Genomic DNA, 115,343 nt, shown 5'->3' with positions numbered 1-115,343 from the left:
GGGGGTATGCGCCGGAAATCTGTCATATGCCCATTGGCAATCCTCAGATGAAATGTCATCTATGCGGGAATTACGGATGTGTGGAAAGTGATCTGCGGATTCAGGGGTATGTGGAGAAATACCGGCTGTACGCAGGAAAAGAGCTTAAGTCCTATGGCGAATTTCTGAATCTGATAAAAGAAAAGGATCCAGAGGCCGGGAAAGTACTGACAGAGAATGGAGAAATTTTCGGCCGGCTGCTTTCGATTTTAAATAACATGTTTAATCCGGATTGTATTTTAATCGGGGGAGGAACTACGGAAACGTTAAAAATCTGCCTGCAGACCAGTATTGAGGAGATGAAAACCAGAATGCTGGTGGCAGAGGAAGATCTTCCTCAGATTTATCTGGACGAGGAAAGCAGTACGACTATGGTAAAAGGCGCGTCGGAAATGGTTTTTTCCAAGTGGATGCCCATCTAGGTAAATCCTGAATACCGAAAAAATGGGGGTTTTTACGATATTCAGATTTATAAATAGAATTAGAAAAGAAGGCAGGAGGTATTTATGAAGAAAAGGGTTGTAGCAATTTTATGTGCAGGCGCACTGCTGGCTGGCCTGGCAGGATGCGGTGGAAGCAGCAGTGAGGGAGAAACCGCGAAAGGCGGAGATTCTGAAGAGATGACCATCTCCATTATGTGGCAGCAGGAGGTGTCGGAACAATTCTGGGATCTTCCCCTTGAGAAGTTTCAGGAGGCCCATCCCGATGTGAAAGTGGAATTTGAAAGCAATGCCAAGGCCTCTGAAGTTATCCGGAACCTTTTAAATGTACAGGAGGCGCCGGACATCTTCTATAGCTGGATTAGTGATGTGGATTACTATGGTTTTGCAGAGGAAGGTCTTTTATATCCTGTGGATGACATCTTAGAGGAACAGAATGCAGAAGGAACGAAGACCCTGGGAGAAACTATTTTCTCTGCAGGCCTGGAAATGGGAAAAATCGAAGATTCCCACTATTTTCTGCCCACCAGTAAACTGATCGCAGGCAATTTTTACAGTGGAAAGCTGTTCCAGGAAAAGGGCTGGGAAGTTCCAAAGACCTGGGAAGAATATCTTGCACTTTGCGGACAGATAAAAGACGGCGGCGTAACACCCATGATTTATGCAGGGGTATATCCCTTTATGCTGGCGGACGCCTTCCTGGTGCCCATGATGTATAACCTGGATCCCCAGTCTCTGGAGGCGATTAATCAAAACGAACCGGGAGCCTGGAAACAGCCGGCGGTTCTGGAGGTAATTCAGCGGCTGGAAGAAATGCGGGACGCAGGCTATATTGATAAGAATTCTCTGGCTATGGATCACATTCAGTCTCAGATTGACTTTATCGGTAACAAAGACGCTTTCGTTCCGTCCGGAAGTTGGCTGGAAGGAGAGATGGAAGGCCAGTGGCCCCAGGATTTCCAGTTATCACCCATGTATGCACCCGGAGAAGACAGTGAAAAGACGTCTTCCACAGCAGTTGTGGAGTGTATGGTACTGCCGAAACAGGAAGATGATAAAAAACTGGAATACATTAAGGAACTGGTACAGTTGTTCTATTCAGAAGAAAATGCCGAATACGTTGCAGAAAACACCGGATTTATGCTGGCTTTGGAAGAACAGAGTGATGAAGTGATGAATGCTCTCCCTGAAAGCGCCCAGGCGATGTGGGAGATGGCAGATGATAATGTGACCATTCTTTCTGCCACATATAAAGTACGTTATAAAGAGGTATTAGAGGAATTAAATAACTGTATTAATGCCCTGATACAGGAAGAGATTAACGCCGAAGAATTTTGTGAACGAATGGATCAGACAGCACAGGAGATAGAAAGTGGAGAATAAGATTGTTCGGAAATTACAGAGAATCGCTTTTGAGAATTCTTCCGTCTGGGCAGTTGTAGGATTTGATGCGGTAAAAGATACAGTCGTCCGGCTGGTAAGAAAGAAGAACGATGATCGGAAGACCCGTTATTTTCATACAATCGAAGAATTCGGGAGATACTTAGTATCTAAGAAAAATATGAGCTGTTCTCTGGAAATGGAAATACAGGAAGAGAAAATCGGCGGAAATATGGCCATCTTTGCCAACAGTCTGGGAACTCTTGGAGTACAGATACACTGCGTTGGAAGTATGGGGTACCCTCAGAAAGATCCTCTTATGGAACAGATAAGTGAAAACTGCCGGATTCATACGGTCTGTGAAATGGGACAGTGTAACGCCATCGAATTTCATGACGGAAAGGTGATGCTCTCTTCCATGGACTCTTTAAAAGAACTGAACTGGGAGAACCTGACCAGGAGAATTTCTCAGAGTACGCTGCGGGAATATTTCCAGGACAGCAGGCTTGCCGCCATGCTGAACTGGAGCGAGCTGGAAGGCGCTACAGAGCTGTTCGGGAAGGTCTATGAAAACTGCATTGCAGGAGGAAAAGAAGACAGAGAGCAGAACTGGTTCCTGATGGATATTTCCGATGCATCCAGAAAAACTTCCGAAGAATTAAGGAGGATTCTGAAGCTGGAGGAGCAGATAACCAGATACCGGAAAACCATTCTCAGTGTAAATGAAAATGAGGGCCGGCTGATTTATAAGGCATTGTTTTTAAAGAACCCGGTACATATGGAGGAAATGGCGGAACGCATCGGACGGGCTCTGAAAATTGATTACTTTATTCTGCATCTGTGTGATTCTTCCTACGGGTACCAAAACGGCAGACTGGAATTTGAGACAGGGTATTATACGGCCGTTCCCAGGATTTCCACAGGAGGCGGAGACAATTTTAACGGCGGGCTTTGCTTTGGGCTTCTGCACGGCTTTTCTTTAAAGGAAAGCCTGAAGCTGGGAAATGCCGTTTCCGGATATTATGTAAGATACGGCAAAAGCCCGAATCTTTCCCGGTTGGCGGCCTTTCTTCAGGAGGAGCCCGGCAGAGTAAAAGAAGAAAAAGTTCTAAGGACAGAAAGTACAGGTGAGTAAAGTGACTGGAAAGAAAAAGAGCCTGATTATTCTATATTTAATACCGACCCTAATCATTTACGGAGTGTTCTGCGTTTATCCGTGTCTCAAATCCCTTTTTCTGAGCTTATGCAGCTGGAGCGGGTTCTCTGATGAGATTACCTTCGTGGGACTGGAAAACTTCCGCAGACTGGTAAAAGATCCCATTGTGTGGAAGGCGCTGGGAAACAATCTGTTCATCTTAGTCTTCTGCACTCTCTTTACCTTCACTCTGGCCCTTGCTTTTGCAGTCATGGTGACCAAAAGCAGGAGAAGATACCACAAGGGGCTTCGGATTATTTACTTTATTCCATATGTAATGTCCATTGCTGTGGTGGCTGTGTTATGGACCTTTATCTACAATCCGTCCTTTGGACTGGTAAACGGATTTTTAGAAAAAGTCGGCTTGTCCGCTCTGCAGCATGTCTGGCTGGGAGAGTCGGACGTGATTATGGGCGCCCTGGTTGTGCCTCTGGTCTGGATTAATGTGGGGTTTTATATGGTGATGTTTATTGCAGCCATTTTAAATATCTCAGAGGACTGCTACGAAGCGGCGGCTATTGACGGAGCCAATAAGCGGCAGCAGTTCTGGCATGTGACCATTCCGGGAATCTGGCAGGAAATCAGGACTTCTCTGGTGTTCTTCTGTGTGACCGCTTTTAATTATTCCTTTGAACTGGTGTACGTTATGACAAAAGGAGGACCTAACCGGGCCTCAGAGCTTCTGACCACCTATCTGTACGAGCATGCGTTTACTTACAGCGATTATGGGTATGCCTCCGCTATCGGCGTATTGCTGTTTGCAGTATTGTTCCTGATTATTTTTATCATTATGAAGGGTATGAAAGCGGGGTATCGAGATGAATAGAAAGAAAGTGAAAGCAGGAGGCGCGGTCAGAGATTTATTTTCAGGGCTTTATGGGCTTGCGATTTTATTCCCTGTATTCTGGGTTATTTATACTTCTTTTAAGACGAACGGGGAATTTGTGGCAAACCCATGGGCTCTGCCGAAAAAATGGCAGTTGGAAAACTATGTGAACGCATGGGTGAAAATCGACTTTCAGACGTATACTTTAAACAGTATTGTGATTACACTGATTTCCGTTTTTCTGGTGGTGATTCTCTCCAGTACAGTGGCTTATCTTCTGGTCAGAACACAGAAGAAATGGGGGGAGGCCCTTCTGATGCTGTTTATCGCAGGCCTGTACGTACCCACATCTTTGATTCTGCCATCGGAATTCACGGTGATGTATGATCTGCACCTTTGGAATACCCGAATCGGTCTGGTAATTTTATACGTGGTGTTCAGCCTGCCCTATTCCATTCTGATTATGAGCGGATTTTACAAAAGTATGCCCAAAGAACTGGAAGAAGCGGCAGCCATAGACGGATGTACGGCCCATAAGGCCTTTTGGAAGGTGATTTTCCCTCTGTCGAAAAACGGAGTTATCACCATTGTGATTTTTAATTTTGTCTGGATTTGGAACGATTACATTTTTGCACTGACCTTTTTACAGGATAAGGAACTGCAGACGCTGCCGGTGGGGATTATTGCATTAATGGAATCCTTTAAGTTAAAGGCAGACTGGGTAACCCTCTTTGCCGGGTTAAACATTGTCATGGTGCCGTCTGTACTCCTTTATATCTGTTTCCAGAAATATTTAACAAAGGGATTAACCACAGGTTCGGTGAAAGGATAGAAAATAGAAAGAGGAGGTAACCATGGAAAACACACAAATGTGGAAAGAAATCCACGATCAGCCCCAGGTGGCAAAAAGACTGCTGGAGGAATATCTGCCGAAGGCGAAGCTTTATCATCAGAAACTAACGGAGAAAAGACAACTGGTACTTACGGGAATGGGAGCTTCTCTTTATGCCTGCCAGATGGCGAAATATGCATTCTATCTTCACAGCGGGTTAAAGCCTCTGGTAACTCCGGCAGAAGATCTGCCGTATCTGCTTCCCTCCTTTGACCGGGAGACACTGGTGATTTTTGTATCCCAGTCCGGGGAAAGCATTGAGACAAAACTTTATGGAGAAAAGGTCAAAGAGACGGGAGCAGAACTGTGGGGAATCACCAATGAGCCGGACTCCTCTCTGGGAAGAAACGCTTCGGAGGTTCTTCCTCTGTACTGTGAACAGGAGGTAAGCTCCGCTACAAAAACCAACCTGGCTACCGTTCTTCTTCTGACAATCTTAGCCTTTGGATGGAAGGAAGAATATCAGCAGAAATTTTATGAAATACCAGAGAAACTGGAAAAGACACTGAAGCAGGCAGATACCGGTCTGGATCTTCTGGTCAATACCCTGCTGACAAAGGAAAACTTCTACATCCTGGGGGCGGGACTGCTGGGAGCAGCGGCAATCGAAGGAGCGCTGATGATGCAGGAGAAAACCTTTCTTCATACCATGGGATCAAGTATCGGAGACTTCCGCCATGGAACCTTGGAAGTGACGGAGAAGGGGCTGCCCGTGCTGTTTCTGGCTTCCGGCGGGAAACAGGCCCGGGAGACGCAGACACATATCCGGTTTCTGGAAAATATCGGCGCAGACATCTATCTGATTACAGACTGCGGCAAGTATTGTCATCCCTGTACGGAACACAGGATTCTTATTGAAGACGCGGGGGAAGAATGTTTTGCTCCCCTTTATTTCCTGGTTCCTCTTCAGCTTCTGGCGGAACAGACAGCGAGAAGGAAAGGACTGGAAGTAGACGGATTTCGCTATTTATCAAAAGTAGTAAAAGACTATGACGGGAGAAAGGAAGCATGAAGAACTGGGAAGGAATGTATCTGAGCCGGGAACAGGCCGAAAAGATAACAGAAGGCGCCGGGAAGGTGCTGGAAGAGATTGGGATTAAGGTAACTGACAAAAAGTCAGAAGAACATCTGGAACATTGTCCGGGAATCACCATGAAGGATCACAGGGCTTTCATAGAGCGGAAACTTTATGAAGAGTTTATGGAAAAGCAGAAGAAGATAAAAACGCCCAAAGATAAGCATGGAAACCGCCTTCACGGGGAAGCCAGTCTGTATACTTACCAGTACCGGGATGTACAGGATAGAAAGATCAAAGAATATACCATGGAAAGTCTGGGAGAATATGCCGCCTTTGTGGAGAAGGCCAGTAAGAGGTATCCTCTGAATCCGGTAATTCCCGGGTATCCCTGTGATGTGCCAAAAGAACTGTCTTCCCTGGCCAGATATAAAATCGCAGCAGAGAATTGTTCCCGCTGCTGGCCGCTGGCTCCGGATTCTTTAAAGGCAGCGGAATATCTCTTTGAGATGAGTCAGGTCATGGGACAACCCATGAAACATCTTCCTGTGTATATGATTAGTCCTTTAACCTACGGGGGCGATTCCCTGGAAATCGTACTGGAAAATAAGGAACGACTGGATTCTTTCTATACCTTTGCCATGCCGAACCTGGGTGTGACTACCCCGATGAATTTGTCTATGGGTTTTGCCGCTGCGCTGGCAGAAGTGGCGGGAGGCGCCGTCTTAACAGAAGCCCTCACCGGACTTTCCGGAGAAATACGGGCCAATCTGTTTCCCTTTGATTTCCGGGATTTTAATATCGCTTTCGGAAGTCCGGAAAAGTTTCTGATGGAGAGAATGGCCGCCGAGCTGGCTGCATACATTCATGAGGAAGAACCGGACTACTCCAGCACGAACATTCACACCTGGGGCAAGTCTGCAGACGGCAGAACCGGAATGGAAAAGGGAATGATGATTATGGCAGGAGCTCTGTACGGAGCGAAGCGTTTTTATTGCGTGGGAACTTTAAGTCTGGACGAACTGTTTGATCCCCTTTGTATGATTCAGGATTTGGAGGCTATTTCCTTCGCCCAGCAGATCTGCGACGGAACGGTAGCAGATTGCATGGAAAGTACGTTTCTGGAAGAAATGAGAGAAGGGATTCAGCGGGGATTTGTGGGAAGCGACCGAAGTCTGGACGATTACGGCGAGTATGTAAAATCCAGGGCCTTTTCCCCAAAGGAAACCCTGCAGAAATGGATGCAGACAGGAGAGAAAGGCGCAGAAGACATCTTAAAGGAAATCTGCCTGGACATCTTAAAGGAGCCCGGGGAGTATGAGTTAGAAAAAGAAAAACGCAGAGAACTGGATAAAATCTATCGGGCAGCAGTTGAGAGATAGAACCGGGAGTGCTAAGATAAAAGAAAGGGTGATGGGAAAAACATTTACGAAAGAAGAGGAATTAGCATGTATATTGCAGATTTACATATCCATTCCAGGTACTCCCGCGCAACCAGTAAAGACTGTACGCCGGAGTATCTGGATTTATGGGCGCGAAAAAAGGGCATTCATCTTGTGGGAAGCGGTGATTTTACCCATCCTCAGTGGAGGGAAGAGCTGAAAGAAAAGCTTGAACCTGCGGAGGATGGGCTTTATGTGTTAAAAGAAGAATACCGCATCCGGGATGCGTCCGTTACAGACAGTTTCCGGCCCCGGTTTGTAATTACTGGAGAAATCAGTTCCATTTATAAGAAAAACGGCCGGGTGAGAAAGGTTCACAGCCTTCTTCTCCTGCCCGGACTTGAAGAGGCACAGAAAGTTTCCGGGAAGTTAGAGAATGTGGGGAACATTCACTCAGACGGACGTCCCATTTTGGGACTGGACTGCCGGGATCTTCTGGAAATTATGCTGGATATAAGCCCGGAGGGGATCTATGTGCCGGCTCATATCTGGACGCCTCATTTCTCCATGTTCGGAGCCTTTTCCGGATTCGATTCGGCAGAAGAATGTTTCGAAGATTTAACCCCGTACATTCATGCAGTGGAAACGGGTCTGTCTTCCGATCCCCCTATGAACTGGAGAGTATCGGCCCTGGATAAGTTCCATCTGATTTCCAATTCCGATGCCCATTCTCCGGCGAAGCTGGGAAGAGAAGCCAATCTGCTGGATATAGAAATGTCTTATCAGGGGCTTTATGAGGCCATTCAGAAAGGAAAAGGACTTTACGGAACCATAGAGTTTTTCCCGGAAGAGGGGAAATATCATATGGACGGGCACAGAAAATGCAACCTGTGTCTGACGCCTTCCCAGACAGAGAAATATCAGGGAATCTGTCCTGTCTGCGGAAGGAAGATTACCATAGGGGTATCTCACCGGGTGGAGCAGCTTGCAGACAGAGAGGAAGGGTATGAGAAAAAAGATGCAAAAGCCTTTGAAAGTCTGGTGCCCCTTCCGGAAATTATCGGATCCGCTGTGGGACATGCCCCGTCCAGCAAGGCGGTGCAGAAGGAATACGAAGGGATGTTAAAGAAACTGGGCCCGGAATTTGAGATTCTAAGAACAATTCCCACGGAAGAAATTGCCTCTGTGGCAGGCCATCTGATCGGAGAGGGAATCCAGAGACTGCGGGAGGGAAAGGTGGAGAGAATTCCAGGCTTCGACGGGGAGTACGGAACCATTCGCTTTTTTGGATCCGGGGAATTAAATAACCTGGAAGGCCAGATGGATTTCTTCAGCCTGCTTGATACGCCCTCCCGGAGGGAAGAAAAGGCGAAGACCAGGGAACTGCCCGTTTCCTCCCCAAAGGCAACTCCGAAAGAAACAAAGGAAGAGAAAGAGATTTGCTTTAATGAAGAGCAGATGGAAGCAGTCCGTGCCCAGGAAAGAGGGATTGCCGTGATTGCCGGACCCGGCACAGGGAAGACCCAGACCTTGATTTCCCACCTTTGCTATTTGCTGGAAAACAGAAAGGTAAAGCCCTCCATGATTACAGCCGTTACCTTTACCAACCAGGCAGCCGGAGAGATCAGAGAACGACTGGAAAGAAAACTGGGGAAGAAACGTTCTCTTCGGACAATACAGGTGGGAACCTTCCATAAAATCTGTCTGGACTTTTTAAAAGCCCGGGGAAGGGAGTTTACCCTCCTGGATCAGGAAGAGGCAAAAGAAGCAGCCAGAGAAGTTCTGGCCGGATGGGAAGGGAACCTTACTCCTAAAGAGTTTCTGGAGCGGCGCGCCCGGACAGCCTGCGGAAAGGAGCCGGAAGCAGCGGAGGAAACCTGGGAAAAGGCTGTAAAAGCCTATGAACAGTATCTGAAGGAGAGAAATCTGCTGGACTTTGACGGGCTTTTACTGGAGACCCTGAAACTAACCCGCAGCCTTAAGGAAAGGGACGACTGGAGACAGCCGTTTACTTACCTGCTGGTGGATGAATTTCAGGATGTAAATCCTGTTCAATATGAACTGATAAAAGAATGGAATAAAGTCGGCAGAGAAATATTTGCAATCGGAGACCCGGATCAGGCCATTTATGGTTTTCGGGGTTCTGATGCTGAATGTTTCCGGAAACTTGCCCGGGATTTTCCGGATATGCACCGGATTCGGCTAAAGGAGAATTACCGTTGTTCGCCCCGGATTTTAAGAGCGGGCGCTGAAGTGATTTCTCAAAACCCGGGTGGGGAACGCCTTTTGCATGGGAATCGGGAAGAGGGGGAACCGGTAAGAATGGTGCACACGGCAGATGAGTTTGCCGCCGCCGTCTTTACAGCAAAGGAAATCAACCGGCTGGTGGGCGGAATGGGAATGCTGGAAGCCCAGGAGAGAGCCTGGAAGTTTCAGGACAGAAAGGTGCGGGGATTCGGAGAAATCGCCGTTCTCTACCGGACCCACCGTCAGGCAGACTTGCTGGAGCGATGTCTGAAGCAGGAGGGGATTCCCTATGTGGTTGCAGGAAGGGATGACTTTCTGCAGGATGAGAAGGTCAGAGGAAGCATCTGCTTCTTCCGTTATCTGGAAGAGCCGGAAAATTCTTATGCAAAAGAACAGGCAGCCAGACTGCTGTGGAATCTGGAGGAAGATTCTATGGCGGAACAGGTTTTACAGACAGCCAGGGAGCAGTTTCTGAGTCCATGGCAAAAGAAGAAGCCCCAGAAGTTTATGGAGCTGTGGATGGAGACCATGGAGCTTCAGGAGCAGGAAGCAGTCCGTCAGTTAAAAGAGACGGCCGTCTTCTATAAGACGATGAAGGAATTTCTAAACAGCCTGGTTCTGGGAACGGAAAGTGATTTGAAGCGGTGTCCGAAAAAGGAATATGCGGCCGATGCGGTAACTCTGACGACTCTTCACGGAGCCAAAGGGAAAGAGTTTCCGGTGGTTGTCATTTACGGTGCAGAGAAAGGGAAAATTCCCCTGGAGAGAAAAAGGGAGGAGATCGATGTTGAGGAAGAGCGACGGCTTCTCTATGTGGGAATGACCAGAGCCAAGGAGGAACTGATTCTGACAGGAGCCAAAGAGGAATCCCCGTTTTTGGCAGGGCTGTCAGAAGAAATTCTGCACCGGGAAAAGGCCGGAAGGAAAAAGCCGGAAGAATATGGACATCAGATGAGTTTGTTTGAATAATCCGCCTATATGCTGACCCGCAGGGAGCAGGAGACAAATCCCGATATTCTCTTATTTCAGAAGCATATCTTAGAATGGATGAGTGGAATTAAAGAAGGAAAGATCGTGCGATAAGGGATTGCCATAGAAATAGAGATATGGTATGATGAACTGCAGAGAAAGAGGTGAAAGCATGATTATAAATCTATTTTTTGAAAACAGGTAAATAAATCAGGAACCAGTACGAACGTATTGGGGAATTGCCGCGTTATCAAAGGATAGATTTAGATTCATGGGGTTTCTTTATAATTTGGAGAACGGAGGTTTTCCAGATCCTTTTTTATATGGAAAGATACCCGCTCAGACAGGAATTCAGGGAATCGCCGGATAACGGGCGGTTCCTTTTTTTATGAAGGAGTGATGCAGATGTCACAAATCCGTGTGGCGGGGCTGACCTTTTGTTATGAGGGAAGCTGGGAAAATGTGTTTGAGGATGTATCTTTTCATGTGGATACCAGTTGGAAACTGGGATTTATCGGAAGAAACGGCAAAGGGAAAACTACGTTTCTGAAACTTCTCAAAGGAGAGTACGAATATAAGGGAGTGATTGACGCACCCTGTGAATTTCAGTATTTTCCCTATGAAGTGCCGGAAGAAAAAAAGAAAGAAATGACTCTGGAAGTGGTGGAAAGCCTGAAACCGGATGTGGAATTATGGAAGATCTGCCGGGAGTTGGAGCTGCTGAAGGTGAATGGGGAAATTTTGTATCAGCCTTTTGAGACGCTGAGTTACGGAGAACAGACGAAGGTTATGCTGGCGGCTCTTTTCTCCGGGGAAAATGCCTTCCTTTTGATTGATGAGCCTACCAATCACCTGGACAGTCAGGCAAGGGAGATCGTCTGCAGCTATTTAGGCAGAAAGAAAGGATTTATCCTGGTTTCCCATGACCGGAATTTTCTGGACGCCTGTGTGGATCACATATTAAGTCTGGAAAGAAACCAGATTCAGGTGGAAAAGGGGAACTTCAGCACCTGGTGGGAGAATAAGCAAAGAAGAGATCATTTTGAACTGACACAAAATGAAAAACATAAGGGAGAGATTAAAAGGCTTCAGGAAGCGGCCAGACGGACTTCCGGCTGGGCGGACGCCTCGGAGAGCAGAAAGATTGGCTATATACCAGAGAAAGATACCAACCGCAATATCGGGACCAGAGCCTATCTGGGAGAAAAGTCCAGGAAGATGCAGCAGAGAAGGAAAAACCTGAAGCGGCGGCAGGAGAAGATGATTGAGGAAAAATCCAGTCTGTTAAAGAACCTGGAAACTCCCGTTTCTTTAAAGCTGATGCCCCTTGCGCATCCAAGAGAAGTTTATATCCGGGCAAAGGATTTATCCCTTTTTTACGGAGAGAAAGAGGTGATCCGAGATTTTCAGATGGAGCTTAGAAAGGGAGAACGGGTTTTCCTGCAGGGAAAGAACGGATGTGGAAAATCCACCTTGTTAAAGGCTGTCCTGGGCAGAGAGAATGTGTCTCATACGGGAATTCTGGAGATTCCCGGCGGGTTAAAAATTTCTTATATGAGTCAGGATACTTCCTGGTTACAGGGGCCTCTGGAGGACTTCCTGAGAGAAAGGGAGATGGAGGAAAGTCTGTTTAAAGCCCTGCTGAGACAGCTCGATTTTGACAGAGCGCAATTTTTAAGGCCTATGGAGACGTATTCTCAGGGGCAGAAAAAGAAGGTTTTAATTGCGGCGAGTCTGATTCAGCCGGCCCATTTATATCTGTGGGATGAACCTTTTAATTATATTGACGTTTTTTCCAGGATGCAGATTGAGAACCTGATTCTGGAATATAAACCTACCATGCTGATTGTGGAACACGATCGGGTTTTTGCAGAAAAATGCGGGACAAAAGTGATTTCGTTTTAAAAAATAAGTCAAAAAGGAGCGGATAGTATGCGGTTAGAAAACACACAGAAAACGTTAAAAGAACTGGGAATTGAATATCATTACTGGGAGGAGGATAACTGCGGAAGTATAGATTTCCTGCACAGAGGATTAAGTTATCATATCTGGGAATTCTCAGACGGGGATACGCCCTGCGGAGTAGAAACGAATCTGTTTCATACGGGAAAGAGTCAGGACATTGAAGGGGATTATGAAGACATTCTGGTGAAAGAACTTAAGAAAAACTTCCGATGATGCATATTTTCAGAGAGGAGAGACAGTGACAGTGGAAGAGAAAAAGCTGCAGGAGATTCTGCAGGAAATTGCGGGCAGAACAGAAGAAAGCTATCCGTGTACCCCGACTCCCGGGATACAGTTTGCCCCGGATGGGAGAATTTCAGAGGTTATCAGCAAAGCAGGGCAGATACGGATAAAAAAGAGGGGGCAAAGTCAGTGGGAGATCTGGGCGCCCACCCTTTATCAGAGCTGCATGAATCCGGAACAGTTTTGTATCTATTGTCTGATGATTAAGGATATGGGCAATGGGAAACTGGGACTGAAAACCCGGTATAAAGAGGAGACGGTGGATCTGAGAGCGTGTGAGACAGAAGTTTCTCCATGGATTCCCCAAATTCATAAATCAGACTGTCTCCATTGTACAAATTGTGGAAAATGCAGTTGGTAACAAGAGAAGAATTCAGGAAAAAAGAAAGTTGACTGTCCAACTAAATAACGTTATAATAGAGAAAAGAAAGTTGCGTACCCAACTTTCTTTTCTTTATGCGGAAGTAAGATTGTGAAAGGAGGGAAATAATGAGCCCCCAAAAAGTTACGGTTGCAAAATTTATTTCTATTTTACAGCGCAATACAAAACGCTATTTTGATACGGCTCTGGAAGAGGATCCCATCGGGAGCGGCCAGCATTTTTTTCTGCTTCGTATTTATGAAAATGAGGGAATTACCATGTATGACCTGGCCAGACAGGGAAACTTTGATAAAGGAACCGTGACCAAGGCGGTGCAGAAGATGGCAGAGCTTGGGTATATCCGGATGGAAACCGATACCCGGGATCGGCGGATCCGTCATTTATATGTAACGGAAGAGGCCATGCCCTTTATCCGGAAAATATACCGTCTGAGAAATGACTGGCAGGAAAAGCTGTTTGCAGGATTCTCTCCGGAAGAGGCCGAAAGGTGTTACCGGCAACTGGAGCGGATGGCAGAAAATTCCTGTGAAGCTTTGAAATAACTTACAAGGAGGAAAGAAAATGGAGGAAACAAAACAGATGACAACTGGCAGAATGGAAAACCCTCTGGGAACGGAACCCATAGGGAAACTTTTACTGACTTTTTCAGTACCGGCGATAATTTCCTGTCTTATTAATTCCATTTATAACATTGTAGACCAGATTTTTATCGGTCAGGGAGTGGGATACCTTGGAAATGCGGCAACCACGGTGGCCTTTCCCATTATGACCATTTTACTGGCTTTTGGAACATTAATCGGTTCCGGAAGCAGCGCCTATGCGGCTATCCGTCTGGGTGAGAAAAAGGAAGAAGAGGCGGAGAAGACGTTAAATCAGGCTTTTCTTTTTACAATTATTGTAGGAATCCTTTTAATGGCGGCAGGTCTTTTGTTTTTAAAGCCTTTGCTGCGGCTGTTCGGGGCGACGGACACGGTGATGCCCTATGCCATTGATTATACGTCCATCATTCTGATCGGAACCCCCTTTAATCTGATTAGTATTGTACTTTCCAATCTGGCCAGAACGGACGGGCATCCCCGGCTTTCCATGTACGGAATGTTAATCGGCGCAGGATTAAATACGATTTTAGACCCGGTTTATATCTTTGTTTTCCACTGGGGTGTGAAAGGAGCTGCTATTGCCACTATCACATCTCAGATTATTTCAGCGATTGTTCTGACGGTATACTTTCTGCGGCCCTCTAAGAAACCTCAGCATATGCGGATTCAGAGAAGGCAAATGGGATTGAAAGGCAAGCTGATCCTGGATTTTCTGGCTCTGGGGATTTCTTCCGGGATTACCCAGTCCGTGGCCTGTATTATGCAGGTGGTAATGAATAATTCCCTGGTATACTATGGAAATCAAAGCGATATAGGAGGCGATGCGGCCTTAAGCGCTATGGGAATCGTGATGAAGATTGCCATGATCATGGCTTCTGTGGGAATCGGCGTAGGAATCGGAGCCCAGCCGATTCTGGGATACAACCGGGGCGCCTTAAAATTCCACCGGATAAAAAGAACCTATCTGATGGCTGTAGGCGCCGCCACCCTTTTGATTCTTCTGGGATGGATAGTCTGTCAGACCTGGCCGGAAGCAATTATCGGGATTTTCGGAGAAGAGAGCGCCCAGTTTACAGACTTTGCAGTGAAATGTCTGAGGATCTACCTGTTCAGTATTTTCTGTGCAGGCTTTCAGATTGTCTCTACCAATTATTTTCAGGCCACCGGACAGCCCCTTAAAGCGTCCATACTTTCCATGCTGAGACAGCTTTTGCTGCTGATTCCGCTGATTTTGATTCTGCCTCTTTTCATGGGACTGAGAGGAATCCTCTATTCTGCGCCCATTGCTGACGCCACATCAGCTTTGATTGTAGCCTTTTTCATTGTGCCGGAAATGCGGAAACTGAACCGGAAAATCCGGGAAACCGATAGATGATTGAGGGTTGTATTGGAAGAAAAAGAATGCTATTCTTTTGAGAGAAGATTGGAAACTGGAGGATGAAAATATGAAAGTAGCAATTTTAGGCGCAGGTAATATAGCGAGAAGTATGGCGGAAGCCATTAACGGGCTGGATGATTCTGTGGAAGCATACGCAGTGGCGGCAAGAGATCTGGAAAGGGCAGAAGCTTTTGCCAAAAAATGGGGCTTTCAGAAAGCCTATGGTTCTTATGAAGAAATGGCAGCAGATCCTCAGGTGGATCTGGTTTATATTGCCACACCCCATTCCCATCATTATGCCCATGCCAAGATGTGTATCGAACATGGAAAAGCGGTTTTATGTGAAAAAGCGTTTACCATGAATGCAGCACAGGCGAAAGATCTGATTGCTTTTGCAGAGGAGAAGAAGGTACTGCTTACAGAGGCCATCTGGACACGTTATATGCCGAGCAGAAAGATGATTGACGATGTGGTGGCAAGCGGAGTGATCGGAAAGATAACCTCTTTAAGCGCAAATCTGGGTTACGTGATGGCCGATAAGGAACGGATGAAACGGCCGGAGCTGGCCGGAGGAGCCCTTCTGGATCTGTCAGTTTATCCTATTAATTTTGCTTCTATGGTATTTGGTGATAAGATTGAGAGAATCGAGGCTTCCTGTACAAAGATTGAGACCGGAGTAGACGCTCAGGACAGTATCACTATTTACTTCCAGGATGGGAAAGTTGCTTTCTTATATACCACGATGGTAGCGCAGACGGATCGTCTGGGAGTTATCAATGGAGATAAAGGGTATATTGAAGTTCAGAATATTAATAACTGTGAAGAAATCAGAGTCTTTAATCTGGACAGAAAGATGACGGCGATCTATCAGGTTCCCAAACAGATCAATGGTTATGAGTATGAAGTGCTGGCCTGCCGGGAAGCGCTGGAAAAAGGCGAAATTGAATGCCCGCAGATGCCTCATGCAGAAACCATCCGGATTATGGAAATTCTGGATGAGATCCGGGGAAAGTTCCAGATTCAGTTCCCCGGGGAAGAATAAGGAATACCCTGGCGCAGTAAATCTCTTGCTTTTTTATATTCTGGGAAATAGTATCCGACTGTTTCCCAGAATTTTTTTGGATGGCCGGGGATTTTCAGGTGAACCAGTTCATGGACAATCACATATTCCAGACAGAGGGTGGGGTAAGCAGCTAACTGAAGGTTCAGGCGGATACGGCCGGAAGAAGGAGTGCAGCTTCCCCACCTCGTTTTCATATCCCTCAGTTTCCACTGGGTGGCATGCAGTCCGGTGGCAGACTCCCACTTGGGAATAAGAACCGATAATTTCTCTGTAAGAATCCGCTGATAATTCTCCATTTTCCTCCGGTAGTCCTTTGGAGACTCCGAAGGGGAAGGGGAGGTCATACGGGTATTTCTCTGCTTTAAGATCCATTCCAGTTTCTCTTCCACAAACTGTTCAATTCTTTTTTTACTGACTCTCAAAGGGGCTGAGACAGATACACTTCCGTCTGCCCGGACGCGAAGGTACAGATGCTTAATCGATTTTCGTTCTACTTTTACGGGGATTCCCCGGATCTGGATTTCATAAATTCGTTCCATAGGATACACCATTCTTTCTGTTTTGTAGTTACCCGGATACGCTTTTTCGTAAATGGCTGGTAAAAAGAGCAGGAAAAAGCGCATAATCCCAGCGAAGGAAAAAGGGGATTGGGGGTGATTCCGTAAATGGGATCGCCTAAAAGGGGATGGCCAGTACAGGCCATGTGAACCCGGATTTGATGAGTTCTTCCTGTCTTCAGCCGACAGGTCAGCAGGGAATATGGAAAGCCTTTTTCTGAAGTGAAGTATTCTTTTTGCACCTGATAACTGGTAACGGCAGGCTTTCCCTTTTCTGAGATCTCCATTTGGTTAAGGCAGTCTTCTCTGGGGGCGATGGGGGCAGTGATTTCTCCTGCTTTTGCTTCGAAAGTTCCCTTTGCGAGAGCCAGATAAGTTTTTTCCATCTGCCGGTTCTGAAGCTGGGAACTAAGAGCGGCCGCGCTGGCCCGGTGCCTGGCAATCATCACGATTCCGGCAGTATCCTTATCCAAACGGCCCACAGGATGGAGGGTACTTCCATCTGCAGACAAATTATGACGTAAGAAATCCAAAAGGGTATCCCCGTAGTGTCCCCGGGATGGATGAACGGGAAGGCCTGCAGGTTTATCGGCCACGAGGAGATCTTCATCTTCGTACAGTACCACCGGAGAGAAAGCTGTCCGGGAAACAGAAGGAATTCGGGTCTTATCCCCGGATTTTCGATCCAGCAGATGGATAGTGAGCCAATCGTCGGTGTGGAGCCGGCATGTGGTTCTGACCTTTTGGCCATTTAAGCGGATTCCGTCTTCCATGAATTTCAGGCTGCTAATCTGGCGCCGGGTAAAATTCAGATGGCGCCTCAGAAAATCTTCAATGGTTCGCTGGTTCCAGACTGCCTCGATTTGAAATTTCCAGAGTCTGTCCATTTGCCCCTCCTTTCTTCCAAAAGTTCAAGGTATATATGGGAGTAATTTAGCACACACAAAAAAGGCTGTCAATAAAATACCGCCCGGTCAGTTTCAGCGACCGGACGGTAAAAAAATGATTCTATTTTGCTGCATGGGAAGTTTTAAAAATAGTACTCTGATACCGGCTTAAAGCAGCAGCGATCAGTAATCCCAGTACGCCACAGGAGATGACTTCGCCGATTCCCACTGTAAGCATCAGGAAAGGAATGGGGAGTGCTACACCGTAGGCGTAACGCAGTACCAAAGGTACGATTAGAATATTTGCCAGAATCGGAGGCACAGGAGCCAGGATGCGCTTCTGGTTTCTGAGTTTGTAAGTGAAAAATGCGCCGATTAAGGTAGCGATACTTCCAAAGATAATATCCGGAAGAATGGCGCCTCCGGCGAAGTTGCCAATAAGACATCCGACGAATAAGCCGGGAATGGCTGCCGGTGTAAATACAGGCAGAATCGTCAGCGCTTCAGAAATACGAATCTGAACCTCGCCGAAACTGAATGGGGCAAACACAAGTGTGAGCACCACATAGATTGCTGCAATCATAGCAGCCTGTGTCATGAACAGTACGTTTTGTTTTTTCATTTTAATTACTCCTTTAGTTTTGTTTTACGAGTGGAAGGTCTCGAACACTCGATTCATTTAACGCCGGGAATCGGCGGCAAGCCCGATAGACCTTGGTTTTGATGGGCTTTGCAACGTGGGACAGTATAGCATAAAGAGAGATGACAGTCAAGGGAACGCCAAAATCATGCCAAAATGATATTAGAGCAAATTTTATCCCCCTTTTCCGGCGGTGTGTCGGGTGAGGGGGATTTTATTATTTATTACCTAGAAATTCTTTGAACTCGTTAATTATCTGATCTGATGGATGATTGTCGTATAAATCGGCATAGTATTTTTTCTTTTGAATTGCGCTTTCTTGCCAGGAGCCAAAGGCGGCTTACCCTCCTACTTTCGGAGGGGCTAACCCTCCAGACTGAAGAGGAAAGGAGGGCGTTGCCAATGTATGTTACATACGCTGATTTAATTCAGCTTTTAATATTCATTGTTGCCCTTGTCGGTCTTGTTTACGAGATTTTCAAGGATAGACGAAAATAGCCGCCACTATTCGCAGTAGTGACGGCCAGACTGTAAAAAGTTTAACTTAACTATTTGAGGGTAGGCCGCTTCTCTGGCTTTCCCTCTTTTCTATTCTCAATATAGCACATCTGGCAGCAGGATTCAAGGTTTTTGTGGTTTTTGATAGCGTAAAGTTACTGTGGGAAAATTAAAGACAGACTATACCTAAGATGTGGTTCAGATTTGGTTTCCGTCAATGTAAAGGTATTTCAGGGCTTTCTTTGGGGACGGCGATCCCTCACCGCCTCTTCCGTAATGCATACCTGTTCTCCACCTTTGCAGTAGCTGGTCTGCACGGCCTCTTCCAGTAGCTTTGCTTCTGCGTCTTCCGTCATTCTTTTGTCTATTTAGTTTTCCTACAGTAACTTTACACTAGCTTATCAAGGAATCTGCTTGAATCCTGCTTCCAGATGTGCTATATTGAGAATAGAAAAGAGGGAAAGCCAGAGAAGCGGCCTACCCCGAATAATTTACAGCATTACATCTTTATGATGTCAGCCGTCAACTATTCCCAGTAGTTGGCGGCTATCTCTTTCCCTTGAAAATCTGATAACACAGACCGACAAGGGAAACAATAAATATACAAAACTGAATTAAATCAGAATATGTAACATTCATTGGCAGCCCTCCTTTCTTTCGTCTGGAGGGTTAGCCCCTCCGAATATCAGAGGGTAAGCCGCCCGGCTCTATGGTTTCCCTGTCCATATATTACCATGCCGCCGCTGTTTCTTCAATCTCAAATCTGTAACTTCATAATAGCCTTATTAAAGCGTTATCCTGGATGGGAATCAGATGTACGAACTGGAGAGTCTTGTTTGTACATTCAGGCCAACTTCGTCCTTTATCCGGGAATGTGAGGCTTGTTTAAGAATCAGGATTCTGCTTTTATCAGACGTTTTTTACTGATTTCCAGATATTCTTCCACGTTATCAAATCCGATAAAACGCCGTCCAAGACGCAGGGCGACTGCCCCGGTGGTGCCGGATCCGCAGAAGGGATCCAGAATCAGCATATTTTCATCGGTGGAAGCCAGAAGGATTCGTTCCAGCAGGTATTCCGGTTTCTGCGTGGGATGTTTTCCCTCTGTTTTCTCAGAAGGTTTTGTCAGGCTACCGGTCCATACATCTTTCATCTGTTTCCCCTGGTTCATTTCCTTCATTAAGTCATAGTGAAACAGATGTTTGGATTTTTTATCATTTTTCTGCGCCCAGAGAATGGTTTCTGTGGAATGGGTGAAACAGCGGCAGGCAAGATTAGGCGGCGGGTTGGTCTTCTGCCAGGTAATGTTATTTATAATTTTAAATCCTTCCTGTTCCAGGGCCATGCCGATGGAATAAATGTTATGAAGAGTACCGGAGATCCAGATGGAACCATTGCCAGTCAGGACTTTCCGGCAGCGGCGGATCCACCGGCGGTTAAATTCATGTTTCTGCCGCCAGTTGGCTCCCTGATCCCAGGAGGCCTTGTTTACGGAAACCATCTTTCCTCCCTGACAGGTGATGCCGTCGTTGCTTAAGAAATAAGGCGGATCCGCAAAAATCATATCAATACTTTCCGGCAGTGTCCGGGATAACAGATGAAAACAATCGCCCAGATATAATTGCGCCCGGGAACTCTGATAGTAAGGGCGGGTTCTTACCCGGACAATCTTATCGGTAAATTCACTCATAATTGGTTATAATAATTTCTTCTCCTTTTCGGTTGCTGGCATCAGAGTTGATATAGCGCTTAACAGAAACCACATCTTTATGAAATCCTTCATAGAGCTGGTTGATGAAATCGGTATTGTGGTTTGTCAGCATACAGTAACAGCCCTTTTCAGTAAGCCGGCGAAATAAAGCTGCCAGCCGTCTGTGACTTTCCACATCAAATCCTTCTTTGGTATAGGACTCGAAAGAAGAAGGGTTTAAAGGGGCGTAGGGGCTGTCAAAGAAAATGAAATCACCCGGTTCTGCCAGACTGCAGGCAGTCTGAAAATCACCCTGCAGGATCTCTATGGTTTTTAAATATTCAGCGATGCGGTACAGATTTTCTTCTTCAAAGGATTTGGAAAGACTATTATTATAGGGAACATTAAAAAGACCTTTGCCATTTACCCGATAAAGACCGTTAAAACAATGTTTATTAATAAAGATAAATAACGCGGCCATTTCCACATCATATTCATCACGCATCAGTTTGTCGTTATAGTTCTGCCTCTGTGTATAATAATAAGATTTTCCGCCTTCTGCAATCGCCTCATCAAGGGCAGATAAAGACGTAATCACCTGGTCTGTCGAGGATTTAATCTGCCGGTAGGCATTGATCAAAGATTTATTGATGTCGTTGATTACAGCGTCAGGGGCAAGCAGCTCAAACAGCAGCGCTCCTCCGCCTACAAAAGGTTCAAAATAACGGTGAAACGTCTTCGGAAGCCGTTCTCGTATGTGTCCGAGGAGCTGCCGTTTCCCTCCGGCCCATTTTACAAAAGGCGTAATCGGATGTTTTTCCATAGTATAATTCCTCCATCATAGGATTTTATTATATAGGAAAAAAAACAAAATATCCAGAAAAACATTGCTGCCTGAGGGAGAAATCAACTGTCTTTATGTCAGGAGGAATCCCCTTGAATTTGTCCCGAATATTTTCGGAAAACACAAATATTGATTGAAAAAATACCGCTGATATAGTAAAATAAAGGCGTATTTTTTATAAAAACAAAAACGTCCAGGGAAAGGAAGGAATAAGAGAGAATGAAAACCTCACATAAAAATAAGATTGTTGTGATTGGGGCAGGAAATGTAGGAGAAGCCATTGCGTACACCTTAATGGTACGTAAACAGGCTAACGACATTGTATTAGTAGACGTAAATGAAGACAGAGCGAAAGGAGCCGCGCTGGATATTGCACACGGAACCAGCTTTTTCAAACAGGTATGGGTTCGTCAGGGCGGTTATGAAGAATGCGCAGATGCGCAGCTGATTATTATCACTGCCGGAATTGCCAGAAAACCGGGACAGACCCGTCTGGATCTGGCGAAAACAAATGTATCTATTGTTCGCAGCATTACCGAAAACATTATGGAATATGCGGTGAATCCTCTGATTTTAGTAGTTTCTAATCCGGCCGATATTACAACCATGGCAATCTGGGAGACTTCCGGACTTCCCGCAAACAAAGTTATCGGAAGCGGAACATCTTTGGATACAGCAAGATTCCGCTATATTCTGAGTTCTAAACTTCATGTAAATATTGAAGACGTAAATGCATACATTCTGGGAGAACACGGAGACAGCCAGGTGCCAATCTGGAGTTCCGCCAATATCGGAGGTTTTTCTCTGGATGAATATGCACTTCAGGTAGGAGTAGCCCTGGACAGAGAAGCAATTGCGCAGCATACCAAGAATGCCGGAGCGGAAGTTATCGGACTGAAGGGCGCTACTTTCTATGGTATTGCCATGGCAGTATCAAACATTGTAGAAGCAATTATGAAGGATGACGGAGCGCTGCTTCCGGTTTCCCATGTATTAGACGGAAGCTTTGGCGACTGGGCCGGCGTAGCGGTATCCACTGTCTGCCGTGTAGGCTGGGGCGGTATTGAGCAGACTCTGAGAATTTCCATGGACGAAGGAGAAAGAGCTTCTATGGATTCTTCTGTTAAAATGTTAAAAGAATTCTGGGAACAGGTAAAAGCATAAGTTAAGATTGTTTTTAAATTCATAATAAGGAGACGATATAAATGGATAAAAAGGAATTTGCACTGGAACAGCATGAAAAGTGGGCAGGTAAAATCGAGGTAGTTACCCGCGCGAACATCGACACACCGGAAGATTTGTCTGTTGCGTATACACCCGGAGTAGCAGAACCCTGCCTGAAAATTTCAGAAGACGTTGATCTTTCCTATAAATATACCCGTCGTCACAACATGGTTGCAGTTGTCACAGACGGTACGGCAGTACTGGGCTTAGGAGACATCGGACCGGAAGCGGGTATGCCGGTAATGGAAGGAAAATGTGCTCTGTTTAAGACCTTTGCAGACGTAGATGCATTTCCTTTATGTGTCAGAACGAAAGATGTAGATGAAATTGTGAAGACAGTCAGCCTGATTGCAGGAAGCTTTGGCGGGGTAAACCTGGAAGACATTTCAGCCCCCAGATGTTTTGAGATTGAAAGAAAACTGAAAGAATGCTGTGATATTCCGATTTTCCATGATGATCAGCACGGAACAGCCGTAGTTGTTTGTGCAGCTTTAATTAATGCTTTAAAACTGACAGGAAAGAAAATTGAGGACGTTAAAGTTGTAACTTCCGGTGCAGGTGCAGCCGGTATTGCAATTATCAAACTGTTAATCAGCCTGGGACTGAAAAATGTAATTATGTGTGACCGGACAGGCGCTATCTATGAAGGCAGAGAAGGACTCAATGCAGAAAAAGAAGAGATGGCTAAGATTACCAACAGGGATAAACTGAAAGGAAGCATTAAGGACATGTTTGTGGGAGCCGATGTATTTATCGGTGTATCTGCTCCCGGAACAGTAACCCAGGAAATGGTTAAATCTATGGCAAAAGATCCTATCTTATTCCCGATGGCAAATCCAGTTCCGGAGATTATGCCGGATGAAGCGAAAGCAGCCGGAGCAGCCGTTGTAGGAACCGGTAGAAGCGACTTTGCAAATCAGATCAATAATGTACTGGCTTTCCCGGGAATTTTCCGCGGAGCTCTGGATGTACGTGCCAAAGACATTAATGATGAAATGAAAGTGGCCGCTGCATATGCGATTGCAGGACTGATTGAAGAAAAGGACCTTAAACCGGAATATATCATCCCGGATCCGTTTGACAAGAGAGTTGTAGAAGAAGTTGCCAAAGCAGTTGCAGAGGCAGCAAGAAAGACAGGCGTTGCAAGAATTTAGGAATCCTGAAAATTGTAGGGACTGCAAATAAACAGGGAGTGCCGCATCTTAATATTTAAGTACTTTGCTTATTTATTAGGATGCGGCGTTCATACGTTTACAGAGAAAAGAAAGGATAAAGAATATGACAGGTACCTGCTTAGAACAAGTGAGAAAGAAAAGCCCCCTGATTCATAACATTACCAATTACGTAACAGTCAACGATGTGGCTAATATCATACTGGCCTGCGGGGCAAGTCCCATTATGGCAGATGAGAAAGAGGAGGTGGAGGAAATTACTGCTCTTTGCCAGGGGCTGAATATCAACATCGGAACCTTAAACCAGAGAACCATAGGGGCCATGATACTGGCCGGAAAGAAGGCGAATCAACTGGGAAATCCGGTGGTTTTTGATCCGGTGGGCGCCGGAGCCAGTACCCTGAGAACCCAGACAGCGTTAAAGTTAATGGAAGAGATAAAGTTTACGGCTATCCGGGGAAACATGTCAGAAATCAAGACCCTGGCTTATGGAAGCGGAAAAACCAAAGGTGTAGACGCGGATCAGGCAGATTCTGTAACCGAAGAAAATCTGGAAACTTCCATTGAATTTGTTAAAGAATTTGCCGGAAGTACGGGGTGCATCCTTGCTGTTACAGGAGCCATTGATTTAGTCAGTGATGCCGAACGGTGCTATGTAATACGAAACGGGAAACCGCAGATGGGAAAAATCACCGGGACAGGGTGCCAGTTGTCAGGAATGCTGGCGGCCTTTCTGGCAGCGAACCGGGATCATCCCCTGCAGGCGGCAGCAGAGGCAGTATGCGCCATGGGGGCAGCCGGGGAACTGGGATGGAAAGCCCTGCAGCCCTCGGAGGGGAATGCAACCTATCGGAACAGAATCATTGATGCAGTCAGTCAGATGGACGGACAACTTCTCAAGGAGGAAGCAAAGTATGAAATTCGATAAAGAACAACTGAAGTTATATGCAGTTACGGACAGAAGCTGGTTGGAAGGAGAAAGCCTTTGCAGCCAGGTGGAAAAGGCTTTAAAAGGCGGCGCCACCATGATCCAGATTCGGGAAAAAGAAATGGACGAAGAGGGATTCTACCAGGAGGCTCTTCAGATTCAGAAGCTCTGCAGGGAGTATCAGGTACCTCTGATTATTAACGACAACGTAAAACTGGCAGCCAGACTGCAGGCTGACGGAGTGCATGTAGGGCAGGATGATATGGATGTAAAAGAAGTACGCAGAGAGCTGGGAGACCAGGCAATCATAGGAGTTTCCGCCCATACTTGTCAGCAGGCTCTTCTGGCCCAGGAGGGCGGCGCTGATTATCTGGGGGTAGGGGCAGTTTTCCCCACAGGAACCAAGTCAGACGCCACCGATGTGGGACTGGAGGGACTGGCTCATATCTGCGGACAAGTGGCTATTCCGGTGGTGGCCATCGGAGGAATCCATAAAAACAATATAAAGAAACTAAAAGGCAGCAAGGCAGCCGGAATTGCAGTAGTAAGCGCCATTTTTGCCCAGAAAGATGTGGAACAGGCGGCCAGAGAACTTCGGAAAGAAGTAGAACGAATGCTGGAGGAAGGCACAGAACAGTGAGAGGAATAATTTTTGATGTGGACGGAACCCTGTTGGATTCCATGGGATTCTGGGGAGAGCTAGGCGCCTGGTATCTGAAAACAAAAGGAATCCGGCCGGAGGAAAATCTGGGGAAAAAGCTGTTTCCCATGACAACTGAGGAAGGAGTCCGCTACCTGAAGGCACATTATCCGTTAGAAGGAGAAACAGAGGAAATTGTGGAAGAAATTCAGGAGATGATAGTTAAGTACTACTCCGAGGAAGTAAAATTAAAAGACGGTGTAAAAGAAGTTCTTAAAAAACTTCATGAGAAGAAGATTCCCATGACCATTGCCACATCTTCAGAGCGTGACTTTATAGAAAAGGCTCTGGAGAGACTGGGCGTCTTAAAGTATTTTCAGAAAATTTTCACCTGCACGGAAATAGGGAAAGGGAAAGATGCACCGGATATTTTTCTGGAGGCAGCCCGCCAGATGGATGTGCCGGCAAAAGATACCTGGGTAGCGGAGGATGGCCTGTATGCAGCGAAGACAGCCAGACAGGCCGGATTTCATGTGGCAGGAATCTTCGATGCCTGCAGCAAAGAGGAAGAAGAGGAGCTCAGAAAGGTTTCGGATCTGTATCTGTATACATGGAAAGAGTTTCCGGAAGAGTTTTTGGAAAAGGAGCAGAAGAAGGGATGAAGAAGATGAAGACAGTTCTCTCCATTGCAGGAAGCGACTGCAGCGGAGGCGCAGGTATCCAGGCAGATTTAAAGACCATGCAGGCAAACGGCGTCTATGGAATGAGCGTTGTCACCGCCCTGACTGCCCAGAACACCCGGGGAGTAGCGGGGATTTATCAGGTAGAACCGGAATTTTTAAAAAGTCAGCTGGACTGTATTTTTACAGATATTTATCCCGATGCAGTAAAAATCGGAATGATCCCCACCGGGGCTTTAATCGAAGCAGTTGCGGAGAAATTAAAACAGTATCAGGCTTCCAACGTTGTGGCAGACCCGGTGATGGTGTCTACCAGTGGTTCCAGTCTGATGGAACAGGAGGCAGTAGCAGCAATGAAGGAAAAACTGTTTCCTCTTGCCTCCTTACTGACACCCAACATACCGGAGGCGGAAGTGCTGTCGGGACTTAAGATAGAGTCTGCGGCAGACATGAAAAAAGCTGCACGTATGATTGCAGAGGAATGTGGCTGCGCCGTGCTCTGTAAAGGGGGACATGGGAAAAAGGATGCAGAAGACCTATTATATATAGAAGGAAAATTTCACTGGTATCGGGAAGAACGAATTGATAATCCCAATACCCATGGAACAGGCTGTACCCTTTCCAGCGCTATTGCTTCTAATCTGGCAAAGGGGTATCCGCTGCCGGAGGCGATCTCACGGGCGAAGGCTTACCTGACCGGAGCTTTAAGGGCGATGTTGGATTTGGGAGAGGGAAGCGGCCCTCTTCACCATGGTTATGAACTAAGGGGAACCTGGATTTGATTGTTCTTTATATTTCTGTTGGGATAAAAATTATGGGGCGTAGGCCCTATAATTTTTGAATGAAAGTTAGTTTTAACTAACAAAAACATTTATAAAGGCTGCCTTTTTTACACAAATCTAACATAATGTTTACCGGATCATGATATAAACACCAAAAAAAAGATGATAGGATAAGAATCGCAGCAGGGATGAGACATCCCGCTAAGGATTAAGAAAACATGAACTCTAGGGAGGAGTATGATTATGAAAAATTTTAAAAAGATTGCAACGATTTTAGGTGTTTGTACATTAACAGCAGCAGGCGTTATGGGATGCGGAGGTTCTTCTGAAGAAGCAGCAGATTCCGGCGCAGATACAGGTTCTGCTGAAGGAACTTCTGATTCTGCCGATGCATCCGGGGAAGATTTAAGCGGAACCGTTTCTATGGCAGGAAGTACTTCCATGGAAAAACTGGCAAATGCAGCAGCAGAAGCTTTCATGGCGAAGTACCCGGGCGTAAGCGTGACCGCAGAATTTACCGGTTCTTCCGCAGGCGTTGAAGCAGTGCTGAGTAAGAGCGTAGATATTGGAAACTCTTCCAGAAACTTAAGTGACAGCGAGAAGGAAGAAGGCGCTGTGGAAAATATTGTCGCCATCGACGGAATCGCTGTTGTTACAAATCCGGCAACTACAACAGAGGATTTATCTAAAGAACAGCTTTCACAGATTTATACAGGAGAGATTACTGACTGGGAGGAAGTTGACGGAGATGCAGCTCCTATCGTTGTAATCGGAAGAGAAGCCGGGTCCGGAACCCGTGATGCATTTGAGGAAATTCTGGAAATCACAGACAAGTGCAAATATGCCAGCGAGCTGGACAGCACCGGAGCAGTTATGGCAAAAGTTGCATCCACACCGGGAGCCATTGGTTATGTATCTTTAGACGTTCTAGATGATTCTGTAAAAGCGCTGATGCTGGATGGAGTAGAACCTACAGAAGAATCCATCAAATCCGGTGATTACTTCCTGAGCCGTCCGTTCGTAATGGCTACCAATGGAGAAATTTCCGCACAGAGCGAAGCAGTTCAGACTTTCTTTGAGTATCTGTCTTCTGATGAAGGAAAGCAGGTAGTAAAAGATGCAGGACTGATTACAGTTGACTAAGTATTGTTAACGCCTTACGTGTGAATTCGGATACGACGGAGAAGATTATGAGAGAAAAAGGTCTGTCTATTATTGGTACGAAGGCGGCAAAATCCGCGGTGGAGACTACAGCAAAGTATATCTTTACTGTATGCTCCATCTGCGCGGTTTTAGCAGTCGCCTCCATTACAATTTATATGATATACAGCGGAGCCCCTGCCATATTTAAAGTAGGACCGCTGGACATCCTGTTTGGAACGGCCTGGGAGCCTACCAGTGCGGAACCTTCTTATGGAATCCTCTATATTATTTTAACATCCATTATCGGTACGGCTATGGCGATTTTGATAGGAGTGCCTGTGGGAGTACTGACAGCCGTATTCCTGGCGGAAGTTGCACCGCCGAAACTGGCGGCAGTTGTAAAACCGGCCGTGGAGCTTTTGGCCGGAATCCCTTCCGTTATCTACGGATTGCTGGGACTTTTAATATTGAACCCGATAATGTATAAACTGGAACTCTGGATTTTTAAGGATTCGGACACGCACCAGTTTACAGGAGGAGCGAACCTTCTGTCAGCCATTATTGTTCTGGCTATTATGATTTTACCTACGGTAATTAATATCAGTGAATCCTCTTTAAAAGCAGTACATGGAAGCCTGAAATCTGCCTCTCTTGCACTGGGAGCCTCTAAGATTCAGACAATCTTTAAGGTACTTCTTCCGGCGGCTAAGTCAGGCGTGATTACGGCAATCGTTCTGGGCGTGGGCAGAGCCATCGGAGAGGCAATGGCCATCACCCTGGTATGCGGAAGCGCTGTCAATTTTCCGCTGCCCTTTAATGCGGTTCGTTTCCTGACAACTGCGATTGTAAGCGAAATGGGATATGCAGCGGATCTCCACAGACAGGTGCTGTTCACCATCGGGCTGGTACTGTTTGTATTTATTATGATTATTAATCTGTGCCTAAGTAAATTGCTGAAAAAGGGAGTGAGCAACGATGAATAAAGAAGCGTCTATTTATGGAAAACAGACAAGGATTTCAGAATGGTTTATTTATGGTGCCATTTATTTATCAGCGGCATTTGCCACACTCCTTTTGGTATTTATTATTGTGTATGTGGCCTTCAAAGGGGCGGGAGTGATTAACTGGGAATTTCTGACCACCGTTACCAGCACCCTGAAACATACGGTGGGAATCGCCGGCAATATTGTGAATACTTTATATATTGTGGTGATTACCCTGCTGATTGCGGTTCCTATTGGGGTAGGAAGCGCTGTTTATCTGAACGAATACGCCAGGCCGGGCAGACTGGTAAATATTATCGAGTTTACCACAGAAACTCTGGCTGGAATTCCGTCTATTATATTCGGTTTATTTGGTATGGTGTTTTTCGGCGAAGTGATCGGGCTGGGATATTCCCTTCTAACCGGATCCCTGACTCTGACCCTAATGATTCTTCCGCTGATTACCAGAAACACGCAGGAGGCTCTTCGCACGGTCCCTGACAGTTATCGTAACGGAGCCCTGGGTATGGGAGCCGGTAAATGGTACATGATACGAACGATTCTTCTGCCTTCTGCTATGCCGGGAATTATCACGGGAATTATTCTTTCCATCGGAAGAATTGTAGGAGAATCTGCAGCTCTTTTATTTACAGCCGGCAGTGGGTATCTGCTCCCGAGAGCCGGAGCATTTTTCCATAAGATTCTGGAATCCGGCGGGACTCTTACGATTCAAATGTACTTAAGCACATCCAAGGCAGAGTACGACGTGGCCTTTGGTATTGCGCTGGTACTTTTAATACTGGTTTTAGTTATGAACCTGCTTACCAAGTTTCTGGCAAAACATTTTGATGTAAACCGGGAGAGATAACAGGGAGTAGATGGAGGTTAATATGAGTAGTGATAAAATCTGTGTCCATGGATTGGATTTATATTATGGACAGAATCATGCACTGAAAGATGTGAACATGCAAATTAAGGAGGGCGCCGTAACAGCATTTATCGGCCCTTCCGGATGTGGTAAGTCCACATTCTTAAAAACGCTGAACAGAATGAACGATCTGGTGGATAATGTAAAAATTACAGGAGAGATTCTGCTGGACGGAGAAAATATTTACGATCCGAAGGTAAATACCGCTTTGCTGAGAAAGAAAATCGGTATGGTGTTCCAGCAGCCCAATCCTTTTCCTATGAGTATTTACGACAATGTGGCTTACGGACCGAGAATCCACGGAATCAAAAACAAGAAGAAACTGGATGAGATTGTGGAAGAGAGTCTGCGGGGAGCGGCTATTTTTGACGAGGTAAAGGACCGGCTGAAAAAATCAGCCCTGGGTCTTTCCGGAGGACAGCAGCAGAGGCTTTGTATTGCCAGAGCGCTGGCCGTGCAGCCGGAAGTACTGCTGATGGACGAGCCGACCTCTGCCCTTGACCCGATTTCTACCCTGAAAATAGAAGAGTTAATGTCTGAATTAAAGAAAGACTATACGGTGGCAGTTGTAACCCACAATATGCAGCAGGCGGCCAGAGTGTCTGATTACACGGCATTTTTCCTGGTTGGCGAAGTGGTAGAGTTTGATACCACCGACAATATTTTCTCAAGACCAAAAGACAAGAGGACGGAAGATTATATCACAGGCCGTTTTGGTTGATCAGGAAAGGAGCGCATATGTCAGTAAGAAGAAACTTTGAAAAAGAATTAAGAGAGTTAAAAGAAGGCATCCGGGAAATCGGGAACGAAGTGGAGAAAGCTTATAACCGCCTGTTTGGAGCCATTGAAGTAAAAGATAAAGAGACGATTCTCGCTGTACAGGAGAATGATCGTCATATCAATGAAATGGAACGGAAGGTAGAATCCAAATGTCTGTTTCTGATTGCAAAGCAGCAGCCGGTGGCTCCGGACCTGAGACTGATTTCCTCTGCCTTAAAACTGGTGGGTGATATTGAACGTATCGGTGATCATGTGGCAGACATGGCAGATCTGATTTTACGCCTTAACTTTACAGATTTTAAGGAATATTCCCAATCGCTGCCGGTTATGATTGAAGAGACAAGAAGCGTCCTTCACGATGCGTTAGAGCTTCTGGAGAGCAGAGATGAGAAGGCTGCCAAAGAATTTTACAAGCGGGACGATAAGGTGGACGAACTTTTCAACCAGGTGAAAATGGATGTGGTAAACTGGCTGAAAAAAGAACAGAAAGATGTGGATACCTGCGTGGATATTTTAATGATTGCAAAATATCTGGAGCGAATCGGGGATCACGCCATCAATATTTCAGAATGGGAACTGTTCCGGGAAACCGGAAATATCGGAACGTACCGTGTATTTTAAGAAACAAAACAAGACGCTGCAGGATGTTTTTCCGAAAAAGGAAATGCATTCTGCAGCATTTTTATTTGAGAAACTTTTCTTCAAATCCCCGGCTGTAATGAAGGGTTCCGTCTTCGGTTATAAAGCAGGCGTAGGTATCCGGAAGGCTTTCTGCCAGTTCCATTCCTTTTTCCAGTCCCAGGGCAAAACAGGAGGTGCTTAGACCATCCCCGTCTGCAGAACTTTCAGAGACAATGGTAACAGAGACTAAGCCGTTCTGGTAGGGATAGCCGGTCCGGGGATTTAAAAGATGATGATAGATGGTATCGTCCTTTTCAAAATAACGTTCATAAATCCCCGAAGAAACCACAGAACAGTCGCTGATATTTAAAGTGGATACAGTTGTGTTTCGGTCTGAGAAAGGCTTCTGCAGACCGATCTGAAAGGGGGTTCCGTCAGTATGGGAGCCGATACAGAGCACGTTTCCGCCCAGATTAATGATAGCGCTCGTCACTTTCTGAGAAACCAGATAGTCTTTTAACTGATCGGCAATATAACCTTTGGCGATGGCCCCCAGATCAATCTGGATATCCGGATCCTGAAAAGAGATATAGTTTCCCTCCACAGATACGTTTTGATAATTTACATGGGATGCCGCCTCCTGTAAGTCAGAGGCAGAGGGAATCTGGTGAGAGCCGGAGGTAAAATCCCACAGATCGGAGACCGGAGCAATGGTAATATCGAAGGCGCCGCCGGACAGGCGGCAGTACTCCAGCCCTTTTTTGATTAACCGGGCCGTATCATCAGAGACTTCATAGCCTCTGGAAGTTTCAGGAAGCTGCCTGTGATTGAGCCGGTAGAGTTCGCTGTCAGGATCTGTCCGGCTGAACAGGTTCTCATAGGTTTCGCACAATTCCATGCACTGATCAAGAAGGGAAGAATCCCGGGAATCATAAAGGGTAATCTTTATGGAGGTATTGAAATAAAAGCCGGTGGCGGAAACAGGAGATTCTTCTCCCTGTATTTCCATATTCGGCTGAGTTTTATAAATAATCAGACCTGCGAACAGGAAAACTAAGAGTATTGCAATTCGCAGACATACGGTTTTTCTGGATGGCATAGACAATCTCCTTACGGGAACGAATTTTTATATGATTTTTTATTTTAGTGCAATGGGAAAAAACCGTCAAGTATTGGCAGCTTCCGGAAGAAAACGGTTGACATTTTTAAGAAATGCTCTCTATAATTGACGTGTTTTGTAATAGAGAAAAAGGAGAACGTGATGTGTCATATTAAACAATTCGGTATTATTATGCTGATTTCTTTTTGCGGAGAGATTTTAAATCTGCTGATTCCTGTCCCCATACCAGCCAGTATCTATGGACTGGTGCTGATGCTGTTTGCTCTGATAATGGGCTGGGTTCCTCTGGATAAGGTGGAAGAGACCGGCAGTTTTCTGATTGACATTATGCCGGTGATGTTTATACCGGCGGCCGTGGGCCTTTTGAATTCCTGGGCGGATTTAAAAGAAATCTGGATACAGCTTTTGTTTGTTACGGCTGTAACCACTGAGCTGGTTATGATTGTCTCCGGAAAGGCGGCACAATGGATGATTCGCAGAAAGGAGAAGAAGTAAAATGCAGGAGATGCTAAATCAGTCTTTATTTTTCGGACTTGTAATCAGCATTCTGGGTTACGAGCTGGGAAGAGCGGTACAGAAGAAATGGCGTCTTGCCATACTGAATCCTCTATTAATTTCCATCATTTTCGTAATAGTGGTTTTAAAGATTCTTCATATCGATTATAATACCTATAATGCAAGCGCCAAATACCTGAACTATCTGCTGACGCCGTCCACTGTATGTCTGGCCATTCCCCTTTATAAACAGATACAGCTTCTGAAGAAAAATGCGGCCGCAGTGTTCGGGGGAATCGCCGCAGGGGTTCTCACCAGCCTGGTCAGCGTATTCCTTCTTTCCCTGGCTTTTGGGTTTACGAAGGAACAATATGTAACTCTTCTTCCAAAATCCATTACCACAGCCATAGGAATGGGAATTTCAGAAGAACTGGGCGGCATTGTGACGATTACGGTTGCAGTGATTATTATTACAGGAATTCTGGGAAATATGACTGCGGAGGCGATCTGCAGGGTATTTAAGATTACAGAACCGGTGGCAAAAGGAGTGGCCATAGGTACGGCGTCTCATGCCGTGGGTACGGTTAAGGCTATGGAGATGGGGGAGACGGAGGGAGCTATGAGCAGTCTGTCCATCGCTGTGGCAGGCCTTCTGACTGTGGCGGGAGCCTCGGTATTTGTAAATTTTATGTAGCAGTTGAAAAAGGCAGAAAAAGCAAAGGAAAAGGGAGGATTTACAATGGAAAACGTATTTCTGATGGAACACCCGCTGATTCAGCATAAAATCAGTATGCTGAGAGACAAGGCAACAGGAACCAATGAGTTTCGGAAACTGGTGGAAGAGATTGCCGTTTTAATGGGATATGAAGCCCTGCGGGATCTTCCGATGGAAGAGGTAGAGGTGGAAACCCCGCTGGAAGTTTGTAAAACGCCCATGATTGCCGGACGCAAGTTGGCTATTGTACCTGTCTTAAGAGCCGGTCTGGGAATGGTAAACGGATTATTAACCCTGGTGCCCAGCGCTAAAGTGGGTCATATCGGCCTGTACCGGGATCACGAAACCCACGAACCCCATGAATATTACTGCAAACTGCCGGATCCCATTGAAGAGCGTCTGGTGGTTGTGCTGGATCCCATGCTGGCGACAGGAGGTTCTGCCAAGGCTGCTGTGGACTTTATTAAAGAAAAAGGCGGAAAGAATATCAAGTTTATGTGCGTGATTGCCGCCCCGGAGGGCATCGAACGGCTTCATAAGGCTCATCCGGATATTCAGATTTACTGCGGACATCTGGATCGCTGTTTAAATAAGGACGCCTACATCTGTCCGGGACTGGGAGACGCAGGAGACCGGATTTTCGGAACGAAATAGTTTTTACAGGGTTTTTACAAGGAAACTCCTTGACAGAGAGATTTTTAGGAGATATAATGATTCAGCGTGTGAAAAGCGTTTCGCTTTTTATGCCATAATTTAAACAATAGCAACCGCAAGAACCACAGGAAATGTGGAGAAAATAATCGGGAGGTGAAATGGAATGCCAACATTTAACCAGTTAGTAAGAAAAGGACGTCAGACCAGTGTAAAGAAATCTACAGCACCGGCTCTGCAGAAGAGCTTCAACTCTCTGAGAAAGAAAACAACAGATATGTCTTCTCCTCAGAAAAGAGGTGTGTGTACAGCCGTTAAAACTGCTACACCTAAGAAGCCTAACTCTGCTCTTAGAAAAATCGCCAGAGTTCGTCTTTCCAACGGAATCGAAGTAACAAGCTATATCCCGGGAGAAGGTCACAATCTTCAGGAGCACAGCGTTGTTCTGATTCGTGGAGGTAGAGTAAAGGACCTGCCAGGTACCAGATACCACATCATCAGAGGTACACTGGATACTGCAGGTGTTGCGAACAGAAAACAGGCCCGTTCCAAATACGGCGCTAAAAGACCGAAGAAAAAATAAATCAGATTTTAAATCAGGTAATCAATACGAAATGACTATATTTGTACGGTATTCCATATACCCTGTCGGTTGCGGGTTAAATATAGGACCTTACCAGTGCGAACATGCATCGATTGCTTAGTCAAATGTGTGAGTACCTATGAGATAATCGTATGATTAAGGAGGGAAGTAACGTGCCACGTAAAGGACATACTCAGAAAAGAGACGTGCTGGCAGACCCGATGTACAACAATAAAGTGGTTACCAAACTTATCAACAACATTATGTTAGACGGTAAGAAAGGTGTCGCTCAGAAAATTGTATACGGCGCTTTCGCTAGAGTGGAAGAAAAAGCGGGTAAACCGGCACTTGAAGTTTTTGAAGAGGCTATGAATAACATCATGCCTTCACTGGAAGTAAAAGCAAGACGTATCGGTGGTGCAACCTACCAGGTTCCGATCGAAGTAAGACCGGACAGACGTCAGGCACTGGCTCTTCGCTGGCTGACTCTGTATTCTCGTAAAAGAGGCGAGAAGACAATGGAAGAAAGACTGGCTAACGAGCTGCTGGATGCGATGAACAACACAGGCGCATCTGTTAAGAAGAAAGAAGACATGCATAAAATGGCAGAAGCAAACAAAGCGTTTGCACACTACAGATTCTAATATCTGGTGCAGAGCCGCTTGATTATTAGAGGAGGAAAATCCATTGGCTGGAAGAGAATATCCGTTAGAGAGAACCAGAAATATTGGAATTATGGCTCATATCGATGCTGGTAAAACCACACTGACAGAGCGTATCTTATATTATACTGGTGTAAACTATAAAATTGGAGATACTCATGAAGGTACTGCAACCATGGACTGGATGGAGCAGGAACAGGAAAGAGGTATCACAATTACTTCAGCCGCTACAACCTGTCACTGGACGTTACAGGAACATTGTAAACCGAAAGACGGTGCTCTGGAACACCGTATCAACATCATTGATACTCCAGGACACGTAGACTTTACTGTAGAGGTTGAGCGTTCACTCCGTGTATTAGACGGTGCCGTTGGTGTCTTCTGTGCAAAGGGCGGAGTTGAGCCGCAGTCTGAAAACGTATGGCGTCAGGCTGACACTTATAACGTACCGAGAATGGCTTTCATCAATAAGATGGACATTCTGGGAGCAGATTTCTACGGAGCTGTAGAACAGATCAAAACAAGATTGGGTAAAAACGCAATCTGCCTTCAGTTACCAATCGGTAAAGAAGACGAATTCAAGGGAATCATTGACCTGTTCGAGATGCAGGCATACATCTACAATGACGAGAAGGGCGAAGATATTTCCATTACGGAGATCCCGGACGACATGAAAGATGACGCAGAACTGTATCACACAGAACTGGTAGAAAAAATCTGTGAATTAGATGATGATTTAATGATGGAATATCTGGAAGGAGACGAACCTTCCGTTGACCGTCTGAAAGAAGTACTGCGTAAAGCAACCTGCGAGTGCTCTGCTGTTCCGGTTTGCTGCGGTACTGCTTACAGAAACAAAGGTGTTCAGAAATTACTGGATGCAATTGTAGAGTTTATGCCGGCTCCTACAGACATCCCTGCTATCGAAGGTGTGGATCTGGATGGAAATGACATTGTAAGACATTCTTCTGACGATGAGCCGTTCTCTGCACTGGCATTCAAGATTATGACAGACCCGTTTGTGGGTAAACTGGCATACTTCAGAGTTTATTCCGGTACCATGAATTCCGGTTCTTATGTATTAAACGCTACAAAGAACAAGAAAGAGCGTGTGGGACGTATCCTGCAGATGCACGCCAACAAACGTATGGAACTGGATAAAGTTTATTCCGGCGATATTGCAGCAGCAATCGGATTTAAATTCACCACAACCGGTGATACCATCTGTGACGACCAGCATCCGGTTATTCTGGAATCCATGGAATTCCCGGAACCGGTTATCGAGCTTGCAATTGAGCCTAAGACAAAAGCCGGACAGGGCAAATTAGGCGAAGCTTTGGCAAAACTGGCTGAAGAAGACCCGACCTTCCGCGCTCATACGGATCAGGATACAGGACAGACCATCATCGCAGGTATGGGTGAGCTGCATCTGGAAATCATCGTTGACCGTCTGCTTCGTGAATTCAAGGTAGAGGCTAACGTTGGTGCTCCTCAGGTAGCATACAAAGAAACCTTCACAAAACCTGTGGATGTGGAAAGCAAATATGCAAAACAGTCTGGTGGACGTGGTCAGTACGGACACTGTAAAGTTAAATTCGAGCCTATGGATGCCAACGGAGAAGAACTGTTTAAGTTTGAATCCACAGTTGTGGGCGGTGCAATTCCGAAGGAATATATCCCTGCAGTAGGCGAAGGTATCGAAGAAGCTATGAAGGCTGGTATCCTTGGCGGATTCCCGGTAGTTGGTATCCATGCAAACGTATACGATGGTTCTTACCATGAAGTCGACTCTTCCGAAATGGCATTCCATATTGCCGGTTCTCTGGCATTTAAGGATGCAATGGCAAAAGCCGCTCCGGTACTGTTAGAGCCAATCATGCGTGTGGAAGTTACTACACCGGAAGATTACATGGGTGATGTTATCGGCGATATTAACTCCCGCCGTGGACGTATCGAAGGTATGGACGACATCGGCGGAGGCAAGATGATCCGCGGATTCGTACCTCTGGCTGAAATGTTCGGATACGCAACAGACCTGCGTTCCAGAACTCAGGGCCGTGGTAACTACTCCATGTTCTTTGACAGATACGAACCGGTTCCAAAATCCGTACAGGAAAAAGTGCTTACCAAGAAAGCATAAGTGTTAGGAAGAATGAGAGAAAAATGCTTGCAAATATCCTTGATTTGCAATATAATCAAGGATAGCAAGTTTTAATCCGAAAAATAATAATATGCCCTCGAAGATTGGGCGCATTTTTAAGGAGGACGTTTAGAAATGGCAAAAGCTAAGTTTGAGAGAACAAAACCACATTGTAACATTGGTACCATCGGCCACGTAGACCATGGTAAAACAACTTTAACAGCTGCTATCACCAAAACTCTGCATGAGAGATTAGGTACAGGTGAAGCTGTTGCATTCGAAAACATCGATAAAGCTCCAGAAGAAAGAGAACGTGGTATTACTATCTCTACAGCACACGTTGAATATGAAACAGAAAAAAGACATTACGCACACGTTGACTGCCCAGGACATGCTGACTACGTTAAGAACATGATCACAGGTGCAGCTCAGATGGACGGCGCTATCCTTGTAGTAGCAGCAACAGACGGTGTTATGGCTCAGACAAAAGAGCACATCCTTCTGTCCCGTCAGGTAGGTGTTCCATATATCGTTGTATTCATGAACAAATGTGACATGGTAGACGACGAAGAACTTCTTGAATTAGTAGAAATGGAAATTCGTGAACTGTTAAGCGAATATGAGTTCCCGGGAGATGACATTCCTGTAATTCAGGGTTCCGCTCTGAAAGCTCTGGAAGATCCGAGCAGCGAATGGGGCGACAAGATCCTGGAACTGATGGAAGCTGTTGACGATTATATTCCGGATCCACAGCGTGACACAGACAAACCTTTCGTAATGCCAGTCGAAGACGTATTCTCTATCACAGGACGTGGTACAGTTGCTACCGGTAGAGTAGAAGCTGGTGTTCTTCACGTATCTGAAGAAGTTGAAATCGTTGGTATTAAAGAAGAAACACGTAAAGTTGTTGTAACAGGTATCGAAATGTTCCGTAAACTGTTAGACGAAGCTCAGGCTGGTGACAACATCGGTGCACTGCTTCGTGGTGTTCAGAGAACTGAAATCGAAAGAGGACAGGTTCTGGCTAAACCAGGAACATTAACCTGCCATACAAAATTTACCGCTCAGGTATACGTTCTGACAAAAGACGAAGGTGGACGTCATACTCCATTCTTCAACAACTACAGACCTCAGTTCTACTTCAGAACAACTGACGTAACAGGTGTCTGCAATCTGCCGGAAGGTACAGAAATGTGCATGCCTGGAGATAACATCGAAATGACAATCGAACTGATCCACCCAATCGCTATGAGCCAGGGTCTTACTTTCGCTATCCGTGAAGGTGGACGTACTGTAGGATCAGGCCGTGTTGCTTCCATTATCGAGTAATCTAATCTGAATATAGATTTGTTATCGTAAGATAACTTTGTGTCCAAGCGTAAGATTGCCCCGGAACCGTATGGTTTCCGGGGTTTTTCTGTAGGAAAACTTTATAATGAATACTGTAAAAGATGGCTGACGGCGGCCATCTTTTTGCATGCCGTGAAACAATTTTACATTTCCGGACGGTTATAATAAAATGAAAAAAAGAGAAATATGAGAGAGGATGAGAATTATGAACGGATATATCTATCAGGGGATCTTCGGTCTTTGTCTGGGAGATGCCATGGGCGTTCCTTATGAATTCCGGACGAAAAGGGAGATGCTTTTTCATCCGGCGAAAGAAGAAATGATAGGATATGGTTCCCATAATCAGCCGGCGGGAACCTGGTCCGATGACACCAGTATGACCTTATGTCTGGCAGACAGTCTGGCTGAGACATGGCCTCTGGTGGATTACCGGGATATTATGCAGAGGTTTGAGCGGTGGCTGTATTAGGGGGGCTATACAGCAGGACAGAAAGTTTTTGACTGCGGAAACAGCTGCAGAGAGTCCATTTCCCGTTTCAAATTCCGGGATCCGGTTCTCTGCGGAGGGATTCAGGGGCGGGATAATGGAAACGGCTCTTTAATGCGGATTCTGCCCCTGGCTTTTTATATCAGAAAGAAGTATCCGGATATGGAAATCGGTGAGGAGCAGATGAAGCTGGTGGCAGAGGTTTCTTCCCTGACACACAGACATCCCAGAAGCATTGTGGCCTGTGGAATTTATATCTGTGCGGCGCTGGAGATTATGAGAACAGGCTGCTTAAAAGAGGGAATTCAAAAAGGGGTGCAGAAAGCTTTTTCCTTTTATGAAAGAGATCCGAAATACGGCGGTCAGCTGGAGCATTTTTCAGAAATCCAAAATCCTGAGAAACTGGCAAAGCGGCCGGCCGTGGAGATAATCGGAAAGGGCTATGTGGTGGATACATTAAAGACAGCCTTATGGAGTCTGATGCGAGGTGAAAGCTTTAAAGATGTCATTCTAAGCTGTATTAACTGCGGATATGATACGGATACAACGGCTGCAGTGGCCGGGGGACTGGCAGGACTTGTATATCCGCTGCCGGAGGACTGGATGCAGACAATTCAGAACAGAGAACTGGTTTCAGAGGTCTGCAGGAATCTGGAAAAGGCTCTGCAGTGAGGCAAAGGAGAAAAAGGAAGGAAAAGAGAAGTGGAAGATTTTGTATTTGCATTTGCTCTGCTGGGATTTGCTGTTTTTTACTGGAAGGTGTTAAGCAACTACGGGAAACGGAATATACTTGCCATACAGATTTTCCTGTGTCTGGTCTCCAGGTTCAGTGATCTTATGATTTCCGTGGAGGTGGGGATTTCCTGGATGCTTACAGCGTTTTCGATTTTTGTGCTGGTTTTGGAACTTTTTTCGGTTCCCTGGGGAAGAATCCTGACCTATTATTGCGGGATTTTAAATCTCTTTATACTGGGATGGCCGATTCTGTATGGCATTGTCTTTCCTTACAACAATATGAGAGAGGATATTATGTGGGCTGTTTTCAGTATTCCTGTGACTGCAGGGCTGTGTCTGGCTGCGGCGGTTTTTACTGCAGTCCTCTGTATACTGAACAGGAAATGGTGGAAACTTCACATGCTGAGAGGAGTTAATATTGCCGTTACGGGGATGCTGGTTCTGACAGGAATAATTGTAATTCTGTTTGGCGGCCCGTGATGAGAGGAAAGGGGAATGGGAGATGGAAAGTGTTTTTTGGATCATCTTTTTTGGGGCAGCAGGAATTTTTTATCTGAGAGTACTGGGAGATTATGGAGTCAGGAACCTGACGGCGGCCAATATCTTCCTGCTCTTTCTGGGAAAATACTGCGATACAGACATTAGCACGGAAGTAAGGTTTGCTGAAATTTTTATGCTTCTTGCAGCCGTGGCCCTGTATCTGGGACTTGCAAACTGGAAGTATGCAGAACTGCTTACCTGCCAGTTGTTTTTGTTCTACTGTTTTGTCCTGCAGTGGCCGGATTTTTATCTGAAATTATATCCTTACAACAATCTGGAAGAAGACTTCGGATGGGGAATTTACAGTACCCAGATCGTTTATACCATGTTTGCGGCTGCCTGTGTGGTTCTGCTTGTGTTCTGGATTTTGAACCGTACGCTGTGGAAGGGAAACCTGCTGAGACTTTTAAACGCGGGGATAGGGGCCATAATATTCTGGCAGAGTATAAAGACGGCTCTTTCCCTTCTGGGAGTGAGCCGACAGTGGGAGCCCCTTTGGTGGGCGGCAGCTTTTGGGGCCGCCTTTTTCCTGTGCCGTCGGGAGCCTCAGAAACAAAAGGCGGGAAGAATGGCGGTTATGGGACTGTCCCTGTTACTCTTTGCAGGGCTCTGGGCCGGAGTTATGGAGTATGTCCAGGAAAGGGAAAAACCAAAAGTTACCGTATATGAGACAGAACCTTATGAATATCTGGTAATGGGAAATAAAGAATTAGAAGAAGATACCGTATTTTTCAATGAAAGAGGAGAAAAAGTTCTTCAGATAGAGTGCAATTTTGTACAGGGGGTGTCCTTTTCCGACGGATATTTAATCTGTATTTCTGACATTACCGGGATATATCTGATAAATGAAAAAGGAGAATTCCTGGGCGAGTCTTATGAGCCGGTAAGCTTCATCCCGGCAGAAGATCTGGTACTTGCACTGGAGCCGGAAACAGAGAAATACGGGGCGTTAGATTCCAGTGGAGAGGTACAGATCCCGTTTCGATATGACAGTCAGGAGGAACTTCAGGAGAAGGAACTGACAGAGTCTGTGGAAAAAGAGAAAGAAACACTGCCCCAGTATGAAGGTCTTCGGATTACCGGGGAGATCGGAGCTATGGGAGTCAGCACAAAAGACGGAAAAGAAATCCTGCCTCAGACATTCTGGGAGATCGGATTTTTCACAAATGGAAGCGGACTTATCTGGGCAGATACGGGCTTTGCCAGAGAATATGAGGTATATGACACAAAAGGGAAGAAACTGTTCACTTCGGAAGGAGGAATCTGGGACGATTGTGAGAATGGATGGTTCCGGACAGAGAGGTGGCAGGATGAGCAGGTTACCACGTACTTTTTAAACGATAGGTTTGAAAAGGTGCTGGAACTGGAAGAAGGATATAAGGCAGACAGAGGATTTCAGAAGGTGCGTTAAGACAATTCTGCTGAAGTCTTTCCGGGTGATTGTAAAAAAATCTAACAATTTGCGTAAGAAAACAAACCTTTTAGAATATTAATTGTGATATAATACCAAGAAGAAAAAGAAAAGGAACGGAGGGTAATTATGAAAATGAAAAAAGTACTGGCCGGCCTCTTAACCCTGGCCATGCTGCCTGTCTCAGCAGGCATCATGGAGCCGCAGAGCGTACAGGCGGCCCAAGACGGAATTACGGTTCCAACCGAAAAAGTACTCACAAAAAGCACCATGGGCAATCCCTTTCTGGGATTTGGCGAGGATGGCGAGCTGGCCTATGGAGGCGATCCGTCTATCCTGGTAGACGGAGATACGGTGTATGCTTATGTGGGTCATGACACAGCGCCGGGTGAGTATTATCAGATCCCTGAATATTACTGTTACTCCAGTAAGGATTTAGTGAACTGGAAGTATGAAAACATGATTATGAACATGAAATCGGTGAACTGGCGTGTAGATAATAATACTGCATGGGCAGCGCAGGTGATGAAATTTAAGGGGAAATATTACCTTCTGTTTTGTACTACTGCCAACTGGCCCGGCCAGAACCGGGAACATTGTATCGGCGTAGCGGAATGCGATACACCGGACGGCGATTTCGTACCGGTGCAGGAACCTTTGATTCTGAGTTCCCAGACAGGCCTGACAGGTCAGATGGGCGCTTCCAGTGCATGGAGCGACATCGATCCTACCGGTTGGGTGGAAACAGATGAGAACGGAGAAGAACATCTCTACATAACCTGGGGAAATGTCAATACCTATTCCTGTGAAGCAGATGTTGACGCCGATGGTCATCTCTATGTGATTGATCAGGACAAAGACGGACAGGTTACTCTGGGAGAAGACATTAAGTACCAGACTGTTACAGGCTATCCGTCCGGATGGAACTATACAGAAGCCCCCTGGATCTACCGCCGTCAGGATGAAGACGGAAACTATTATGGGAAATATTATATGTTCTTCGCGGCAGGCTGGCGCGAGCAGATGGCTTATGCAACCGCCGACAGTATTATGACAGATACCTGGGAATGGGGAGGAGAACTGATGCCGCCGACGGCTACCTCCAACACCAACCACGAAGCAGTCTTCGACTTTAACGGCAAGACCTATTTCGTATACCACAACGGACAGCTTACCAGAGGAAGCGGCTACCGCCGTTCTGCATGTATTACAGAGATCGAGTTTAACGAAGACGGTTCTCTGGATCCGATTCTGGAAACATCCACAGGCTTAAGCGGATTTACTTCCACTATAACCGATACCCAGGGAGTGGCTGTGGCTCATGAAAAATTTGTGAATCCTACCGCGGATTCTGAATATCCGTTAAAGAGAGGCATGCTGATGACCAATGACGGCGAGGAAGAAGACGCTTTATGGGAACTGGAAGAAGGAAAATCCAATCCGGATAACGACGCCTATGTTTCCATTCAGTCTTATAACAAACCGGGACTTTATATCTCTGCCGATGAAAACGGTGTTATTTTAACTCCGGACGCAGACGGCGCTGCTGCAACCAGAGAGAAGATTACCTTCCGGAGTCTGGAAGGATTTGCAGGTTATGGAACCACCTTTGAAAGTGTGTACATGCCCGGATATTATCTGGTAAGTGAGGACGGAGATTTGAAATTAAGCAGAAATCCTGATGCAGAAAGCTGTACCTTCCTGGTAGATTCTGATTCTGCCCCCAGCGATGTAAGCGTGCTGAAGACAAAACGGCTTTATACAGTGGGAAGCAAGTTGAATGTGGACGATATGCGCGTAACGGTAACCTATGAAAACGGCGACAAAGAACGTGTTACCAATTATACAACCAATGCGGATGAAATCGATATGAGCACCACAGGCAGGAAGAAACTGACCGTTACCTATGAGGCAAATGGGGAAACCGTCAGCAAGGATGTAACCATTCGCGTAGTGGAAGAAAGCCAGACATGGTAAAAGGAGGAAAGAAACATGAAATATAGAAAAGTTTTTTCAGGCCTTCTGGCAGGTGTGATGGTAGCATCAACAGTATTGGCCGCTCCCACAACCGCGTATTCTGCTTCCCTGGAAGAGGAGTACGAAGAGGAGGAATTATTATTAGAAGACGACTCGAATCTGCTTTCTGATGAAGAAGAGGAATCGGAAGAGGAGTTAGAGCTGGAAAACCCGGACGAAGAAGACACCGAGGCGGCAGGCTTCTATGAAGAGGACAGCCTGGATTTAGAAGACGGTATACAGGCCTACAGTGCAGGAGAGGAAGCACAGCCAGTGAAGACCTTTTCCTTTGAAGGGGATTTAGACGGCAGTACAATGAAAGCGCAGAAAAGAGCTGCTTACAGCGGTTCAGCCGAATATGCAGAAGGCTACAGCGGACAGGGTATCGTCCTTGGAAATTACGGTCTGGAACTGAACCAGCTGAATCTGGGAGAAACCCATACGGTTTCCTTCTGGGTAAAAAGGACGGCGGCCATGGGTAATTTCTCTTCCCTGGTTTTCATGGGTTCCCCGGTAGGCGCTACGGAGAACTGGGTTTCTGTGGCAGGAGAAGAAAATGACGGAAGTCATCTGCGGGTATGGAGCAACGGAGACGGGTTCAGCTGGTCTGCCGGCATTACCGGAGTAGAGCTCCCTCAGGATGAGTGGACCATGGTAACCATTTCTCAGGATGCTAAGAATCTGGACTTCTACATGAACGGAGAACTGGCAGGAACCATGCAGGCAGCCAGATCTCTGGTGGGCGAATCCAATGATATTTGTATCGGCGTCAACAACTGGGATCCCCTGTTTAAGGGTGTCGTAGATGAAATCCAGATTTACGATCAGGCGCTGACCGCTGATGAGGTATATAGCTTATACGATACACGGTCACCGGAAGAAATTCTGGGTGAGAAAGAGATTACCGTTGCAGATAGTATTTCTATTTATGAGAAAGATACGGCAAACATAAATCTGAAACTGCCCGCCGGCGTAACGGCTGCAGATGCCGAAATCAGTTATACAGCCACAGATCCGGAAATTGTTCAGATTTCTGAAGACGGTATTGTAACCGGACTTAAGGCCGGAACTACCACGATTACTACTACGGTCACCATAGGCAGTGTAACGAAAACCGGTTCCACTTCCGTGGAAGTAAAAGAGCCTGTCAACGCAGAGGGCGTAGTGGCTTCTTATTCCATGGAGGGGGCAGAAGAGGGCGTGCTGAAAGATACCTCCGGTTTTGGAAATGACGCAGCCATTGTAAATCCAGACGGCGTGCAGTTTATCCAGGACGGGGACAGAGACGTAATGGAAATTACCGATACAGCCAGCTACGTTACGATCCCTATGGGCGTCTATGAAGATTTGTCAGACAAAGAGGCTTTTACCATTGAGGCGAAATATTCCAGAAGCGCCGGTTCAGGAAGCGCCTCCTGGCTGTTTAATATCGGATCCAATGTGAAAGGAACGGGAGACAACTATCTGTTCTACTGCCCAAGCTTCAGCTCCGGAGCAATTCGTTCAGGAATTAAGAATTCTTCCACAGAATATTTATTCAGCACTGTTTCCACACAGACGCCGGAACAGTATTATACAGTAGATATGGTCTTTGATCATGGAAAAGTATCCCTGTATGTGGATGGAATTGAAATCGGTAAAGCGCTGAACACCAACTTCAGCATGGAAGACATTGTAAAAGCCGGAACATCCGGGGATATTCTGGGATTTATCGGAAAATCCTGCTGGTCAGCCGATACCAACTTCCTTGGAAAAGTAGATTCCTATAAAGTTTATAACCGTGCCAGAACTGCAGCCGATATTCAGGGTTCGGATCCTGCCTACCAGACAGGTCTGCAGGAAAAATTAGAGAGCGCCGTATCTGATGCAGTGGTACTGGGACCGAAAAATGAGTCCTTTGATCAGGTTCTCTATAATTTAACCCTTCCAACTGCTCTGGATGATTTGACGATTGCATGGACAACCACAGATGAAACAGCAGTGGATACCAAGGGAAATGTTTATAACAGCAGCGAGGACAAAACGGTTACTCTGACAGCAACGGTAACAACCGGAACCTTAACAGCTTCCAAAGAATTTGAAGTTACAGTGAAACAACTGGATCTGACGGAACTGAATCAGCTTCTGGCACAGGTGGAAGCACTGGATACCACCCTTTATACGGAAGAGTCTGTGGCAGAAATGAATCAGATTCTGGAGACCGTCAACACAGACGTAAAAACCCAGTCGGAAGTGGATACTGCCATTGATACAGTAAAGAAAGCCATTTCCAAACTGGTATACAAAGAAAACTATGAAGATCCCTGGGAGATCATTGAAGCAAACGCACCGAAAGAAGATGCGAAATATGAAATCGGGGATACAGAAACCCTGTTTTCTGTTCCGGAAGAAGTAAAAGACGCAGTTCTTGTATCTTATGCTTCTGACAATGAAACCGTAGCCGTATATGAAAACGGTGTGGTTAAAGCGCTTGCAAACGGTACTGCTATTGTGACTGTAACCGTAGAAGCAAAAAGCGACGGATTTAAGATGGAATATTCCACCTGCGTAACCGTAGGGGAAAAACCACAGGAACCGGAAGGACCAACAGAAGAAGAGTTCCGGCAGATGATGCCTTCTGTGGACGCAGAAGTACTGGAAGATGACAGTGTGAAAGTAACCTGGGAAAAGATTGAAGGAGCAAACAGCTACCGAATCTACAGGAAAGAAGCGGGCGGAAGCTTTACCGGCCTTATGACCGTAGGAAGCGATGTTCTGGAATTTACAGATGATACAGCCGTACCGGGAACTGTTTACTACTATACGGTAAAAGGCTTCTGGGAAGCAGATGCGAAAGGAAGTGCAACCAAATATCCTACGGATGTAATGGTGAGAGTGACAGCAGGAACCCAGGAAGAATTCCAGGACGTAATGCCGGAAGTAATGGCGAAAGTAAACAGCAATAAGAGTGTAACCGTATCCTGGAAGAAAGTACCGGATGCCATGAGTTACCGGATTTACAGAAAGACAGCAGGCACAGCCTTCAAAGGTCTGGCGAATGTAAATGCAGGAACCACTTCCTATGTAGATCAGACAGCAGCAGACGGAGTGACCTATTACTATACAGTGAAAGGCTTCTGGGAGGAAAATGCACAGGGAGCAGCAACCAAATATCCTTCAGATGTAAAAGTTACCATTCCGGTAGATTACCTGAAGACGCCGGTTGTAAGCACCAGATCCATCAATTACTGTACTGTAGACGTAAACTGGACAGGTGTAACCGGGGCTCAGAAATACGTCATTTACCGGAAAGAAGCGAAAGTGGGAACCACCTTTAAGTCCATTGGAACGGTAAGCGCCGATACTCTGACTTACCGGGATGCAACGGCTAAGATGGGAGTAAGCTACTATTACACCGTAAAAGCTTATGCAGGCAGCGTGGCCAGCGGTTACCAGAAGACGGTAAGAGGAATGGCAGTGCCGTCTTCCCCGGGATTATCCGCATCCGGCAGCACCAAAGGTGTAACAGTAACCTGGACCGGTTCCAAAGCCGGAGCGAACAGCTTCGCAGACGGCTACCGTGTATTCAGAAGAACAGCCAATACTTCCTGGAAGACGATTGCTACAGTTGGTAAGGATGTACGCAGCTATACAGATACCACCGGCGTTAAAGGCGGAAATTACTACTACACCGTACGCGCTTATGTAAAACAAAGCGACGGAACCACCCTCTGGGGTACTTATAACTCCGCCGGAGTAAAGGGCGCTAAGAAATAAACAGTCTCTGAGATTGGAGCGGGAATACCTGTCAGGCAGGTGTTCCCGCTTTTCTTTTCGGGACAAAGGATTTATAATGGAAAAAGGAGGAAAACAAAAGTATGAAAGAAAAGAGCAAACGTTTGTGGAAACTTTTTATATCCACCTTTTATCTGAGCGCCTTTACCTTCGGAGGGGGATATGTGATCATTACCCTGATGAAAAAGAAGTTTGTAGATGAATTAAAGTGGATCGATTCCAAAGAGATGCTGGATCTGGTAGCTATCGCCCAGTCTTCTCCGGGAGCCATTGCAGTCAATGGGGCCATTGTAATCGGGTACAAACTGGCCGGCGCCGCCGGGATGGTTACGGCGATTGCAGCAACTATCCTGCCTCCGTTTCTGACGATCTCTGTTTTGTCCTTTTTCTACACGGTTTTTCAGTCTAACTTGTATGTGCGTCTGATCCTGGAGGGAATGCAGGCAGGCGTGGGAGCAGTGATTGCTGCGGTGGTCTTTGATATGGGAAAAGACTATTTCCTGCTGAAAGATAAGACCTCCATTCTGGTTATGGCGGCAGCTTTTGGCGCTTCCTGTTTTCTGAATATTAAAGTTGTGTATATCATTCTTGGGTGTATTGCAATCGGGGTACTCAGGACATGGTATAAGATAAGGAGAGAGAAATGATTTATCTGCGTCTGTTTATGAGTTTTCTGCAGATTGGCTTATTCAGTTTCGGAGGAGGATATGCAGCCCTTCCGTTAATCCAGGAGCAGATCGTAGAGCTTCACGGATGGCTGAGCCAATCAGAGTTTACGGATTTAATTACCATTTCCCAGATGACGCCCGGCCCCATAGCTGTGAATGCTGCAACCTTTGTGGGAATTCGCGTGGCAGGAATACCAGGGGCGGTTACGGCCACACTGGGATGTATCTTTCCCTCCTGTGTCATTGTGTCGATTCTGGCGTTTCTGTATCTGAAATATAAAAACCTGAGAATTCTGCAGGGGGTGCTGAATACACTGCGCCCGGCCGTTGTGGCCATTATTGCCTCTGCAGGGGTAACGATTTTAATATCCGCCTTCTGGGGAGAGGCAAAGGCCATAACCCCCGGAAATATAAAACTCAATATGGCGGTGCTGTTTCTGGCGGCCATATATCTGCTGAAAGGGAAAAACTGGAATCCGATTCTCGTCATGGTTCTGTGCGGAATCCTGAATGCAGTCATTTCCCTTACAGCAGGTTTCTGTCAGTAATCGGCCTTATGGTAAAAGCGCCCGTTAATATAATCTGTCTTAATCACGTTAATAAAAGCCTGGGGATCTGCTTCTTTTACCTTTTTAATTAAAATCTTGGCTTCATCTCTTGAAACAACCGAGTAAATCATGGTGTGAGATTCCCCCTGGTAGCATCCGGTTCCGGAGAACTGGGTGGCACTGTGATTGGTAATCTTAGAAATCTCTTCATACACTTTCTGAGGCTGATTTGTAATAATAAACAGGGTATGTTTCTTATATTTCTGGTGAAGGATCTGAACCACCTGGGTGGAGGTAAACTGAAAGATAATGGAATATAAATAATGCCTTATCCCATCCAAATAAAATTCCTGCCAGAAACAGTACCACAGCATTTCCAATCAGAATATAATTCCAGACGTCAATTCCCTTTTTTTCGGAAAAATAAATGGCAATAAAGTCGGTCCCGCCGCTGGATGTATTCCCAATCAGACAAAGACTGATGGAGAATCCATTAATTAATCCTCCGAAAATACTGATTAAAAGAGGATCGTAAGTGATGGGCTGGGCGGGAATCAGATCCGTCAGCACACTGATCAGTATAATGACAATACAGGACATGGTGGTGAATTTTGCTCCGATCATTCTAAAACTTACGATTGCCGGTATAGCATTAAGTGTAAGGCTGATCACGGAAAACGGAATCCCTATCTGGAAAAATCTCTCGAAGATGGTCTGAATCAGCAAGGTGATTCCGTTAAAACCGCCGGGATACAGATCTCCGGCATTTACAAAAGTTTTAATATTGGCAGCCATGATAACAGCCGCCAGGACACCGAAAAGAACACGCTTGCACTCATGTTTCCAATTGATGGATAACTGCATGAAATCCCCCCTCGTTTTCAATATTCTCTTTGTGTTCATGATAGCCCATTCCTGCAAAAAAGTCTAGCGAATGCCTGAGAAGTTTCAGGGTAAAAACAGAAAAATTTTGGTTTATATCAAAAAAACTAGAAAAATTAACGATTCTGTGGTATAAATGAAAAGTGTGTCAAAAAAAATACGAAAAGAGGGGCTTTATGGAAAGCTTATTAGAGATTTTAAAAGGAATACAGACGGTTGTCTGGGGGCCGCTGACGATTTTTCTGTTGCTGGCCGTGGGATTTTATTATACCATACGTTTAAAAGGCGTTTCGATTACCGCGTTTCCCAAAGCGGTGAGATACATTTTTGAAAAAGAAGAGGGACAGGGGGATGTTTCCGCCTTCGCTTCTTTGTGTACAGCCCTGGCTGCGACCATCGGAACCGGCAGTATTGTGGGAGTGGCGACGGCTCTTCGGACCGGCGGTCCGGGAGCCCTGTTCTGGATGTGGGTTTCCGCCCTGCTTGGCATGGCCACAAAGTATGCAGAAGGGGTTCTGGCGGTAAAATACAGAACCGTGGATGAAAACGGAAATATTGCAGGAGGCCCCATGTATTACATTGAAAAAGGACTGGGAAAGAACTGGAAATGGCTGGCCTGTCTGTTCTCTGTCTTCGGAGTGATTACCGCCCTGCTTGGCTGCGGAACTTTTCCCCAGGTAAATGCCATTGTGGAGTCCACTCACAATGCCTTTCACGTTCCCGTGATTGTTATCGGAGGGGTCCTGACCATACTGACCGCCTGTGTGATCCTGGGAGGGGTCCGTTCCATTTCCAGGGTGGCGGAAGTTGTGGTGCCGGTGATGGCCATCCTGTACGTGCTGACTGCCCTGGTACTGTTAGTTCTCCATGCCTCTGCCCTGCCGGGTGCGTTTCGGTCTATTTTTCAGGCTGCTTTTACACCCCGCGCAGTGGGAGGCGGTGTGGCCGGCACAGCCGTTATATCCGTTATGACTGCCATGAGAACGGGAATTGCCAGAGGTGTATACACCAATGAGGCAGGTCTGGGAAGTTCGCCTATTATTGCAGCGGCGGCCAAAACAAAGTCACCGGTTCGCCAGGGATTGATTTCCATGACGGGTGTATTTTTCACCACCATTGTAATCTGCACCATGACTGCCCTGGTAATTCTCTCTTCCGGACTTCTGGAAACCAGTTCCTACGACGGAGGAATTCTGTCCAATTATGCATTTAATCAGGGACTTCCGGGAAACACGGGAATGTATCTGGTGTCCATTGGACTGATATTCTTTTCTTTTACGACGATTATCGGATGGAACTATTACGGAGAGCGGTGTCTGGTTTATTTAAGCGGGAATACCCGGTTGGTGTTTGGATACCGTATTCTCTACATTGCCTGCATTGCGGCTGCGCCTTTTTTATCTTTGGAACCAATCTGGTATCTGGCAGATATTACCAATGCGCTTATGGCGTTTCCCAATCTGGTGGGACTTCTGCTTCTAAGCCCGGTGGTGATTCGGGAGACCAGAGCTTATTTTCAGAAAGAAGGAGTAAAGAACATTCATGGATATAGCAGAATTTCAGAAAAAGCTGGCGGATTTACGTACACTGGCAAATGGGAAAGGGAAGAAAATTCCTGAAGAAGAAGTCCGGGACTTTTTCCGGGAGGATCAGCTTCAGGACAGCCAGATGGAGAAAATTTATGCCTATTTAAAACTGCAGGGGATCACAGTAGAAGGCCGGGAGGAAACAAAAGAGCCGGAGAAAAAAGGGAAAGCAGCCGAAGCAGCTCCCCTTACAGAAGAAGAAAAGGCTTATTTACAGGAGTATCAGGAAAGTCTTCAGGAGATCCCCCGGCTTACAGCAGAACAGGAAGAGGAATTGTTCCTGCGTCACGGGAAGGGAGATACTCTGGCAGGGAAGCCTTTGATGGAGGCATATCTTCCGGAAGTGATTTCCATTGCGCTGGCATATCACAGGGAAGGCTATTTCATCGGAGATATGATTCAGGAAGGAAATATGGCGCTGGTAGCCGCTCTGGAAGAGCCGGAGAGTCTTGACAGAGAGAGACTTCTCGGTAAAGTCCGGGAAGGAATCCGAAAGACTGTGGGAGAACATCAGCAGCAGAAAGACCAGGATGAATACCTGGTGGAAAAGGTAAGAAGGCTGGAGGAGGACGTACGTGCGCTGACCGAAGATACCAGCGAGAAGTACAGCGTGAAAGAGCTGTCAATTATTTTAGATATGAGTGAAGAGGAAATTATGGATGTGCTGCGTCTCACAGGAGACGACAAATAGGAAGGGCTCCCCGTCTGGGGAGCCTTTAAAAACTGCAGATTCCAAATTGTTCTGCCAGTATTTCTTCCAGTTCTTTCTGAGAGGTCAGCTCTTTCGTAGTACAGGAGCCGTTCTCTCTTCTGGTAAAGGTCATATCCGTTAATGCCAGACTTCCGTCGGGAAGCCGTAAGTTCACCAGCCGTTTCTGGGTAAATACACAGTCCGGATGATTGGCGCAGTAGAAATTAATGGGAACGAAATTTACTGCCTCCTGAATCTGTGTGGTAAACTGAATGACTTTCTCCTCCATTCCCTCGGAAGTAATCCGGGATAAGGTCCAGTAGCAATTGCTGCTCTGCTCCATAAAGAATGTTTCCCCCCGGATGATTTTTTGGGCTCCGGAAACCACGGGAACGGCGCCGGCAGGCTGAGGTCCGCCATAGCCCACGTCACAATAGTACAGAGTGTCCTGGATCCGGACTAAAATTGCCTGGTGGAGCCGGGGCGGAATAAAGGATTTGCCCCGGAGAATCCGGCAGGAGCAGGCATAGGCTTCATAACCCGCAGCCCTGAGAAAGTGACATAACAGGGCATTCAGTTCGAAGCAGTAGCCCCCTCTTTTTCTGGTAACGATCTTGTCATATAGTGCGTAAACATTTAAAGAAGGCGTTATTTTTCTATCAAACACATCCAGATTCTCGAAAGGAATCCGGCACTGATGCTGATAAATAATCTGATCCAGGTGTTTTACATCCGGCCGGATTGGAAGAGAGATTCCAATCCGGTCTGCATAGGCCTGTATGTGTTCTTCTGTCAGGGTGAAATATAAGTCTTCATACATAGCGAAAGTCCTCCGGAAGCTAGTTCATTTCCAGATATTTCATCCGGCTGTAGCGGTATAATTCATCTGCCAGATTCACTTCCCGGTCAGGCTTCTCATCCCGTAACCGGCAGCCGAAACGGCCGGTGGAGGCCAGAGTATCCACTCTTTTGTGAATATCAGCAATGGCGTCTTCGGTACTCATGTCTGCAGGGATAATATATAAAGTAAGCTGAGCCAGATCCTTTCCGTATTCCTTCATAATTGCCTCTTTATCGTTGGCGCTGTCCTGGCCTTCCCAGGCGTCGAAACCTGCTTTAATGATCAGAGGCATCAGGGTGGAAATGCAGCCGCAGGAATGAAGACAGATGTACATTCCCAGATCATGGGCGGCTTTGGTGATTTTCTGATACTGAGGCACGAATAACTCATCATACATAGCAGGGGAGAAGAAGGTGCTGCGCTGGGTGCCCATATCGTCATGGAACAGAATCATATCTGCGTGGTACACTTCTTTGGCAATCTTAATCAGTTCAATATGCCAGTCCGCCAGTTTGTCGTAAAAGGCAGTTAATTCTTCCGGTTCTTCCAGCAGGTAGCAGAAAGTATCTTCAAAGCTGGTCAGATCCGCCAGTCTTTCAAAGAGGCCGTTTACAATGACAAAATAAGAAAGGCGATCCTCTGCAATTCTTCCCTTATAGTTTTCTTCGTAATCTTTTTGCCAGTCAATGGCTGACAGATCCGGGAAAACCAGTTCTTCTCTCCAGTTGGTCAGATCAGAAAGTCTTCTGGTCCCGGGTTTTACCATAGCTGCCTTCGTTAAAGGTTCATATTCCCATTCAATGCCGAACCAGTCGGTACCGCCGAAGCTGCGGGCACGGGCATCGGGCATTACCATGGGCTGAATGGCGTTATTATCCAGAGTCTGGTTGGGAACCCAGAGAGGCATTTCCCCTCTTAAAAGACGAAGCATGTTTTCCTTCGGGGTAATGGGATAATTGTGCTTAGGCACGATCGTGTCAGGCGCTCCGTAGATTCCGGGCATGCTGTATTCGCCGATGATTTCCAGTTCTTTCTCAATATTTACACTCATTTCTAAAATCTCCTTTCCTTTTTCCTAACGGGCTGCGATTTCCTTCTGATACTGTTCCACTTTCTCTTTGGTAAGTTTGAAACCGGCAAAGAGAAGTACGGCTGCAACCAACAGAGCCACAGCGGGGATAATCATAAAGGCAATACAGATTCCCTGCTGCAATTCAGCAGTTGCCATAGACGGATCGATGCTGGGGTCAAAGGCAGCCAGAGCCAGACAGGCGGAAATAATGATACCACGAGTCATAACGCCTACTTTTAAAGGAACATTCTGAAGACCACTGATCCATCCGGTGGCATTTTTGCCTGTTTTCCATTCGGAATAAATAATGGTATCTGCATAAAGCGCCGGAGTACAGGCGTAAGCGATTCCGTAGCCAAACTGTGCCAGAGACATCAGGATTAAGACCAGAATCACGTTAGAATACAGGAAGTTTGCCACAATCATTACAACGGCCATGGCGAAGAAGGTAACGATGGTAGTCATCCGGGTAGATACCTTCTTGGCAAAGTTCTTGGCAATATAGGATCCGATAACACATAAAATGTTAGAAACCAGGATGTAGGTGGCCAGCATCCCTTCATTTTGCGCTACATATGTAAAGTAGTAAATGGCAACGCCGGATACAACAAAGTTAAACATCCATTTGGCAAGATCCGCCAGCATTAACACGATCAGAGGCGGATTCTGTAAAAGAGCATGGAGCAGGTCTTTTCCGCTGGTTTTGGTTTTGTCTTTTTTCTGATCCTTAACAGCATCCCAGTCCACTTCTTCATAACCGTCAAACATTTTAAAGTGTGCAAAGTATAAAACAGCCATTACACAGCCCAATACGAAAGCAGTAGCTGCATACTGGTTTTTATCGCCGATCAGCCCTGCGAAAAGAGCAGCCAGAGGCGGTCCTACATAGGAAAAAATAACCTTTGAGAAATTGGCCCAGGCGGCGCGGGTGGAAGATAACTGGGCGCGGTCATTGGCGGTCTTGCCGGCCACAGAAATCATGGATACATTGGCCACATAGGGGAAGTTCCATACCACATGGCTGACAACTGCCGCAAATACAATTACTGCAATGGACAGGATACCGTCCCCCACCTTTAAGAACTGGAACGCATAGAGGAATGGAACCAACCATGGCAGCAGAACCAGCCAGGAGCGGTACCGTCCCCATTTTCTGGGACGGATACTGTTAAGGACAGCTCCGTACATCCAGGACAGACAGGCGTCAACAGCGCTGGCTAATGTGGTAATAAAGGATACGGTTCCCAGGCTGAACTGAGCCAGATTTGTCAGGAAAAAGTTAAAATAATAACTTTCCACGTTGGTCATAAGCGTGAACCCGCAGTCCCCTACGCCGTAAAACAGTTTCAGGGCTTTACTCAGCCCTTTTGGTTTTTGGTTAGAATTTTCACTCATATTCTACCCTCCCTTAAAAAATGTGATAATTATATAAGAAATTTATATATTGCCTGTATTTTAGCACGATTAGTAAATGAAAAAAATTCTACAGCAGGTCGAATCTTTTTTGAGACGAGTTGAACATTTTGTAGGAATACAAAAGACAAATTGATTGAGCATACAGACAGGGTGTGTTATACTGAAAAAAACATACAGAGGAGGGGTTTCATGGGAGAAAAAAATGGACGGGAGGAAAACGGGGAAATACCTTTTGGTTTAAATATGCAGATACTTTCCGACGAATTGGAGGCATTGGGGATTTCCCACTTTTTTTACAGGAGAGATGAAGGCTGTCTGAGAGGAATCCGTTTTTTCCAGAAGGGAGAAAAGCTGGAGGAATTCTATGTTTATATGGTTTTTTCAGACAGTATGCAGGAGGATTTCAGAAGCTGTGAGAGGATTTCCTTTCTTGTTCTGGACGATTTGCCCATCGAACGGTTTTCTTTCACCTCCTCTATTATTTATGTAACGGGGATTACAGAGCATCTGCAGTTTTACAATCAAATACAGCAGATTTTTTTTAAATACGAAGAATGGGAACGGCGGATGTGCTGGGCTATGCGAATGGAGAATCCCCTGGATCAGATGCTGTTAATCTGCAGGGAGATATTCGGAAATCCTCTGTTCATTCACGATCCGGATTTTTATATTCTGTCCTGTCCCTACCATACAGGACAGATGCTTCAGTGGGAGAAGGCCGCCAGAAACGGAAGGGAAATGGTTCCGTTGGAAACGATTAATGAATTTAAGGTGGACGAGGAATATCTCCAGACTCTTAAGACCAGAAGTGTTTCTATGTTTTCAGCATCCCTGCGGGGGTATCGGGTTCTATATATGAACCTGTTCGACGGAGAGCACTATGAGGGCAGAGTCTGTGTGGATGAGGTGGAGCGGGGATTTCGCAGAAGCGATTATCTGCTTTTGGAGTATGTGGGAAAAATGGTACAGGCATGTCTGAAGAAACAGAGGCTTTTCTGGCTGAATATGGGAAGCGATGTGGAAGCGTCATTTATACGGATTTTAAAAGGGGAGGAAACAGATGCACAGAGTATTTCCGACCTTCTGGGATATCTGAACTGGGAACGGAATCAGCACTACCTCTGTCTGAAGCTGATTGCCGAGGGAGAGGAATTTCAGTATATGACTCCCGACGGAATTTTCGGCCATATCGAAACCCAGATTACCAACGGTTACGCCTTCTTCTATGAGAAGAGCATAGCCGTTGTGGTAAATCTCACTCTGGAAAAGGCGGAGATCTCCGAGATTCTGAGCCGTCTGGCTTATTTTTTAAGAGAAGGGCTGTTTAAACTGGGCGCCAGCAGTGAATTATTTGAATTTGATCAGATAAGGGAAGGCTATGAACAGGCTTCCGTGGCTTTGCAGTATGGAAGACGCAGCAAGAGCATGATCTGGTATTACCACTTTGAAGATTATGCCATGGCGTATATGATGGAACAGGCCAGCCGGAACATCAGTCCCCGCCTGCTGGTTTCAGGAGTTTTGCGGACATTAAAAGAATACGATGAGAAAAATCATACGGAACTGTATCACACACTGGAGCTGTTTCTGCAATTGGAGAGAAATACCGTTCAGACGGCAAAGGAACTGTTTATCCACAGGAGCACACTGTTTTACCGTCTGGAGCGGATCCAGAAACTTACGAAACTGGATCTGGAAGATCCCGGTCAGCGTCAGTATCTTTTATTCTCCTTTGAATTAATGAGAGAATTCAGTAAGAGCTGAGGATTTGCAGAGGGAAATTTATTGAATTTTAGCCATTTTCGTAATACAATAAGTACAGCAAGAAATGGGAGGAGAAAAAGGGCATGAAGAAATGGATTACAGCTATTAAACCGGCCGGACTGTGCATGGCGGGCGGATTTCTGGCAGCAGCCATCCTGCTGTTTCTCCCTGTCCTGAACGTGCAGAATAAAAATATAGGGTTTTTAGATGTTTTCAGACAATCCGACGCTTTAAAAGAGCTGGGGGAATTCTGGGAATTTGTGGGGAAAAGCTCCCTTGCTCTGAAAGTGATTTTTGTATTATTCCTGCTGATTTATCTGGCGGGATTTGTTCTGTATCTGTTTCAGATTGGAGGAAAAATAAAATATGCAGTTACCGTGGTTTTGCTGATATTTCCCATCTGCATCTACGCGGTGCTTGGAAGCGTCGCCCTGATTATCGGTCAGATGGGGCAGACGATCCAGCTATACGGGATGGAAATAGATGTGGGACTCTCAGCTCATGTGGGGGCAGGATGGGTTCTTCTGCTGGCGGATCATCTGTTTTTGCTGATCACGGCTCTGGTTTATCTATGTATGCCTGCCGGGGAGATGCCGAAACAGGAAGAGCAGGAAGGGGCAGAGCCCGAATCCGGCCAGGTGCTGATTAACTGCGGAGAATATAAGGGACAGTATCTGCCTGTGACAGAGGGAGCTTCCCTTCTGATTGGCAGAAATGCGGCTGTCTGCAATCTGGTTTTAGATGGAAACAAAATCAGCAGGGTTCACGTGGAAATTACTTATTCAGCAGACAAAAAAGTCTATGAGCTTATGGATTATTCTTCCAATGGAACCTTCCTGAAAAACGGGACCCGGCTGAAACATACACAGAAAGTGAAAGTAAAGCCGGGAACGGAAATCTATCTGGGAATCCCGGAAAACAGTTTTAAACTCTGCTAAAGAAACAGGAGGAGGGTCATGATTACTTATTCCAGTATTAATGAAAAAGGAAAACGCCCTTATCAGGAAGACTCTGTAGGGATTTATTTTCACGAGGAAATGGGTGTATTTGCAGTGGCAGACGGGCTGGGAGGACACGGAAAAGGCGAGATTGCGTCCGGCGAGACGGTTCGTTTTGTCCTGGAACATTACCGGAATGACTGCGAACCCGGGGAATACTTTCAGACCGCCTTTCTAAAAGGCAATCAGAACCTGGTAGAACTCCAGGATCTAATGGACATGCCAAGAGGCGTAAAGACAACCTTAACCATCTGTCTGATTCAGGATAAAATCTACGGAGCTTATATCGGCGATACCCGCCTCTATCTGTTCGAGGACGGGAAAATGGCTTTTCGGAGCACGGATCACAGCGTTCCCCAGATGCTTGCCCTGGGAGGGGAGATTAAGGAAAGCGAAATCCGGAAACATCCCGACAGAAATAAACTTTTGCGGGTTCTGGGCGACCGGAAGCGGGAGATTAAATACGATACCACAGAAGTCTGGGAGAAGAAAAAAGGGGTCAGCCTTCTCTTGTGTACAGACGGTTTCTGGGAATATGTGAAAGAAAAAGATATGGAAAAAACACTGGCTCACTCCAGGAGTCCCCAGGAGTGGCTGAATAAAATGAAACGTATGGTGCTAAGGAGAGGATTTCTGGATAAACAGGATAATTTCTCCGCCATAGGAATCTGGATTCGATAGGGAGGGAGAATATGGCAATTGTAAGATGTGACAGCGGCCATTTTTATGATAATGGAAAATATGAAAAATGTCCGTTCTGTGAGAGAAAGAAACAGGAAGGGAATCTGGATCGGACGGTTTTCCATTTTCAGGAAGAGGATTCCAAAACGATTGCCCAGTCTTTTAACAGAAAGCCGGAGAGTGAATCCATTGTAATCGAAAGAAACGTGGCTTATCAGGGAGATGATGAGAAAACCGTAGCGTTTTATTCCCCTGTGAAAGGAAACGATTTTGTTACCGGATGGCTGGTCTGCGTAGAAGGCGTCAATCAGGGAAGAGATTACCGGCTGCATCACGGAAACAACCGGATCGGCCGCGGAGTACAGATGGATGTGTGTGTGTTAAATGACCAGAAAATTTCACAGAAGACCCATTGCCGGATTGTTTACGAATATAAACAGAACCGATTCTTCCTGGTTCCGGAAGCGGGAAGTCTGACTTATATGGAAGGAAAAGCGCTGGAAAGTGAAAGAGAGCTTCAGTCGGGGGACTGTTTCCGACTGGGGGACAGTGAATTTGAATTTATTGCTTTTTGCAGGGGGAATAGAAAATGGTAAATCGAGGAATACGCATTTTGACCGCAGTTCTTCTGATGCTGACAGGAATTTTTCTGGTTCCGCAGGCATCCTACGGAGCATCGGCCAGCGATGTGCGCATGGAGCAGGTATCTGTGTGTATGCCCCAGGTTAAAGTGTACCTGATGGGGGAAGACGTACAGGACGTGGATTTCCAGCAAATCACGGCACAGAAAGAGGATGAGGAGTTGTCTGTGGAATCCATAGGGGATTTCGGTGATTCCGGGGAAGGAATTCTCTATATGTGTCTTCTGGATATATCCGGATCCATTGACGCGGAAAGCTTCCAGGGAGCCAAGGACGCCCTGTTAGACTTTGCGGGACAGCTAAAGGATACGGAGAAATGTATGCTGCTTACCTTCGGAAATGATGTGAAGACTGTATGGGTGGGAAGCGAAAGCCAGGAGGAAAGAAAGAAACTTCTGGACGGCATTCAGAATGACAATGAGAATACCCAGTTGTTTGAAGCCCTTCACCAGGCGGCAGATTTAAGTGTGGAAAATAAGGGGAGCATCGACAGAAAGGTGGCTCTGGTTTTTACAGACGGACTGGATGAAGCTGTGGGGAAATCCACAAGCCAGGAAGCATTAAATGAGCTTCAGGCCAAAGGGCTTCCTGTTTACGGGATTGCAGTAGGGAAAGAGAAAAAGACGGAAGCCGTCAATTCCTTCGGCGAGTTTGTAAGAAGCAGCGGCGGAGCCTTAACTGTACCGGAGTCTACAGCCGTATCTCAGGATTTAATTCAGTTAAAGGAACAACTGTACCAGGCCAGGGTTCTGGGGATGAAAGGAAGCAGCAATCTGGTCAGCAAGGAAGTGGAGACGGTGAAGCTTACCTTTCAGCAGTACCCGAAAACAGAATCTTTAAAGACAGAAGTTACCGAATATGAAAAAGATACGGAGGCGCCTCAGATTGAGGATGTGGTGCAGTTAAGCGACAACCAGATTCAGGTAATATTTACAGAAGCCATGAATGGAATTGACGAGGCGGAGAATTTCCAGCTTATTGATAAAAAAGAAAAATCGCTGGTACCGGAAGCCAGCTCCGTGGAAGAGAAAAGAATAGCCACCCTGACTTTCAAGGATAATTTTTACCGGGGAGATTATACCCTGGAATTTAAAAATATTACAGATTATTCGATGGAAAAGAACCCCCTGGAGGATACGGCGAATCTAACTCTGGAGGGGGATTTGAATCTGAAAATTGTAAGCTTTCTGAAAAGCTGGGGCTGGCTTTTAGCCATTGTGCTGGTGGCAGCAGCGGCGGCAACGGCAATTATTATATACCGGAAAATTAAAAAGAACAAAGGCTTAGTGGTTATAGATGATAAACTCACCCTGCAGGATCAGGTGCAGGTGGAGAAGCGCCAGAAGGTGGAATTTAAAGATGTTCCCGGAGCTGCGCTGCAGATTCAGCTTCGTTCCGGTACTTCCGCCGGCGCTGTAATTGAACGCTTTTTAAGCGACAGCCTGATTGTAGGACGTTCTTCCCAGCTCTGCGGACTTTGCATTCAGGACAGCAGAATGTCCAAGCAGCATTTCGTGCTGGAGTTTGAAAAAGGAAGGATATTTATAACCGATTTGGAAAGTACAAACGGTACGATGGTAAACGGAGTCCGGCTTCTGGGCCGGCAGCCGCTGAATCCCGGGGATTTGATCTGCGCGGGAAATATGGAAATGGTCATTCAGTGGCAGGAAAAAAATGGTTAAAACAGATGAAAAGAAGGTGATTTTATCGACACAGTAAGAATTTTTTCAGAAGATTCGATTCCCCATCTTCAGATATGCGCCGCTTCCTGTGTAGGAGACAGAAAAAGGCAGCAGGATAATATGAGCCATAAAAAATACGGCGATGATTTTCTGGGCGTTGTCTGTGACGGAATGGGAGGAATGTCTGCGGGAGAAATTGCAAGCAGCGCAGCAATTGACACGCTGATGGAATATGCGGACTGTGAAATGCCTCTTCAGGATCCACCGGAGTTTCTGAAAAAGGCCGCTATACGGATGGATGAACATGTGGCTTCTCTTTTAAATATAAAAGGAGAAAAGCTGCAGGCAGGGACAACGGCTGTGGTGGTTTACATTACAGGAAGTTCCTTATACTGGATGTCTGTTGGAGACAGTAAAATCTATATTATACGGAACCATGAGATGGTACAGGTAACCCGTCCACATAATTATCAGCTTCTTCTGGAACAGTCATTAAGCGACGGAAGCATCAGTCAGGAAGAATATGAGAAAGAAAGCGCAAGGAAAGAGGCGCTGATCAGTTATCTGGGGATGGATGGACTGCGAATGATGGATTTAACCCAGCAGCCCTTTGAACTCCATGTGGGAGACGTGGTGCTTTTGTGCAGCGACGGTCTGTATAAGTCGCTGAAAGACGAAGAAATACAGAATCTGATAGAAGTATGCGAAGATAATTTTATGAAAACCGCAGACGTGCTGATTGATATGGCTATGGAATACGGACGCGGCCCTTTAGATAATTGTTCGGTCCTTCTGGTGAAATACAGTGGGATGAAGTTGGATAAAATGAGAGTAGGAGGAAAGAGTGATGAAATTAAGGAAGTGTGAAAACGGGCATTTTTATGATGAGGAGAAATATGACAGCTGTCCCCATTGTCAGAACATGGGCGGACAGATGCCAAGCCAGCCTCAGCAGGGAGGCGAGGAAGGAATGACTGTCGGGCTTTATAATGACAGTCCCCAGGCGCCGGCCGGCAATTTCCAGCCAAATCCGGGACCGGTTCCGAACAGTGGTTTTCAGACGGTTCCCATCGAGCCCGCTCCGGGGGAATCGCTCAAGGAGAATGTGCAGAAGATCCAGCAGGAGGAAGAAAACCGTACGGTAGGATATTATATGGACGAACTGGGACAGGAGCCGGTAGTAGGATGGCTGGTCTGCATAGAAGGAGAAAAAAGAGGAGAAGCCTTTGTTTTAAAATCCGGGCGTAACTTCATCGGAAGAGGCGCCGGAATGGACGTGGTCTTAAGCGGAGACAGAAGCGTGTCCAGAGACAAACACGCCATCCTGGTGTATGAACCGAGAGCCAGAATTTTCCTGGTACAGCCGGGAGAATCCAGAGAGCTGTTTTACGTCAATGATGAAGTGGTGCTTTCCAACCGTCAGCTAAAAGACAGAGATGTATTAATGATTGGAAATTATAAACTGCTGTTTGTTCCTCTGTGCGGACCGGACTTTAGCTGGGATGATTAATACAGGAGGGAAATGGAGAGATGATAGATCCCAATAAAATCTGTCCCGGATGTATGAAAGAAGTGGAAGACGTACATCAGGACTGTCCCCATTGCGGGTTTAATCTGGAACAGTACGAGTCTCAGAGGAATGCAAGAACTTTACCCTGCCAGACCATTTTATCCGGCCGATATATGCTGGGAAAGGTTATCGGAGAGGGAGGCTTTGGAATCACCTATTTAGGGTGGGATCTGATGCTGGAAATTGAAGTTGCGGTAAAGGAATATTTTCCGGTGGGACTTGCAACCAGGGACACGCAGTTTAAAAGTAATGAAACCGTCAATATCATGTCGGGAGAAAAAGCCCGGCATTATGAAACCGGCCTGAAGGGATTTGAACAGGAAGCCAGAAATCTGGCAAAGTTTCAGGAACTTCCGGGAGTTGTTTCGGTAAAAGATTTCTTCTTCGAGAACCAGACAGCTTATCTGGTTATGGATTATGTGGATGGAACTTCTCTGAAAAAATATCTGCAGAGCGTAGGACATCCGCTGTCAGAAGAATCCGTATTAAGTATAATGAAACCGGTTCTGCAGTCTCTGGCTAAGATACATAAAGCGGGCATTATCCACAGAGATATAAGTCCGGAGAATATTCTGATTGGAAAAGATAAGAAAGTCACCCTGATTGATTTCGGGGCGGCCAGAATGGCAACAGGAACAGAGACCAAAAGTCTTACGATTCTTCTGAAACATGGATACGCGCCGGTGGAACAGTATCAGACCAGAGGACGCCAGGGCCCCTGGACAGACATCTACGCCCTGTGCGCTACTATGTACAAGATGTGTTCCGGAAAAGTTCCGGGAGAGGCCATCGACCGGATGGTGAATGACGATTTAAAGACTTTGGAGGAACTTGCCGGGGAAAATCCTCAGATGAAGGTATCGAAACATCTTTCGGAGGTGATTGCCAAAGGTCTGGCAGTAAAAGTAGAAGATCGTTATCAGGATGTGGAAAGTCTTATGGGCGCCCTTTATGGAGGAGAGGCCCCCAGGCCGCAACCCCAACCGCAGCCACAGCCCAGGCCACAGCCCCAACCGCAGCCCAGACCTCAGCCAAGGACCCAGCCTCAGCCCAGGACTCAGCCACAACCCAGAACCCAGCCTCAGCCAAGGTCTTCTTCGGTGAATCCTCTGGCAATTATCATTCCCGGGATTCTTTTTATGCTGATCATAGCCGCCGCTGTAGTTCTGCTGAACGGGGGCAGGGAAGAGGAAAGAGAAAATCAGATAGTCTCTACGGAATACGGAAGAGGTGAAACGTCCCAGGTCAGGGAAGAAGAGCCGGCAGCAGCGGACCAGGAAGAGTCTGCGGAGCCGGAACAGGCAACGCCCACACCGGCTCCGTCAGAGATTACGGCAACGCTGGTTGAGAACGCAAACAGTGTGCAGATGGATGGCTTAGATAAGGTAAAAGTACTGTCAGCCACAGCCACTTCTACCATCAGCCAGAATAACGGGGTTACCAACGAACCACTTAAAATGTTTGATGATTCTCTGCAGACCAACTGGGAGGAAGGGGTTTCCGGACCCGGTATCGGAGAGTATGTGGATGCTCAGTTCGATCAGGAATACAGGGTAAAATACCTGTTTTTCTGGCTGGGGAACTGGAAGAACGACAAATATTATAAAGGCAACAACCGGCCGAAAACTTTAACGCTGAAGATGGGAGAATTTGAGACACAGATCGTGTTCCCGGATTCCAAGGAGAAGTTCTGTGTGGAACTCAGCTATCCGTGTAAAGCCAGTCAGCTTCGGATTGTACTGGATGACGTATACCAGGGGAGCAGCTGGGACGACACCTGTATCAGCGACATACATATTTACGGGGAGAAGTAATCGGCATGAAAAATAAGAAAAGGATAGTTTCCGTTTTACTGGCGGTTCTCATTGTCATATTGCTGGCGCTTCTGGGAGGGATTTTATATCAGTATTTCCATGTGTCCCGGGAATTAAAAGAGACAAAGATGGGAAAAGAATATCAGAACGAATCCAGGGAAGAAGAAAGAGAGCCTCTGATACAGACGTCTGAACAGCAGGCGGATGCGGAAACAGATACAACTGCAGATACAGAGGAAACTGCAGATACGGTGCCAATGGAAACAGAACCTGTCCAGGAGGCGCCCGCCCCGGAGGCAAACTTTCTGGAGGGACTTACCGCCAGTCAGCCGGGGGATATACTGGAAAGTTCACAAATCAATATGGAAAATCTGCCCCTGTATTTTACTGCAGAGGAGATTTCCGAAGAGATTCTGGGAAGAATCAACGGAAAGTCCTATCGGGACAATCCCAATATAGGATTAGATCAGCTTCGTTACCTGAAAATGCTGCATTACAACTTTGAACACCAGATTCAGGTGGGAGAAATGATTGTCAACGCACAGATTGCTGAAGACGTGCTGGGAGTTTTCCGGGAGTTGTTTCAGAATGAATATGAAATCCAGTCCATGTATCTGATTGATAATTACTGGGCCGGAAACGGAGGGGACACAGATTTTGCCTCCATTGAGGTAAACAACACGTCCTGCTTTAATTACCGGGAAGTGACAGGGGGCTCCAGCCTGTCCAACCATGCATATGGCTGTGCCATTGACATTAACCCGCAGCAGAATCCTTACGTGATTTATGAAAACGGAGCGCCCAGCCAGTGGTCCCACTCCAATGCCGACGAATTTATCGACCGAGAGTCGGGAAAAGCCCATGTGATAACCCATGAAGATCTGTGTTATGAGATCTTTTCCAACTATGGATTCACCTGGGGAGGCGACTGGGAAAATCCAAAAGATTTCCAGCATTTTGAAAAGCCTGTTGTATAAGAGGAGGGAGAAAGAGATGATTGAACAAAGAAGTTTTGCGAAATATTTACTGCTTTCCATTTTAACCTGCGGGATTTATGCCCTTTATTTCTGGTACCGCTATGCGGAAGACATGAATTTAATGTGTCAGGGAGACGGGGAAGAAACCACCAATTACCTTCTGGCATGGCTGTTTGGAATCCTGACCTGCGGAATTTATTTGTGGTACTGGTTTTATCAAGTGGGAAACCGTATCCAGAAAAACGGAAAGCGCTATGGAGTTACCATTGTAGAAAACGGAAGCAGTGTGATTCTGTGGTTGATTATAGGTACCTATCTGACCTGCGGTATCGCAGCGCTTTTTGCTTATTATATCCTTGTGAAGAACTTCAATCAACTGGCAGACGGGTACAATAACCAGATGAGCGGAGGCGGATACCAGTCTCAGGGACCGCAGACAGACTATCCTCAGGGAGCCATCTCTTACGATACTTCTTATAACGGAGCTTCAGGAGGCGAGCAGACTGTGGGCTACAATATGACCAGTATGCCGGGAATTTCCGGAAGAATTTTCGGTATTTCCGGGGAATACGCCGGACAGGAGATCCCCATCGGACATATGGAAACCATTGTGATAGGCAGAAATCCCAATGAGTGCAATATTGTACTGACCGGAAACAAAGTCAGCAGAAAGCACTGCAGCATCATGTATAACAGTGATTCCAACAGATACAGCATCACGGATTATTCTTCCAACGGAACTTACCAGGTGGCGGACAGAAAACGGTTTGCCAATTATGGAACAGAAGAAGTTCCCGCAGGAACAGAAATTTATCTGGGAGATGAAAGTAATAGTTTCCGGCTGGGCTAAACAGGAAAAGACAGGAAATAGATGCTGGAATACAGAAGTATTGTTAGCAGAGGTTAGAAAGAAATGACAGATCCGAATAAAATTTGTTTGGGATGTATGCACGTGACAGAGGATCCGGAGGGGACTTGTCCCCTCTGTGGATTTCAGAAGAAAAAATACAACCAGATAAGAAGTTACAGAGGACTGCCGCTAATGACCATCCTTCAGGGACGGTATATGACAGGGAAGATCCTGGGCGAGGGAGGATTCGGGATTACCTATCTGGCGTGGGATTTACTGCTGGAAATTCCGGTTGCAGTAAAAGAATATTTTCCCTCTCAGCTTGCAACCAGGGACACCAGAACGGGAACGACGGCGACTGTCAGCATTATCAGTAAAAAACACACCCATTATTACGAGAAGGGGATGACAGATTTTGAGGAAGAGGCCAGGAATCTGGCTAAGTTTCAGAACCTGCGGGGAGTGGTAAAGGTCAAAGATTTCTTCCTGGAAAACCAGACTGCCTATCTGGTGATGGAGTACATTGACGGAATCTCCTTAAAGAAATATATGGAACGAAAAAACAGACCTTTACCCCAGGAAAAGGTACTGAAAATCATGAAGCCGGTGCTGGATTCCCTGGCATTGATCCATGAAAAAGGAATTATCCACAGGGACATCAGTCCGGACAATATATTAATTACCAGAAAAGGCGAAGTGAAACTGATTGATTTCGGCGCAGCGCGGATGACGGCAGGAGCAGAAACAAAGACAATGACGATTCTGCTGAAACGGGGATACGCACCCCTGGAACAGTATCAGACCAGGGGCCGGCAGGGACCCTGGACCGATATTTATGCTATCTGCGCCACCATGTATCATATGCTTTCCGGTGTGATTCCGGAAGAGGCCACAGAGAGGACTCCTGAGGATTCGCTGCAGTCTTTGGAAGAACTGGCGCAGAAAATTCCGGGAATGAAGGTGTCGCCATCTGTTTCTGAAGTAATCGCCAAAGGACTTCGCCCGCAGCCCCAGGATCGTTATCAGAGAGTGGGGCAGTTGATTCAGGATTTATATCAGGAAGAAAACAGGGATCCCATAAGAATGAAAACGGAAGGCCCTGTGACCTGGGAGAATCCCCCGACATCTGGGAAGTCTTCTTCGGCAAAACAGTTAATCCCTGTGATAGGGGCGCTGGCGGTTGTGGGAATTGTATCGGCCATTATGATAGGGAAGAAATTGTATGAGGATTATTTTCCTGCCAATGTATCTGCAGAGGTTCAGGAACCGGTGGAAGTGAGGGAGAACATAGAAATCTCTTATTATCAGGATTCTTCGGCAGACGCGCTGATGAGCGATATTGAATGGCAGGAACCGGATGGAAAGGTATTTGAAACGGATTATGAAAACGGAAACAGCCATCTGGAAGGAGAAGAAGGCTACCTGGATATTTACTGGCAGGAAAACGATAAAATCTGGGGCGTGGATGTGAAAGGATATCCCTATATTTCTGTTTACAGTATTACTGTGGGAGAGAGTCTCTCCTCCGCGTCATCCCGTCTGACCTATGAAGGGTTCTACTATGAAGAGGAGACAGATTACTGGAGAAAAGAATCAGATTCAGATATAAAAATTCAAATCGCAGGGGAAGAAAAGGTGGAAGAAATCTATCTGCTGTTTCCTTATGAAGATGTGATTTTATAAAGAAAGAAAACAGGGAAGAATTTCAGAAGATGAAATTCTTCCCTGTTTTTTTGACCGGAAGCTGCGCCAGAAGAATGGCCGCAAACATCAGAATACAGCCTGCGGCTTCTCTGAGCCCCAGACCCTGTCCCAGAAGAATCCACCCGGCCAGTACGGAGATAGAAGACTCCAGACTCAGAATCAGGGAAGCCACGGTGGGATTCATGTTTTTTTGCCCCACAATCTGCAGGGTATAAGCAACTCCGCAGGAGAAAATACCAGCATACAGAAGGGGGACGGCTGCGGACCGAATATTGGAAAAGGAAGGAGTCTCTGTAAATAACATGCAGATTCCCGATAAAATTCCGCAGACGAAAAACTGAATGCAGGACATTTTCACTCCGTCTGTCTTCGGTGAAAAATAATCTATCACCAGAATATGCAGGGCAAATAAAAAGGAACAGATCAGCACAAGAACGTCCCCTTTTCCCAGGGTAAACTCTTCCGTTATGCACAGCAGATACAGACCTGCCAGGGCAAACAGGACAGAGAGCCAAATCAGGGGCGTACACTTCTTTTTCAGGAAGATGCCTATTATGGGAACAAGGATAATGTAGCAGGCGGTGATAAATCCTGCTTTTCCCACAGTGGTATACTGGATTCCAAACTGCTGGAAATTACTTGCGGCAAACAGCAGGATACCGCAGCAGATACCGCCTGTCAGCAGCGTACGGGAAGGCGGCTCTGACTTTCCTTTTCCCAGGAAAATAACGGGAAGGAGGGTGACGCCTCCCAGAATGCTTCGGATACAGTTGAAGGTAAAGGGTTCAATATAATCCATCCCCACGCTTTGCGCCACAAAGGCTACGCCCCAGATGGTGGCGGTGAGCAGCAAAAGAAGGGAGTTTTTTACAGATGTTCTTTTCATGGTGAAACCTCGGTTTAAAAAATTTGTGTTCCGGAAACAAACTTACCGGAGACATTTCTGTCGTCGCCCATATAAACCAGTCGCTCCAGACGTTCCTTCAGGGGAAAGGAGAGAGGTGTGGGAAGAGTGCTGTCGTTTAAAATCACAGCGTCCAGTTCATATCCCTCTTCGAAGCTTCCGGTTTTTCCGAAGAAGCTTCCGCCACCCTTTGTGGCCATATAGAAGACTTCGGTCAGATTTAAGGGCTGCAGAGAATCGTCCACCAGACGCCAGCGCAGCTTGGAGACCTGAATGGCTTCTGCCATGGCGCGAAACAGACACTCACTGTAACCTCCGGCGATGTCGCTGCCAAGCCCCACAGAAAGGCCTGCGTCCAGATATTTACGTACAGGAGCAATGCCTGAGGCAAGGTTGGTGTTGGACTGAGGACAATGGGCAACATAAACCCCGTTTTCTTTCATAAGGGCGATCTCTTCCGGAGAAGAATGGACGCAGTGAGCCATGATAGTAGGACAATCCAGGCCGAACAGATCAAACTGGGCGTAAGCTTCTCCGTAAAATCGGGTATTGGGACAGAGTTCCTTTACCCATTCAATTTCCCCCAGATTTTCTGACAGATGGGACTGGAGGGGGAGCTGGTAATCCTTCTGAATCTGAGACAGCCGCTTCATAAGATCGTCCGTACAGGAAGGGGTAAACCGGGGCGTTAAGATCGGGCGTACATTCCGGTATTTGTGCAGGGTGTTTTCCACCCAGTTTCTGGTGTCTTTCTCTGCCTCCAGAGGGGTCTTCTCCCTCAGGTAGTCCGGACTGTTCCGATCCATATTCACCTTTCCCACATAAGTTTTCAGTCCTGTTTCCTCCATGAGCTCCATCAGAAGTATGGTGGTCTCCGGATGGAGAGTTGCAAACATGGAAGCTCTGGTGGTGGGGCTTTTTTTCATGGCCTGTGCAAAGATGGAATAGGCAGTGCGTGCATATTCCGGATCCTGATAGCGTGCCTCCTGGGGAAAGGCCACCTGTTCCAGCCATTCCAGAAGTTCCATATCCATTCCCACACTTCGGAAGGCAAACTGGGGAGCGTGCAGATGCAGATCCACAAGTCCTGGAATGATTACCTGATCCCGGCAGTCCATAAGGGGCAGATCTTTGTATTTTTCCGGGATTTCCGGGAAGATTCCCCGGGAGATCCCGTCTTCACAGATGAGATAACTGTTCTCCCGGGTGACCAGAGTGTCCGCAGAGGGAGTATAGCAAAAATTTCCTTTTAAAATAAATGTACGATTATCCATAATAACCTCCTGAGAAAATATCAAAAAAGACCGCAGTAGTTATACTATAGGAGAGAATACAAAAGTTGTCAATAAAGGATCCCTGGAAACAAAGAGGACAAGTCCTCTTCAACTCCCTATATCCTTCACTCATGAGGGACTTGTACTCTTTATGCGCCAGATGCAGACTGCCGCAGGCAGTCAAATTCCATATGCATCTGGTCGCATTCACAGCAACTCTTTTTTATGTAATAGGAAATCCAACGGAATTTCCTATTACATAAAAAAGAGCCGGAACAAGAGGTGAAGTTCTGTTCCGGCTCCCGAATGAATTTTGTATGGAGTTAGCTGTTTTTCTTTTCTTCTGCAAGCTGAGCCATCTTCATGGCACGGACTTTTAAAGGTAAACCAAAAAGGGTAATAAATCCGTCGGCATCGTGGTGATCGTAGAGATCTCCGGTGGTGAAGGATGCCAGTGACTCGCTGTATAAGCTGTAGGGAGAAGTGGTTCCGGCCTTGATAATATTGCCTTTGTAAAGTTTGAATTTGACTTCTCCGGTTACATATTCCTGAGTGGATTCTACAAATGCCTGGATTGCTTCACGAAGAGGAGTAAACCATTTGCCTTCATAAACAATCTGTGCAAGTTTATTGCCCATATCTTTCTTGGTTTCCATGGTGGCACGGTCTAAAACCAGTTCCTCAAGCTGTGCATGTGCTTCGATTAAGATGGTTCCGCCCGGTGTCTCGTAAACACCCCGGGACTTCATTCCCACAACACGGTTTTCTACAATGTCGATGATGCCGATGCCGTGTTTTCCGCCTAAACGGTTTAATTCGGTGATGATTTCGGAGACTTTCATCTCTTTTCCATTGATGCTTTTGGGAACACCTTTTTCAAAGGTCATGGTTACGTATTCCGGTTCGTCAGGAGCTTCTTCCGGGGTAACGCCTAATACCAGAAGGTGATCGTAATTGGGCTCTAAAGAAGGATCTTCCAGCTCTAATCCCTCATGGCTGATATGCCACAGGTTCCGGTCACGGCTGTAACTGGAATCTGCAGAGAAGGGAAGGTCGATTCCATGAGCCTTGCAGTAGTCAATTTCGTCCTGACGGGACTGCATGGTCCATACGTCTGTCATACGCCAGGGAGCAATAATTTTTAAATCCGGAGCTAAGGCTTTGATACCCAGCTCAAAACGAATCTGGTCGTTTCCTTTGCCGGTTGCCCCGTGACAGATGGCAGAAGCTCCTTCTTTCCGGGCGATTTCCACTAATTTCTTGGCGATTCCCGGACGGGCCATAGAAGTTCCCAGCAGATACTTGTTTTCATATACGGCGCCGGCCTGTACGCAGGGAACAATATAATCGTCACAGAATTCATCTACAATATTTTCAATATATAACTTAGAGGCACCGGACAGTTTGGCTCTTTCGTCCAGGCCGTCCAGCTCTTCTGCCTGACCGCAGTCGATGCAGCAGCAGATGACTTCATAATCAAAGGTTTCTTTCAGCCACGGAATAATAGCTGTTGTGTCCAGACCGCCGGAATATGCTAAAACCACTTTTTCTTTCATAACTTTTCCTCCTAAAATTCGTTTTCTTATGATATGATAATACATAGTCTGTCTGTTAAGAATATGTATAAGTGACGTCAATGCTTTGTGACATGTGATACTATACAATATTATTCATAAATATGCAAGAGGAAATTGAAAAATAATCAAAAAATAAATATTTCTTGCATAATATACATTAATAGTGTATAATCATACGCATCTTCTAAAAAGGTACATATTTTAAGGAAAAGAAAACATAGATAGAAAAAAGGAGGAGATTCTATGATAAAGGCAGGGATTATTGGCTCTACCGGTTATGCAGGATCAGAAATTGTAAGATTGCTGCTGGGACATAAAGATGCAGAAATTCGGTGGTTTGGTTCGAGAAGTTATATTGACAGAAAGTATGCAGATATTTATCAGAACTTCTTCCAGTTAGTAGACGCAGCCTGTATGGATGATAATATGGACGCCCTGGCGGACCAGGTGGACGTGATATTTACCGCAACTCCCCAGGGGCTCTGTGCATCTTTAGTTAAGGAAGAAATTTTATCAAAAGTAAAAATCATTGATCTGAGCGCAGACTTTAGGATTAAAGATGTGGATAAATACGAAAAATGGTACGGGATTACTCACCCTTCTCCGGAATATATTAAGGAAGCCGTTTACGGTCTCTGTGAAATCAACCGGGAGCAGGTGAAAAAGGCCAGACTGATTGCCAATCCGGGATGTTACCCCACTTGTTCCACCCTTTCCCTGTATCCTTTATTAAAGGAAGGGCTGATTGACGGAAATACGGTAATTATTGACGCCAAGTCCGGGACCTCAGGAGCAGGAAGAGGAGCCAAGGTAGATAACCTCTTCTGCGAGGTCAATGAAAATATGAAAGCTTACGGAGTGGCAACCCACCGTCACACACCGGAAATCGAGGATCAGTTATCCTATGCGGCAGGGGAAGAGATTACCATTAATTTCACGCCCCATCTGGTTCCCATGAACCGGGGAATTCTGGTTACGGCGTATGCTTCTCTGAAGAAAAACGTATCTTATGAAGAAGTGAAAGCCGTTTATGACAACTATTATGCAGAGGAAACCTTTGTACGGGTTTTGGAAAAAGACGTCTGCCCCCAGACGAAATGGGTGGAAGGAAGCAACTATGTGGATGTGAACTTTAAGCTGGATCCGAGAACCAACCGGATCATTGTTATGGGCGCCATGGATAATCTGGTGAAAGGCGCGGCCGGACAGGCGGTACAGAATATGAACCTGATGTTCGGACTGCCGGAGACAGAAGGACTGCTTCAGGTTCCCATGTTCCCGTAAGAAAGCAAGATGTAGAGAAAAGATAAGGAGACAGAAAATGGAAAATAAACAGGTAATTCCCGGAGGGGTCACCGCTGCCAAAGGATTCCGGGCGGCAGGAGTAAGCGCAGGAGTGAAAAAAAGCGGAAAAAAAGATATGGCAATGATTTACAGTGAGGTTCCCTGCGTGGCTGCCGGAACCTTTACGACGAATGTGGTGAAAGCAGCCCCGGTGAAATGGGATCAGGAGGTTGTCTATCAGCATCCTCATGCCCAGGCCATCGTCTGCAACAGCGGTGTGGCAAATGCCTGCACCGGAGCCGAAGGCTACGGATACTGCAAAGAGATGGCAGATACCACAGCGAAAGAGCTGGGAATCGATCCGGACAGCGTGCTGGTAGCCTCCACAGGAGTGATCGGCGTACAGTTGCCTATGGACGCCATTACCAAAGGAATTAAAATGCTGACGCCTGTATTATCCTCCAGCCTGGAAGCAGGAGGAGAGGCAGCAGAGGCCATCATGACTACGGATACGCAGAAAAAAGAAGTGGCTGTGGAAGTGGAGATCGGCGGAAAGAAAGTGATTATCGGCGGCATGTGCAAAGGCTCCGGGATGATCCATCCCAATATGTGTACCATGCTGAGCTTCTTAACCACAGACGCAGCAATTTCCAAAGAGATGCTTCAGGAAGCCCTCAGCGAAGACATTAAAGATACTTACAATATGATTTCTGTGGACGGAGATACTTCCACCAATGATACGGTACTGCTTCTGGCAAACGGACAGGCCGAAAACGAAGAAATCAAAGAGAAAAACGAAGACTATCAGAAATTTAAAAAAGCATTGAATTATGTAAATACTTTCCTGGCCAAAGCGATCGCCGGAGACGGGGAAGGCTGTACAGCGCTGTTTGAGGTAACCGTAAAAGGTGCGGAAACGAAAGAACAGGCCGTTACCATCAGCAAATCCATTGTTACTTCCACTTTGACGAAAGCGGCGATCTTCGGACATGACGCCAACTGGGGAAGAATTTTATGCGCTATGGGATATTCGGGAGCACAGTTCGATCCGGAGAAAGTGGATTTATTCTTTGAAAGCGCAGCCGGAAAGATCCAGATTATTCAGGATGGAACGGCCACTTCCTACAGCGAAGAGGAAGCGACGAAAATCTTATCGGAGCCGGAAGTGAGGGCTGTTGCAGACATAAAAATGGGAGACGAAAGCGCGACCGCCTGGGGCTGTGATTTAACCTATGATTATGTGAAAATTAACGCCGATTACCGTTCATAAAGAGCAGGAGGAAAGAAACATGGTAAAACAAATGTATTTAGATAAGGCGGAAACCCTGATAGAAGCCCTTCCTTATATTCAGAGATTTAACAGGAAGATTGTGGTTGTAAAATACGGCGGGAGCGCCATGGTAGATGAAGAACTGAAAGCAAATGTGATTAAAGACGTGGTTCTTCTGAAACTGGTAGGCTTTAAGCCCATCATCGTTCACGGCGGCGGAAAGGAAATCAGCCGCTGGGTGGAAAAAGTGGGAATGGAGCCCAGGTTCTTAAACGGGCTTCGGGTGACGGATAAGGCCACCATGGAAGTGGCAGAAATGGTACTGGGAAAAGTAAATAAAGAATTAGTGACTCTGGTGCAGTCTCTGGGCGTTAAGGCAGTGGGCGTCAGCGGCAAAGACGGCGGCCTGCTGAAAGTACAGAAAAAGATGCCCGGCGGAGAAGACCTGGGCTATGTGGGAGAAATCACCCATGTGGATCCGAAAATCCTGTGGGATTTACTGGAAAAAGATTTCCTGCCCATTATCTGTCCCATCGGCCTGGATGAGGACTTCCAGACATATAATATCAATGCAGACGATGCAGCCTGCGCCGTGGCAGAATCCATGAATGCCGAAAAGCTGGCTTTCCTGACAGATATTGAAGGCGTACTAAGGGATCCGAAAGATCCGGACTCCCTGATTTCCGAGTTAAAAGTAGACGAGGCGGATGCCCTGATTTCCGACGGGTTCGTGGGAGGCGGCATGATACCGAAGCTGAGAAACTGTATCGAAGCCATCGAAAACGGCGTAAACCGGGTGCATATTTTAGACGGCAGAATTCCTCACAGCCTGCTGCTGGAAATCTTTACCAATAAAGGTGTGGGAACTGCGATTTTACGAGAAGACGGGGAGAAATATTATCATGAATAAAATTGTAATGGACGCGGCAGAGGAGACTCTGCTGCATACGTATAACCGTTTCCCGGTTGTACTGGATAAAGGAGACGGAGTTTATCTGTACGATACAGAAGGAAAGAAATATCTGGATTTTGCAGCGGGAATCGCTGTATGCGGACTGGGCTATCATTATCCCGGTTATGACGAGGCTCTGAAAGAGCAGGTGGACAAACTGCTCCATACGTCTAACCTCTATTATCATGCGCCTATGGTGGAAGCAGGAAAGAAGCTGCTCTCTGCCAGTAAAATGAGCAGGGTGTTCTTTACCAACAGCGGAACCGAGGCCATTGAGGGAGCCTTAAAAGCAGCGAGAAAGTATGCCTATGAGAAAACAGGCGGAAGCAGATACGAAATCATTGCCATGAATCAGTCCTTCCACGGAAGGAGCATGGGGGCCTTATCTGTTACCGGAACCGCCCATTACCGGGAGCCCTTCGAGCCGTTGGTGGGAGGAGTGAAGTTTGCAGACTTTAATGATCTGGACAGTGTGAAAGCACAGATTACGGAGAAGACCTGCGCTGTCATTCTGGAGACAGTACAGGGAGAAGGAGGAATCTATCCCGCCGATCCTGCATTTTTAAAGGGAGTGCGAAAACTCTGCGACGAAAAAGATCTGGTTCTTATTCTGGATGAGATTCAGTGCGGGATGGGAAGAACGGGATCTTACTTCGCATGGCAGGAATACGGCGTTGAGCCCGATATTATGACCTGCGCCAAAGCCCTGGGCAACGGTGTGCCGGTGGGAGCCTTTGTATTAAATGAAAAACTGGCGAAAAGCTCTTTAGCTCCGGGAGATCACGGAACCACTTATGGAGGCAATCCCTTCGTATGTGCGGCAGTGAGCAAGGTCTTCGATCTTTTTGAAGAAAATCACATACTGGAACATGTAAAAGAACTGACCCCTTATCTGGAAAGCGCTCTGGATAAACTGGCAGAGAAGTATTCCTGCATCGCAGAAAGAAGAGGGAAAGGCTTCATGCAGGGGCTGGTTATCAAAGATCGTCCGGTGGGCGAAGTGGTATCCAAAGCCCTGGAGGAAGGCCTGATTGTGATTTCTGCAGGCAGCGACGTTCTGCGTCTGGTTCCGCCTCTGGTTATTACCAGAGAACATATTGATGAAATGACAGAGAAACTGGAGAAGTGTCTGCAGTAAAGAAGGAGGAACTCCTTTGAAGAAAAAAGAGATTCTTTTCATCCACGGAACGGATTATAAAAATATGACGAAAAAACTGCTGGAACGGGCCAATCTGGCAGGAGCAATTCCCCACAGGGATACAAAAATCGCCTTAAAACCCAATCTGGTTGCCGCCCAGGATGCCTCAAACGGGGCAACCACCCACTGGGAACTGGCGGCAGGAACCATTGAATATCTGAAAGAACACGGGTTTTCCTCCATTTTGATTATGGAAAGCTCCTGGGTGGGGGAGAAGACAGACCGGTCTGTGCGGGCGTCAGGATATGATAAGGTCTGCCGGGAATATCAGGTTCCCTTTGTGGATTTGCAGAAAGACAGTTATACAGAGTGCGACGCCCGGGGAATGAAGCTGAAAGTGTGCGATACAGCGCTGCAGGCAGAATTTGTCATTAATATGCCGGTGTTAAAGGGACACTGCCAGACGAAAATTACCTGCGCCCTGAAAAATAACAAAGGGGTGATTCCCAACAGTGAGAAGCGGCGGTACCATACCATGGGGCTGCATAAACCCATTGCCCATCTAAATACCGTTGTCCGCAATGATTTCATTCTGGTAGATAATATCTGCGGCGATCTGGACTTTGAAGAAGGGGGAAATCCGGTGGAGATGAACCGGATTCTGGGCTTCTGGGATCCAGTATTATGCGATGCGTTTGTCTGTGAAACCATGGGTTATCGGCCGGAAGAGGTTTCCTATCTGACTCTGGCGGAAAAGCTGGGCGTGGGAAGCGCCGATTTATCTCAGAGCCGTCCCGTTTTCGTGAATCAGCCGGAACATACAGGACAAACCATATCTATGACGCGCCGGGTGGAGAAGCTGGCCGGCTATGCCCGTCCCAAAGACGCCTGCAGCGCCTGCTATGGTTCTCTTATCTATGCTCTGGATCGACTGGAAAGCAGAGGTTGTCTGAAAGGAAAGAGGCCGCCTGTCTGCATAGGCCAGGGATATAAAGGAAAGACAGGAGAAATCGGCGTGGGACAGTGTACCTCCTGCTTTCAGAAGAGCCTGAAAGGCTGCCCGCCTAAAGCAGTAGAGATTCTAAAATTTTTAGAAGAAAACTGGAAATAAAAAAGATTCCCTGACGGAAGAAAGCATGAAAATGCAAAAAGCTGTCAGGGAATTTTTTAAATTTTCAAAGATTTGTATATTGACAAAATATGGAAAGGATGCTATTATTCAGTTGGTTAGTTTCAACTAACCATTTTATTGGGAAGGGAGTTAGAATAAACTAACTTTTGAATGAAAACCCCTGGAAATGGAGAAATGGAAATATGAACAGGAAGAAAGCAGGTATTATACTTCTGGTTTTTGTTATAGCTGCTGCCGGTGTTCTCATCTGGCGAAATACAAGACCCGCGGAAGTGACCAATTATGATGTGGCATTTGAAGAAGAACAGGAAAAGTCAGAAGGAAACAACCCAGAACAGAAAATAGAAGAAGGAATTCAGATTCCGGGTTACAAGTCCATTCAGATTCCTGCAGGAACGAAAGATGTGTCTGTGGAACTGACCAATCCGGAAGAAAACAAGGTTTACTTTGAAATTTCTTTCTATTTGCCGGACACAAAGGAGACGATTTATAAATCCAGGATGATAAAGCCGGGGCAGACGCTGTATGACATTACTCTGGAAAAAGAGATGGAGGCAGGGGAATATCCTCTGACTGTTAAATACGCTACCTATACGGCAGATGAAAATATGACGCCCAGAAACGGGGCAAAACTAAACTGTACGCTGATTGTAAAAGAGTGATGTTTATGCGCAGAAAGCGCTGGACATAAATAAAAAAAGGAGGGAGATTTCAAAATGAAATTTTCAAAAAAAGTTTTATCAGGGGTTCTTATAGCGGGACTGATGGGAACCATGATGTGCAGTACGGTATTTGCTGCAGGCGCTGCCGATCTGGCAGACGGAGAGTACACAGGAACCATCCATTTCCTGAATGGGAACGGAAGCGGAAATGCCAGCATGTGCGATCCTATTTTCGCTCATCAGACGGATATTACGATTGAGGGAGAGGATGCATCCATAGACTTCTATGTGGCATATCCGGTTCCCAACTTCCCGGATCAGGGAACAGACGGAACAGTTAAAGATGTGCAGTTCACCATAGATGAGGTGACTTATGATGCTGTCTCCGACATCGAGACAAAGCCGGAAAAAGAATTTGATACAGCCGGCGCGCTGTTCGGAATTAATGCAGGCGATGTACTTCCTGTACAGGTTCTGTCCGTGACCATTCCAAAAGCTGCCCTGGACGAGGCGGCAGAAGGGGGAATTGCAGCTACAGCATACGTAAATGTAGTCATGAACACAACCCAGAATTTCTTTGTTCAGATTAAAGATTTAACACCTGCAGAAACCACGGGCGGCGATACGGAAACAGATGAACAGAGCATGGAAATCACTGCGAATGTAGAAGAAAAGGTATCCCAGCCGGAATATACGGTTACTGTACCAAGCTCGGTATCCATGGGTACTCTTTCTTCAACAGAGGATACAGAAATTACTTATAATGTAGACGTAAAAGCAGCAAACCTGGGTGGAACCATTACCGTATCTGCTCCCGGAGAAGGGAGTCTGGTAAATGGAGAGAATCAACTTGCATTTGCAAATGAATTAGAAAATAATACGGTAAATGCGGATACAGAAGGAACGGCGCTGCCTGGAAAAATCACAGTAAAGGGTGCAGACGTAGCGGCAGCCGCAGCAGGCAACTACACCGGAACAACAAACTTTACCATTACATATGCCGCAAAATAAAGGCGGTCAGATAAAACAGCGCCTGTGTTAATTGTTGGAGGAGCAGATGAAAAACAGGAAAAAGAGATGGAATGTCAGTTTTCTGGCAGTGGTTCTGGCCGCAGTTCTGGCCATACTGCCTTTAAGCGTAAGTGCAGCAGGCGGCTCCTACACCAAAGAGGGCGCCTTTCACATTGACCAGTTCGGCGAATATGATATTGTTGCAGATGTTACGGTAACAGACGGTAAGATTAGTAATCTGGACATAACCGGAGAGAATTTTGCCGCCCAGGATGAATGGAAAAAGGAAGTAAATAAGGGAAAGCTTCAATCCGCTGCTTCAGGCATGACAGACAGCTTCCTCGGTCTTGAGGATACAGATGCAGAAGGAATTAAGGAGATTGATGCGGTATCCGGCGCAACCTATTCTTCCAGGGGAATCAAACAGGCAGTGGCTGCGGCGCTTGAACTGGATATTACAGAGCAGGGCCCTTCGGACGTGCCTGCAGAGATTCCGGAGGCGGGAATTTATGATATTACGGTGGCTGTGCGCAGTGAAGTGGTAGACCATAGTCTTGTGGAGACAGACACCACGCAGGCTGTCCTTAAGGTAGACGAAAACGGCCGAATGAACATAACCTATACTATGGTTTCCGGTACGGAAAAAGAACCCATGTACATCCTTGGCGTAAACGGTTATTATCTCAATAATGATAAAACTCAGGAACTCTCCACAGACGGAATGGAATATGAAACAGAAAAAAGAGGAGACTATGAGGTTGTCACAAAAGTGACCTATCCTCTTTCAGGACTGAACCATACCTATTACACCAATACTACGATCTATGTGCCGGCTATGAGTAATCTCAACGGCCAGATCGCCGGGCTCTGGTTTGAAAACGGAAAATTCAGTGTGGCTACAGACCTGGTTATGTACTGGGAAACTCTGAAAAAACAAAGTGAAACACAGGAAGATAACCGCAGCATGGAGATTACTGCAAGTGTGCAGGAGGAAGTTTCCGGCCCCTCTTTCGGAGTGACAATACCTGCTTCCGTGTCTATGGGAACTCTCAGCAGCGATGCCGACAATATTATGCCGTACGATATTTATATATCCTCTGAGGAAAAAAGCGGAGAGATTACTGTGGAAGCTCCGGAAAAGGGTAAACTGTACAGTAATGAAAATGAGCTGCCTTTTACCAATACATTCGGAATTCAGAAATTTAACGGGGAAGAAGGAAAGGCTCTCCACGGTGAGATACAGATTTATGCCCGGGATACAGCCAAAGCGCCGGGAGGCAATTACACGGGAACAGCAGTCTTTACCATTTCCTGCAAGGCGGCAGAAGAAGAACCGGGGAATCCAGAACCGGATCCGGAAGAGCCGGGCGATACGCTGAAAGAGGGAAAGTATACCGTAGATGTCTCTTTGTACCATGAAGTAAACCCAGAGTATTCCATGGGAAACAAGGCGATGGAGCAGCAGGGGATTCTTGTGGTGGACGAAAACGGAGACATGGATTTGCAGCTAACCTTTCATTCTCTGGAAATTATGACTGGTATGGAAGGGTATCTGGCTAACCTGAAGAAAATAGACATGTCAACGGTGCAGAAAAATCCCAATGGGTATTTGGACAGAGATAAATATACAGCCGCCGATGCTGATATACTGGAAACCTATCCGGGAGGAGAAAAATATCCTAAAGTTTTATCCATTCCCGTAGATCCGGAGGAAGAAGAAACCGCAGAAATAAACGGCAGTCACATGAATTATTGCTATGTGGAGATTTATGTACCTCTTATGGAATCCCTCGGAGAAGGACAGGGAACACAGGTTGCCAGACTTTTCGTTGACTGGGAGAGTGCAGAAGAGTATACAGGAGAAAGCGGCGGCGACACCCCGGGCGGCGACGAGGAGCCGGGGGAGGAGAATCCTCCCGGCGGAGATGACGGTCAGGATGACGGAGCCCTGGATGTGAATAATCTGGAAGACGGCGTATATTCGGTAACCGGACGTATGGTGAAGGTGGACAAGACCACCCTTTCCATGGCGGACAATGCCATTAACCATACGGTAAAGCTTACTGTAAAAGACGGGAAGTATGCGCTTACTCTGGATTTGAAAGGCCTGAGTATCAGCGGCAGGATGGGGTATCTTGGACGGCTGAAGTATTTTAAAACCGGTTATACCACAGATAAGTACGGGAATCCGGCAGGAGATCTTGCAGATGTAACCGTGGAGTCTTATCAGTTAGACGAAGACGGTACGAAAACAGAGGATGAGTTCGGGACTGACTATCCGGATACGGTTACCTTTGAGATGATTCAGGAAGCAAGGAAAGACGGCTATGTTCCGCTGCAGGTATATGTACCGGTTATGGAAAGTATTGCGGCAGGAACAGGAACCCAGCCCGCGTATCTGAGTCTGAACTGGGATACTTTAAAAGCCGTCACTGACGATGACGATATTTTTAAAGACGATGGCAATGATAATGGCAATGGTAATAATAACGGCGGAGGAAGCGGCCTGAGCGGAGGTTCCGTTCTGACCGGCGGCTCCAATTTAAGCGGGGGATCCAGTCTGACCGGCGGATCTAATCTGAGAGGAGGTTCTGGTCTGACCGGCAGTTCCAGTCTGACCGGAAGTTCCGGCCTAAGCAACAGTCAGGGGAATTCCAGTCTGAAAGCTTCCAATGCCAAAACAGGAGACCAGTCTCCTGTTACAGAGCTTCTGGCTCTGGCTGCCGCGTCTTTGGGAATTGCCGTAACTGTATATGGATACCAAAGAAGTGCCAGACAGAAAACAGAAAAATAAGAAACAAGCGCTTTATAATTAATAGGAAAGGGACGGTTTACAGGTTGCAAAAAGACTTGTAGACTGTCCTTTTTGTAATTTAAGAAAATAAAACAGAAAAAAATTCTTTAAAGTACGATATTGAGGAATAAAAGTGTTTTGGTTTTGGATGAAAATTTGGATAAAATAGACAAAAACAAAGAAACGACAGAATATTTGAACGTAAAATATGTTGTTACACTTACAATATGATATAATGTAAAAAAGAGAAGATCTTCCATGAGAAATGAGGTGAGGACAATGAAGAAAAGGTTGACAGTGATGATAAGTATGTTGTGTATCCTTATGAATTTTAGTGGATGCGAAGAGACTTTGGAAAGAGATGAAACAGAAAGCTATAATCAGGAGTTTCAAAATCCGGATGGAGATACAAAGAAGAAACCGACACCTACAGTCCGTCCCACACCCACAGAAGAACCCGAAGAAAGTGTAAAAATGGTACCGAAGGTTACGCAGCCTCTGTCGGAAGAGACGACAGAAGAGTTGGCAGAGGTAACGAAGGAAGTTGAAGAACCTGAAGAACCGGTGATTCAGCCGGCGAAAGAAGAGAAAACGGCAGAAGGGTATATATTGGATCGAAGCGATAATGTACTGTACTTAGACTTAGAAAATACGGGTTCCAGAACCTATCCGGAGGAAGGGAAAGATCGTGCAGTGGCTTTCGATATATCCAATGCGGAGATTATCCTGACAAATCCCGGACAAGATGTCCCAAATTCTAATCCGACGAATGTAAGTTGCACTGTTTCCGTAACTTATTATACAGAAGATGGCTGCAATATTGCGACAGCAGTCAGTGGTGATGGATGCGAGCAGGGAATGGTTACTTATGTATCCACAGGTACAATTATAGATTGGGAAGGAAATCTGGTTACACTGGAATTAACAGAAGGAGATTATGCAGGTACGACAGAGACATTTGATATAGCCGGTGCATATGTGTCAGGAGAACTGACTTCCGGAAGCGTTGCGGGAGTTACTTATTACATTAAAGAATCTGACCGGATAGCAGCGTCTCTGTCAGTGGGCGGTTATGAAAAAGAAGCCCAGTAATATAATGAGTAAAGGGACAGTTTACAGGTTACAAAGGACTTGTAGGCTGTCCTTTTTGTAATTTAAGAAAATAAAACAGAAAAAAATCTTTAAAGTACGATATTGAGGAATAAAAGTGTTTTAATTTTGGATGAAAATTTGGGTAAAATAGATAAAAATATATAAATAACAGAATATTTAAGAGCAAGTCATATTATTGCACTTGTAATATGATATAATATAAAAAAGAGAATACCTTCTATAAGAAATGAGGTGAGGACAATGAAGAAAAGGTTGACAGTAATGATAAGTATGTTGTGTATCCTTATGAATTTTAGTGGATGCAAAGAGACTTTGGAAAGAGATGAAACAAACACTTATGAACAGGAGTTTCAAAATCCGGATGGAGATACCAAGAAGAAACCGACACCTACAGTCCGTCCCACACCCACAGAAGAAATCGAAGAAAGCGTAAAAATGGTACCGAAGGTTACGCAGCCTCTGTCGGAAGAGATGACAGAAGGAAGAGGAGAAAAAGAAGAACCTGTAACTCAGCCAGTGCGGGAAGAGAAGACTGTGGAAGGGTACATAATAAGGCGGGAAGAAACAATCCTGTATCTGGATTTGGAAAATACCGGTTCCAGAACATACCCGGGGGAAGGGAAAGATCGTGCAGTGGCCTTTGATATATCTCACGCAGAAATATCACTTATGGACCAGCGGCCGTTTCCGGCCAATTCAGATCCCCTTGTTCAAGGAAGTACGGTTCTAGTCACCTATTATGTTGAGAATGGACAGAATATTGCAACGGTTGTTCTCGGCGATGGAGATGAGAAAGAACCCATCGTTCCTCCGGATACGACGACACCTGTTCCCACACCAACTCCGGAACCTCTATTTAGATATGCGGCAGGCTATATCCAGGACAGACAGGGAGACATTATTTATCTGATGGTGGATTATATGGGAACAACAGGGGAACTTGAAGTGGGAGAAGATGGCACAGTCCCATTTGACATTTCCGGGGCAGGAAAAAGACTCCGGGATTATCCGGAATGGATAGCGCCGGATACAGATCCGGCTCAAATAGGATGCTATGTGGATGTGAGTTATGATGTGGAGAATGGAGTAAATAAAGTAATTACACTTACTGGGAATGGAATTGTACGGGGAGAGGAGGGAGAAAAATAATATTAATGTATCAGAAAGAAATACCTCGAAGCTGGCATTGTAGACAAAGTTTAGTTACAAGCATAAAAAAATCAGTAGTAAAGGGACAGTTTACAGGTTGCAAAAAGACTTGTAGGCTGTCCTTTTTGTAATTTAAGAAAATAAAAACAGAAAACAATTGACAAGGATAGTTGTCAATGGTATAGTGGTTATGACAAGAAAAGTTGTCATTTCGACAAAGATATAAGTCAAAAACAAAAGAAAGGACTGTAGAGAAAATGAGCTCAGCAGGTAAGGTGCAAATTTTTTAGGGGGGGGGGTAAAAGGCTGTATGCCATTAGAAAACAGATTAAAAGAATACAGAGCAAAACTGAATATAAACCAATCTGAACTGGGGAAGCGGGCCGGCGTTTCGCGCCAGACAATCAGCCTGATTGAACGGGGAGACTATTCCCCGTCTGTGGTACTTGCCCTGAAGCTGGCAAAGATATTTGAAAGCAGAGTGGAAGATATTTTTACATATATTGAGGAGGGAGAGAATGAAAAATAAGGGTTCTTATATCAAACTGGCAATTAAAACAGCAGTAGGGGCTGTGCTGGGAGGAATATTGGGACTGGTGGTTCTGGGAACCAAAGTGGCTCATATGGGAAAAGAGATGAAAGGACTGGAGTCCTGGATAGGCGCTCAGGCTCACTGGATTTTTCTCCTGCTGTTCCTTATTGAGCTGGCTGCCGTTGTCTGGAGTTACAATAAAGTAAAGGATTTAAGAAAACAACATCAGTCAGAAGAGGACGATGAGCAGATTGAGAAGATAGAATATGGAATCGAATACTATAATACCCTGTTTACAGTATTTGCCATGGTATCTTTCATACTGGCTATGATATTCTATGGAGTGTTCGCCGGTGTTCCGAAAGGAGAAATCCCCCGGGGATTCTGGATGGCTACCATTATGTTCATCCTGATCTGCGTAGTCTATGCTGTAGCACACATAAAAATGGTAAGACTGATTCAGTCCATCTATCCGGAGAAGATGGGAGATCCTTCGGATCTGAACTTTGATGAAGTCTGGCTGCAGAGCTGTGACGAGGCGGAAAGGGAAGTTATTTACCAAAGCGCTTATAAAACTTACAGGGGAAGCCAGTGGGTACTGGCAGTTCTTATGGTAGTTGCCCTTATGGGGGAAATTACCTGGCAGACAGGAGTTCTGGCCATTGTGCTGATTGGAATTCTATGGGGAACCATGGGAATTATGTACTGTTACTATTCATTAAAACTGCAGAAAGGAAAAATAAGTAAGGAGTAATCAATGAAACTGGAAGTCAGAGATATTAAAAAATCATTCGGTGAGAAAGAAGTTCTTCACGGCATCTCTTTTTCCGTCAGCAGCGGAACGGCGCTGGGACTTTTAGGAAGAAACGGAGCGGGCAAGACAACCACTATCCGGATTCTGATGAATGTGTTCCAGGCCAATAGCGGCAGTATTACCGTAGACGGGAAGAAGTTCCGACAGGGGGAATATCAGATTGGGTATCTGCCGGAAGAGAGAGGAATGTATCCTAAAAAGAAAGTAGGAGAGCAGCTTATTTATATGGGGATGCTGCGCGGTCTGTCTAAATCACAGGCCAGAAAGAATACGAAGAAATGGCTGAAGAGGCTGGAAGTGGCAGAGTACGAAAACAAACAGTTAGATACCCTGTCAAAAGGGAATCAGCAGAAAATTCAGCTTGCACAGACTCTGGTATGTGATCCGGAAATTGTGATCCTGGACGAGCCTTTTTCAGGGCTGGATCCGGTTAATTCCCAGATATTAAAAGATGTTATTCAGGAAGTCATCGGCCAGGGAAAACTGGTGATTTTCTCCAGCCACCAGATGAGTTATGTGGAAGAATTCTGTGAGAATATTGTTATCCTGAAATCAGGAGAAGTGGTATTAGACGGAAACCTGAAAGAAATCAAACGGGAATTCGGCAAAAACCGTCTGATGGTGCAGGCATTATCCCTTACGCCTCAGGAACTGGCGTTTTTGATGGGGGATGCGTTCAGCGATATTCTGACTGTGGAAAGAGTACAGAAGGATCGCCTGATTATCAGAGAAAACCGGGAGGGAGCGAAAGCGGAAATACTGAAGAGACTGCTGGAATATGAAGTGGATTTGGAGTATTTCGGTTTGTTTGAACCTTCTCTGAACGACATATTTGTGGAAAAGGCAGGTGACGGGCAATGAAACAGTTTCTTACCGTACTTCAGTTTGAACTGAACAATTACTTTAAAAATAAAAGCTTCGTTCTCACCACAGTGATTTTTGCAGTGATTCTTGCGGCTGCAGTGGCTGTTCCGCCCCTGATTCCGGGGCTTCTGGATAAAGGAGAACAAACAGAAAGCCAAAAGGAAGCAGGAGCGGAAGAGGATACGGTATCCATTTACCAGGAGGCGGAAATCTTCCAGAGCCCTCAGCAGGCAGAGCAGCTTTTAGGATACCCCTGTATTTTCGAGGAAGCAGAAGATACTCTGAAAGAAGACGTAAAATCCGGAAAGGTGAAGGCAGGCTTTCTCCTTAAGAAGGACGGACATTACACGTATGTGGTTTTAAATAATTCCATGTACGACAGCCTGCAGACCAGGTTTGAAGAGGCGCTGAAGATGCAGATGGAAAATCTCTACCTGGAAGGGAAAGGAATGTCGGAAACAGAAATTACAGAGTTCCAGAGCATTCTTCCCACGGGAGATACTCAGATTCTGGGAAAAGACAGCGCAGGCAATTATGCCTATACTTATGTACTGATTTTCGCTATGTATCTGCTGATCCTGTTCTATGGACAGATGATCGCCACAGCAATTACCACAGAGAAGAGCAACCGGACCATTGAGATTCTGGTAACCAGCGTAAATTCCAATAACCTGATTTTCGGAAAAGTGGTGGCCGGAGCCTTAGCCGGCATGATTCAGATGGGAATCTTCATTGGAGTCACTTTTGGCGCCTACGCTGTTTTCCGGGACGCATGGGGAGGAATTCTGGATTTCCTTCTTTACATTCCGGCTCCGGTACTGGGTGCGTATATCGTGTTTGGCATGTTGGGCTATCTGCTGTATGCCATGGCTTTCGGTATGCTGGGAGCCCTGGTTTCCAAGACCGAAGACATCAGCAAGAGTTCTTCCACGCTGATCTTCCTCTATGTGGTTTCCTTCCTGGTTGCCGTATATGCCCTCAATGACGCCGATGGAATCCTTGCAAAAATTACATCCTATATTCCATTCTTATCTCACAACGCCATGTTTATCCGCATTGCCATGGGCAGCGTACAGTGGTGGGAGATCGGAATATCCGCAGCCCTGCTGGCAGTATCCTGTGTGGTGGCGGGAATTCTGGCAGCGAAAATATTCCGTATGGGAACTCTGATGTACGGAAATCCCATTAAATTGGGAAAGGCCATAAAAATGGCAGGAAGAAAAGCTTCCTGAACCGTATAAAATATCATGCCCCCGGACACTCTAAAAAGAAAAAGCAGGAGGCAGGACAATGCTGGGAATATTGACCGCTTTATTATCAGGAGCTTTAATGAGTGTCCAGGGAGTTTTTAACACAGAAGTTACAAAGCAGACAAGCCTCTGGGTGTCTACCGGATGGGTACAGTTGTCTGCTTTTATTGTCTGTATTGTGGCCTGGTTCTGTACGGGCAGACAGGAAATCGGGGCTTTGTGGCAGGTGGATCAGAAATATACTCTTCTGGGAGGAGTAATCGGCGCTTTTATTACTATTACCGTGATTCAGAGCATGGGGAGTCTGGGGCCGGCCAGAGCCGCCATGCTGATTGTAATTGCACAGCTTGCAGTGGCCTATGTCATCGAACTTCTGGGAATGTTCGGTGTGGAAAAGCAGCCTTTTGAGTGGAGAAAGCTTATGGGGATGGCCATTGCCATTGTGGGAATTGTAATTTTTAAGTGGGATAAATAATTTGTAATTGTTTTGATTACCTATTGTAATATTTTTAGGAATTCGTTAAAATAAGACAAGGTTATGTATGGCTGCCGGGAACTTTACAGGACAACTGTAAAGGAGAACGCATATGAAATTAAAAAAGAAACTTCTTTTGCTTCTGTTAGGGTATGTTCTTTTTGTAGAGGGCTGCAGCGATACAGAAGCAGAAATTTTTACAGAGGAAGAAATTTCAGAAGAACGGCCGGAAGAGCTGACACAGGAAGTTTCTCCCGTCCCCGGCCAGACGCCTGCGGTAACCTCTGTTCAGACCATTTACGTGGATGTGGGCGGAGCAGTGAATAAGCCTGGAGTATACCAACTGAAATCTGGTGCGAGAATTTATGAAGCCATTGAGAAAGCCGGGGGATTTACCCAGGAGGCAGAGCCGGAGAGTATTAATCAGGCTCAAATGGCACAGGATGGAGAACAGATTCTGGTGCTGACCAAAGAAGAGTTTCAGGCTCAGGGGATGTCCCAACCCCAGGCCGCCGGACAGAGTCCGGCACAGGGGCAGGAGGGAAAGGTGAATATTAATACTGCAGATGAGACGCAGCTTCAGACACTGAGCGGAATCGGACAGTCCAGAGCCGAAGCGATTATCGAATACCGGGAGAAAAACGGAGGTTTTTCTTCTGTGGAAGAAATTATGAATGTAGACGGCATTAAAGAAGGCATTTTTGAAAAGATAAAGGATGAGATTGTAGTAGGATAAGGAGAGTATCATGAGCAGAAAAGTATTAGTGGTAGATGATGAAAAACTCATTGTTAAGGGAATCCGTTTCAGCCTGGAACAGGATGGAATGGAAGTTGACTGCGCTTATGACGGGGAAGAAGCAGTGGAAAAGGCAAAAGAAAAGAAATACGACATTATTTTGCTGGATTTAATGCTTCCCAAGTTGGATGGCCTGCAGGTATGCCAGCAGATTCGGGAATTCTCAAACGTTCCTATCGTAATGCTGACAGCCAAAGGCGAGGATATGGACAAGATCCTGGGACTGGAGTACGGCGCGGACGACTATATTACCAAGCCCTTTAACATTCTGGAAGTAAAGGCCAGAATTAAAGCCATTATCCGCCGTGCAGGTTCTGATCATGAAGAAAAAGAAAAGGCGAAAACCGTGGAAGTGGGAGATCTCCGTATGGACTGTGAAGGCAGACGGGTATTTATTGCCGGAAAAGAGATTAATCTTACTGCCAAGGAATTTGATGTGCTGGAGCTTCTGGTTTTTAATCCCAATAAAGTTTACAGCCGGGAGAACCTGCTGAATATTGTATGGGGATATGAATACCCCGGCGATGTCCGGACAGTGGACGTACATATTCGGAGACTGAGAGAAAAGATTGAGACAAACCCCAGCGAGCCCAAGTACGTTCATACCAAGTGGGGCGTAGGATACTATTTCCAGAGTTAAGAGAGGGATGGCATGAAGGTAAAGTCAAACTTTTTTAAAAGTCTGCGCTTCCGGATTATGATTCTTCTTGTGATTCTGGGAATTGTGCCAAGTGTGATTGTTGCCGGCAGTGTGGTTAGAGGGTACAGCGACCGGGCCATGGAACTGCGTACCAGCAATGTGAAAAGCCAGTGCAATGTTTTAAATGATGTTTTCATACAGGAAGATTATCTGAATCATCCGGATTCTGAGGCCGCCAACAGTCAGCTTGAACTGTTGGCGAATGTTTATAATGGAAGAATTATGCTTATTGATCAGGATTTCCGGGTCATTAAAGACACCTATGGGATCGATGAGGGAAAAACCATTCTGTCTGCGGATGTGATTCGGTGTTTCCAGGGAGAGGAAAGCAGCAGATACAATCAGAGAAGTCAGTTTCTGAAGATTGCCATACCCATCGGCAATGAAGAGAATTCAGGCGTTATGCTGATTACGGCGTCTACCACGGAAATTGAGACAACCATTTCTCTGTTAGAGCAAAGGGCGTTTATTTTCCTGGGAATTATCATTGCTCTTGTAATTGTTCTCAGTTATGTGCTTTCCGGTTTCCTGGTGAAGCCTTTCTCAAAGGTGACAAAATCCATAGAAGATCTTACGGACGGGTTCCAGAGCGGAACGATTTCCGTACTGGATTACACGGAGACGGAACTGATTACGGATGCATTTAATAAAGTGTTAAGCAGAATGAAGGTGCTGGACGAATCCCGTCAGGAGTTCGTATCCAATGTCTCCCATGAGCTGAAGACCCCGCTGACTTCCATGAAAGTGCTGGCAGATTCCCTTGTGGGACAGCAGGGAGTGCCGGAAGAACTGTATCAGGAATTTATGCAGGACATTACTGCGGAGATTGACAGGGAAAATAAAATTATTACCGATTTGCTTTCCCTGGTGAAAATGGATAAGAAAGCGGCCGATTTAAATATCAGTAAACAGAACATCAATAACCTGCTGGAAGATATTCTGAAAAGGCTGCGTCCTATTGCGGATAAAAGGAATATTGACCTGATTTTAGACAGTTTCCGTCCGGTGGAAGCAGATGTAGACGAGGTGAAGTTTACCCTTGCAGTTTCTAATCTGGTGGAAAACGGAATTAAATACAACGTGGACGACGGATGGGTAAGAGTTTCTCTGGATGCGGATCATAAATATTTCTATGTGACCGTGGCCGATTCCGGAATGGGAATCCCGGAAGATGCGGTGGAGAGAATTTTCGAGAGATTTTACCGTGTGGATAAATCCCACTCCAAGGAAATCGGAGGAACCGGTCTGGGGCTGGCAATTACCAAAAGCGCCATTGCCATGCATCACGGCGCCATTAAAGTATACAGCAAAGAAGGGGAGGGAACCACATTTTCCATTCGGATTCCCTTATCCTATATTCTCCAGGAGGTGCCGAAATGAGAAGAATAATGTATTCGATTCTGTTACTGGCCCTTATAACCTGTGTAATGGCAGGCTGCTCGGTAAAAGTAAAGGAAGAAGAGCAGGAAGTCTCCGATTATCAGATTTATTATCTGAACAGCAGTCAGGATCTGTTGAAAGGGGAATACTATACGCCTAAGGAAACCTCCACAGAGGGGATTGTGACAGAACTAATGCAGCAGATCACCAATCAGGAAAACTCGGAGGAGAGAGTCCGGCTTCTGCCGGAAGGAGTAAAAATGAACTCTCAGACTCTGTCGAAAGATATGACTATATTAACGATTGACTTTAACAAAGCCTACAGTCAGATGGAGACACAGAGGGAGGTTCTGGTACGGGCCGGCATTGTGAAAACTCTTCTGAGCGTATCTCAGGTGACCGGCATTCAGTTTACCATAGAGGGAACGCCCCTGAAGAATTCCCGGGGAGAAGATGTGGGACTGATGGACGGAGATACCTTTGTGGAACAGGGACAGGATTTAAATTCCTACCAGTATGTTTCACTTACCCTGTATTTTACCAACCGGGAGGGAGACACCCTGATTCCGGAAAAGAGAAATGTATATTATAACAGCTATCTTCCCCTGGAAAAGGTGGTGATGGAGCAGCTTCTGGAAGGCCCGAGAGAAGAGGGGAATTATGAAACTCTTCCGGAGGATTTGAATCTGTTAAACGTGGTCACCTCCAATGATACCTGTTACGTGAATTTCGATCAGTCTTTTGTGGAAGAAGCGCTGGCTGTCCAGGAACAGATTCCTGTGTATTCCATTGTGAATTCCCTGGTGGACGTATGTCAGGTGAAACAGGTGCAGTTTCTGGTAAACGGTGAGAAGGACGTGGTCTTCCGGGAGAGCATGGATCTGAAACAGCCCTATGAGAAAAATACAGAGTTGGTGGATCAGGTGAAGATGGAAGAGATCCAGGAGGAAGAAGAGGAGAGCGTGCAGATGGAACAGGAGAAAAAGCCTCAGAAAGTGGAAGCTACCCCTGCCGTCACACAGAAGCCGTCCGCTGCTCCCCAGTCTGGGAAAAAGGAAAATGAGAGTTCAGCAGGAACTGCAGAAGCAGAGAAGAAAGCGGCAGAAGCTGCAGAGGAAGCCGCAGAAAAGAAGAATAGATAGAAGAGGAAAGGACGCTGATTTCAAAAGGGATCAGCGTCCTTTTATTAAGGAGTTCAATTATTGGAAAATATCTAATATGGCGGCGGTGAAGAATTTTGCCCGTTCCACCAGAGAATCTTCCCAGATGTATTCTTTGGTGGTGTGGTTCCACTCGCCGATGGTTCCGCAGGCGCAGACTGTGGGAACGCCTGCCATAGCAGTTGCCGCAGCGTCAGAGCTGCCGCCGCTGTAAATACTCTCAGGAACGGGAAGTCCGGCGTTTTCGGCAGTTTTCTGGAGAAAACGAAAGAGTTTTAGTCCCTCAGGTGTTGTTTCAAATACGGGCATACTGTCAATATATTCCCAGTGGGTAGTGGTCCCTTCCACGTAGGTCTTCTTTAGAATGGCCTCCAGTTTTTCTTTGGTGTCAGCCAGCTCCTGATTGGAGGTGAACCTCATATCCACAATGATTTCGCAGTGAGCCGGAACAGAATTGAAAATGGTTCCGCCCTGGATGGTTCCCACATTAAGGGTAGTGCCTCTGTCCATATTGGTAAGATTTTTTATTTCCAGGATTTTGTAAGCCATTTCCACGATGGCGTTTCGCCCTTTTTCAAAATCTTTCCCTGCGTGGGCGTCGATTCCTTCTACCTGGATCTTACAGCGAACTCCGCCTTTTCTGCCGATACAGAGTTCTTTTTCGGGAAACCCGGTTTCCATGTGAAAGGCACATTCACAGCCGAGAGCTTCTCTGTGGAAAATTTCCCCACCGTTGCTTCCCTTGTGATTCACTTCCTCATCGCCGGACCAGATCATCTTAAGGGGGCGCTTGTCCCAGCCGATTTGCTTCAGCGCTCTGGCGCAGTAAATGGCGATGACGATACCACCCTTCATATCCAGAACTCCGGAGCCGTACAGTTTTCCCTTTTCCCTTTTCCAGGGATTTTCTTTGTCAGTGATCTGGCGGTAAAGAGCTGTGTCATAGTGACCGGAGAAAAGAATCGGTTTTCCTTCTCTTTCTTCTCCGTATATAGCGGAGATGGTTCCCCCGTTTTCATTTCCCACAGGGATATATCTGCAGGAAAAGCCTTCTTTTTCAAGGAATTCAAGAAACATTTCCGAAAAGCTTATCACATCTTCTGGCTCCCGTCCGCAGCTTGGAGTCTGCACAAAGTTTTTCAGCGTAGTTATCATATTTTCTTTCTGGCTTTCCAGCCAGTGAAAAGCGTCCGCGTATTTTTCATACATGTTCCATTTCCTCCTTAATAATTCATAACGGTGGCAATCATACTCAGTACGATACCGACTGCCAGCCAGATACAGAATAGTTTCCACATGAACTTCATCCATTTGTCATAGGGAACTCCGGTGACTCCCAGAAAGCCCATCAGCGCGGAAGCGTGGGGCAGGATGTAGTTGCAGAGACCGTCCCCCAGTTTGAAACAGTAAACGGCATTCTGGCGGGAGATGCCGATAACGTCGGACATGGGGGCCATGATTGGCATAACCACTGCAGCCTGGCCATTTCCGGAAGGAATGAAGAAATTAATAACGATGTTGACTAAGAACATGGCAGGCGCTTTTAGAATCAGCGGCATATAGTTCAGTAAATTGGAGAGATTCATAACAACTGTATCAATAATGCCGGCGGAGGTCAATACCAGGGATACGGCTGCGCCCAGGCCCACCACCAGGGCTGCGCCTGTGGAGGCATTGGCTCCTTTAATAAATAATTTACAGATTTTGCTGGGACCGGTTCCGTACACAAGTCCGCAGATGATTCCCAGCCAGATAAAGAGTACGGAAGTCTCTGCCATGCCCCAGTTCCAGGTCTTACATCCATACATCAGGACGGCAATGCCCACAATAAAGATTGCCAGAATTGCATAATGGCGTTTGCACAGAGAAACTTCCGCATCTTTTGGGTCGAATTCCAGGATTCCCGTTACGCCGTGCAGATAACTTTTTGTGGGATCCTGTTTTATTCTCATTGCATACCGAACGGTGTAGAAAACTGTGACAATGTAAAGAATGACAGTAGTAACAATTCGAAAGCCCATTCCTGAATAAAGGGGGAGACCGGCAATCTCCTGGGCTACGGCTGTGGTAGCATGAAGAGGGCCTGCGCTGAAACTGATTCCAACGCCGAGAAGCACCATGGCGATTCCCACGATGGCGTCATAGCCTAAGGTTAAAGCCAGCATCACACCGATAGGGGCGAAACCGATGAATTTGTCTGTACTCTGTGTGAGTCCCAGGATTGTAAAAACCAGCATGATTAAGGGGATGAAAAATTTTTCCTTTCCTCCGGCACAGACTTTGGAAAGTTTATTGCAAAAAGCGTGAAACATTCCGGTTCCAAGTATTATTTCCAGGGCTCCGGAAATAATAATGATGGAAAAGATCAATTCCGCATTGTTGGTCATGGAATCTACCACCATCGTGGGGATTTCCAGGGGAGAGACGGGGCTGGCTTCTGTTTGCTGATAAGTCCCGGGTTCTACCAGTTCTGTTCCGGTGGCCGGATCTTCATAGCGCTCATAGGAACCGGCAGGGATGACATAAGTCATTAGGGAGACAAAGATCAATAATAGAAAAATGATGACATATGCGTGAGGAATCTGAAATTTTATTTTTTTCGTTTGATTATTCATAGGGTTCTCCTTTTGTAGAATCTTGGCTTTCTTTTATCGTTTCTTGTCAGCATTTCGGGGATTGCTTGAATCTATAAAATAAAAAATATATAATGAGTCTATTGATTTTCATTAGATATTTGGGGTGAAATATATGGAATTATTACAGTTACAATATTTCCGGAAAGCGGCCCGGCTTCAGCATATTTCCCTGGCTGCCGAACAGCTTCACATTGCCCAGCCGGCTCTTAGCCAGTCCATTAAACGTCTGGAGAGGGAATTGGGAGTTCCCCTGTTTGACCGGAAGGGCCGCCATATTGTCCTCAATGAGTATGGCAAAATTTTACTGAAGCACACGGAACAAATCTTTTCTTCTTTAGAAAGCGCCCAAAGCGAAATTTTCAAACTGCAGAACCAGATGAAAAATACGATTTCCCTCTGTGTGAAAGCCGCCTCTGCGTTAATGCCGATGTTGCTGGAAGAGTTTCATTCTTTATACCCAAATGTCATTTTTCACATTTCTCAGGATACCGCTTCGGGAGAGTTTGATTTCCGCATCCATTCCGGGATTTCATTTCCGGAAGATGCGAATTCAGATGTTCTCCTGAAAGAGGGACTTTCTGTTGCTCTGCACAGGGATAATCCCCTTGCAGATAAGGAGAGACTTTCCTTTCAAGATTTATCAGACAATTCTTTTATGATTCTGGAACCTGGCAACGACCTGTATCACACCACTTTGTTTTATTTTCAGAAGGCCGGCTTCAGGCCAAAAACTTCTTTGTACTGCTCCAATCCCAGTATGCTGAGAGATTTTTTAGACAGAAACTACGGGATAGCCCTTCTCCCGGAAAAAACCTGGAACCTTCAGAACAACGATGCCATTGTTCTGAAAAAACTGACGGATTTTTCCTGCTTTCGCTATATTATTCTCACAAGGTGCCGTCCCCTGAGCGCCAATCCTGCACTGTTCAGAGAGTTTAGGAATCTTACGGTATCGTTTTTTAACAGCCTGCAGAATATGTAGTTTTATACCCAGAAGCAGGAACCGAGCATGACCATAAGAGGCAAGGTGACGAGGCTGATTAAGGTGCTCAGGCAGACTTCCTTTACTGCCTGGGTATATGAAAGCTGATACTTTTGTGCGAAGATTGCCACATTGGATCCCACAGGAGTGCTGGCAGCAATCATAACAACCATCCGGATTTCGTAAGATACACCAGAGAACAGGGATAAAATAAGCCAGGTTCCCAGGGGAATTAAAACCAGGCGGATACCGCTGGCCAGATAAGTAAGTCTGCCGGCAAAGACTTCTTTCAGAGAAAGCTGGGCCAGGTAGGTTCCTAAAATAATCATGGCTATGGGAGCGTTCATTCCGGAAACAGAGGAAAGCACTTCCAGGCAGACTTCCGGGAGGGAGATCCGAAAGACAAAGAAGAGAATTCCCAGAACCATACCGATTAGAATCGGATTTTTGCAGAGGTTTTTCAGTTTTATGGTATCTTTTTTTCCGGTCATCATATAAACGCCGTAAGTCCACTGGAAAACATTTAATAAAGCCACGTAAGAGGAAATATAGAAAACAGCTTCTGTTCCGAAAATGGACTGAACCAGAGGAATTCCAATAAATCCTGCATTGGAAAAGGCGCTGCTGAAATTTTCGATGGGATATTTCCTTTTAAAAAACAGGTAAGATACCGCCATGGAAAATAATAAGGTGCAAAGTGCAAGCATAAAAGAGTAGAAAAGGTATTTTACTTTCTCAGCAGAGTACTCCGATAAATAAGCATTTACTATGGTAAAGGGCAAAATGATCTGCAAAAGAAGATTTCCCAATTCCTTTGCTCCGTTTTTCGTAAGCCAGTTTTTTTTATATAAGACATAGCCAATTCCCATGAGCAAATACATGACAATAATTTTTTTGAGCAATAATCCGGCAATTTCCATTTTGCCTTCTCCTTTTTCTGATTTTTATTTATTTTATAATTAAAATCACAAAAAATCCAATATTTATTAGAGAATATATACATAACATAAGTGTTATAGAAACGTTTTATTCCCTTTTAAAGGTGGTTATTTTTATATTCTGCCCGTCTGTCTGTAAAGTGAGGGCGCCTCTTTGGGCAGTGGTATAAATCCGGGATTTCACTGCATTTAATCGTTCCAGGGTTTCTTCGTGGGGGTGGCCGTATCGGTTGTCTTTCCCGCAGGAGATAAAGGATATATCAGGGGATACCTGTTGTAGGAATTCCAGACTGCTGGAATTTTTGGAACCGTGGTGGGCTGCTTTTAAAAACTGGATCTTCCCGGTCTCTTCCAGAAGTTTTCGTTCCTGTTCCACGCCTATATCACCGGTAAGAAGTCCGGTGATGTTTCCGTAAGAAAGTTTCAGCACCATACTGGAGGCATTGGTATCTTCTCCTGTCTGCTCTTCCCGAAATGGGGCCAGTACCTGGATTTGTACGTCCTGGCGTTTCAGTGAATCTCCTTCTTTTAAATAGGTAATGGGAATATCTGCCTGATCTGCCAGTTTTTCCAGGGCTTCATAGGCCTGGGGATGCACATTCCACTGGGGAAGAAACAGGCCCTTTACCCGGACAGAAGTGGTTTTATCGATTTGTGCCTGAAGGATTTCCCGGATACCGCTGATGTGATCTTCGTCTGTGTGGCTGACGAAAATTCCCTCCACACGGGAAATTCCCTGGCTTTTCAGATAGGGGAGGATTTGATAGGCGCCGCAGTTTTTGCTTTCACTGCCGCCGTCTGTGAGATAGCAGGCTCCATCCGGCATGCGAAGCACGATGGCGTCTCCCTGTCCCACATCCAGACAAGTGATAGAAAGCCCTTCCTGAGGATGGATTCCCAGGCAGAAAGTCCCAAGAAGCCAGAGAAGGGCGGCAAAGAATTTAAGCCGACAGGGTGAGAGGGGCAGGTGCTTTTCTTTGTCTTTGGAAATGCGCCAGATTTGGGCTGCCAGAAAAAGGAGGGAATAATAGAAAAGGATTTGGCTCCAGGAGGGCTGTCCTGCCGTCCAGGTGCAGAAAGGAAGGCTGCAGCCCAGTCTGGCGGCCCATTCATAGAGAAGCAGAAGTCCCCGGGCCGGAAGAAGAAGTACCGTTCCCGCAGCCGTAGAGAACAGTCCGGCCAGACCGCCTGCGATTCCGGAGACGAGAACGATACTGACGGTAGGAAGAAGGAGAAGATTCAGCAAAATGCCATAAAGGGAGAGTTCCCCATAGAACCAGAGAAGGACAGGAATGGTAAGGAGCTGGGCACAGAATCCGGTAGTCCATTTTTTATCCAGGAGAGGCTGAAAGTAGTAGATGCCTGCCACCGCGCCAAAAGACAGTAAGAAACCGCTGTTATAGATACAGGCCGGATGTTCGGCGACGAGAAGAAGGGCAGAGAGGGCAAGGGCTGTGAAACCGTCATAGCAGCGGCCGGTAAGCAGGGCGCCCACAGAGAGGAGGAACATGACCACTGCACGCATGGTGGCCGTTCCGGATCCGGTGAAGGTTCCATACTGAATCATCAGAAGCAGAGATAGAAAACCGGAAATCCACAGGCCTGCGCCGGCTTTCTGACAGAGCCTGTACAGACCCATTCCGATCATGGAAATATGCAGGCCGGAGATGGCCAGGATATGAATAATTCCCGCCATCTGATAATAGGCTTTTGTCTCAGGTTCCAGAGCGCTTTTCTCTCCCAGCAGCATGGCGGAAAGGACGGGACCCTGGTCGTGGGCCATAGTCTCAAAATTTCGGGTCAGAGTTTCTCTGAGACGGCACATTCCTTCCTGCCAGACAGAATAGGAGGAAGAGGTTTTCAGAATTTTTCCTTTCCACCCCAGATAGTAGATGTCATCCATGGCATAGTAAGGGCGGGGATCAAATTCTCCCGGATTTCCCGGTTCTTCGGCCTGTTCCAACTGGGCCTCGGCCAGGATTCGGGAACCGATTGCAGGCAGGGAAGGGGAATCCAGATAAAGTTTTACATTGTAAATGGGGATTTTTTCAGATTGCGTGATGAGCGAGACATGTTCAAGGGTGACGGATTGAGAAGTTTCTCCCTGGTGCCGTTGGACTGTGGTACCAAGAATCTGGCATTGAGGATGAGAAGTGAGATATTCCTGCACAGAGGAAGAGATGGGAACGTCCTGAAAACCGGGAAATTCCATGGTTTGTGCCAGCCAGATTCCGGCCAAAACCAAAAGACACAGGAGACATAAGGGTCTTTTTAACATACTTATTCTCCTTTGCTGATTGAATTTTTTATATTATACCGGAAAACTTCTGCATCTGCAAGAAGAGCAGGAAGGATTGCAGTTGGAAAGAGGGTATGGTAAGATGAAAGACAGAAAAAAAGACAGGGGCTAAAAAATTGAAAAGCGTTCAGGAAGATATTAAAACAGGAAATTATAAGGGAGCTTATCTTTTCTACGGAGAGGAAAGTTATCTGAAACAGCAGTATAAACAGAAATTATTAAAAGGGCTGATGCCCCAGGAGGACACCATGAACTTTTCCCGCTTTCAGGGAAAGGGAATTCAGGTCAGAGAAGTGATTGATCTGGGGGAAACGCTGCCTTTTCTGGCAGAGCGCCGGGTGATTCTTCTGGAAGATACGGGCTTTTTTAAGAATAAATGTGAGGAACTGGCGGACTATCTAAAGGAACTGCCGGATTATCTGTGTCTGATTTTCGTAGAAGAGGAAGTGGATAAGAGAAGCAGGATGTATAAGGCGGTGAAGGCGGCCGGACGGATTACGGAGTTTGCGAGGCAGGATGAGAAGAGCCTGGTGCGCTGGATTCTTGGACTTCTGGGAAGAGAAGGAAAGAAGATCACACAGAAAAACATGGAACTTCTGCTGACGAAAACAGGAACCGATATGGGAAATGTACGTATGGAAGTGGAAAAGCTTCTGACTTATACCATGGGACGGGATGTGATTACGGCAGAGGATATTGAAGCAGTCTGTACCACTCAGACCACCAATAAGATTTTTGATATGGTTCGGGCGGTGGCAGAGAAAAATCAGAAAAAAGCTCTGGATTTATATTATGATCTGCTTACCTTAAAAGAGCCGCCCATGCGGATTCTGTTTCTGCTGGCCCGGCAGTTTTACCAGCTTCTCCAGACCAAGGAGATGGCTATGGAAGGCGGAAATCAGCAGGAGATAGCCTCCCGTCTGAAAGTGCCTCCCTTTGCGGTGCGGAATCTCTTAAGCTGTGCCCGCCAGTATACCAGAGAGCAGTTAAAGCAGGCGGTGGAGGATTTTGCAGAGGCAGAAGAGGCTGTAAAGACAGGCCGGCTGCAGGACGTGATGAGCGTGGAGCTTCTGATAATAAAATACAGTCAGCAGGTATCATAAAAGCCCCACTCCGGGGCAAGGGATGTTATTGAAAGCCGAATGGCTGCGCGCGGATGCGCTCACGCCATCCGACAACGGAACTCGCACTGCTTGGTATACCAGAGGTATCCCCCGTGCTCGTGCCGTCTTGCCCGTCCTATGGCTGCGCGCCTGGGCAAGTAAACTTGCCATGCCTGCAGCCGCAGTCCGGGGCTTTCATAAAAATAAAAAAGCAGTCACTGACGGGATGACTGCTTTTGTCTTATCATTTATTTATTAGCCGATGCTGTTTACGGCTTTTGTTAAACGAGAAACTTTTCTGGCACAGTTGTTCTTGTGGTAAACACCTTTAGAAGTAGCCATGCTGATTGCGGAAATTGCATTGGTTAATGCAGCGCCTGCAGCTTCTTTGTCTTTGTTTGCTACGGCAGTATCTACTTTCTTAATAGCTGTCTTAACAGCAGACTTGATTGCCTTATTTCTCGCAGCTTTTGTTCTGTTTACTAAAATTCTTTTCTTTGCAGATTTAATGTTAGCCAATTTGTACACCTCCAATTTGACGAATGATTTAAATGATTTATCAAAGTTCTCCACAGAAACAGACACGGACATTTCTATGGAACATGCTTATATAGTTTAGTATATGTGGGTTTTCTTGTCAATACATAATTCCGTAAAATTTGCAAAAAATAAGAAAAAATTATCACGACCTCATAAGAGGGATAAGTATGATAACGGAGGAAGGAATTATGATGGAGAATTACAGGATTCGTACGGACCTGGCCCTGGAAACCACAGAAAGGTTTAAAGAAGAGCAGGTGGAAATCCGGGGTGTGGTAATTCAGGAGAAGTATGATAAGGAGCGGGACATTAAAACCACAGTGGTGAAAATCGAAACGGAAAACGGTGCAAAAGCCATGGGAAGACCTCAGGGAACCTATATTACTCTGGAAGCGCCCAATTTGTCTGTGCCTGATGAGGATTACCATCGGGAGATTTCCAGAGAGATTGCCCATCACCTTCGCAGCCTGCTGGATCTGAGTCGGGAATTGTCTGTATTGGTAGTGGGCCTTGGCAATCAGGAAATAACCGCCGATTCCCTGGGTCCCCAGGTGGTAAGCCATTTGAAGATGACCCGTCACATTATCCGGGAATACGGAGTTTACAACATGGGCGGGGAAAAGATGCACCGGACCAGCGGAATTGTTCCGGGAGTAATGGCTCAGACAGGCATGGAAACCCTGGAAATCATTCAGGGGGTGGTTTCTGAGACCAACCCGGATGTGGTGATTGCCATTGATGCCCTGGCTGCCCGCAGCACCAGACGGCTGGCCAGAACCATTCAGATTACCGATACCGGCATAACGCCCGGTTCCGGCGTGGGGAATCACCGGGAAGGGATTAACGAGGAAAATCTGCAGGTAAAAGTTATCGGGATTGGGGTGCCTACCGTGGTGGATGCGGCGACCATTGTTCATGATTCTATGGCGCATCTGTTGGAAGTTCTGGATGAAACAGAGCAGAAGGAGTTTCTGGAAGAGATGATATCTCCTCATCTGCACAGCCTGTTTGTGACGCCCAAAGATGTGGACGAGACGGTCAGAAGAATGAGTTTTACCTTATCAGAGGGACTGAATATTGCCTTTGAGAAAGTATAATTTCCTCTTTAGACTCATATATAGTCTAAGAGGTGAGGTGATAAAGTGACGAATGTCCAGAAGGCGTGCTGCATTCTTTTATGCCTGTGCATGGCGGGGATTTTTGTCTTGTACAGTCCTGGCTTTCAGAATTTCAGGCAGGGTCCGGATTTTTTGTGGAACAAGCTTCCCCTGTACCGCTTTCTGGAGGAACAAAGTGTCTACAGCCCTCTGACAGAGGATCCGGAAACCTATGAGAAAATTGTAAAAGCTAACGAAGCTTACTTAAATACCCAGGTAATGGGAGAAAACGAAGGCGCTGTGGAGAAGGAGGAAGAAGAGAAAACAGAAGCAGAGGAAGAAACAGAGACGGCTTCTGCCGGAAACAATCTGCTGGCGCCGGTGGCGGAGACACCCTGTCCTGTTTTGGATTTATCCCCGGAGAAACTGGCGGATTATGATTATCTGCTGAACCAGTTTTTTATTGTGGATACCAATACGTCGGCGGATTCTCAGAACCTGAATGCAGCAGCCTTCATGGAGAAGGATCTGACCCTGGAAAAAGATGCTTCCCAGCCCCAGATTCTCATCTATCACAGCCATTCTCAGGAATTTTTTGCAGATTCCGATACCAGTAATCCGGAAGACGGAGTTGTGGGTATGGGAAACTATCTGACACAGCTTCTCACAGAGCAGTACGGCTATCAGGTTCTCCATGTAACGGAACAGTTCGATGTGGTGGACGGGCAGATTGACCGCAATCGGGCCTATGATTATGCCAGAGAGTATGTGGAACCTCTTCTGGAAGAAAATCCATCCATTGAAGTGGTGTTGGATCTGCACCGGGACGGAGTTCCCGAAGACCGCCGTCTGGTGACAGAAATTAATGGGAAACCAACGGCTCAGATTATGTTTTATAACGGCCTTAGTTATACGGTAAATAACGGTCCGGTGGACTATCTGCCCAATCCCTATATCCAGGATAATCTGGCCTTTTCTTTCCAGCTTGAAATGCAGGCGGCACAGTATTACCCGGACTTTTACCGGGGAATCTATCTGTCGGGGCTTCGCTATAATCTGCATCTGCGTCCCCGGGCGCTGCTCTTAGAGGTGGGAGCCCAGACCAACACGGTGGAAGAGGTAAGAAACGCCATGGAGCCGTTCGCAGATATTTTAAATAAAGTCTTAAGCGGGGAGTAGGAATACTCCCTTTTTGAGAGTGGACTTGCAGGTTTTCTTCTGGTATAATAACAGATCAGCAAATAGGATTTCCAAACAACAAGAGGAGGAATACACTGCAAAAATGACAGATCAGAGTAAAATCAGAAATTTTTGTATTATTGCCCATATAGATCACGGAAAGTCAACCCTGGCGGACCGTATTATTGAAAAGACGGGACTGCTTACAGAAAGGGAGATGCAGGCGCAGGTTCTGGATAACATGGAACTGGAAAGAGAGCGTGGAATTACCATTAAATCCCAGGCGGTCCGGATTGTTTATAAGGCAGAAGACGGTGAAGAATATATTTTCAATCTGATAGATACCCCGGGACATGTGGACTTTAATTATGAAGTTTCCCGTTCCCTGGCAGCCTGCGACGGGGCTGTTCTGGTGGTGGATGCGGCTCAGGGAATTGAAGCCCAGACTCTGGCCAATGTATATCTTGCGCTGGATCACGATTTGGACGTGCTTCCGGTGATTAATAAGATTGATCTCCCCAGTGCGGAGCCGGAGCGTGTGATTAACGAAATTGAGGATGTAATCGGAATTGAGGCCCAGGATGCGCCCCGGATTTCCGCCAAGACAGGGCTGAACGTGGAGGAAGTTCTGGAGCAGATTGTACAGAAAATTCCTGCGCCCCAGGGCGATCCGCAAGCTCCCCTGAAGGCGCTGATCTTTGATTCTATCTATGATTCCTATAAAGGGGTAATTGTATTTTGCCGGGTGAAAGAGGGAACTGTCAGAAAGGGTACCCCCATCCGGATGATGGCCACAGGAGCCGAAGCGGAAGTGGTGGAAGTAGGCTACTTCGGAGCCGGACAGTTTATCCCCTGTGAAGAACTGTCAGCAGGAATGGTAGGCTATCTGACGGCAAGTATTAAGAACGTAAGAGACACCCGGGTGGGCGATACGGTAACTACTCAGAAAAACCCCTGTAAGGAGGCGCTTCCTGGCTATAAGAAAGTAAACCCCATGGTATACTGCGGGATGTATCCGGCAGACGGAGCCAAATACGGGGATTTAAGGGATGCTTTGGAAAAACTTCAGTTAAACGACGCCTCCCTGCAGTACGAACCGGAGACCTCTGTGGCGCTGGGATTTGGTTTCCGCTGCGGATTTTTAGGTCTGCTTCATCTGGAAATTATCCAGGAGCGTCTGGAAAGAGAATATAACCTGGATCTGGTGACCACGGCTCCCGGCGTTATTTACAAAGTCTATAAAACCAACGGAGAGATGATAGAACTGACCAATCCTTCCAACCTTCCGGATCCTTCGGAAATCGAATATATGGAAGAACCTATGGTGGAAGCAGAGATTATGGTGACGACAGAGTTTATCGGTTCCATTATGGACTTATGCCAGGAACGGCGCGGTCAGTATCAGGGAATGGAATACATGGAAGAGACAAGGGCTCTTTTGAAATACAAGCTTCCTCTCAATGAAATTATCTATGACTTCTTTGACGCCCTGAAGTCCCGCTCCAGAGGGTATGCTTCCCTGGACTACGACTTATGCGGCTACGAAAGAAGCGAATTGGTGAAACTGGATATTCTGGTAAATAAAGAAGAAGTGGACGCCCTTTCCTTTATTGTGCATACGGACACCGCTTATGAGCGGGGCAGGAAGATGTGTGAAAAATTAAAAGAAGAGATTCCCCGCCAGCTCTTTGAAATACCTATTCAGGCGGCTATTGGAAGTAAAATTATTGCCCGCGAGACGGTAAAAGCCATGAGAAAAGACGTCCTGGCCAAATGTTACGGAGGCGACATCAGCCGGAAGAAGAAACTTCTGGAGAAACAGAAGGAAGGTAAGAAGCGGATGCGCCAGGTGGGAAATGTGGAGATTCCCCAGAAAGCATTCATGAGTGTTCTGAAACTGGATGACAAATAGTCTGATGGAGGAAATACATGGAAAGTAAAAAAGTATGGAAAATAGGAAGAATCCTGGCAGTCTGCCTGCTGACAGGAACGCTGGCAGTCGGGATGGCAGGCTGTGGAGAGGATAAGGAGAGCGACAGCGGGATACAGGAGCTTCTGACTCCCACGCCCGGTCCTACTCCCACACCGGAACCAAGCGGCGGGAGCGTGGTGACAAACGGAGATATAACCATGGTCAACGAATATGTAAATCAGAAGGCAAAGGGAGAGATTACCGTACCTGTAACTCCTACCCAGGCGCCTTCAGATGAAGGTTCCGACGGTTCACAGTCCGGAGAGGATGGAGAAGACTACAGCGACGACAGTTCCGATTACAGCGAAGAGGACTACAGCGACTACAGTGAAGAGGACTACAGTGAGGATGATTCCGGTTACAGTGACGACAGCTATGAGGATTACAGTGACGACGGCTCCGATTATTACAGCGAAGACGAATATTGAGAAAACAGGGAGAATTCATGAAACGTGGATTGGAAGTGTATATACATATTCCCTTTTGTGTGAAGAAATGCGATTACTGTGATTTTTTGTCCGGACCGGGGACTTTGGAAACGCAGAAGGCCTATTTTTCGGCTCTGAGAAAGGAGCTGCAGGCGGCCTCAGACAGAGATTGTCAGGTGGATACGGTTTTCATCGGAGGAGGAACACCTTCCTGTGCACAACCGGAGGAAATCGCCGGAATTCTGGAAGAAGTAAGGAAGAATTTCCTCCTTTCAGAACAGGCGGAGATCTCCATGGAAGCTAATCCGGGAACCCTGACCGGAGAAAAGCTGGCGATTTACCGACAGGCCGGAATAAACCGTCTCAGTATCGGTTGTCAGTCCCTTTCGGATCGAGAGCTGAAAGAGCTGGGAAGAATTCATACGGCTAAGGAGTTTGAGGAGAGCTTTTATCTGGCCCGAGAGGCGGGATTTACCAATATTAATGTGGATTTGATGTCCGGAATTCCCGGCCAGACCTTACAGTCCTGGGAGGAGAATCTGCTTCGTTTGATGGGTTACCGGCCGGAGCACATTTCAGCCTACAGTCTGATTGTAGAAGAAGGCACGCCCTTTGCCTGCCGCAATCTGGATCTTCCGGATGAAGAGACAGAACGCATGATGTATGAACGAACAGGAGAGATCCTGGGACAGCAGGGGTATCAGCAGTATGAAATCTCCAATTATGCAAAGAAAGGGTTTGCATGCCGTCATAACATCGGTTACTGGGAGAGAAAAGAGTACCTGGGATTTGGACTGGGAGCCGCGTCTTTATGGAACAAAACCCGTTTTGCCAATACGGGAAAAATGGAAATTTATCTGGAGAACAGCGGCAATCTTAACAAAATCAGGGAAAATAAGGAAGTTCTGGATCAGAAATCCGAAATGGAGGAGTTCCTGTTTCTGGGACTCCGAATGACAAAGGGGATTTCGGAGGCTGATTTTGAGAAGTATTTTCACCTGTCTCTGACTCAGGTATACAAGGACGCGATACAGAAACATGAGGCCCTGGGACTGTTAAAGAGAGAACAGGGGAGGTTATTTCTGACACGAAAAGGAATCTCCTTGAGTAATCAGGTTTTTGTGGATTTTCTGTTGGATGAAGAATGGGAGAGAGAACAATGAGCTTATATTCTGTGGTGGTGCCGGTATACAATTCCGAACATACGCTGGAAGAACTGTATACCCGGTTAAAACAGGTATTTGAAACGGAAATTAAAGAAGAATTTGAGCTGATTCTGGTGGACGACAGCTCCCGGGACGGCTCCTATGAGGTTATGGAAAAACTTCATGAGACGGACAGGCGGGTGAAGATCATCCAGATGGCCAGGAATTTCGGCCAGCATCCGGCCCTTCTGTGCGGATTTCATTATGCCAAAGGGGATTTTATTATTACCATGGATGATGATCTGCAGCATCGGCCGGAAGAACTGCCTAAGATGATTCAGGTAATGAATGAAAGAGACGATGTGGATGTAATTCTGGCCAGATATGAGAACAGGAAGCATAATCTCATTCGGAAAATAGGGACCCGGGTGTCCATTTTTGCCACTTCTAAGATGCTGCATAAGGATCCGAATCTGGAGATTACCAGTTTCCGTCTGATGCGGCGTTTCATTGTGGAAGCAATCCTGAATACAGATACCCATCTGCCTCAGATTGGGAATCTTCTGGTGCAGACTTCTAACCGGATCATTAATGTGCCGGTACACCACGACGCCCGTAAATTCGGAAAGAGCAATTATACCTTCCGGCATCTGGTGTCGGATTTAATTTACGACATTACAACCAATTCGGCCTTTCCGCTGATTGTGGTCAGGGATATTGGAATTGTAAGTTTTATTATCAGTATCATTCTGGGAATTGTCTATCTGGTGCGTTATCTGGCTTTTGGAGCGTCAGTGGAAGGCTGGACCACTCTGGTTCTTCTTATCCTGGCCTACAATGGGCTGATTCTTTTAGGTATAGGAATTCTGGGACAGTATCTGATGCATGTTCTGGATGAGGCGAAAAAGATGCCCAATTACGTGGAACGGCGCAAGAAGCTTTAAAGGCGCAGAAAGGAAAAGTATGAAAGAAATCGGAGGCTATCTGGAACTGGAAGAACTGAAGGGAGAAGACCATTACCCTAAGCTTCTGCATCTGAATCTGGGCAGGACGGCTCTTTTGTTCGCGTTGGAAATATTACAGGCAGAAAAGCTGTTTCTGCCCCGTTTTCTCTGTGACTCGGTAACGGAAATCTGCAGGAAATGGGGGAAAGAGCTTCACTGGTACCAGATAGATGAAAACTTCACCCCCATTTTGGAAAAAGAGCCCAGAGAGGGAGAATACGTATATCTGGTCAACTATTACGGCCAGCTTACAGATCAGAGAATTCGTGCTTATCAGAAGAAATATGGTTTTGTGCTGGTGGATCATACCCATGCCTTTTACCAGAGGCCTTTAAAGGATATTCCCACCCTCTATTCCCCGCGGAAATTCTTTGGTCTGCCGGACGGCGGACTTCTGTCACTTCCTGGAGACGTGGCGGAAAAAGCGAAAGAGGAGTATCAGAGACTGGAAAGGGACTGTTCCGGGGCCCGGATGAAGCATATTCTGGGACGATATGAACAGGACGCATCCGGTTATTATCAGGATATGCTTGCAAGCGCCCATGGATTTGGAGAGGAAACTGTTAAAAAGATGTCTAAAATAACCGGAAATCTTTTAAAAGCCATTGATTATGAAAGGGCGAAAGAAAAGAGGAACCAAAATTATGAGATACTCCAAAGTCTGCTGGACGAAGGAAACCGACAGGAATTTCAAAAGCCGGAGGGGCCCTTTGTATATCCTTACCGGGTACCCGGCGGGCAGGAACTTAGAAGGCGTCTTGCAGCAGAAAAAATCTATGTTCCCCTGTACTGGTCCAATGTATTAAGGGACATGCCCGAAGAAAGCACAGAATATCAGATGGCTGCCAATATCCTTCCTCTGCCCTGTGATCAGAGATACGGGCCGGAAGAAATGGAGCGTCTGGCAGAGACGGTAAAAAAGTTTTAGGAAAGAGGGGAATAAACATATGAACCACAGACTGTTGATTCTGGGATCCCTCAGAGAGTTTGTGCAATTAATAGAGATGGCTCGGGAAAGAGGAATATATACCATTGTCTGCGACGGATATGCAGACGGAGAAGGGAAGGCAGCGGCAGATAAGGCGTATACGGTGAATCCGGGAGAGATTGAGAAGATTGCAGAAATCTGCCGGGCAGAAAAGGTGGATGCAATCCTGACTTCTTTTTCCGATTATTTATTTGAGTGTATGGTAAAAATTGCAGACAAGGCGGGTCTGCCCTGCTATTTCCGGCCGAAGAAACTGGATTATTACCGGAACAAGCAGAAGATGAAAGAGATGTTTCAAGAGCTGGGAATTGCCAGTGCAAACCATGTCTGCCTGAGAGAGGACTTCACCGATCAGGAAACTTCCGGACTCAGATTTCCGGTGGTAAGCAAACCCCTGGATCGATACGGTTCCAGAGGTGTCTACATTTTAAATTCTCCATTGGAAATCCGGGAATATTTTCAGAAAGTGAAGGGATATTCCCAGAAGCCAGAGATTCTGGTGGAAGAGTACCAGGATGGCTATGAATTTAATATGATGACCTGGGTGCTGGAAGGGCAGGTTTACGTGTTAAGTCTTGCCGACCGGGAAAAAACACCGGTAAATCAAAGGGAGATTCCCATCAGTACCAGAAATGTGTATCCTTCCTGTCTTATGACAGAGGTTTATGAAGACGCCAGAGAAATCCTGCAGAAAGTAGCGGATTATACCGGGCAGAAAGAGGGAATCCTTTCCATGCAGTTTTTCTGGAATCCCCGGAGGGGAATCTCTGTCTGCGAAGTGGCGGGCCGGTTTCTGGGATACGAGCATGAGCTGATTGATTACTGCAGCGGTTTAAAGGTGGAAGATCTGCTTTTAGATTATGCTTATGACAAAGAAAGTCTGGCGCGCCTGGTAAAAGGCCATCAGCCGTTTTTTCACAACTGCTGTGCTGTTTTATATTTTCATGGAAAGCCGGGAAAGAAGATTGCAGATCAAAAGACAGCCCGCCGCCTGGGAGAACTGGAACAGGTAAAGGAATGCTGGCTGTTTTACCGGGGAGGAGAAATTATAGAAGAGCATGGAAGAAATCCTTACGTGGCCCGGTATTATATCCGGGGAAAAGACCGGAAAGACCTGGACAGACTGACAGAGAAAATCTACCGGGAAATTTCCATTACAGATGAAAAGGGCGAGGAAGTTATTTACAGAAACGAAATACCTTCTTATCCAAAATAAAAGAAAAAACTGCCGCAGCTATGAGTTTTTCATTCATAGCTGCGGCAGTTTTTATACCAGCCGGTAGCTGATTTTATTCTGATCGAATAGATTTGTCATCTCCCCGGGGCAGTCTTTATCCGTAATCAGCCGATAGATGTCCTTCAGATTGCAGACGGAAAAGATAGTTGTTTTATCCATTTTGGAGCTGTCTGCCAGGAGAATGGTTTTATCAGAGGAAGCCAGAATCTGCCGGCGCAGCATAATCTCCTCATCAAAATAATCCGTAAGAACCAGTTCCCGGTTAATCCCTGCTCCCCCGATAAAAGCCTTATCCACATGAAACTGCTGGAGCATGGAAATTGTATAATGACCATAGGTCATAAAGTCATCCCGGCGTACCCGTCCTCCCAGGAAAAAAACATGGCTGTAGCTGCTCTCCTGGAGGATTTCCATGATTCGGAAAGACATGGTGATAATGACCAGGGATTTGAGAAGCTCCTGGTCATCGGCCAGCAGCTTTGTCAGCTCCTGTACTGTGGTTCCGCTTTCCAGAATGATGGAATCGCCGGGTTTTATCATGTGATAGGCGGCCTGGGCGATCCGCTGTTTCTGGGCCAGATTATGGGTGGAACGGGTGGAAAAAGGGGTTTCGTTACTTTTGCGTTCCTTTGGCGCAACACCGCCGTGGATACGGATAACCAGATCCTGTTCTTCCAGAAATTCAATGTCCTTTCGGATAGTTTCCGTAGATACGGAAAAAAATTCGGCCAGTTCATTGATAGTGGTTACGGGGGCCTCGCAGATAAGCTGCAGCATATTCTCGCGCCGATGCTTCATTTTATTATTGGATTTCATCACAACAGCTCCTTATAAACTCATAAATCACGTTCAGTATAGCATAGAATTTCTCTGCTTTCCAGATGAGTGAAAGGAAATCCCCCGTAAGGAAAAATTATATCTCTACCTTTTCGTATTTCTTATGGAATCCGCCGGACGGCCCGATTGTTTTACGGAAGAGAATCTCATCGCTTCCTCTGACCACATAGTCTTTAAAGGTTCCCACCCGTTCATAACCGTGACGCTCATAGAACCGGATTGCGCCCTCATTAAAGGAGGCGGCAAATACGAAAACATTGGGATAGCTTTCAAAGATAAGCTTTTCAATATAGGCGATCACTCTTCCTCCGATGCCTCCTCCCTGAAATCTGGGATCGATACAGAAGGAACGGATAAATCCTCTCAGATTTCCACGAAGCTCTATAAGGATGCATCCGGCCAATTCTTCTTGGGAGTAGACCACATACAGTTCCCCTGCGGCGTCCCGTATTTTCCCCATGGTATAATCAAAAGTTTTTCCCAGACTCAGCCAGGGCTCATTTTCGCTTAAGAGCAGGGCGCTTCTGTGGTATTCAAAGTCTGTGTCTGCGCGTTTTATAAGCAGTTTTTCTTTTTCCATGATGTATTCCTTTCTTTAGACGAATAAGGTGCCAAGTTTATAGATAAGATAAGAAACCCACTGGGAACCAATGGACAGGCAAGTGGCCATACTGGCTCCTTCCGGAAATTCAAATCCTACGCTGTTTCCGAGAGCGGTCATAACAGGCGCATAGTCCGACGAAATCAGCAGGATAACAGCCATAAAGAGGGTTCCAATCAGCCAGCCGCGAAAGACGTTTCCCTTTGAAGGAACAACGGCCCACACGATGAAAAAGGTAAGACCGCTTAATTCGGCAAGGGGCAGGGTGATATTTCCGGGAAGAATAACTGCCAGAATCAATGTGGTAGGAATTAATAAAAGGGAGGTTGCGATAATGGAGGGGTGCCCCACAACCACGGCGGCGTCCAGCCCGATATAAAGGGTGCGGCCTTTGAACTTCTTCTGCATGAATTCTGAGGCGGCAGAAGATACAGGCATAAGTCCTTCCATCAGGATTCCGATCATTTTGGGAAGGATAAACATAGCGGCGGCAGTGGTCATAGCCGTATTCATAACCGTGGAAGCATCCACTCTGGCGACTAACGCAAGAATGGCGCCGATAATCAGACCGAGAATGCTGGGTTCCCCGAGAACGCCCAGCTTTTTCTGTATTTTCTCGGGAGTCCAGTCGATGTTCCGGATTCCGGGAATGCGGTCGATTACTTTATTCAAAGGAATTCCGATCAGAGCCCAGCCGGTGGATTCGATGTGGGGGATAGAGATTCCGGGAATTCCGAAAAATTTCTCTACATAGGGTTGTGAGAAATCGGCAATCTTAAAAATAACGGCCATAGCCAGGCAGGCGGCGCCTACGGAGAGAAGCATATTTCCGCTGAGTAAGTACAGAGAACCGCCGATGAAAAGTGGCTGCCAGTAGTTCCATATATCTACGTCCAGGGTCTTGGTAAATCCCACAATCACGAGCAGAATGTTCATGACAAATACAGAAACCAAAATTACCGGAACCACAGCCCCGCTGGACCAGGCAATACTGGAGGCAATGGGCCATCCCACGTCAATGGCGGTAAGTTTGAAATTGTAAAGTTCTACAAGCTGGTTAATAACCACCATCAGACTGTCAGCCAGCATGGAGATCACAAGATTAATCCCGATAAATCCGATGCCCACAGTGATTCCTGCTTTGAAGGCTTTCCCCGGCTTCAGACCGAAGATCAGGCCCAGAATCAGAATAATAATGGGCATAAAGACAGAGGAACCAGCGTCCATAATAAAATGAATAACCTGCATAAACATAGAAATTTCCCCCTTACTTTAGTTTGCTGACAATTTCATCTAACACAGCCTCTGTACCGATACCGGTTATCAGTGCCAGGGCATTGACCACTTCCACCGGAAAGTCTCCGCTTAGATAGGTGGTGGAGACAATTAAATCAATTCCGTCCAGGCTGGAAGTGATACTGGTGGGAGTGCATCTTAAGGTAGTGACCGGAATTCCTGCCTTTGAACAGGCCTCTTGTACCCGGTTTTCTGCAACTGCTGATGTGATTCCGCCAGTACCGCAGACAAACAAGATTTTCTTCATAAGTAATCCTCCTTTTTGAATAAATTTGTAAAAAACCAATTATATACTTGCATATTACCAATTATAGTAAAATAAGTCAATATAAAAATTGGATAAATCCAATAAAATATAGAAGGATTTTAAAGGGATAATGGATAATGAGTTTAAAATGCATAAAAAATATGAAAAAAATAGCAATTTATTAGAGGAAGTGTTCTAATACTTCCTTATCGATGGTGAAAAGACTTGGTATTTTCGCCATATAAAGTTGATGCTATATTAATTTATGTAAACAAGATATACACTCAAAAGGCCTTGAGGAGAATGCGCATGGAAAAATTGAATCAAAGACAAAAGGAATTTCTGGAATTGCTCTTACAGGAAACAGATTATGCGGCAGTACAGTCTTTTGCTGACAAACTGGGAGTATCAGGGAAAACCTTAAAAGAAGATCTTAAGGTTCTTCGGGTTTTTCTGGAAAACTATAACGGAAAAATTATGACAAAAACAGGAAAAGGCGTATGTTTAACCAGAGAAACCCGCTCCAGTACAGAGCTTCGGGATTTCCTCAGCAGAGATAAGGAAAAGAAAGAGGCTGTGCCGGGGGAGCGCAGGGCAGAGATTCTGAAGAATATGCTGATGCATTCAGAGCGGTCTATTTCCCTGCAGAAACTTTCGGAACAATATTATGTGGGAAAAACCAGTATAGTAAATGATTTGAAATACATCGAAGAATGGCTGGACCGGTATGGCCTTTATCTGGAAAAAAACAAGCATGGAACAAGAATTGCCGGTGAAGAGCGGAATATCCGGGAAGCAATTACCTCGCTCTTATGTCAGACAGACTTTCCGGGGGAAAGACGGGACATCGGCTTTGCAGAAGGGTTCCACCTGGACAGAGATACGGTATATGGACTCCTGGAGATTTTTGAACCGGAAGACATTGTATTTGTGGTGGAACTGCTGGAAGAAGTTCAGACAGGGGAGACCTTAGGAGCCAGTGATATTTATTACAAAAATCTGCTGACCCATATTTTAATCTGTATACAACGGGTAAGAGAAGGAAAGAGGGTAGACGGACAGACAAAAGAACGGTTCCGAGAAACGGCGAAAAAGAGGGACGGCTACGAAAAAGCTGTGAGAATTTCCAGAGGAATACAGAAACGGTATGGAGTGGATATAGGAGAGGAAGAAACCTACTACATTTATCAGTATATCTGTTCTCTGATTACTCAGGAGAAAACAGTACAGGGGCTGCAGGGAGAAGAAAATTTCAGCAGCCGGGTAGCAGAAAGTCTGACAGAGTACATGGAACAGATATTAGGGGTGAAATTCATCCGGGAAGAAATGTTAATGGAAGGACTTCTGCTTCACATCAGACCTCTTCTGAACCGTCTGGAGTATCAGATTAAAATCGCCAATCCCCTTCTGGAGGAGATGCAGAAAAGTTATCCTCAGATACTGGGTATCTGCCAGATTGCATGCGCATTGGTGGGAAGAAAATATGGACTGGGTTTTATCAGTTTAGATGAAATCGGAAATCTGGCAACCTATTATCAGACGGCATTGGTAAAACAGACAAATCCGGTCAGTGCAGTAGTTGTATGTCACAGCGGATACGGAACTTCCCAGTTACTGGAAGCAATGCTGAAACAGCAGTTTCCCAATCTGAATATCCGTGCGGTTGTTTCTGTAAGGAAGCTGAAACAGATGGAATTAAAGGAGACAGATTTCATTATATCCACCGTACCGGTAGATGTGGGAAAGCTTCCCCATTTGCTCGTTTCTTCTTTCCTGACAGATAAGGACATAAGCGCCATACGGGATACGATTGACATCGCTTCCCGCAAAAGAGAAAAGGGATATGACCGGATAACGTCCATGCTGACGGAAGAATCTGTTTTTACAGATACCTGTCAGGCCGAAGGAGAAAAGGTTCTGGTCAGTGCGGCGCTTACGGAGAATCTGAAAGTGTGTGTCCGGGAAGAAAAAGGAGAAGGAAGACTTAATCTTTATGTGAATCATAAGACGAAACAAATCCGGTTTGACATCTGCACCCTGGAAGATGAAATGATAACGGCGCTTCTTTCAGAAATTTACCGTATGTCTCTGGAAGAAAAACAGATAAATGCAGTTTTTGCCTGCCGGGATTCCCGCGCCGTACTAAATTACCTGGGCGGGGGAAGAGAACAGGAGAATTTCACAGAGCTTCTAAGAGAAGAAAATGTGATTCTGGATCGGGAGGCAAAGACAAAAGAAGAAGTTATCCGAATTCTGACGAAGCATATTTTAACGGAAAATGGAGTTACAGACGAAACAGAAATTGTAAAAGCAGTGGCCCAAAGAGAGAAACTTGCTTTTACAGGTATCGGCAAAAGAACTGCTCTGGTACATGCAGTGACTGCCGGGGTGAAGGAAACGAAGGCAGTGTTTTTAAGAACCGTTTCCCCGGTGGACTGGGCGAAAGGCAAAGACTACCCGGAAGAGGC

106 protein-coding genes and 1 pseudogene (2 of these 107 cut by a window edge) are annotated in these 115,343 nt (G+C 46.2%); 82 read left to right on the top strand and 25 right to left on the bottom strand.

The genetic code is table 11. The features are described 5' to 3' along the window. The 14 genes from B5F53_RS05875 to B5F53_RS05810 all read left to right on the top strand — a co-directional run. On the top strand, window positions 1–461 hold the end of the coding sequence (locus tag B5F53_RS05875; RefSeq protein WP_087221227.1) for an ROK family transcriptional regulator. It extends 706 nt beyond the left edge of the window; the window shows 461 of its 1,167 coding nt (coding positions 707–1,167); its start codon lies off the left edge, out of view; its stop codon occupies window positions 459–461. Window positions 462–545: 84 nt separating this feature from the next. Further along, on the top strand, window positions 546–1,862 hold the full coding sequence (locus B5F53_RS05870) for an extracellular solute-binding protein (protein WP_087221224.1): 1,317 nt from the start codon (window positions 546–548) through the stop codon (window positions 1,860–1,862). Then, window positions 1,852–2,994, top strand: a complete 1,143-nt coding sequence (locus B5F53_RS05865) for a carbohydrate kinase family protein (RefSeq protein WP_087221221.1) — start codon at window positions 1,852–1,854, stop codon at window positions 2,992–2,994. The genes B5F53_RS05870 and B5F53_RS05865 overlap by 11 nt, the downstream gene beginning before the upstream one ends. After that, complete coding sequence (locus B5F53_RS05860) at window positions 2,987–3,880, top strand: carbohydrate ABC transporter permease (RefSeq protein WP_140398208.1); 894 nt, start codon at window positions 2,987–2,989, stop codon at window positions 3,878–3,880. Before B5F53_RS05865 ends, B5F53_RS05860 begins: the two co-directional genes overlap by 8 nt. Beyond that, complete coding sequence (locus B5F53_RS05855; protein ID WP_087221215.1) at window positions 3,873–4,712, top strand: carbohydrate ABC transporter permease; 840 nt, start codon at window positions 3,873–3,875, stop codon at window positions 4,710–4,712. The genes B5F53_RS05860 and B5F53_RS05855 overlap by 8 nt, the downstream gene beginning before the upstream one ends. A gap of 22 nt (window positions 4,713–4,734) precedes the next feature. Continuing rightward, window positions 4,735–5,784 (top strand): SIS domain-containing protein, encoded by a 1,050-nt coding sequence (locus B5F53_RS05850; RefSeq protein WP_087221212.1) that lies wholly within the window; start codon window positions 4,735–4,737, stop codon window positions 5,782–5,784. Next, window positions 5,781–7,169: a trimethylamine methyltransferase family protein gene (locus tag B5F53_RS05845; RefSeq protein WP_087221207.1), complete on the top strand. Its 1,389-nt coding sequence runs from the start codon at window positions 5,781–5,783 to the stop codon at window positions 7,167–7,169. Before B5F53_RS05850 ends, B5F53_RS05845 begins: the two co-directional genes overlap by 4 nt. A 66-nt stretch (window positions 7,170–7,235) precedes the next feature. Next, window positions 7,236–10,385, top strand: a complete 3,150-nt coding sequence (locus B5F53_RS05840) for a UvrD-helicase domain-containing protein (protein ID WP_087221204.1) — start codon at window positions 7,236–7,238, stop codon at window positions 10,383–10,385. A gap of 405 nt (window positions 10,386–10,790) precedes the next feature. Further along, window positions 10,791–12,290, top strand: a complete 1,500-nt coding sequence (gene abc-f / locus B5F53_RS05835; RefSeq protein ID WP_087221201.1) for a ribosomal protection-like ABC-F family protein — start codon at window positions 10,791–10,793, stop codon at window positions 12,288–12,290. Between the two features lie 27 nt (window positions 12,291–12,317). Next, complete coding sequence (locus B5F53_RS05830; RefSeq protein ID WP_087221198.1) at window positions 12,318–12,563, top strand: hypothetical protein; 246 nt, start codon at window positions 12,318–12,320, stop codon at window positions 12,561–12,563. A 31-nt stretch (window positions 12,564–12,594) separates the two neighbouring features. Beyond that, on the top strand, window positions 12,595–12,993 hold the full coding sequence (locus B5F53_RS05825) for a hypothetical protein (protein ID WP_140398207.1): 399 nt from the start codon (window positions 12,595–12,597) through the stop codon (window positions 12,991–12,993). 128 nt (window positions 12,994–13,121) lie between these two features. Continuing rightward, complete coding sequence (locus tag B5F53_RS05820; protein ID WP_087221192.1) at window positions 13,122–13,556, top strand: MarR family winged helix-turn-helix transcriptional regulator; 435 nt, start codon at window positions 13,122–13,124, stop codon at window positions 13,554–13,556. A 19-nt stretch (window positions 13,557–13,575) separates the two neighbouring features. After that, window positions 13,576–14,988, top strand: coding sequence for an MATE family efflux transporter (locus B5F53_RS05815; protein ID WP_087221189.1), 1,413 nt, complete (start codon window positions 13,576–13,578; stop codon window positions 14,986–14,988). A 70-nt stretch (window positions 14,989–15,058) separates the two neighbouring features. Further along, complete coding sequence (locus B5F53_RS05810; RefSeq protein WP_087221186.1) at window positions 15,059–16,033, top strand: Gfo/Idh/MocA family protein; 975 nt, start codon at window positions 15,059–15,061, stop codon at window positions 16,031–16,033. Here the strand turns inward: B5F53_RS05810 and B5F53_RS05805 are convergent. The 7 genes from B5F53_RS05805 to B5F53_RS05785 all read right to left on the bottom strand — a co-directional run bounded on the left by B5F53_RS05805 (window position 16,012) and on the right by B5F53_RS05785 (window position 21,149). Then, window positions 16,012–16,593 (bottom strand): M48 family metallopeptidase, encoded by a 582-nt coding sequence (locus tag B5F53_RS05805; protein WP_162610534.1) that lies wholly within the window; start codon window positions 16,591–16,593, stop codon window positions 16,012–16,014. The two genes, B5F53_RS05810 and B5F53_RS05805, sit on opposite strands and share 22 nt — an antisense overlap. Further along, on the bottom strand, window positions 16,551–17,498 hold the full coding sequence (locus B5F53_RS05800; RefSeq protein WP_087221180.1) for an RluA family pseudouridine synthase: 948 nt from the start codon (window positions 17,496–17,498) through the stop codon (window positions 16,551–16,553). Before B5F53_RS05800 ends, B5F53_RS05805 begins: the two co-directional genes overlap by 43 nt. Window positions 17,499–17,619: 121 nt before the next feature. Beyond that, window positions 17,620–18,120, bottom strand: a complete 501-nt coding sequence (locus B5F53_RS05795; RefSeq protein ID WP_087221176.1) for a QueT transporter family protein — start codon at window positions 18,118–18,120, stop codon at window positions 17,620–17,622. Between the two features lie 746 nt (window positions 18,121–18,866). Continuing rightward, window positions 18,867–18,992 (bottom strand): hypothetical protein, encoded by a 126-nt coding sequence (locus tag B5F53_RS20535; RefSeq protein ID WP_275532192.1) that lies wholly within the window; start codon window positions 18,990–18,992, stop codon window positions 18,867–18,869. Window positions 18,993–19,182: 190 nt separating this feature from the next. Continuing rightward, the gene (locus tag B5F53_RS20685) at window positions 19,183–19,275 is read right to left on the bottom strand and encodes a putative holin-like toxin (protein WP_330396165.1); all 93 of its coding nucleotides are present in this window, start codon (window positions 19,273–19,275) and stop codon (window positions 19,183–19,185) included. Window positions 19,276–19,528: 253 nt separating this feature from the next. Continuing rightward, window positions 19,529–20,326 carry a DNA-methyltransferase gene (locus tag B5F53_RS05790; protein ID WP_087221172.1) on the bottom strand — a complete coding sequence of 266 codons (798 nt, stop codon included), beginning with the start codon at window positions 20,324–20,326 and terminating at the stop codon, window positions 19,529–19,531. Next, on the bottom strand, window positions 20,319–21,149 hold the full coding sequence (locus B5F53_RS05785) for a DNA adenine methylase (protein ID WP_087221168.1): 831 nt from the start codon (window positions 21,147–21,149) through the stop codon (window positions 20,319–20,321). Before B5F53_RS05785 ends, B5F53_RS05790 begins: the two co-directional genes overlap by 8 nt. Before the next feature lie 240 nt (window positions 21,150–21,389). Here B5F53_RS05785 and B5F53_RS05780 point away from each other — a divergent pair, with 240 nt between their 5' ends. The 11 genes from B5F53_RS05780 (at window position 21,390) to phoU (ending at window position 31,051) form a co-directional block, all read left to right on the top strand. Beyond that, window positions 21,390–22,334: an L-lactate dehydrogenase gene (locus tag B5F53_RS05780; protein WP_087221164.1), complete on the top strand. Its 945-nt coding sequence runs from the start codon at window positions 21,390–21,392 to the stop codon at window positions 22,332–22,334. A 41-nt stretch (window positions 22,335–22,375) separates the two neighbouring features. Further along, window positions 22,376–23,548 carry an NAD(P)-dependent malic enzyme gene (locus B5F53_RS05775; protein ID WP_087221161.1) on the top strand — a complete coding sequence of 391 codons (1,173 nt, stop codon included), beginning with the start codon at window positions 22,376–22,378 and terminating at the stop codon, window positions 23,546–23,548. A gap of 124 nt (window positions 23,549–23,672) precedes the next feature. Next, window positions 23,673–24,494: a hydroxyethylthiazole kinase gene (gene thiM / locus B5F53_RS05770; RefSeq protein ID WP_087221158.1), complete on the top strand. Its 822-nt coding sequence runs from the start codon at window positions 23,673–23,675 to the stop codon at window positions 24,492–24,494. Next, window positions 24,481–25,134: a thiamine phosphate synthase gene (gene thiE, locus B5F53_RS05765; RefSeq protein ID WP_087221155.1), complete on the top strand. Its 654-nt coding sequence runs from the start codon at window positions 24,481–24,483 to the stop codon at window positions 25,132–25,134. The genes thiM and thiE overlap by 14 nt, the downstream gene beginning before the upstream one ends. Then, complete coding sequence (locus B5F53_RS05760) at window positions 25,131–25,796, top strand: HAD family hydrolase (RefSeq protein WP_242970254.1); 666 nt, start codon at window positions 25,131–25,133, stop codon at window positions 25,794–25,796. The genes thiE and B5F53_RS05760 overlap by 4 nt, the downstream gene beginning before the upstream one ends. 5 nt (window positions 25,797–25,801) lie before the next feature. Beyond that, window positions 25,802–26,596 (top strand): bifunctional hydroxymethylpyrimidine kinase/phosphomethylpyrimidine kinase, encoded by a 795-nt coding sequence (thiD, locus tag B5F53_RS05755; RefSeq protein ID WP_087221345.1) that lies wholly within the window; start codon window positions 25,802–25,804, stop codon window positions 26,594–26,596. 240 nt (window positions 26,597–26,836) lie between these two features. Beyond that, a complete protein-coding gene (locus tag B5F53_RS05750) occupies window positions 26,837–27,739 on the top strand; it encodes a phosphate ABC transporter substrate-binding protein (protein WP_442856294.1) in 903 nt (300 codons plus the stop codon). Between the two features lie 47 nt (window positions 27,740–27,786). Further along, window positions 27,787–28,722: a phosphate ABC transporter permease subunit PstC gene (pstC, locus tag B5F53_RS05745; RefSeq protein WP_087221149.1), complete on the top strand. Its 936-nt coding sequence runs from the start codon at window positions 27,787–27,789 to the stop codon at window positions 28,720–28,722. Further along, a complete protein-coding gene (gene pstA, locus B5F53_RS05740) occupies window positions 28,715–29,590 on the top strand; it encodes a phosphate ABC transporter permease PstA (protein ID WP_087221146.1) in 876 nt (291 codons plus the stop codon). The genes pstC and pstA overlap by 8 nt, the downstream gene beginning before the upstream one ends. Before the next feature lie 22 nt (window positions 29,591–29,612). Beyond that, a complete protein-coding gene (gene pstB / locus B5F53_RS05735; protein ID WP_242970253.1) occupies window positions 29,613–30,371 on the top strand; it encodes a phosphate ABC transporter ATP-binding protein PstB in 759 nt (252 codons plus the stop codon). 17 nt (window positions 30,372–30,388) lie between these two features. Further along, window positions 30,389–31,051: a phosphate signaling complex protein PhoU gene (gene phoU, locus B5F53_RS05730; protein WP_087221140.1), complete on the top strand. Its 663-nt coding sequence runs from the start codon at window positions 30,389–30,391 to the stop codon at window positions 31,049–31,051. Between the two features lie 61 nt (window positions 31,052–31,112). Here the strand turns inward: phoU and B5F53_RS05725 are convergent, their stop codons facing one another. Next, window positions 31,113–32,150 (bottom strand): FAD:protein FMN transferase, encoded by a 1,038-nt coding sequence (locus tag B5F53_RS05725; protein ID WP_087221137.1) that lies wholly within the window; start codon window positions 32,148–32,150, stop codon window positions 31,113–31,115. Between the two features lie 162 nt (window positions 32,151–32,312). On the opposite strand from B5F53_RS05725, the gene B5F53_RS05720 reads away from it, so the two are divergent. The 14 genes and pseudogenes from B5F53_RS05720 to B5F53_RS05650 all read left to right on the top strand — a co-directional run bounded on the left by B5F53_RS05720 (window position 32,313) and on the right by B5F53_RS05650 (window position 48,946). After that, window positions 32,313–32,666, top strand: coding sequence for a CidA/LrgA family protein (locus B5F53_RS05720; RefSeq protein ID WP_087221134.1), 354 nt, complete (start codon window positions 32,313–32,315; stop codon window positions 32,664–32,666). Between the two features lies 1 nt (window position 32,667). After that, on the top strand, window positions 32,668–33,360 hold the full coding sequence (locus B5F53_RS05715) for an LrgB family protein (protein ID WP_087221131.1): 693 nt from the start codon (window positions 32,668–32,670) through the stop codon (window positions 33,358–33,360). A 45-nt stretch (window positions 33,361–33,405) separates the two neighbouring features. After that, window positions 33,406–34,035: a uracil phosphoribosyltransferase gene (upp, locus tag B5F53_RS05710; RefSeq protein WP_087221339.1), complete on the top strand. Its 630-nt coding sequence runs from the start codon at window positions 33,406–33,408 to the stop codon at window positions 34,033–34,035. A gap of 163 nt (window positions 34,036–34,198) precedes the next feature. After that, entirely contained in the window at window positions 34,199–34,615 is a 417-nt protein-coding gene (gene rpsL, locus B5F53_RS05705) for a 30S ribosomal protein S12 (protein ID WP_087221128.1), read from the top strand. A gap of 173 nt (window positions 34,616–34,788) precedes the next feature. Beyond that, the gene (gene rpsG, locus B5F53_RS05700; RefSeq protein ID WP_207652125.1) at window positions 34,789–35,259 is read left to right on the top strand and encodes a 30S ribosomal protein S7; all 471 of its coding nucleotides are present in this window, start codon (window positions 34,789–34,791) and stop codon (window positions 35,257–35,259) included. Between the two features lie 43 nt (window positions 35,260–35,302). Then, window positions 35,303–37,417, top strand: coding sequence for an elongation factor G (fusA, locus tag B5F53_RS05695; protein ID WP_087221123.1), 2,115 nt, complete (start codon window positions 35,303–35,305; stop codon window positions 37,415–37,417). A gap of 135 nt (window positions 37,418–37,552) precedes the next feature. Continuing rightward, window positions 37,553–38,746, top strand: a complete 1,194-nt coding sequence (tuf, locus tag B5F53_RS05690; RefSeq protein WP_087221120.1) for an elongation factor Tu — start codon at window positions 37,553–37,555, stop codon at window positions 38,744–38,746. A 217-nt stretch (window positions 38,747–38,963) separates the two neighbouring features. Beyond that, a pseudogene (locus B5F53_RS05680) lies at window positions 38,964–39,926 on the top strand (ADP-ribosylglycohydrolase family protein). Between the two features lie 30 nt (window positions 39,927–39,956). Beyond that, window positions 39,957–40,469, top strand: coding sequence for a hypothetical protein (locus tag B5F53_RS05675; protein WP_087221111.1), 513 nt, complete (start codon window positions 39,957–39,959; stop codon window positions 40,467–40,469). Between the two features lie 22 nt (window positions 40,470–40,491). Beyond that, window positions 40,492–41,940, top strand: coding sequence for a hypothetical protein (locus tag B5F53_RS05670; protein WP_087221108.1), 1,449 nt, complete (start codon window positions 40,492–40,494; stop codon window positions 41,938–41,940). Between the two features lie 129 nt (window positions 41,941–42,069). Next, window positions 42,070–43,917 (top strand): family 43 glycosylhydrolase, encoded by a 1,848-nt coding sequence (locus B5F53_RS05665; RefSeq protein ID WP_087221105.1) that lies wholly within the window; start codon window positions 42,070–42,072, stop codon window positions 43,915–43,917. 15 nt (window positions 43,918–43,932) lie between these two features. Then, the gene (locus tag B5F53_RS05660) at window positions 43,933–47,712 is read left to right on the top strand and encodes a LamG-like jellyroll fold domain-containing protein (RefSeq protein ID WP_087221102.1); all 3,780 of its coding nucleotides are present in this window, start codon (window positions 43,933–43,935) and stop codon (window positions 47,710–47,712) included. A 101-nt stretch (window positions 47,713–47,813) separates the two neighbouring features. Continuing rightward, entirely contained in the window at window positions 47,814–48,377 is a 564-nt protein-coding gene (locus B5F53_RS05655; protein WP_087221099.1) for a chromate transporter, read from the top strand. Then, window positions 48,374–48,946 carry a chromate transporter gene (locus B5F53_RS05650; protein WP_087221096.1) on the top strand — a complete coding sequence of 191 codons (573 nt, stop codon included), beginning with the start codon at window positions 48,374–48,376 and terminating at the stop codon, window positions 48,944–48,946. Before B5F53_RS05655 ends, B5F53_RS05650 begins: the two co-directional genes overlap by 4 nt. Here B5F53_RS05650 and B5F53_RS20830 read toward each other — a convergent pair. Together B5F53_RS20830 and B5F53_RS05645 are read right to left on the bottom strand one after the other, a co-directional pair. Beyond that, a complete protein-coding gene (locus tag B5F53_RS20830; protein WP_334293649.1) occupies window positions 48,940–49,320 on the bottom strand; it encodes a DUF2179 domain-containing protein in 381 nt (126 codons plus the stop codon). The two genes, B5F53_RS05650 and B5F53_RS20830, sit on opposite strands and share 7 nt — an antisense overlap. Further along, the gene (locus tag B5F53_RS05645) at window positions 49,202–49,810 is read right to left on the bottom strand and encodes a YitT family protein (protein ID WP_330396162.1); all 609 of its coding nucleotides are present in this window, start codon (window positions 49,808–49,810) and stop codon (window positions 49,202–49,204) included. The genes B5F53_RS20830 and B5F53_RS05645 overlap by 119 nt, the downstream gene beginning before the upstream one ends. Window positions 49,811–50,004: 194 nt before the next feature. Between B5F53_RS05645 and B5F53_RS05640 the strand changes: the two genes are divergently transcribed. Together B5F53_RS05640 and B5F53_RS05635 are read left to right on the top strand one after the other, a co-directional pair. Next, on the top strand, window positions 50,005–51,447 hold the full coding sequence (locus B5F53_RS05640; protein ID WP_087221093.1) for an alanine/glycine:cation symporter family protein: 1,443 nt from the start codon (window positions 50,005–50,007) through the stop codon (window positions 51,445–51,447). Continuing rightward, entirely contained in the window at window positions 51,371–52,105 is a 735-nt protein-coding gene (locus B5F53_RS05635) for an RNA polymerase sigma factor region1.1 domain-containing protein (RefSeq protein WP_087221090.1), read from the top strand. Before B5F53_RS05640 ends, B5F53_RS05635 begins: the two co-directional genes overlap by 77 nt. Window positions 52,106–52,130: 25 nt before the next feature. Here B5F53_RS05635 and B5F53_RS05630 read toward each other — a convergent pair whose 3' ends face one another. From B5F53_RS05630 to B5F53_RS05620, 3 genes are read right to left on the bottom strand one after another with little or no spacing between them, the layout of a single operon-like run. Next, entirely contained in the window at window positions 52,131–52,925 is a 795-nt protein-coding gene (locus tag B5F53_RS05630) for an arylamine N-acetyltransferase family protein (protein WP_087221087.1), read from the bottom strand. Window positions 52,926–52,944: 19 nt separating this feature from the next. Further along, a complete protein-coding gene (locus tag B5F53_RS05625; RefSeq protein ID WP_087221083.1) occupies window positions 52,945–53,997 on the bottom strand; it encodes a uroporphyrinogen decarboxylase family protein in 1,053 nt (350 codons plus the stop codon). 24 nt (window positions 53,998–54,021) lie between these two features. Further along, window positions 54,022–55,413 carry an MFS transporter gene (locus tag B5F53_RS05620; RefSeq protein ID WP_087221080.1) on the bottom strand — a complete coding sequence of 464 codons (1,392 nt, stop codon included), beginning with the start codon at window positions 55,411–55,413 and terminating at the stop codon, window positions 54,022–54,024. Between the two features lie 210 nt (window positions 55,414–55,623). On the opposite strand from B5F53_RS05620, the gene B5F53_RS05615 reads away from it, so the two are divergent. The 11 genes from B5F53_RS05615 to B5F53_RS05565 all read left to right on the top strand — a co-directional run bounded on the left by B5F53_RS05615 (window position 55,624) and on the right by B5F53_RS05565 (window position 68,094). After that, a complete protein-coding gene (locus B5F53_RS05615) occupies window positions 55,624–57,198 on the top strand; it encodes a PucR family transcriptional regulator (RefSeq protein ID WP_087221077.1) in 1,575 nt (524 codons plus the stop codon). A gap of 83 nt (window positions 57,199–57,281) precedes the next feature. Then, window positions 57,282–58,136 (top strand): FHA domain-containing protein, encoded by an 855-nt coding sequence (locus B5F53_RS05610; protein ID WP_087221074.1) that lies wholly within the window; start codon window positions 57,282–57,284, stop codon window positions 58,134–58,136. 18 nt (window positions 58,137–58,154) lie between these two features. Then, the gene (locus B5F53_RS05605) at window positions 58,155–58,877 is read left to right on the top strand and encodes a PP2C family protein-serine/threonine phosphatase (protein WP_087221072.1); all 723 of its coding nucleotides are present in this window, start codon (window positions 58,155–58,157) and stop codon (window positions 58,875–58,877) included. Between the two features lie 11 nt (window positions 58,878–58,888). Continuing rightward, window positions 58,889–59,473, top strand: coding sequence for an FHA domain-containing protein (locus B5F53_RS05600; RefSeq protein ID WP_087221069.1), 585 nt, complete (start codon window positions 58,889–58,891; stop codon window positions 59,471–59,473). Further along, a complete protein-coding gene (locus B5F53_RS05595) occupies window positions 59,467–61,200 on the top strand; it encodes a VWA domain-containing protein (RefSeq protein WP_087221066.1) in 1,734 nt (577 codons plus the stop codon). Before B5F53_RS05600 ends, B5F53_RS05595 begins: the two co-directional genes overlap by 7 nt. Window positions 61,201–61,224: 24 nt before the next feature. Further along, window positions 61,225–62,067, top strand: coding sequence for a PP2C family protein-serine/threonine phosphatase (locus tag B5F53_RS05590; RefSeq protein WP_330396167.1), 843 nt, complete (start codon window positions 61,225–61,227; stop codon window positions 62,065–62,067). After that, on the top strand, window positions 62,048–62,710 hold the full coding sequence (locus B5F53_RS05585; RefSeq protein WP_087221061.1) for an FHA domain-containing protein: 663 nt from the start codon (window positions 62,048–62,050) through the stop codon (window positions 62,708–62,710). The genes B5F53_RS05590 and B5F53_RS05585 overlap by 20 nt, the downstream gene beginning before the upstream one ends. 20 nt (window positions 62,711–62,730) lie before the next feature. After that, on the top strand, window positions 62,731–64,584 hold the full coding sequence (locus B5F53_RS05580; RefSeq protein ID WP_087221058.1) for a protein kinase domain-containing protein: 1,854 nt from the start codon (window positions 62,731–62,733) through the stop codon (window positions 64,582–64,584). Between the two features lie 5 nt (window positions 64,585–64,589). Continuing rightward, window positions 64,590–65,561 (top strand): M15 family metallopeptidase, encoded by a 972-nt coding sequence (locus B5F53_RS05575; RefSeq protein ID WP_087221055.1) that lies wholly within the window; start codon window positions 64,590–64,592, stop codon window positions 65,559–65,561. Window positions 65,562–65,577: 16 nt separating this feature from the next. Further along, complete coding sequence (locus B5F53_RS05570; protein ID WP_162610532.1) at window positions 65,578–66,411, top strand: DUF4234 domain-containing protein; 834 nt, start codon at window positions 65,578–65,580, stop codon at window positions 66,409–66,411. Window positions 66,412–66,513: 102 nt separating this feature from the next. Then, window positions 66,514–68,094 (top strand): serine/threonine protein kinase, encoded by a 1,581-nt coding sequence (locus tag B5F53_RS05565; RefSeq protein ID WP_162610531.1) that lies wholly within the window; start codon window positions 66,514–66,516, stop codon window positions 68,092–68,094. 22 nt (window positions 68,095–68,116) lie between these two features. On the opposite strand, the gene B5F53_RS05560 is transcribed toward B5F53_RS05565, so the two are convergent. The 3 genes from B5F53_RS05560 to B5F53_RS05550 form a co-directional block, all read right to left on the bottom strand. Next, window positions 68,117–69,001, bottom strand: a complete 885-nt coding sequence (locus B5F53_RS05560) for a DMT family transporter (protein ID WP_087221045.1) — start codon at window positions 68,999–69,001, stop codon at window positions 68,117–68,119. A 14-nt stretch (window positions 69,002–69,015) separates the two neighbouring features. Beyond that, on the bottom strand, window positions 69,016–70,293 hold the full coding sequence (locus tag B5F53_RS05555) for an amidohydrolase family protein (protein WP_330396161.1): 1,278 nt from the start codon (window positions 70,291–70,293) through the stop codon (window positions 69,016–69,018). 323 nt (window positions 70,294–70,616) lie between these two features. Next, a complete protein-coding gene (locus tag B5F53_RS05550) occupies window positions 70,617–71,849 on the bottom strand; it encodes an argininosuccinate synthase (RefSeq protein WP_087221042.1) in 1,233 nt (410 codons plus the stop codon). 264 nt (window positions 71,850–72,113) lie between these two features. On the opposite strand from B5F53_RS05550, the gene argC reads away from it, so the two are divergent. The 19 genes from argC (at window position 72,114) to B5F53_RS05455 (ending at window position 92,328) form a co-directional block, all read left to right on the top strand. Continuing rightward, on the top strand, window positions 72,114–73,154 hold the full coding sequence (argC, locus tag B5F53_RS05545) for an N-acetyl-gamma-glutamyl-phosphate reductase (protein WP_087221039.1): 1,041 nt from the start codon (window positions 72,114–72,116) through the stop codon (window positions 73,152–73,154). A gap of 37 nt (window positions 73,155–73,191) precedes the next feature. Continuing rightward, entirely contained in the window at window positions 73,192–74,424 is a 1,233-nt protein-coding gene (argJ, locus tag B5F53_RS05540; RefSeq protein WP_087221036.1) for a bifunctional glutamate N-acetyltransferase/amino-acid acetyltransferase ArgJ, read from the top strand. A 19-nt stretch (window positions 74,425–74,443) separates the two neighbouring features. Next, the gene (gene argB, locus B5F53_RS05535) at window positions 74,444–75,334 is read left to right on the top strand and encodes an acetylglutamate kinase (protein ID WP_087221032.1); all 891 of its coding nucleotides are present in this window, start codon (window positions 74,444–74,446) and stop codon (window positions 75,332–75,334) included. Then, entirely contained in the window at window positions 75,327–76,514 is a 1,188-nt protein-coding gene (locus tag B5F53_RS05530) for an aspartate aminotransferase family protein (protein ID WP_204246909.1), read from the top strand. Before argB ends, B5F53_RS05530 begins: the two co-directional genes overlap by 8 nt. Window positions 76,515–76,530: 16 nt before the next feature. Then, on the top strand, window positions 76,531–77,625 hold the full coding sequence (locus B5F53_RS05525; protein ID WP_087221029.1) for a DUF362 domain-containing protein: 1,095 nt from the start codon (window positions 76,531–76,533) through the stop codon (window positions 77,623–77,625). Window positions 77,626–77,828: 203 nt separating this feature from the next. Beyond that, window positions 77,829–78,308, top strand: a complete 480-nt coding sequence (locus B5F53_RS05520; RefSeq protein WP_087221026.1) for a hypothetical protein — start codon at window positions 77,829–77,831, stop codon at window positions 78,306–78,308. A 54-nt stretch (window positions 78,309–78,362) separates the two neighbouring features. Beyond that, window positions 78,363–79,319, top strand: a complete 957-nt coding sequence (locus B5F53_RS05515; protein WP_087221023.1) for a hypothetical protein — start codon at window positions 78,363–78,365, stop codon at window positions 79,317–79,319. 46 nt (window positions 79,320–79,365) lie between these two features. After that, window positions 79,366–82,113, top strand: a complete 2,748-nt coding sequence (locus B5F53_RS05510; RefSeq protein ID WP_087221020.1) for an NEAT domain-containing protein — start codon at window positions 79,366–79,368, stop codon at window positions 82,111–82,113. A 279-nt stretch (window positions 82,114–82,392) separates the two neighbouring features. After that, window positions 82,393–83,205 (top strand): hypothetical protein, encoded by an 813-nt coding sequence (locus B5F53_RS05505; RefSeq protein WP_087221017.1) that lies wholly within the window; start codon window positions 82,393–82,395, stop codon window positions 83,203–83,205. 261 nt (window positions 83,206–83,466) lie between these two features. Continuing rightward, window positions 83,467–84,375, top strand: coding sequence for a hypothetical protein (locus B5F53_RS05500; protein WP_087221014.1), 909 nt, complete (start codon window positions 83,467–83,469; stop codon window positions 84,373–84,375). A 310-nt stretch (window positions 84,376–84,685) separates the two neighbouring features. Then, on the top strand, window positions 84,686–84,904 hold the full coding sequence (locus B5F53_RS05495; RefSeq protein ID WP_087221010.1) for a helix-turn-helix transcriptional regulator: 219 nt from the start codon (window positions 84,686–84,688) through the stop codon (window positions 84,902–84,904). Then, a complete protein-coding gene (locus B5F53_RS05490; RefSeq protein ID WP_087221007.1) occupies window positions 84,894–85,661 on the top strand; it encodes a DUF3169 family protein in 768 nt (255 codons plus the stop codon). The genes B5F53_RS05495 and B5F53_RS05490 overlap by 11 nt, the downstream gene beginning before the upstream one ends. Before the next feature lie 3 nt (window positions 85,662–85,664). Further along, the gene (locus B5F53_RS05485; protein ID WP_087221004.1) at window positions 85,665–86,582 is read left to right on the top strand and encodes an ABC transporter ATP-binding protein; all 918 of its coding nucleotides are present in this window, start codon (window positions 85,665–85,667) and stop codon (window positions 86,580–86,582) included. Continuing rightward, window positions 86,579–87,817 carry an ABC transporter permease gene (locus B5F53_RS05480; RefSeq protein WP_087221001.1) on the top strand — a complete coding sequence of 413 codons (1,239 nt, stop codon included), beginning with the start codon at window positions 86,579–86,581 and terminating at the stop codon, window positions 87,815–87,817. The genes B5F53_RS05485 and B5F53_RS05480 overlap by 4 nt, the downstream gene beginning before the upstream one ends. Before the next feature lie 58 nt (window positions 87,818–87,875). After that, the gene (locus tag B5F53_RS05475; RefSeq protein WP_087220998.1) at window positions 87,876–88,310 is read left to right on the top strand and encodes a DMT family transporter; all 435 of its coding nucleotides are present in this window, start codon (window positions 87,876–87,878) and stop codon (window positions 88,308–88,310) included. Window positions 88,311–88,422: 112 nt separating this feature from the next. Beyond that, complete coding sequence (locus B5F53_RS05470; RefSeq protein WP_087220995.1) at window positions 88,423–89,046, top strand: helix-hairpin-helix domain-containing protein; 624 nt, start codon at window positions 88,423–88,425, stop codon at window positions 89,044–89,046. A gap of 10 nt (window positions 89,047–89,056) precedes the next feature. Beyond that, the gene (locus tag B5F53_RS05465; protein ID WP_087220992.1) at window positions 89,057–89,746 is read left to right on the top strand and encodes a response regulator transcription factor; all 690 of its coding nucleotides are present in this window, start codon (window positions 89,057–89,059) and stop codon (window positions 89,744–89,746) included. Between the two features lie 12 nt (window positions 89,747–89,758). Then, complete coding sequence (locus B5F53_RS05460; protein ID WP_087220989.1) at window positions 89,759–91,186, top strand: sensor histidine kinase; 1,428 nt, start codon at window positions 89,759–89,761, stop codon at window positions 91,184–91,186. After that, on the top strand, window positions 91,183–92,328 hold the full coding sequence (locus tag B5F53_RS05455; protein WP_087220986.1) for a GerMN domain-containing protein: 1,146 nt from the start codon (window positions 91,183–91,185) through the stop codon (window positions 92,326–92,328). Before B5F53_RS05460 ends, B5F53_RS05455 begins: the two co-directional genes overlap by 4 nt. A 57-nt stretch (window positions 92,329–92,385) precedes the next feature. Here the strand turns inward: B5F53_RS05455 and B5F53_RS05450 are convergent, their stop codons facing one another. Both B5F53_RS05450 and B5F53_RS05445 read right to left on the bottom strand, forming a co-directional pair. Beyond that, window positions 92,386–93,555 carry a M20/M25/M40 family metallo-hydrolase gene (locus tag B5F53_RS05450; protein WP_162610530.1) on the bottom strand — a complete coding sequence of 390 codons (1,170 nt, stop codon included), beginning with the start codon at window positions 93,553–93,555 and terminating at the stop codon, window positions 92,386–92,388. A 14-nt stretch (window positions 93,556–93,569) separates the two neighbouring features. After that, window positions 93,570–94,961 carry a YfcC family protein gene (locus B5F53_RS05445; RefSeq protein ID WP_087220981.1) on the bottom strand — a complete coding sequence of 464 codons (1,392 nt, stop codon included), beginning with the start codon at window positions 94,959–94,961 and terminating at the stop codon, window positions 93,570–93,572. Between the two features lie 133 nt (window positions 94,962–95,094). Here B5F53_RS05445 and B5F53_RS05440 point away from each other — a divergent pair, with 133 nt between their 5' ends. Then, the gene (locus B5F53_RS05440; protein ID WP_087220978.1) at window positions 95,095–95,964 is read left to right on the top strand and encodes a LysR family transcriptional regulator; all 870 of its coding nucleotides are present in this window, start codon (window positions 95,095–95,097) and stop codon (window positions 95,962–95,964) included. Window positions 95,965–95,966: 2 nt separating this feature from the next. On the opposite strand, the gene B5F53_RS05435 is transcribed toward B5F53_RS05440, so the two are convergent. Both B5F53_RS05435 and B5F53_RS05430 read right to left on the bottom strand, forming a co-directional pair. Next, the gene (locus B5F53_RS05435) at window positions 95,967–96,884 is read right to left on the bottom strand and encodes an AEC family transporter (RefSeq protein ID WP_087220975.1); all 918 of its coding nucleotides are present in this window, start codon (window positions 96,882–96,884) and stop codon (window positions 95,967–95,969) included. Between the two features lie 106 nt (window positions 96,885–96,990). Beyond that, on the bottom strand, window positions 96,991–99,180 hold the full coding sequence (locus B5F53_RS05430) for a DNA internalization-related competence protein ComEC/Rec2 (RefSeq protein ID WP_087220972.1): 2,190 nt from the start codon (window positions 99,178–99,180) through the stop codon (window positions 96,991–96,993). A 137-nt stretch (window positions 99,181–99,317) separates the two neighbouring features. Here B5F53_RS05430 and holA point away from each other — a divergent pair, with 137 nt between their 5' ends. Continuing rightward, window positions 99,318–100,304 (top strand): DNA polymerase III subunit delta, encoded by a 987-nt coding sequence (gene holA / locus B5F53_RS05425; RefSeq protein ID WP_087220969.1) that lies wholly within the window; start codon window positions 99,318–99,320, stop codon window positions 100,302–100,304. Window positions 100,305–100,559: 255 nt separating this feature from the next. Here holA and rpsT read toward each other — a convergent pair whose 3' ends face one another. Next, window positions 100,560–100,823: a 30S ribosomal protein S20 gene (gene rpsT, locus B5F53_RS05415; protein WP_162610529.1), complete on the bottom strand. Its 264-nt coding sequence runs from the start codon at window positions 100,821–100,823 to the stop codon at window positions 100,560–100,562. Between the two features lie 209 nt (window positions 100,824–101,032). Here rpsT and gpr point away from each other — a divergent pair, with 209 nt between their 5' ends. From gpr to B5F53_RS05375, 8 genes are all read left to right on the top strand, one after another. Further along, the gene (gene gpr / locus B5F53_RS05410; RefSeq protein WP_087221330.1) at window positions 101,033–101,941 is read left to right on the top strand and encodes a GPR endopeptidase; all 909 of its coding nucleotides are present in this window, start codon (window positions 101,033–101,035) and stop codon (window positions 101,939–101,941) included. A gap of 153 nt (window positions 101,942–102,094) precedes the next feature. Next, window positions 102,095–103,120 (top strand): stage II sporulation protein P, encoded by a 1,026-nt coding sequence (locus B5F53_RS05405; RefSeq protein WP_242970252.1) that lies wholly within the window; start codon window positions 102,095–102,097, stop codon window positions 103,118–103,120. A gap of 103 nt (window positions 103,121–103,223) precedes the next feature. Continuing rightward, the gene (gene lepA, locus B5F53_RS05400) at window positions 103,224–105,032 is read left to right on the top strand and encodes a translation elongation factor 4 (RefSeq protein ID WP_087220960.1); all 1,809 of its coding nucleotides are present in this window, start codon (window positions 103,224–103,226) and stop codon (window positions 105,030–105,032) included. Window positions 105,033–105,049: 17 nt separating this feature from the next. Further along, window positions 105,050–105,520 carry a hypothetical protein gene (locus B5F53_RS05395; RefSeq protein ID WP_087220957.1) on the top strand — a complete coding sequence of 157 codons (471 nt, stop codon included), beginning with the start codon at window positions 105,050–105,052 and terminating at the stop codon, window positions 105,518–105,520. 17 nt (window positions 105,521–105,537) lie between these two features. Then, window positions 105,538–106,683, top strand: coding sequence for a radical SAM family heme chaperone HemW (gene hemW / locus B5F53_RS05390; RefSeq protein ID WP_087220954.1), 1,146 nt, complete (start codon window positions 105,538–105,540; stop codon window positions 106,681–106,683). Beyond that, the gene (locus B5F53_RS05385; RefSeq protein WP_087220951.1) at window positions 106,680–107,609 is read left to right on the top strand and encodes a glycosyltransferase family 2 protein; all 930 of its coding nucleotides are present in this window, start codon (window positions 106,680–106,682) and stop codon (window positions 107,607–107,609) included. Before hemW ends, B5F53_RS05385 begins: the two co-directional genes overlap by 4 nt. A 19-nt stretch (window positions 107,610–107,628) precedes the next feature. Continuing rightward, entirely contained in the window at window positions 107,629–108,597 is a 969-nt protein-coding gene (locus B5F53_RS05380) for a hypothetical protein (protein ID WP_087220948.1), read from the top strand. A gap of 19 nt (window positions 108,598–108,616) precedes the next feature. Then, on the top strand, window positions 108,617–109,873 hold the full coding sequence (locus tag B5F53_RS05375; protein ID WP_087220945.1) for an ATP-grasp domain-containing protein: 1,257 nt from the start codon (window positions 108,617–108,619) through the stop codon (window positions 109,871–109,873). A gap of 51 nt (window positions 109,874–109,924) precedes the next feature. On the opposite strand, the gene B5F53_RS05370 is transcribed toward B5F53_RS05375, so the two are convergent. The 4 genes from B5F53_RS05370 to B5F53_RS05355 all read right to left on the bottom strand — a co-directional run bounded on the left by B5F53_RS05370 (window position 109,925) and on the right by B5F53_RS05355 (window position 112,875). Continuing rightward, a complete protein-coding gene (locus B5F53_RS05370; protein WP_087220942.1) occupies window positions 109,925–110,710 on the bottom strand; it encodes a DeoR/GlpR family DNA-binding transcription regulator in 786 nt (261 codons plus the stop codon). 97 nt (window positions 110,711–110,807) lie between these two features. After that, window positions 110,808–111,311, bottom strand: coding sequence for a GNAT family N-acetyltransferase (locus tag B5F53_RS05365; protein ID WP_087220939.1), 504 nt, complete (start codon window positions 111,309–111,311; stop codon window positions 110,808–110,810). 15 nt (window positions 111,312–111,326) lie between these two features. Further along, window positions 111,327–112,586, bottom strand: coding sequence for a PTS galactitol transporter subunit IIC (locus tag B5F53_RS05360; RefSeq protein WP_087220936.1), 1,260 nt, complete (start codon window positions 112,584–112,586; stop codon window positions 111,327–111,329). Between the two features lie 13 nt (window positions 112,587–112,599). Further along, window positions 112,600–112,875, bottom strand: coding sequence for a PTS sugar transporter subunit IIB (locus B5F53_RS05355; RefSeq protein ID WP_087220934.1), 276 nt, complete (start codon window positions 112,873–112,875; stop codon window positions 112,600–112,602). Between the two features lie 309 nt (window positions 112,876–113,184). Here B5F53_RS05355 and B5F53_RS05350 point away from each other — a divergent pair, with 309 nt between their 5' ends. Then, window positions 113,185–115,343: the 5' portion of a BglG family transcription antiterminator gene (locus B5F53_RS05350; RefSeq protein WP_162610528.1), read on the top strand. Its footprint extends 181 nt past the window's final position; 2,159 of the gene's 2,340 nt are visible here — the first part of the coding sequence; the start codon lies at window positions 113,185–113,187; its stop codon lies off the right edge, out of view.

Origin of the sequence: Blautia sp. An249 (genome assembly GCF_002159835.1) — a bacterium.
Classification (GTDB): Bacteria; Bacillota; Clostridia; order Lachnospirales; family Lachnospiraceae; genus Blautia_A; species Blautia_A avistercoris.
The sequence above is the reverse complement of the archived record's forward strand: the minus strand, read 5'-3'. Positions and strand labels throughout refer to the sequence as shown.

Coding starts and splice junctions, on each gene's coding strand:
- B5F53_RS05630 (WP_087221087.1), bottom strand. CDS start 52,925: ATGTATGAAGACTTATATTTCACCCTGACAGAAGAACACATACAGGCC.
- B5F53_RS05435 (WP_087220975.1), bottom strand. CDS start 96,884: ATGGAAATTGCCGGATTATTGCTCAAAAAAATTATTGTCATGTATTTG.
- hemW (WP_087220954.1), top strand. CDS start 105,538: ATGAAACGTGGATTGGAAGTGTATATACATATTCCCTTTTGTGTGAAG.
- B5F53_RS20685 (WP_330396165.1), bottom strand. CDS start 19,275: ATGAATGTTACATATTCTGATTTAATTCAGTTTTGTATATTTATTGTT.
- argJ (WP_087221036.1), top strand. CDS start 73,192: ATGGAAAATAAACAGGTAATTCCCGGAGGGGTCACCGCTGCCAAAGGA.
- B5F53_RS05615 (WP_087221077.1), top strand. CDS start 55,624: ATGGGAGAAAAAAATGGACGGGAGGAAAACGGGGAAATACCTTTTGGT.
- B5F53_RS05375 (WP_087220945.1), top strand. CDS start 108,617: ATGAACCACAGACTGTTGATTCTGGGATCCCTCAGAGAGTTTGTGCAA.
- B5F53_RS05845 (WP_087221207.1), top strand. CDS start 5,781: ATGAAGAACTGGGAAGGAATGTATCTGAGCCGGGAACAGGCCGAAAAG.
- B5F53_RS05530 (WP_204246909.1), top strand. CDS start 75,327: ATGAATAAAATTGTAATGGACGCGGCAGAGGAGACTCTGCTGCATACG.
- B5F53_RS05610 (WP_087221074.1), top strand. CDS start 57,282: ATGAAGAAATGGATTACAGCTATTAAACCGGCCGGACTGTGCATGGCG.
- B5F53_RS05370 (WP_087220942.1), bottom strand. CDS start 110,710: ATGAAATCCAATAATAAAATGAAGCATCGGCGCGAGAATATGCTGCAG.
- argB (WP_087221032.1), top strand. CDS start 74,444: ATGGTAAAACAAATGTATTTAGATAAGGCGGAAACCCTGATAGAAGCC.
- B5F53_RS05355 (WP_087220934.1), bottom strand. CDS start 112,875: ATGAAGAAAATCTTGTTTGTCTGCGGTACTGGCGGAATCACATCAGCA.
- B5F53_RS05490 (WP_087221007.1), top strand. CDS start 84,894: ATGAAAAATAAGGGTTCTTATATCAAACTGGCAATTAAAACAGCAGTA.
- B5F53_RS05595 (WP_087221066.1), top strand. CDS start 59,467: ATGGTAAATCGAGGAATACGCATTTTGACCGCAGTTCTTCTGATGCTG.
- lepA (WP_087220960.1), top strand. CDS start 103,224: ATGACAGATCAGAGTAAAATCAGAAATTTTTGTATTATTGCCCATATA.
- B5F53_RS05465 (WP_087220992.1), top strand. CDS start 89,057: ATGAGCAGAAAAGTATTAGTGGTAGATGATGAAAAACTCATTGTTAAG.
- B5F53_RS05795 (WP_087221176.1), bottom strand. CDS start 18,120: ATGAAAAAACAAAACGTACTGTTCATGACACAGGCTGCTATGATTGCA.
- B5F53_RS05785 (WP_087221168.1), bottom strand. CDS start 21,149: ATGGAAAAACATCCGATTACGCCTTTTGTAAAATGGGCCGGAGGGAAA.
- thiE (WP_087221155.1), top strand. CDS start 24,481: ATGAAATTCGATAAAGAACAACTGAAGTTATATGCAGTTACGGACAGA.
- B5F53_RS05775 (WP_087221161.1), top strand. CDS start 22,376: ATGGATAAAAAGGAATTTGCACTGGAACAGCATGAAAAGTGGGCAGGT.
- B5F53_RS05505 (WP_087221017.1), top strand. CDS start 82,393: ATGAAGAAAAGGTTGACAGTGATGATAAGTATGTTGTGTATCCTTATG.
- B5F53_RS05430 (WP_087220972.1), bottom strand. CDS start 99,180: ATGTTAAAAAGACCCTTATGTCTCCTGTGTCTTTTGGTTTTGGCCGGA.
- B5F53_RS05570 (WP_162610532.1), top strand. CDS start 65,578: ATGATTGAACAAAGAAGTTTTGCGAAATATTTACTGCTTTCCATTTTA.
- B5F53_RS05450 (WP_162610530.1), bottom strand. CDS start 93,555: ATGTATGAAAAATACGCGGACGCTTTTCACTGGCTGGAAAGCCAGAAA.
- B5F53_RS05625 (WP_087221083.1), bottom strand. CDS start 53,997: ATGAGTGTAAATATTGAGAAAGAACTGGAAATCATCGGCGAATACAGC.
- B5F53_RS05815 (WP_087221189.1), top strand. CDS start 13,576: ATGGAGGAAACAAAACAGATGACAACTGGCAGAATGGAAAACCCTCTG.
- B5F53_RS05645 (WP_330396162.1), bottom strand. CDS start 49,810: ATGCAGTTATCCATCAATTGGAAACATGAGTGCAAGCGTGTTCTTTTC.
- argC (WP_087221039.1), top strand. CDS start 72,114: ATGATAAAGGCAGGGATTATTGGCTCTACCGGTTATGCAGGATCAGAA.
- B5F53_RS05550 (WP_087221042.1), bottom strand. CDS start 71,849: ATGAAAGAAAAAGTGGTTTTAGCATATTCCGGCGGTCTGGACACAACA.
- pstC (WP_087221149.1), top strand. CDS start 27,787: ATGAGAGAAAAAGGTCTGTCTATTATTGGTACGAAGGCGGCAAAATCC.
- B5F53_RS05475 (WP_087220998.1), top strand. CDS start 87,876: ATGCTGGGAATATTGACCGCTTTATTATCAGGAGCTTTAATGAGTGTC.
- B5F53_RS05380 (WP_087220948.1), top strand. CDS start 107,629: ATGAAAGAAATCGGAGGCTATCTGGAACTGGAAGAACTGAAGGGAGAA.
- B5F53_RS05635 (WP_087221090.1), top strand. CDS start 51,371: ATGGATATAGCAGAATTTCAGAAAAAGCTGGCGGATTTACGTACACTG.
- B5F53_RS05455 (WP_087220986.1), top strand. CDS start 91,183: ATGAGAAGAATAATGTATTCGATTCTGTTACTGGCCCTTATAACCTGT.
- B5F53_RS05620 (WP_087221080.1), bottom strand. CDS start 55,413: ATGAGTGAAAATTCTAACCAAAAACCAAAAGGGCTGAGTAAAGCCCTG.
- B5F53_RS05600 (WP_087221069.1), top strand. CDS start 58,889: ATGGCAATTGTAAGATGTGACAGCGGCCATTTTTATGATAATGGAAAA.
- B5F53_RS05520 (WP_087221026.1), top strand. CDS start 77,829: ATGAACAGGAAGAAAGCAGGTATTATACTTCTGGTTTTTGTTATAGCT.
- B5F53_RS05470 (WP_087220995.1), top strand. CDS start 88,423: ATGAAATTAAAAAAGAAACTTCTTTTGCTTCTGTTAGGGTATGTTCTT.
- B5F53_RS05605 (WP_087221072.1), top strand. CDS start 58,155: ATGATTACTTATTCCAGTATTAATGAAAAAGGAAAACGCCCTTATCAG.
- B5F53_RS05670 (WP_087221108.1), top strand. CDS start 40,492: ATGGAAAGTGTTTTTTGGATCATCTTTTTTGGGGCAGCAGGAATTTTT.
- B5F53_RS05495 (WP_087221010.1), top strand. CDS start 84,686: ATGCCATTAGAAAACAGATTAAAAGAATACAGAGCAAAACTGAATATA.
- pstB (WP_242970253.1), top strand. CDS start 29,613: ATGAGTAGTGATAAAATCTGTGTCCATGGATTGGATTTATATTATGGA.
- B5F53_RS05870 (WP_087221224.1), top strand. CDS start 546: ATGAAGAAAAGGGTTGTAGCAATTTTATGTGCAGGCGCACTGCTGGCT.
- rpsL (WP_087221128.1), top strand. CDS start 34,199: ATGCCAACATTTAACCAGTTAGTAAGAAAAGGACGTCAGACCAGTGTA.
- B5F53_RS05790 (WP_087221172.1), bottom strand. CDS start 20,326: ATGAGTGAATTTACCGATAAGATTGTCCGGGTAAGAACCCGCCCTTAC.
- abc-f (WP_087221201.1), top strand. CDS start 10,791: ATGTCACAAATCCGTGTGGCGGGGCTGACCTTTTGTTATGAGGGAAGC.
- B5F53_RS05820 (WP_087221192.1), top strand. CDS start 13,122: ATGAGCCCCCAAAAAGTTACGGTTGCAAAATTTATTTCTATTTTACAG.
- B5F53_RS05575 (WP_087221055.1), top strand. CDS start 64,590: ATGAAAAATAAGAAAAGGATAGTTTCCGTTTTACTGGCGGTTCTCATT.
- phoU (WP_087221140.1), top strand. CDS start 30,389: ATGTCAGTAAGAAGAAACTTTGAAAAAGAATTAAGAGAGTTAAAAGAA.
- B5F53_RS05555 (WP_330396161.1), bottom strand. CDS start 70,293: ATGGATAATCGTACATTTATTTTAAAAGGAAATTTTTGCTATACTCCC.
- B5F53_RS05640 (WP_087221093.1), top strand. CDS start 50,005: ATGGAAAGCTTATTAGAGATTTTAAAAGGAATACAGACGGTTGTCTGG.
- thiD (WP_087221345.1), top strand. CDS start 25,802: ATGAAGACAGTTCTCTCCATTGCAGGAAGCGACTGCAGCGGAGGCGCA.
- B5F53_RS05460 (WP_087220989.1), top strand. CDS start 89,759: ATGAAGGTAAAGTCAAACTTTTTTAAAAGTCTGCGCTTCCGGATTATG.
- B5F53_RS05365 (WP_087220939.1), bottom strand. CDS start 111,311: ATGGAAAAAGAAAAACTGCTTATAAAACGCGCAGACACAGACTTTGAA.
- upp (WP_087221339.1), top strand. CDS start 33,406: ATGGAAAACGTATTTCTGATGGAACACCCGCTGATTCAGCATAAAATC.
- B5F53_RS05485 (WP_087221004.1), top strand. CDS start 85,665: ATGAAACTGGAAGTCAGAGATATTAAAAAATCATTCGGTGAGAAAGAA.
- B5F53_RS05560 (WP_087221045.1), bottom strand. CDS start 69,001: ATGAAAAGAACATCTGTAAAAAACTCCCTTCTTTTGCTGCTCACCGCC.
- B5F53_RS05395 (WP_087220957.1), top strand. CDS start 105,050: ATGGAAAGTAAAAAAGTATGGAAAATAGGAAGAATCCTGGCAGTCTGC.
- B5F53_RS05515 (WP_087221023.1), top strand. CDS start 78,363: ATGAAATTTTCAAAAAAAGTTTTATCAGGGGTTCTTATAGCGGGACTG.
- B5F53_RS05580 (WP_087221058.1), top strand. CDS start 62,731: ATGATAGATCCCAATAAAATCTGTCCCGGATGTATGAAAGAAGTGGAA.
- gpr (WP_087221330.1), top strand. CDS start 101,033: ATGATGGAGAATTACAGGATTCGTACGGACCTGGCCCTGGAAACCACA.
- B5F53_RS05360 (WP_087220936.1), bottom strand. CDS start 112,586: ATGTTTATGCAGGTTATTCATTTTATTATGGACGCTGGTTCCTCTGTC.
- B5F53_RS05855 (WP_087221215.1), top strand. CDS start 3,873: ATGAATAGAAAGAAAGTGAAAGCAGGAGGCGCGGTCAGAGATTTATTT.
- B5F53_RS05385 (WP_087220951.1), top strand. CDS start 106,680: ATGAGCTTATATTCTGTGGTGGTGCCGGTATACAATTCCGAACATACG.
- B5F53_RS05585 (WP_087221061.1), top strand. CDS start 62,048: ATGAAATTAAGGAAGTGTGAAAACGGGCATTTTTATGATGAGGAGAAA.
- B5F53_RS05830 (WP_087221198.1), top strand. CDS start 12,318: ATGCGGTTAGAAAACACACAGAAAACGTTAAAAGAACTGGGAATTGAA.
- thiM (WP_087221158.1), top strand. CDS start 23,673: ATGACAGGTACCTGCTTAGAACAAGTGAGAAAGAAAAGCCCCCTGATT.
- B5F53_RS05720 (WP_087221134.1), top strand. CDS start 32,313: ATGTGTCATATTAAACAATTCGGTATTATTATGCTGATTTCTTTTTGC.
- B5F53_RS05510 (WP_087221020.1), top strand. CDS start 79,366: ATGAAAAACAGGAAAAAGAGATGGAATGTCAGTTTTCTGGCAGTGGTT.
- B5F53_RS05805 (WP_162610534.1), bottom strand. CDS start 16,593: ATGGAACGAATTTATGAAATCCAGATCCGGGGAATCCCCGTAAAAGTA.
- B5F53_RS05725 (WP_087221137.1), bottom strand. CDS start 32,150: ATGCCATCCAGAAAAACCGTATGTCTGCGAATTGCAATACTCTTAGTT.
- B5F53_RS20535 (WP_275532192.1), bottom strand. CDS start 18,992: ATGACGGAAGACGCAGAAGCAAAGCTACTGGAAGAGGCCGTGCAGACC.
- B5F53_RS05780 (WP_087221164.1), top strand. CDS start 21,390: ATGAAAACCTCACATAAAAATAAGATTGTTGTGATTGGGGCAGGAAAT.
- B5F53_RS05665 (WP_087221105.1), top strand. CDS start 42,070: ATGAAAATGAAAAAAGTACTGGCCGGCCTCTTAACCCTGGCCATGCTG.
- B5F53_RS05655 (WP_087221099.1), top strand. CDS start 47,814: ATGAAAGAAAAGAGCAAACGTTTGTGGAAACTTTTTATATCCACCTTT.
- B5F53_RS05840 (WP_087221204.1), top strand. CDS start 7,236: ATGTATATTGCAGATTTACATATCCATTCCAGGTACTCCCGCGCAACC.
- B5F53_RS20830 (WP_334293649.1), bottom strand. CDS start 49,320: ATGCTGTGGTACTGTTTCTGGCAGGAATTTTATTTGGATGGGATAAGG.
- B5F53_RS05650 (WP_087221096.1), top strand. CDS start 48,374: ATGATTTATCTGCGTCTGTTTATGAGTTTTCTGCAGATTGGCTTATTC.
- B5F53_RS05715 (WP_087221131.1), top strand. CDS start 32,668: ATGCAGGAGATGCTAAATCAGTCTTTATTTTTCGGACTTGTAATCAGC.
- B5F53_RS05445 (WP_087220981.1), bottom strand. CDS start 94,961: ATGAATAATCAAACGAAAAAAATAAAATTTCAGATTCCTCACGCATAT.
- B5F53_RS05850 (WP_087221212.1), top strand. CDS start 4,735: ATGGAAAACACACAAATGTGGAAAGAAATCCACGATCAGCCCCAGGTG.
- tuf (WP_087221120.1), top strand. CDS start 37,553: ATGGCAAAAGCTAAGTTTGAGAGAACAAAACCACATTGTAACATTGGT.
- B5F53_RS05500 (WP_087221014.1), top strand. CDS start 83,467: ATGAAGAAAAGGTTGACAGTAATGATAAGTATGTTGTGTATCCTTATG.
- B5F53_RS05810 (WP_087221186.1), top strand. CDS start 15,059: ATGAAAGTAGCAATTTTAGGCGCAGGTAATATAGCGAGAAGTATGGCG.
- B5F53_RS05800 (WP_087221180.1), bottom strand. CDS start 17,498: ATGGACAGACTCTGGAAATTTCAAATCGAGGCAGTCTGGAACCAGCGA.
- pstA (WP_087221146.1), top strand. CDS start 28,715: ATGAATAAAGAAGCGTCTATTTATGGAAAACAGACAAGGATTTCAGAA.
- B5F53_RS05660 (WP_087221102.1), top strand. CDS start 43,933: ATGAAATATAGAAAAGTTTTTTCAGGCCTTCTGGCAGGTGTGATGGTA.
- B5F53_RS05480 (WP_087221001.1), top strand. CDS start 86,579: ATGAAACAGTTTCTTACCGTACTTCAGTTTGAACTGAACAATTACTTT.
- B5F53_RS05440 (WP_087220978.1), top strand. CDS start 95,095: ATGGAATTATTACAGTTACAATATTTCCGGAAAGCGGCCCGGCTTCAG.